The 109,152-nt window shown below is 35.2% G+C and carries 96 protein-coding genes and 1 tRNA gene (1 of these 97 running past the window's edge); 56 read left to right on the forward strand and 41 right to left on the reverse strand.

What is annotated here, in order from left to right; translation table 11 throughout:
- The 4 genes from scpA to udk all read right to left on the reverse strand — a co-directional run.
- On the reverse strand, nt 1-181 hold the beginning of the coding sequence (gene scpA / locus IRZ80_RS06825) for a methylmalonyl-CoA mutase (protein ID WP_194640802.1). 1,946 nt of this gene lie to the left of the window's left edge; 181 of the gene's 2,127 nt are visible here — the first part of the coding sequence; its start codon is at nt 179-181; its stop codon lies off the left edge, out of view.
- A 77-nt stretch (nt 182-258) separates the two neighbouring features.
- Nucleotides 259-1,623 carry a methylmalonyl-CoA mutase subunit beta gene (locus IRZ80_RS06830; protein WP_194640803.1) on the reverse strand — a complete coding sequence of 455 codons (1,365 nt, stop codon included), beginning with the start codon at nt 1,621-1,623 and terminating at the stop codon, nt 259-261.
- 34 nt (nt 1,624-1,657) lie between these two features.
- Nucleotides 1,658-1,981, reverse strand: a complete 324-nt coding sequence (locus tag IRZ80_RS06835) for an FtsB family cell division protein (RefSeq protein WP_194640804.1) — start codon at nt 1,979-1,981, stop codon at nt 1,658-1,660.
- 112 nt (nt 1,982-2,093) lie between these two features.
- Complete coding sequence (gene udk, locus IRZ80_RS06840; protein WP_194640805.1) at nt 2,094-2,702, reverse strand: uridine kinase; 609 nt, start codon at nt 2,700-2,702, stop codon at nt 2,094-2,096.
- A gap of 518 nt (nt 2,703-3,220) precedes the next feature.
- Between udk and IRZ80_RS06845 the strand changes: the two genes are divergently transcribed.
- The 6 genes from IRZ80_RS06845 to IRZ80_RS06870 all read left to right on the forward strand — a co-directional run bounded on the left by IRZ80_RS06845 (nt 3,221) and on the right by IRZ80_RS06870 (nt 10,217).
- Nucleotides 3,221-4,813, forward strand: coding sequence for a NarK/NasA family nitrate transporter (locus tag IRZ80_RS06845; protein ID WP_194640806.1), 1,593 nt, complete (start codon nt 3,221-3,223; stop codon nt 4,811-4,813).
- A gap of 225 nt (nt 4,814-5,038) precedes the next feature.
- A complete protein-coding gene (locus IRZ80_RS06850; RefSeq protein WP_194640807.1) occupies nt 5,039-6,088 on the forward strand; it encodes an MFS transporter in 1,050 nt (349 codons plus the stop codon).
- Between the two features lie 368 nt (nt 6,089-6,456).
- Nucleotides 6,457-8,673 (forward strand): molybdopterin oxidoreductase family protein, encoded by a 2,217-nt coding sequence (locus tag IRZ80_RS06855; RefSeq protein ID WP_194640808.1) that lies wholly within the window; start codon nt 6,457-6,459, stop codon nt 8,671-8,673.
- Between the two features lie 16 nt (nt 8,674-8,689).
- Nucleotides 8,690-9,259 (forward strand): 4Fe-4S dicluster domain-containing protein, encoded by a 570-nt coding sequence (locus IRZ80_RS06860; RefSeq protein ID WP_194640809.1) that lies wholly within the window; start codon nt 8,690-8,692, stop codon nt 9,257-9,259.
- Nucleotides 9,260-9,344: 85 nt separating this feature from the next.
- Nucleotides 9,345-9,860, forward strand: a complete 516-nt coding sequence (locus IRZ80_RS06865) for a Rieske (2Fe-2S) protein (RefSeq protein WP_194640810.1) — start codon at nt 9,345-9,347, stop codon at nt 9,858-9,860.
- A gap of 105 nt (nt 9,861-9,965) precedes the next feature.
- A complete protein-coding gene (locus IRZ80_RS06870) occupies nt 9,966-10,217 on the forward strand; it encodes a DUF6755 family protein (protein ID WP_194640811.1) in 252 nt (83 codons plus the stop codon).
- 142 nt (nt 10,218-10,359) lie between these two features.
- Here the strand turns inward: IRZ80_RS06870 and IRZ80_RS06875 are convergent.
- Nucleotides 10,360-10,434, reverse strand: a tRNA-Pro gene (locus IRZ80_RS06875).
- Nucleotides 10,435-10,662: 228 nt separating this feature from the next.
- On the opposite strand from IRZ80_RS06875, the gene IRZ80_RS06880 reads away from it, so the two are divergent.
- The 9 genes from IRZ80_RS06880 to trxB all read left to right on the forward strand — a co-directional run bounded on the left by IRZ80_RS06880 (nt 10,663) and on the right by trxB (nt 18,058).
- Nucleotides 10,663-11,331 (forward strand): MarR family winged helix-turn-helix transcriptional regulator, encoded by a 669-nt coding sequence (locus IRZ80_RS06880; protein WP_194640812.1) that lies wholly within the window; start codon nt 10,663-10,665, stop codon nt 11,329-11,331.
- Nucleotides 11,332-11,371: 40 nt separating this feature from the next.
- Nucleotides 11,372-12,880 carry a phytoene desaturase family protein gene (locus IRZ80_RS06885; protein WP_194640813.1) on the forward strand — a complete coding sequence of 503 codons (1,509 nt, stop codon included), beginning with the start codon at nt 11,372-11,374 and terminating at the stop codon, nt 12,878-12,880.
- On the forward strand, nt 12,864-13,703 hold the full coding sequence (locus IRZ80_RS06890) for a phytoene/squalene synthase family protein (protein ID WP_194640814.1): 840 nt from the start codon (nt 12,864-12,866) through the stop codon (nt 13,701-13,703). Before IRZ80_RS06885 ends, IRZ80_RS06890 begins: the two co-directional genes overlap by 17 nt.
- Nucleotides 13,700-14,155: a hypothetical protein gene (locus IRZ80_RS06895; RefSeq protein WP_194640815.1), complete on the forward strand. Its 456-nt coding sequence runs from the start codon at nt 13,700-13,702 to the stop codon at nt 14,153-14,155. The genes IRZ80_RS06890 and IRZ80_RS06895 overlap by 4 nt, the downstream gene beginning before the upstream one ends.
- A gap of 6 nt (nt 14,156-14,161) precedes the next feature.
- Nucleotides 14,162-14,632, forward strand: coding sequence for an SRPBCC family protein (locus IRZ80_RS06900; protein WP_194640816.1), 471 nt, complete (start codon nt 14,162-14,164; stop codon nt 14,630-14,632).
- Nucleotides 14,629-15,072 carry a sterol desaturase family protein gene (locus IRZ80_RS06905; RefSeq protein WP_194640817.1) on the forward strand — a complete coding sequence of 148 codons (444 nt, stop codon included), beginning with the start codon at nt 14,629-14,631 and terminating at the stop codon, nt 15,070-15,072. Before IRZ80_RS06900 ends, IRZ80_RS06905 begins: the two co-directional genes overlap by 4 nt.
- 2 nt (nt 15,073-15,074) lie before the next feature.
- Nucleotides 15,075-15,743 carry a lycopene cyclase domain-containing protein gene (locus IRZ80_RS06910; protein ID WP_194640818.1) on the forward strand — a complete coding sequence of 223 codons (669 nt, stop codon included), beginning with the start codon at nt 15,075-15,077 and terminating at the stop codon, nt 15,741-15,743.
- Nucleotides 15,744-15,910: 167 nt separating this feature from the next.
- Nucleotides 15,911-16,996 carry a hypothetical protein gene (locus tag IRZ80_RS06915; protein ID WP_194640819.1) on the forward strand — a complete coding sequence of 362 codons (1,086 nt, stop codon included), beginning with the start codon at nt 15,911-15,913 and terminating at the stop codon, nt 16,994-16,996.
- 111 nt (nt 16,997-17,107) lie between these two features.
- The gene (trxB, locus tag IRZ80_RS06920; protein WP_194640820.1) at nt 17,108-18,058 is read left to right on the forward strand and encodes a thioredoxin-disulfide reductase; all 951 of its coding nucleotides are present in this window, start codon (nt 17,108-17,110) and stop codon (nt 18,056-18,058) included.
- Nucleotides 18,059-18,127: 69 nt separating this feature from the next.
- Here the strand turns inward: trxB and IRZ80_RS06925 are convergent, their stop codons facing one another.
- The 5 genes from IRZ80_RS06925 to IRZ80_RS06945 all read right to left on the reverse strand — a co-directional run bounded on the left by IRZ80_RS06925 (nt 18,128) and on the right by IRZ80_RS06945 (nt 22,434).
- Nucleotides 18,128-18,961, reverse strand: coding sequence for a GIN domain-containing protein (locus IRZ80_RS06925; RefSeq protein WP_194640821.1), 834 nt, complete (start codon nt 18,959-18,961; stop codon nt 18,128-18,130).
- 81 nt (nt 18,962-19,042) lie between these two features.
- Nucleotides 19,043-19,783 carry a head GIN domain-containing protein gene (locus IRZ80_RS06930; RefSeq protein WP_194640822.1) on the reverse strand — a complete coding sequence of 247 codons (741 nt, stop codon included), beginning with the start codon at nt 19,781-19,783 and terminating at the stop codon, nt 19,043-19,045.
- Nucleotides 19,784-19,825: 42 nt separating this feature from the next.
- On the reverse strand, nt 19,826-21,556 hold the full coding sequence (locus IRZ80_RS06935) for a PspC domain-containing protein (protein ID WP_194640823.1): 1,731 nt from the start codon (nt 21,554-21,556) through the stop codon (nt 19,826-19,828).
- A 5-nt stretch (nt 21,557-21,561) separates the two neighbouring features.
- On the reverse strand, nt 21,562-21,891 hold the full coding sequence (locus IRZ80_RS06940) for a PadR family transcriptional regulator (RefSeq protein ID WP_194640824.1): 330 nt from the start codon (nt 21,889-21,891) through the stop codon (nt 21,562-21,564).
- Nucleotides 21,892-21,978: 87 nt separating this feature from the next.
- Nucleotides 21,979-22,434, reverse strand: a complete 456-nt coding sequence (locus IRZ80_RS06945; protein ID WP_194640825.1) for a DUF4870 domain-containing protein — start codon at nt 22,432-22,434, stop codon at nt 21,979-21,981.
- A gap of 254 nt (nt 22,435-22,688) precedes the next feature.
- On the opposite strand from IRZ80_RS06945, the gene IRZ80_RS06950 reads away from it, so the two are divergent.
- The 3 genes from IRZ80_RS06950 to dnaJ all read left to right on the forward strand — a co-directional run bounded on the left by IRZ80_RS06950 (nt 22,689) and on the right by dnaJ (nt 25,365).
- Nucleotides 22,689-23,141: a DUF4442 domain-containing protein gene (locus IRZ80_RS06950; RefSeq protein ID WP_194640826.1), complete on the forward strand. Its 453-nt coding sequence runs from the start codon at nt 22,689-22,691 to the stop codon at nt 23,139-23,141.
- A 479-nt stretch (nt 23,142-23,620) separates the two neighbouring features.
- Entirely contained in the window at nt 23,621-24,196 is a 576-nt protein-coding gene (locus IRZ80_RS06955) for a nucleotide exchange factor GrpE (RefSeq protein ID WP_194640827.1), read from the forward strand.
- A gap of 53 nt (nt 24,197-24,249) precedes the next feature.
- Entirely contained in the window at nt 24,250-25,365 is a 1,116-nt protein-coding gene (gene dnaJ, locus IRZ80_RS06960; protein ID WP_194640828.1) for a molecular chaperone DnaJ, read from the forward strand.
- Between the two features lie 69 nt (nt 25,366-25,434).
- Here the strand turns inward: dnaJ and IRZ80_RS06965 are convergent, their stop codons facing one another.
- The 4 genes from IRZ80_RS06965 to IRZ80_RS06980 form a co-directional block, all read right to left on the reverse strand.
- A complete protein-coding gene (locus IRZ80_RS06965; protein ID WP_194640829.1) occupies nt 25,435-25,797 on the reverse strand; it encodes a hypothetical protein in 363 nt (120 codons plus the stop codon).
- Nucleotides 25,798-25,850: 53 nt separating this feature from the next.
- A complete protein-coding gene (locus IRZ80_RS06970; protein WP_194640830.1) occupies nt 25,851-26,219 on the reverse strand; it encodes a nuclear transport factor 2 family protein in 369 nt (122 codons plus the stop codon).
- A 57-nt stretch (nt 26,220-26,276) separates the two neighbouring features.
- The gene (locus IRZ80_RS06975) at nt 26,277-26,684 is read right to left on the reverse strand and encodes a hypothetical protein (protein WP_194640831.1); all 408 of its coding nucleotides are present in this window, start codon (nt 26,682-26,684) and stop codon (nt 26,277-26,279) included.
- Between the two features lie 285 nt (nt 26,685-26,969).
- Nucleotides 26,970-28,061, reverse strand: coding sequence for a two-component regulator propeller domain-containing protein (locus IRZ80_RS06980; RefSeq protein WP_194640832.1), 1,092 nt, complete (start codon nt 28,059-28,061; stop codon nt 26,970-26,972).
- Between the two features lie 441 nt (nt 28,062-28,502).
- Between IRZ80_RS06980 and IRZ80_RS06985 the strand changes: the two genes are divergently transcribed.
- The 7 genes from IRZ80_RS06985 to IRZ80_RS07015 all read left to right on the forward strand — a co-directional run bounded on the left by IRZ80_RS06985 (nt 28,503) and on the right by IRZ80_RS07015 (nt 34,752).
- Nucleotides 28,503-29,423, forward strand: coding sequence for an ABC transporter ATP-binding protein (locus IRZ80_RS06985; RefSeq protein ID WP_194640833.1), 921 nt, complete (start codon nt 28,503-28,505; stop codon nt 29,421-29,423).
- A 119-nt stretch (nt 29,424-29,542) separates the two neighbouring features.
- Nucleotides 29,543-30,859 (forward strand): ABC transporter permease, encoded by a 1,317-nt coding sequence (locus tag IRZ80_RS06990; RefSeq protein WP_194640834.1) that lies wholly within the window; start codon nt 29,543-29,545, stop codon nt 30,857-30,859.
- A 155-nt stretch (nt 30,860-31,014) separates the two neighbouring features.
- Nucleotides 31,015-32,178, forward strand: a complete 1,164-nt coding sequence (locus IRZ80_RS06995) for a sigma-54-dependent transcriptional regulator (RefSeq protein ID WP_194640835.1) — start codon at nt 31,015-31,017, stop codon at nt 32,176-32,178.
- A 106-nt stretch (nt 32,179-32,284) separates the two neighbouring features.
- Nucleotides 32,285-33,004, forward strand: a complete 720-nt coding sequence (locus IRZ80_RS07000; RefSeq protein WP_194640836.1) for a DEAD/DEAH box helicase — start codon at nt 32,285-32,287, stop codon at nt 33,002-33,004.
- A 106-nt stretch (nt 33,005-33,110) separates the two neighbouring features.
- A complete protein-coding gene (locus IRZ80_RS07005) occupies nt 33,111-33,329 on the forward strand; it encodes a putative signal transducing protein (RefSeq protein ID WP_100431713.1) in 219 nt (72 codons plus the stop codon).
- An 83-nt stretch (nt 33,330-33,412) separates the two neighbouring features.
- Complete coding sequence (locus IRZ80_RS07010; RefSeq protein ID WP_194640837.1) at nt 33,413-34,225, forward strand: Cof-type HAD-IIB family hydrolase; 813 nt, start codon at nt 33,413-33,415, stop codon at nt 34,223-34,225.
- Nucleotides 34,225-34,752, forward strand: coding sequence for a GNAT family N-acetyltransferase (locus tag IRZ80_RS07015; RefSeq protein ID WP_194640838.1), 528 nt, complete (start codon nt 34,225-34,227; stop codon nt 34,750-34,752). The genes IRZ80_RS07010 and IRZ80_RS07015 overlap by 1 nt, the downstream gene beginning before the upstream one ends.
- 110 nt (nt 34,753-34,862) lie before the next feature.
- Here IRZ80_RS07015 and IRZ80_RS07020 read toward each other — a convergent pair whose 3' ends face one another.
- Nucleotides 34,863-35,384 (reverse strand): hypothetical protein, encoded by a 522-nt coding sequence (locus IRZ80_RS07020; protein WP_194640839.1) that lies wholly within the window; start codon nt 35,382-35,384, stop codon nt 34,863-34,865.
- A 498-nt stretch (nt 35,385-35,882) separates the two neighbouring features.
- Between IRZ80_RS07020 and mtaB the strand changes: the two genes are divergently transcribed.
- Nucleotides 35,883-37,211, forward strand: a complete 1,329-nt coding sequence (gene mtaB / locus IRZ80_RS07025; protein ID WP_194640840.1) for a tRNA (N(6)-L-threonylcarbamoyladenosine(37)-C(2))-methylthiotransferase MtaB — start codon at nt 35,883-35,885, stop codon at nt 37,209-37,211.
- Between the two features lie 83 nt (nt 37,212-37,294).
- On the opposite strand, the gene IRZ80_RS07030 is transcribed toward mtaB, so the two are convergent.
- From IRZ80_RS07030 to IRZ80_RS07045, 4 genes are all read right to left on the reverse strand, one after another.
- Nucleotides 37,295-38,011, reverse strand: coding sequence for a 3-ketoacyl-ACP reductase (locus IRZ80_RS07030; RefSeq protein ID WP_194640841.1), 717 nt, complete (start codon nt 38,009-38,011; stop codon nt 37,295-37,297).
- 109 nt (nt 38,012-38,120) lie between these two features.
- The gene (locus IRZ80_RS07035; RefSeq protein WP_410504218.1) at nt 38,121-40,238 is read right to left on the reverse strand and encodes a YfbK domain-containing protein; all 2,118 of its coding nucleotides are present in this window, start codon (nt 40,236-40,238) and stop codon (nt 38,121-38,123) included.
- A 608-nt stretch (nt 40,239-40,846) separates the two neighbouring features.
- The gene (locus IRZ80_RS07040) at nt 40,847-41,347 is read right to left on the reverse strand and encodes an RNA polymerase sigma factor (protein WP_194640899.1); all 501 of its coding nucleotides are present in this window, start codon (nt 41,345-41,347) and stop codon (nt 40,847-40,849) included.
- 116 nt (nt 41,348-41,463) lie between these two features.
- Nucleotides 41,464-42,300 (reverse strand): DUF6929 family protein, encoded by an 837-nt coding sequence (locus IRZ80_RS07045; protein WP_194640842.1) that lies wholly within the window; start codon nt 42,298-42,300, stop codon nt 41,464-41,466.
- Nucleotides 42,301-42,729: 429 nt separating this feature from the next.
- On the opposite strand from IRZ80_RS07045, the gene IRZ80_RS07050 reads away from it, so the two are divergent.
- Nucleotides 42,730-44,118 carry an MATE family efflux transporter gene (locus IRZ80_RS07050; RefSeq protein ID WP_194640843.1) on the forward strand — a complete coding sequence of 463 codons (1,389 nt, stop codon included), beginning with the start codon at nt 42,730-42,732 and terminating at the stop codon, nt 44,116-44,118.
- A gap of 213 nt (nt 44,119-44,331) precedes the next feature.
- Entirely contained in the window at nt 44,332-44,559 is a 228-nt protein-coding gene (locus tag IRZ80_RS07055; protein WP_056247475.1) for a hypothetical protein, read from the forward strand.
- Here the strand turns inward: IRZ80_RS07055 and IRZ80_RS07060 are convergent, their stop codons facing one another.
- From IRZ80_RS07060 to IRZ80_RS07070, 3 genes are read right to left on the reverse strand one after another with little or no spacing between them, the layout of a single operon-like run.
- Complete coding sequence (locus IRZ80_RS07060) at nt 44,560-46,194, reverse strand: ArnT family glycosyltransferase (protein ID WP_228520828.1); 1,635 nt, start codon at nt 46,192-46,194, stop codon at nt 44,560-44,562.
- Nucleotides 46,175-46,807, reverse strand: coding sequence for a lipid-A-disaccharide synthase N-terminal domain-containing protein (locus IRZ80_RS07065; protein WP_194640844.1), 633 nt, complete (start codon nt 46,805-46,807; stop codon nt 46,175-46,177). Before IRZ80_RS07065 ends, IRZ80_RS07060 begins: the two co-directional genes overlap by 20 nt.
- Nucleotides 46,807-47,520, reverse strand: coding sequence for a glycosyltransferase family 2 protein (locus IRZ80_RS07070; protein WP_194640845.1), 714 nt, complete (start codon nt 47,518-47,520; stop codon nt 46,807-46,809). The genes IRZ80_RS07065 and IRZ80_RS07070 overlap by 1 nt, the downstream gene beginning before the upstream one ends.
- Before the next feature lie 125 nt (nt 47,521-47,645).
- Between IRZ80_RS07070 and IRZ80_RS07075 the strand changes: the two genes are divergently transcribed.
- From IRZ80_RS07075 to IRZ80_RS07095, 5 genes are all read left to right on the forward strand, one after another.
- A complete protein-coding gene (locus IRZ80_RS07075) occupies nt 47,646-48,587 on the forward strand; it encodes an NAD-dependent epimerase/dehydratase family protein (RefSeq protein ID WP_194640846.1) in 942 nt (313 codons plus the stop codon).
- A gap of 212 nt (nt 48,588-48,799) precedes the next feature.
- A complete protein-coding gene (locus IRZ80_RS07080; protein WP_194640847.1) occupies nt 48,800-49,594 on the forward strand; it encodes a hypothetical protein in 795 nt (264 codons plus the stop codon).
- A gap of 426 nt (nt 49,595-50,020) precedes the next feature.
- Complete coding sequence (locus tag IRZ80_RS07085) at nt 50,021-53,032, forward strand: SusC/RagA family TonB-linked outer membrane protein (protein WP_228520829.1); 3,012 nt, start codon at nt 50,021-50,023, stop codon at nt 53,030-53,032.
- Nucleotides 53,033-53,043: 11 nt separating this feature from the next.
- Complete coding sequence (locus IRZ80_RS07090; protein WP_194640848.1) at nt 53,044-54,672, forward strand: RagB/SusD family nutrient uptake outer membrane protein; 1,629 nt, start codon at nt 53,044-53,046, stop codon at nt 54,670-54,672.
- A 239-nt stretch (nt 54,673-54,911) separates the two neighbouring features.
- Nucleotides 54,912-56,498, forward strand: a complete 1,587-nt coding sequence (locus IRZ80_RS07095; RefSeq protein WP_194640849.1) for a M61 family metallopeptidase — start codon at nt 54,912-54,914, stop codon at nt 56,496-56,498.
- Nucleotides 56,499-56,572: 74 nt separating this feature from the next.
- On the opposite strand, the gene IRZ80_RS07100 is transcribed toward IRZ80_RS07095, so the two are convergent.
- Nucleotides 56,573-57,415: an AraC family transcriptional regulator gene (locus IRZ80_RS07100; protein WP_194640850.1), complete on the reverse strand. Its 843-nt coding sequence runs from the start codon at nt 57,413-57,415 to the stop codon at nt 56,573-56,575.
- 231 nt (nt 57,416-57,646) lie between these two features.
- Here IRZ80_RS07100 and IRZ80_RS07105 point away from each other — a divergent pair, with 231 nt between their 5' ends.
- From IRZ80_RS07105 to IRZ80_RS07165, 13 genes are all read left to right on the forward strand, one after another.
- Nucleotides 57,647-58,561: a dihydrodipicolinate synthase family protein gene (locus IRZ80_RS07105; RefSeq protein ID WP_194640851.1), complete on the forward strand. Its 915-nt coding sequence runs from the start codon at nt 57,647-57,649 to the stop codon at nt 58,559-58,561.
- Between the two features lie 20 nt (nt 58,562-58,581).
- Complete coding sequence (locus IRZ80_RS07110) at nt 58,582-60,150, forward strand: aldehyde dehydrogenase (NADP(+)) (RefSeq protein ID WP_194640852.1); 1,569 nt, start codon at nt 58,582-58,584, stop codon at nt 60,148-60,150.
- Between the two features lie 3 nt (nt 60,151-60,153).
- Nucleotides 60,154-61,164, forward strand: coding sequence for a 4-hydroxyproline epimerase (locus IRZ80_RS07115; RefSeq protein WP_194640853.1), 1,011 nt, complete (start codon nt 60,154-60,156; stop codon nt 61,162-61,164).
- A gap of 72 nt (nt 61,165-61,236) precedes the next feature.
- Entirely contained in the window at nt 61,237-62,472 is a 1,236-nt protein-coding gene (locus tag IRZ80_RS07120) for an NAD(P)/FAD-dependent oxidoreductase (RefSeq protein WP_194640854.1), read from the forward strand.
- A 188-nt stretch (nt 62,473-62,660) separates the two neighbouring features.
- Nucleotides 62,661-64,076, forward strand: a complete 1,416-nt coding sequence (locus IRZ80_RS07125; RefSeq protein ID WP_194640855.1) for an APC family permease — start codon at nt 62,661-62,663, stop codon at nt 64,074-64,076.
- Between the two features lie 165 nt (nt 64,077-64,241).
- On the forward strand, nt 64,242-66,497 hold the full coding sequence (locus tag IRZ80_RS07130; RefSeq protein ID WP_194640856.1) for a S9 family peptidase: 2,256 nt from the start codon (nt 64,242-64,244) through the stop codon (nt 66,495-66,497).
- 52 nt (nt 66,498-66,549) lie between these two features.
- Nucleotides 66,550-69,603: a beta-L-arabinofuranosidase domain-containing protein gene (locus tag IRZ80_RS07135; RefSeq protein ID WP_194640857.1), complete on the forward strand. Its 3,054-nt coding sequence runs from the start codon at nt 66,550-66,552 to the stop codon at nt 69,601-69,603.
- Nucleotides 69,604-69,638: 35 nt separating this feature from the next.
- On the forward strand, nt 69,639-71,330 hold the full coding sequence (locus IRZ80_RS07140) for a DUF885 family protein (RefSeq protein WP_194640858.1): 1,692 nt from the start codon (nt 69,639-69,641) through the stop codon (nt 71,328-71,330).
- A 63-nt stretch (nt 71,331-71,393) separates the two neighbouring features.
- Nucleotides 71,394-74,084, forward strand: coding sequence for a DUF5695 domain-containing protein (locus IRZ80_RS07145; RefSeq protein ID WP_194640859.1), 2,691 nt, complete (start codon nt 71,394-71,396; stop codon nt 74,082-74,084).
- 6 nt (nt 74,085-74,090) lie between these two features.
- Nucleotides 74,091-76,235: a family 43 glycosylhydrolase gene (locus IRZ80_RS07150; protein ID WP_194640860.1), complete on the forward strand. Its 2,145-nt coding sequence runs from the start codon at nt 74,091-74,093 to the stop codon at nt 76,233-76,235.
- A 45-nt stretch (nt 76,236-76,280) separates the two neighbouring features.
- On the forward strand, nt 76,281-77,492 hold the full coding sequence (locus tag IRZ80_RS07155; RefSeq protein WP_194640861.1) for a M24 family metallopeptidase: 1,212 nt from the start codon (nt 76,281-76,283) through the stop codon (nt 77,490-77,492).
- Between the two features lie 57 nt (nt 77,493-77,549).
- Entirely contained in the window at nt 77,550-78,890 is a 1,341-nt protein-coding gene (locus tag IRZ80_RS07160) for a DUF6055 domain-containing protein (RefSeq protein ID WP_228520830.1), read from the forward strand.
- Between the two features lie 58 nt (nt 78,891-78,948).
- Nucleotides 78,949-81,144 carry an alpha-galactosidase gene (locus IRZ80_RS07165; RefSeq protein ID WP_194640862.1) on the forward strand — a complete coding sequence of 732 codons (2,196 nt, stop codon included), beginning with the start codon at nt 78,949-78,951 and terminating at the stop codon, nt 81,142-81,144.
- A gap of 42 nt (nt 81,145-81,186) precedes the next feature.
- Here IRZ80_RS07165 and meaB read toward each other — a convergent pair whose 3' ends face one another.
- The 3 genes from meaB to IRZ80_RS07180 all read right to left on the reverse strand — a co-directional run bounded on the left by meaB (nt 81,187) and on the right by IRZ80_RS07180 (nt 83,495).
- Nucleotides 81,187-82,281: a methylmalonyl Co-A mutase-associated GTPase MeaB gene (gene meaB, locus IRZ80_RS07170; RefSeq protein WP_194640863.1), complete on the reverse strand. Its 1,095-nt coding sequence runs from the start codon at nt 82,279-82,281 to the stop codon at nt 81,187-81,189.
- Between the two features lie 107 nt (nt 82,282-82,388).
- Entirely contained in the window at nt 82,389-83,030 is a 642-nt protein-coding gene (locus IRZ80_RS07175) for an NAD(P)-dependent oxidoreductase (RefSeq protein WP_194640864.1), read from the reverse strand.
- A 57-nt stretch (nt 83,031-83,087) separates the two neighbouring features.
- Nucleotides 83,088-83,495, reverse strand: a complete 408-nt coding sequence (locus IRZ80_RS07180) for an Rrf2 family transcriptional regulator (RefSeq protein ID WP_194640865.1) — start codon at nt 83,493-83,495, stop codon at nt 83,088-83,090.
- A 116-nt stretch (nt 83,496-83,611) separates the two neighbouring features.
- Here IRZ80_RS07180 and IRZ80_RS07185 point away from each other — a divergent pair, with 116 nt between their 5' ends.
- Nucleotides 83,612-84,523: an AEC family transporter gene (locus IRZ80_RS07185; RefSeq protein ID WP_194640866.1), complete on the forward strand. Its 912-nt coding sequence runs from the start codon at nt 83,612-83,614 to the stop codon at nt 84,521-84,523.
- Nucleotides 84,524-84,579: 56 nt separating this feature from the next.
- On the opposite strand, the gene IRZ80_RS07190 is transcribed toward IRZ80_RS07185, so the two are convergent.
- The 14 genes from IRZ80_RS07190 to IRZ80_RS07255 all read right to left on the reverse strand — a co-directional run bounded on the left by IRZ80_RS07190 (nt 84,580) and on the right by IRZ80_RS07255 (nt 99,413).
- Nucleotides 84,580-84,837 carry a Txe/YoeB family addiction module toxin gene (locus IRZ80_RS07190; RefSeq protein WP_194640867.1) on the reverse strand — a complete coding sequence of 86 codons (258 nt, stop codon included), beginning with the start codon at nt 84,835-84,837 and terminating at the stop codon, nt 84,580-84,582.
- A 2-nt stretch (nt 84,838-84,839) separates the two neighbouring features.
- Complete coding sequence (locus tag IRZ80_RS07195; protein WP_194640868.1) at nt 84,840-85,094, reverse strand: type II toxin-antitoxin system Phd/YefM family antitoxin; 255 nt, start codon at nt 85,092-85,094, stop codon at nt 84,840-84,842.
- A gap of 198 nt (nt 85,095-85,292) precedes the next feature.
- Entirely contained in the window at nt 85,293-85,874 is a 582-nt protein-coding gene (nudK, locus tag IRZ80_RS07200; RefSeq protein WP_194640869.1) for a GDP-mannose pyrophosphatase NudK, read from the reverse strand.
- 56 nt (nt 85,875-85,930) lie between these two features.
- On the reverse strand, nt 85,931-87,202 hold the full coding sequence (locus tag IRZ80_RS07205; RefSeq protein WP_194640870.1) for an adenylosuccinate synthase: 1,272 nt from the start codon (nt 87,200-87,202) through the stop codon (nt 85,931-85,933).
- An 18-nt stretch (nt 87,203-87,220) separates the two neighbouring features.
- A complete protein-coding gene (locus IRZ80_RS07210; protein ID WP_194640871.1) occupies nt 87,221-87,703 on the reverse strand; it encodes a Fur family transcriptional regulator in 483 nt (160 codons plus the stop codon).
- A 333-nt stretch (nt 87,704-88,036) separates the two neighbouring features.
- A complete protein-coding gene (locus IRZ80_RS07215; RefSeq protein ID WP_194640872.1) occupies nt 88,037-90,256 on the reverse strand; it encodes a RelA/SpoT family protein in 2,220 nt (739 codons plus the stop codon).
- Nucleotides 90,257-90,439: 183 nt separating this feature from the next.
- Nucleotides 90,440-91,225, reverse strand: coding sequence for a TrmH family RNA methyltransferase (locus IRZ80_RS07220; protein ID WP_194640873.1), 786 nt, complete (start codon nt 91,223-91,225; stop codon nt 90,440-90,442).
- 206 nt (nt 91,226-91,431) lie between these two features.
- Nucleotides 91,432-92,763: a DUF58 domain-containing protein gene (locus IRZ80_RS07225; RefSeq protein WP_194640874.1), complete on the reverse strand. Its 1,332-nt coding sequence runs from the start codon at nt 92,761-92,763 to the stop codon at nt 91,432-91,434.
- Between the two features lie 26 nt (nt 92,764-92,789).
- Nucleotides 92,790-94,316: a S41 family peptidase gene (locus IRZ80_RS07230; RefSeq protein ID WP_194640875.1), complete on the reverse strand. Its 1,527-nt coding sequence runs from the start codon at nt 94,314-94,316 to the stop codon at nt 92,790-92,792.
- Nucleotides 94,317-94,470: 154 nt separating this feature from the next.
- A complete protein-coding gene (locus IRZ80_RS07235; protein WP_194640876.1) occupies nt 94,471-95,478 on the reverse strand; it encodes an AAA family ATPase in 1,008 nt (335 codons plus the stop codon).
- A gap of 77 nt (nt 95,479-95,555) precedes the next feature.
- Complete coding sequence (locus IRZ80_RS07240; RefSeq protein ID WP_194640877.1) at nt 95,556-96,755, reverse strand: DUF4350 domain-containing protein; 1,200 nt, start codon at nt 96,753-96,755, stop codon at nt 95,556-95,558.
- The gene (locus IRZ80_RS07245) at nt 96,748-97,509 is read right to left on the reverse strand and encodes a DUF4129 domain-containing protein (protein WP_194640878.1); all 762 of its coding nucleotides are present in this window, start codon (nt 97,507-97,509) and stop codon (nt 96,748-96,750) included. Before IRZ80_RS07245 ends, IRZ80_RS07240 begins: the two co-directional genes overlap by 8 nt.
- Nucleotides 97,502-98,449, reverse strand: a complete 948-nt coding sequence (locus IRZ80_RS07250) for a hypothetical protein (protein ID WP_194640879.1) — start codon at nt 98,447-98,449, stop codon at nt 97,502-97,504. Before IRZ80_RS07250 ends, IRZ80_RS07245 begins: the two co-directional genes overlap by 8 nt.
- Nucleotides 98,442-99,413, reverse strand: coding sequence for a stage II sporulation protein M (locus IRZ80_RS07255; RefSeq protein ID WP_194640880.1), 972 nt, complete (start codon nt 99,411-99,413; stop codon nt 98,442-98,444). The genes IRZ80_RS07250 and IRZ80_RS07255 overlap by 8 nt, the downstream gene beginning before the upstream one ends.
- 20 nt (nt 99,414-99,433) lie before the next feature.
- On the opposite strand from IRZ80_RS07255, the gene IRZ80_RS07260 reads away from it, so the two are divergent.
- The 6 genes from IRZ80_RS07260 (at nt 99,434) to IRZ80_RS07285 (ending at nt 105,265) form a co-directional block, all read left to right on the forward strand.
- Nucleotides 99,434-100,177, forward strand: a complete 744-nt coding sequence (locus tag IRZ80_RS07260; RefSeq protein ID WP_194640881.1) for an RDD family protein — start codon at nt 99,434-99,436, stop codon at nt 100,175-100,177.
- A gap of 31 nt (nt 100,178-100,208) precedes the next feature.
- On the forward strand, nt 100,209-100,811 hold the full coding sequence (locus IRZ80_RS07265; RefSeq protein WP_194640882.1) for a trimeric intracellular cation channel family protein: 603 nt from the start codon (nt 100,209-100,211) through the stop codon (nt 100,809-100,811).
- A 128-nt stretch (nt 100,812-100,939) separates the two neighbouring features.
- On the forward strand, nt 100,940-101,917 hold the full coding sequence (locus tag IRZ80_RS07270; protein WP_194640883.1) for a GNAT family N-acetyltransferase: 978 nt from the start codon (nt 100,940-100,942) through the stop codon (nt 101,915-101,917).
- A complete protein-coding gene (locus tag IRZ80_RS07275) occupies nt 101,914-103,026 on the forward strand; it encodes a DegT/DnrJ/EryC1/StrS family aminotransferase (RefSeq protein WP_194640884.1) in 1,113 nt (370 codons plus the stop codon). The genes IRZ80_RS07270 and IRZ80_RS07275 overlap by 4 nt, the downstream gene beginning before the upstream one ends.
- 3 nt (nt 103,027-103,029) lie before the next feature.
- On the forward strand, nt 103,030-104,517 hold the full coding sequence (locus tag IRZ80_RS07280) for an O-antigen translocase (RefSeq protein WP_194640885.1): 1,488 nt from the start codon (nt 103,030-103,032) through the stop codon (nt 104,515-104,517).
- The gene (locus IRZ80_RS07285; RefSeq protein WP_228520831.1) at nt 104,510-105,265 is read left to right on the forward strand and encodes an acyltransferase; all 756 of its coding nucleotides are present in this window, start codon (nt 104,510-104,512) and stop codon (nt 105,263-105,265) included. The genes IRZ80_RS07280 and IRZ80_RS07285 overlap by 8 nt, the downstream gene beginning before the upstream one ends.
- Before the next feature lie 15 nt (nt 105,266-105,280).
- Here IRZ80_RS07285 and IRZ80_RS07290 read toward each other — a convergent pair whose 3' ends face one another.
- A complete protein-coding gene (locus IRZ80_RS07290) occupies nt 105,281-106,417 on the reverse strand; it encodes a glycosyltransferase (RefSeq protein WP_194640886.1) in 1,137 nt (378 codons plus the stop codon).
- Nucleotides 106,418-106,447: 30 nt separating this feature from the next.
- Between IRZ80_RS07290 and IRZ80_RS07295 the strand changes: the two genes are divergently transcribed.
- Genes IRZ80_RS07295 through IRZ80_RS07305 form a run of 3 tightly spaced genes read left to right on the forward strand, consistent with a single transcriptional unit; the run spans nt 106,448 to nt 109,042 of the window.
- On the forward strand, nt 106,448-107,569 hold the full coding sequence (locus IRZ80_RS07295) for a glycosyltransferase (protein WP_194640887.1): 1,122 nt from the start codon (nt 106,448-106,450) through the stop codon (nt 107,567-107,569).
- Nucleotides 107,553-107,960 carry a sugar 3,4-ketoisomerase gene (locus IRZ80_RS07300; RefSeq protein ID WP_410504217.1) on the forward strand — a complete coding sequence of 136 codons (408 nt, stop codon included), beginning with the start codon at nt 107,553-107,555 and terminating at the stop codon, nt 107,958-107,960. Before IRZ80_RS07295 ends, IRZ80_RS07300 begins: the two co-directional genes overlap by 17 nt.
- Nucleotides 107,957-109,042 (forward strand): glycosyltransferase, encoded by a 1,086-nt coding sequence (locus tag IRZ80_RS07305; RefSeq protein ID WP_194640889.1) that lies wholly within the window; start codon nt 107,957-107,959, stop codon nt 109,040-109,042. Before IRZ80_RS07300 ends, IRZ80_RS07305 begins: the two co-directional genes overlap by 4 nt.
- The last annotated feature ends 110 nt before the right edge of the window (nt 109,043-109,152 follow it).

Here is a 109,152-nt window from a genome sequence, read left to right on the forward strand (position 1 = left end):
GCAGATATGGTGCAAAGCCTGCAGCAAAATCAAGATGTTCGAGAGTTTCTATGTCTTTTTCAGAATAAGTCTTTTTAAGCTCAATTCCTTCGGCCGTGAGAAAGCATTCAGCTGGCAGTTTGTTTTCTGCGGGCTGAAAATCGTTTTGGAGTGATATATGCTGTAAATCTTTTCTTTTCATTTGTCTGGTCATTAATCTTTTTAGTTAATACCAAATTGATTCTGTCGTTTACTAAAGACTGAGTTACTGCAGTCTGATTACTCTTCCGAAAGCCTTTCCTGTTCCGTTTTTTCTGCCAATCGTTTTTCAATAATAGGTGTAATCAATGTTTTTCGGGGTTTGATTTTTACAAAAGGAAACAATTCTAAATCGTGTTTCATTTTGTCATTCTTGTTAGGATATTTATTGGTTCCCAATAATGTTTCTTTGCCGGAATCAAAGAGAGCTTGTTCTGCATCAGCACTTTCCTGTATTTTTCTTTTGATTACACCTTCGTTCAATAGCTTTAGGAAACCGCCTTTAGTTTCAATATCTTTAAATAATAATAATGCTTTTTCTGCTAATTGATTGGTTAAACTTTCAATATAATAACTGCCGTCCGCAGGATTATCTACTTTGTCAAAATAACTTTCATTTTTTAAAAGCAGCAGTTGATTTCTTGCAATTCTGCCGCCAAATTCATTGTCTTTGTGATATAATGAATCATACGGCAGATTGGCAACTGCATCGGCTCCGCCAAGAATTGCACTCATGCATTCCGTCGTTGTACGAAGCATATTAACATTATAATCATAAATGGTTTTGTTGCGTTTGGAAGGAGTAACAAATATATGGCAATCTAAATTGTGATTATATTCCTTAGCTATGCTTTTGAAAAGAATTCGAAATGCACGCAGTTTTGCAATTTCAAAGAAATAATTGCCTCCTACTGAAATTTGAAAAACAATAGGTTTGTTAATGGTATCTATTCTGTTAAAATATTCATTAGCATGGGCAAGGCTGTATGCAATCTGCTGTATAATATTGGCTCCTGCATTCTGATACAAACCGCTGTTGATGCTGATGAGCGAAAGAGATGCAGTTTCTTTGGCAATTATATTTAGTGTTTCAAAATTATTTTTTTCTTGCGTTGCGTACCAATTTCCGTCTTTGGCTAATTGGCCAATTGGATCCAAAAGACAATAGACAGCAGTCTTTTTATCTTTTACAAATGCATCAATCTTTTTGACGAAATCGATTGAAATAAATCGGAAACGAAAGTAAACAGCAATTTTTCCTAAAGGAAGTCTTTCCAATAGTTTTGCGATATTTATTTTTTCATCTGGTATGGTAAAACAAAGACTTTCGGCGCCGCGATTAATAGATTCTAAAGCTTTTTCAATTGATTTATCAAGATCAAAAACAAAGATATTTTGGCAGATTTTGAATTGAGAGGCTTTTGTTGAAATCGAATATTTTTTTGCAGTATCTTCTTTATCATAAAATGGCTTAACCTTGATGTCTTCAGGAGAATTCCAGATTAAGGTTTGATTATAATCGGCTCCGTTGAGTTCAAACTGAATTTTCTGTTTCCAAAGTTTTGCTGAAACCGGACTGAAATCATCGAATAAATTCTTTGCCATTTTTGCTTGTAATTAGATTTAATACGCGGTAGGGTTATTTTTTTTTAACAGTATCACCGTCAAATTGGATGATATAAATGTCTTCACTATCTTTTTTCATATAGTATTTTTCACGGGCATATTTCTCTATCTGCAAAGGATTTTTTAACTGTTTGATTTTTTCTTCATCTTTTTTGATTTCTCCCTCATAATAAGTTGCATTATCTTCGAGTTCATCAATTTGTTTATTTAAAAATCGATGTTCAAAATAAGAGTAATTATCTAGAAAAACCATCCAGACTAAAAATGATAACGAGACCCAAACGTATTTGTTGCTTAAAATTTTAAACCAATAGCTGTTTTTAAAAGGGTTTTTCATCGGGTTGTTTGCCTAATTTTAATAGAAAATCGAGATTTTGTTTTGCATCGCTTTGTTTTACAGGAAAGCAAAGATCTGCTGCGTTTTATATGCCTATAAAATTACAATAAAATTATAAAATACGCTGATTAATTACTGCGCGGACTACGTCGATTGCTACAGTATTAAATCTGTCATTTGGAATAATTATGTCAGCAAAAGCTTTTGTTGGTTCTATGAATTGCTCATGCATTGGTTTTAAGGTATGCTGGTAGCGGTTTAGAACTTCATTCATGTCTCTTCCGCGCTCTGCAATATCTCTTTTTAAACGTCGGATTAAGCGTTCATCCGAATCGGCATGTACATATATTTTGATATCAAAAAGCTTTCTCAATTCAGGGTTTGTCAGAATTAGAATTCCTTCTACAATCATTACTTTTCGTGGGTGAGTAATTACAACATCATCAGTTCTGTTGTGCTGTACAAAAGAATAGACCGGCTGGTTTATGATCTTTCCTGCTTTTAATTCTTTGAGATGGGCTACTAATAATTCAAAATCAATAGCTCTTGGGTGATCAAAATTGATGTTAGAACGATCCTCATAACTTAAATCATGTGTCTCTTTATAGTAGGAGTCCTGAGATATAATCCCCACTTCAGCTTCTGGCAGTTCATTCATGATTTGATGTACTACTGTTGTTTTTCCTGACCCCGTTCCTCCTGCGATTCCTATAATGAGCATATTAATTTTTGTTTGTTTAGAATGCAAAAATAGAAATAATTCTGTTGATAAAATATAATTTTAATGAAGCTGCACGGCATTCGCTTTTAAAAGTTTCTGAGACGAATTACACTAATCTGCACGAATTAAGATTGCTGTTTAATTACACAAAACATTAGAAACTGTAAAAAGTTATAAAATTTGAATTCAATTTTGATAAGAATTAGTGTTAATTGGTGAAATTCGTGTTTATTTTTTTTTTAAATGCGAATGCCGTGATGAAGCTGGATTTTGGTTTTATCAGTAGTTAATAAGTTGTGTCCTGTCGTCATTATTAAACAGCTTTTTGCTGGATTCAGAGGCTTATAAATTAAAGGATTTTTGATGTTGTAATTTATTTAATTCAACTGATAAATATCATGTTTTAATGTTTTATTGTCTTTTAATTTTACATCAGTAAATAAAGGACTTATTTGTCTTATTTTTCGATAGATTAGTAATTACTGCTAAAGTTAAATTCTGAAATAAAAAATATAGTTATGAAAACGTGGTTAGACAAATGGGAACCAGAAAACGAGGAATTCTGGAAAAATACAGGAAGCAAAATTGCATGGAAAACATTGACAATTACAACTTTGTCATTGATATTTTCTTTCGCCTCATGGTTTATGATGAGCGTAATAGCGGTGAAATTACCAGGGCTGGGTTTTCCTTTTTCTAAAGACCAGCTTTTTTGGCTGGTAGCTATTCCTGGGTTGGCTGCAGGTTTTCTGAGAATTATCCATACTTTTATTCTCCCAATTTTTGGTACAAGACACGTTGTGACCGTGGCTACTTTATTGAAACTCATTCCGGTAGTCGGTATCGGATTTGCGGTGATGGATACCAGTACTCCGTTTTGGGTATTTGTTCTTTTGGCTATTACCAGTGGTTTTGGCGGCGGTGATTTTTCATCCTTTATGCCTAGTACCAGTTTGTTTTTTCCAAAAAGATTAAAAGGAACGGCATTGGGAATCCAAGCGGGAATTGGGAATTTTGGAGTTAGTTTAGCACAGTTTATTACACCGATTATTTTAAGTGTTAGTATTTACGGTACTACTTCGGTATTTACAAGCATCGATGTTAAGGAAACCAAGAATGTTTTAAAAGATTCAACAGTTGAAAAACAAAATGAAGTTTTTGCAGCCTTGGATGACAAATCACAAAATAAAATTCTGGCTGCTGTAAAGAAACCAGTATTAGATTCGGTCACTGCGGTAACGAAATCAAATGAAAATTTCAAGATTTTTTCTGCATTGCCACTCAATGAGAAATCTAAAGCGATTGCCAATGCAAACCCTAAATTGGCCGAAAAAATATTAAACAAAATTAGTCCCGAAAATGAGGCGGTTACGCATAAGGAAATCTACATTCAATCGGCTGCATTCTGGTACATTGGTTTTCTTTTGGTTTTGGGCGTAATCAGCTGGTTCTTTTTGAAAAGCATTCCAATGCAGGCTTCCATAAAAGAACAGATGGATATTTTCAAAAACAAACACACTTGGTTCTGCACCATAACTTATGTGATGACTTTTGGAACATTCGCTGGTCTGTCTGCAGCTTTTCCATTGATGATTAAATTCTTGTATGGTGATTTTCCAAATGCACCAGATCCTTTGGTATATGCTTTTTATGGTCCGCTGATTGGTTCTGCGAGCAGGGTTTGTTTTGGTTTTGTGGCCGATAAAGTAGGAGGAGCTATATTGACAACTATAACCGGAATCGGAATTTTGACTGGTGCAGTTATTTTGGTTACACAAGGATTGGTTTCTCCAACGAGTATGGATCAGTTTCCAATGTTTGTCGCAGTGATACTAGCTATGTTTTTCTTTACAGGAGTTGGAAATGCAGGTACTTTTAGACAGTTTCCTATCATATTTTCAGAGAATCAGCGTCAAGCTGCTGGAGTGATTGGATGGACTGCTGCAATTGCCGCTTTTGGACCTTTTATTTTTTCAAAACTAATTGGAAACAACATTACAGCAAACGGAACTGTAAATCAGTTCTTTATTGGTCTGATTCTTTTCACTATCTTAGCTACTTCTGTAAATTGGTGGTTTTATAACCGCAAAGGATGTGAGAAACCAAGCTAAGCTTTTAGGAATTTATTTTTAATGGTATAAATAAAAGTCAGCGTAATATTAATTAAAGAATACTGCGTTGACTTTAGATATTGTAACATATTTTAATTGATTTGTGTTTTCAAAACTACTTAAGTATTTTTACTTAGTAATTCTTTTGCTAATTTTACAACAAAAATAAAACGGTCTTTTTTAACTGATTTTACGAAGTTTAAAACCGTATTAAATTTTAGATTTATGAAAAACAAAACCTATAACACCAAAGCTTTACTGATTGCAACCGGGCTCTCGATCTTTATGATTGCCCTAGTGTTTTATGGGTCAAGAAAACTGCAGAATTTTGACGCAGCATTGGTAACTTATTTATTTGGGACGGTGTTTGCTTTCTTTGGGATTGTATATCGCTATACTGTTTGGCTGCAACGGCCACCGACTTGGATTTACTTTAAAAGAGGAATTACATATTTGGTGACCGGAAAAGTGTTTTCGCATTTTTGGTTTGCCACCAAAGAATCGGTGGAGAATATTGCGTTTCAGAAGTTTATTTATCCAAGGGGAAAATACCGCTGGGTGGCGCATTTTATGATTGCTGTGGGCTGTACTTCGGCATTTTTGATTACGATACCGCTTACTTTTGGGTGGATTAATTTTGCGATGGCCCCGAATTCCATTTCGGTGTATGAAGCGTATTTTTTCGGGTTTAAGGTGATGGATTTCAATTTGGATTCGATTACCGCTTTTTTGACCTTTCATGCGTTGAACTGGTCTTCGTATTTGGTTATTTTTGGATCATTATATTATTTAAGAAGACGTTTGACAAACCCTGGATTGATTGCCACTCAGTCTTTTGAAGGAGATTTGTTACCGCTTATTTTATTGATAGCCATTTCGGTTACGGGATTGGGATTGACGTATTCGTATCAGTTCATGAAAGGTTTTGCTTTTGATTTCCTGGCGGTTTTGCATGCCGTTACGGTGATTATGTTTTTGATTTGGATTCCGTTCGGGAAGTTTTTCCATATCATTCAGCGTCCAGCTCAGATTGGGGCGCATATTTACAAGAAACAGGGAATGAAAATGGGTATGGCGGTTTGTCCGCATACGGGCGAGGAGTTTGCCACCAAACTGCATATTCAGGATTTGAAAACGGTTACGGAAGAATTGGGTTTTGATTTTACCTACGAAGACGGAACATCACATTTGGATTTGAGCCCTGAAGGGAAAAGATCCCGACTGGCAATGGCGCATTTGAAAGCAAGACAGCAGGGGGGGAATTTGTTTGGATAATGTTTGAGGTTAGAAAAAAGAGGTTAGAGGTAGAAGTTAGAAAAAATAGAAATAGATTTAAGAAGACAGGTTGTGAGAGGGAGAATGTGTTGAAAGAACGAAATGTTTTTGATTGAAAACCTGATGTTGATTTGCGACCGCGTGAGGGATAGAAGCTGGCTACCGAAGTAGCGCGGATAGCCCGACCGCAATAGAAAAAGGGGCGAATAAAGACCCTGTTAAATCAGCCCCTTTTTCTATTGTGGTCACGCCCAAAGGATGATGATTTTAGATTGCAGATTGCTTCGCCTGTTCGCCTTTCAGGCTCGGGTAACTATTTTTGATTTAAGATTTTAGAAAAAGAGAACATACATTTATAAAAATATAAAATGGCAAAATTACCTGTAGCAGAGGAGAATATAGTAAAGCATTTTGGGCCGACCCTGAATTATGCGCCAAAGGACGGATATGTGGGAAGGGACGAGCCGGATGAGGCCGTGAAAACGCATTGTTGTTTTTGCGGGATGCAGTGCGGGATTCAATTGTTGGTGAAAGATAATACGGTGGTGGGGTTTGAGCCTTGGATGGAATTTCCTTTTAATGAGGGAAGGCTTTGTCCAAAAGGGGTTCAGCGTTATCTGCAGAATAACCACCCTGACCGATTGATGTCTCCTTTGAAAAACGTTCCGGGACAGGGATTTGCGCCTATTTCCTGGGATGATGCGATGGATAAAACGGTTTCGGAAATTAAAAGGATTCAGGAGAAATACGGGAATGATGCGTTCTCGATGTTGTCTGGGGTTTCATTGACGAATGAAAAAAGTTACCTTGTGGGTAAATTTGCCCGCGTGGCTTTGAAAACTAAAAACCTTGATTATAACGGACGTTTGTGTATGGTGAGCGCAGGTGCGGGAAACAAAAAAGCGTTTGGACTGGACAGGGGCTCAAATAATTATTCTGATCTAGAATATGCCGAAGTGATTATTGTGGCTGGGGCTAATATCAGCGAGACATTCCCAACCTTGACACACTGGATTTGGAAAGCCCGTGACCGCGGTGCCAAAATTATTGTGGTGGATCCAAGGATGATCCCACTGGCGCGAACTGCCGATATTCATTTGGATGTACGTCCGGGAACCGACTCGGCTTTGTACGGCGCGATTTTGAAATACCTGGTGGATCACGATATGCTGGACCATGATTTTATAGATAATTATACTTCAGGATTTCAGGAAACGATTGATGCCGTAAAGGATTACACCTTGGAATGGGCAGAGGAAGTGACCGGAATCGATAAAAATAAAATACGCGAAACGGCCGAATTATGGGGCAGGGCCAAAACGAGTTTCCTGCTTCACGCCCGTGGAATTGAGCACCACTCAAAAGGGGTGGACAATGTTTTGGGTTGTATCAATTTGGTGCTGGCAACCGGAAGAATCGGTAAACCATATTGCGGTTATGCAACCATTACCGGTCAAGGAAACGGTCAAGGCGGTAGAGAGCATGGTCATAAATGTGATCAATTACCAGGAAACAGGGACATCGAGAATCCGGAACACCGTAAGTATATTTCGGAAGTTTGGGGAATCAACGAGAAAGATTTGCCAGGGAAAGGGCTTTCGGCCTACGAAATAATCGAAGCTATTCACCGTGGGGAAATTAAGGGATTGATTTCTATTTGTTTCAATCCGTTAGTGTCTTTACCGAACAGTAATTATGTTCGTGAGGCTTTGGAAAAACTGGAATATTATGTATGTATAGACTTTTTCCTGAATGAAACCGCACGCCATGCCGATATTGTATTGGCTGGTTCTTTGCAGGAAGAAGAGGAAGGTACCACCACATCGGCTGAGGGTCGAGTGATTCGAATTCGTCAGGCGGTAACGCCTCCGGGAATGGCAAGAACCGATACTTCGATTATTTTGGAATTGGCCAAGCGTTTGGGTGTGAAGGATAAATTTACATACGAAAATAGTGAAGCTATTTTCAACGAACTGCGTGTAGCTTCCAAAGGCGGAACAGCAGATTACTACGGAATTACATACAAGAGAATTGAGGACAATATGGGAATGTTTTGGCCATGTCCAAGTGAAGACCATCCGGGAACGCCAAGGTTATGGGAAGACAGAAAGTTCAAGACTCCTGACGGGAAAGCACATTTTAATCCTGCGCCGTACAAACTCCCGGGCGAAGTGACTGATGCTGATTATCCCGTTATTTTGACAACGGGTCGTGTGGTGTCCCAATATTTGAGCGGTACGCAAACACGAAGAATAGGCAAGCTGGTTGACCAATATCCTGAACCGTTATTGGAAATTCACCCTAAACTGGCACAGCAATACGGAATCAAACAAAGGGAATTAATAAAGGTTTCCACCCGACGAGGCGAAGGGATTTTTCCCGCGAACATTGTGGAAACCATTCGGGAGGATACCGTTTTTATACCGTACCACTGGTCGGGTAAAAAATCGGCCAATCAATTAACGCCGGGAACATTGGATCCTATTTCCAAAATACCGGAGTTCAAAGTATGTGCCTGTCATTTGGAACCGCTTAGGGAAATTGCGCCTCCGTCAAAAGAATCAACGGCGTATGCAAGTATTTAATCTATAAAAAGGAAAAATGAATTATACGAGTTTCAATAAAAACGAGGAATTTTTTGTAGATATGCAGCGCTGTATTGGCTGTAAAGCCTGTGAAATGGCTTGCGCCGAATGTGAGACAAACGGTCAGGAATCTTTAATCAGCGTCAATTATGTAGATAGGGCTTCAACGGTGCAGACGACCGTTCAGGTGTGTATGCACTGCGACGATCCCGTATGTGCGAATGTGTGTCCGGCTGATGCGATTTCCAAGGACGAAAATGGAATTGTGCATACCGCCAATACTGAAAGATGTATTGGTTGTTCGAATTGTGTGTTGGCCTGTCCGTTTGGAGTGCCAAAAAAAGAAGAATCCTACGATTTGATGATGAAATGTACAATGTGTTACGACAGAACCAGCATTGGCAAAAAACCAATGTGTGCAACGGTTTGTCCAAGTGGTGCCTTGTTTTTCGGTACAAGAACCGAAATCGAGGAAATGCGTCCGAACAGTACACCAGTTAATACTTTTATTTTTGGAAAAGAAATTGTCAATACCAAAGTCAACATTATGATGCCGAAAGGAAGTTCGGAGCTGATTATCTACTAGGTATTAAGACTTGAGAAAATAGAAGACAGATTTTAGATTACAGATCTTCAAAAAACTGAAAACAAAACTTTTTACAATATAAAAAATGTCAAAAGAAGATAATTTAAATAAAAACTGGAAGAAAGATTTTCCAGTACTCAAACAACAGGCGACTAATGTAAGCCGTCGTGATTTTGCCAAGTTCCTGACTCTGGTTTCGGGCGGACTGATGGTAGGCAGCGGACTCGTTGCTGCCAAAGCCTATCTGCTTCCTAAAGAAGAAGTCGAGGGTGAGCATTTTGTATGCAAGAAAGATGAAGTTCCAGTAGGCGGAACCCGCGGTTTTGTGATCAAGGGAAGCACTATTCCTTATATTTTGATTCACCTCGAGAATGGGGATTTCAAGGCCTATGAACAAAAATGTACCCATCTGTCGTGTTCCGTATTTTACAAACCAGGCACTGGAATTATTCATTGTCCTTGTCATGAAGGTTCATTTGATGCTAAAACTGGAGATGTTTTGGGCGGACCGCCGCCTAGGGCGTTGCCAAGTTTGGAGGTTATTTTCAAAGAAAATGACGTTTATGTCAAAGCTTCCCATCAGGAAGAACATACAGTTTAAAAAAAAATAAACCATTAAGAAATTAAGAATCATTAAGCTGAAACTTAACGTTACTTAATTTCTTAATGGTAAAAAAATAAAATGTTTTGCTAAAACCAAATAGCCATGAGTACTTTTAGAACCAGTCAGAATCAAGCGAATCCAAATAAACTGAACAGCATACTTTCGACCTTGATATTCATATTAATTTTGAATGTCACGATCCAGATTTGGCTGTTGTATGCTTCGCTGAACAACGCTTTAGAAAATAATAAAGAAATTTTAATACCTGCGTTTGTCGCTTCTTTGGTACTGTTTTTAATAGGGTTCAGCTGGCTGTATTATCTGCCTTCGGGAAATAAACCGCAGCAAAAATAGAGAAGTAAAAAAAGCTTTTATTTTATAACAATCTCAGTTGAACAGCTGGGATTTTTTTATTATTATTTGTCTTGCTTTTTTGGTAATTACCAGATTTTAAATTTCCCACAAAAAAAGCCGAACATTGCTGTTCGGCTTTTTGTCGGGGTGGCAGGATTCGAACCTGCGGCCTCCTGCTCCCAAAGCAGGCGCGATAACCGGGCTACGCTACACCCCGTAAATCGAGTGCAAATATAAGGTTTATTTCTGCTTTTCAAAGTATAAAAGTAAAATAATTTAATTTTTTTTTTCAAGTGAAGGAGAATTAGGTTATTTATAATCTCTACAGTGTTATTTGGTGTAAAAATATACTAATTTAATTGTTTTTATTTAAAATTTAGTATATTTGTATTCTTTATATATTGAAATAAAGTTTAGATAGTTAAACATAATCATATGTTTTTTTATGAATTATAATTTACTCAAAGATGTTGTAGGTTTAGTGCAGGAATTTGAAGATGCAAATATGGATTGCAATTCATACACAAATGATATGGAAGGTTTCAAGGACTGGATTTGTGGTAAATGTGAAAATAATCTGCATAATCAGGAGCCTGACTGGGAAGGCAAAGAAATGGGCAGAAGTCCTGAAAGTGTCATCAATACTTTGATTGTTCATATGAATCGATATGCAAAATCATATTCCAAGTCGGCCATTTATGGTTCTGATTTTTCGACTCAGGAAGATTTTGTTTATCTGATTAACCTTAAAGCGTTTGGTTCGATGACCAAGATGGAGCTGATTAAAAAGAATATTCAGGATAAGCCTGCTGGGATGAAAATTATTGATCGTTTGTTAGCCAGCGGATGGCTGGAGCAAAAAGATTCTGTTGCTGATAAAAGAAGCAAGATGATATCCATAACAGAAAAAGGATTAAAAGTTCTGGAACAGCAGATGGATAAAATCAGGCGGGCAGCCAATGTGGTGACTGGTGATTTGAGCAGCGCTGAAAAGCTGCAGCTGATTGGTCTGCTTCAAAAACTGGATCATTTTCATAAGCCTTTGTACCATAATAATTCGGATTCCTCCCAGCTATTGAATATCGCATACGATGCCTATTTAAAAGCAATTTAGCGATAAAAAAATCAGGTTATTAAGAACTAGAAAAGAAACTATGGATAAATCAAATACAAAAAAAACTATTGCGGTAATTGGCGCTGGTTTTTCGGGTCTTTCGGCAGCGACATATCTTGCTAAAGCCGGTCATCATGTTCATATTTTCGAAAAACATGACAAACCCGGTGGCAGAGCGAGACAATTTACTACCGATAATGGTTTTACTTTTGATATGGGACCAAGCTGGTATTGGATGCCGGATATTATAGAGAGTTTTTTTAACGATTTTGATTGCAAAGCTTCGGATTTTTTTGAATTGATTGCCCTGAATCCTCAATTCGAAATGATTTTTTCAGATATGAAAATGGCTGTTCCCGAATCTTTTCAGGAGATGAAAGTTCTGTTTGAAAGTTTAGAAAAAGGGGCTGGCGAAAAATTGGACCGTTTTATGAATGCTGCACAGTATAAATATGAGGTTGGCATGAAGGATTTTGTTCAAAAACCCTGTCACAACTGGCTGGAATTTATATCTCCTAAAATTGCTTCGAGTGCATTAAAATTGGATTTACTCACTAATTTCAGGTCGTATGTAGCTAAGAATTTTAAAAATCAAAAGCTGAGAACATTAATGGAATTTCCCGTAATATTTCTTGGGGCTTCGCCAAAGGATATTCCAGCTTTGTACAGTTTGATGAATTATGGAGGCTATAAATTGGGAACATGGTATCCGATGGGAGGTTTTTACCAATTGGTTTTGGCAATGCAGAAAGTTGCTGAGTCACAAGGTGCTTTTATTCATTTTAATCGGACGGTAGATAAGATTATTACCGAGAAAGGTAAAGTCAGCTCGCTGCTTATCAATGGCAAAAAATATGAATTTGATGCGGTAGTGGCTTCATCAGATTACCATCACACCGAAACATTACTTGAGGAAGACGAACGAAATTATTCTGAATCGTATTGGAAGAAAAGAACTTTTGCTCCTTCATGCTTGATTTATTATTTAGGGTTCAAAGATAAAATACCGAATTTAAGACATCATACATTGTTTTTTGAAAATGATCTGGATACCCATATTGATGCTATTTATGGAGATAAGAGATGGCCTGAAAAACCATTGTTTTATGCCTGCTGTCCATCAAAAACTGATCCAGATGTGGCACCGCCGGAAGGAGAAAACCTTTTTTTGCTGATGCCTTTGGCTATCGGAATAGATGACGCCGAATCCAAGAGGGAAGAATATTTGACAGCAATGATCCAGAGGGTCGAAAGCCATACCGGAACTCAAAATCTGCAGTCTAAAATAGTGTACAAAAAAAGCTATTGTGTGTCTGATTTTTCCAGTGATTATAATGCATATGGAGGCAATGCGTATGGATTAGCGAATACGCTTTCACAAACTGCAGTTTTGAAACCAAAAATTAAGAATAAAAAAATACAGAATTTATTTTATACGGGACAATTAACAGTGCCAGGACCTGGTGTTCCTCCTTCTATTATATCTGGAAAAATCGTAGCAACAGAAGTAAATCAATTAAAAAGGCATAAAAATGAAAAAGTTATTTGATGAATTGTCCTATGAGGTAAGCAAAAAGACAACTAAAAAGTACAGCACCAGTTTTTCTCTCGGGATTTTGGCACTGAAACCGTCAATCAGGCCTGCGATTTATGCCATTTATGGTTTTGTCAGATTGGCAGATGAGATAGTGGATAGTTTTCATGATTTTGATAAGAAAACACTTTTGATGAGGTTCAAGAAAGAAACTCAGGTTGCTTTATATGAAAAAATATCGCTCAATCCAATCCTGCAGTCATTTCAGGACACTGTGCATAAATATCAGATAGATTACAGCCTGATCAATCAATTTTTGCATAGTATGGAAATGGATTTGGAAAAGATGGATTACAATTCGGATCTGTATAAAGAGTATATTTATGGTTCTGCAGAAGTAGTAGGTTTGATGTGTCTTCAGGTTTTTACCAATGGAAATAAAGAGAAATATGAAGAACTGAAGCCATCAGCAATGAAACTGGGTTCTGCTTTTCAAAAGGTGAATTTTTTGCGTGATCTGAACGAAGATTACAGGACTTTGGGGCGAACCTATTTTCCCAACATTGACATGAATGTTTTTGATAATAAAGTAAAAAAAGCAATCGAAAATGAAATTGAAATCGAGTTCAAAGAAGCTCTGACAGGTATTAAAATGCTGCCTGCTACTTCAAAATTTGGCGTTTATTTAGCCTATCGTTATTATTTGTCTTTGTTTAAAAAAATAAAAAGAACCGCTGCCGAGAATATTCTGCAGGAGCGCATCCGTATTCCAAATTTTCAAAAAATGAACGTAATGATGCGCAGTTATGTTCGTTATAAAATTGAGATTTTAGGATGAAAACGATAATGCTGTATAGTGTTTTTTTAATTTTTGCCATCAATAGTTTTGCCTTTTCGATGGATTTGGATTACATTAGAAATCATTATGGGCTGGCGGCATCTGATAAAAAAATATGCAGAGAGATGATAACGGAGTTAGAGAAAACACCCCTTACTAGTGTACATTTAGCTTATTTGGGGGCATTACAGACAATTTGGGCAAATCATGTTGTCAATCCGTTTTCCAAATTGAGTACTTTCAGTAAAGGAAAAGCAGCAATTGTAGATGCAGTTAAAAAAGACAGCAATAATTTTGAAATCCGATTGGTCCGATTATCGGTACAAAAAAATTGTCCTGCTTTTTTAGGATACAATAAAAACATTCAGGAGGATGAAGAATTTTTGAAGAAAAATAAAGAGCAGATTAATTCAACAGCTGTTTTAAATCTGTTAGATTCTGTTTTAAAATAAATACAAATGATATATCAATTATATAGAGAACAACAGCTTTGCTGCGATTTGTCTGAAGCTTGGACTTTTTTTTCCAATCCGGACAATCTTTCGGAGATTACACCAAAGAATATGGGATTTGTTGTGCTTACCAAAAATGCTGGTGATATTATTTACGAAGGAATGGAAATTGATTATACGGTTTCGCCATTATTAGGAATTCCGATGAAATGGAAAACTCATATTCTGCAAGTAGATTTTCAAAAAAGCTTTACCGATTTTCAGGCAAAAGGACCTTACAAGCTTTGGAATCATCACCATGAATTTATTCTTAATGCAGATGGGGTCTTGATGAAAGATACTGTCGACTATGAATTGCCTTTTGGTATTTTGGGCCAGATTGCTCATTATTTATTTGTCAAAAAAAAGCTTAACGAAATCTTTGATTATCGGTTTCAATATTTGAATAAAAAATTTAATCAAAATCAGGTGAAATGATAAATTTTCTAATCGTACTAGCAGTATTTATTGGCATGGAAGGCGCAACTTGGCTTATTCATAAGTACGTTATGCATGGTTTTTTATGGGTTTTGCACAAGGATCATCATGATCACAGCAACGAAAGCGCATTCGAGAAAAACGATTATTTCTTTGTCATTTTTGCATTGCCGGCGATTGCATTAATGTATTTTGGTTCACTCGCAGATTTTAATTATTTGTTTTATATTGGTTTGTCAATAACTTTTTACGGGATGTCCTATTTTTTTGTGCATGATATTTTTATTCATCAAAGGATAAAAGTATTGCGAAATACTAAAAACATGTATTTTTTGGCACTTCGCAGGGCACACAAACAGCATCATAAACATTTAGGCAAATTGGATGGTGAGTGTTTTGGATTTTTATATGTTCCTAAAAAATACTTCAAAACAAAATAACAATGAAGCCGTATACTTATTTACTAATTCTTTTTTTTACAGTTTTTGTATGTTTTATTGCTTCTTTTGATAAAAGATTAGGATTCAATAAACACTTTGGAGCATTTCTAAAATCAGCGGTTATAGTTGGGATCCCTTTTATTTTATGGGATGTTTGGTTTACGGCTCATGGTGTTTGGTGGTTCAATTTTGATTACACTTGCGGGATTGTCATTACAGGTTTACCTCTTGAAGAATGGTTGTTTTTTATCTGTATTCCGTTTTCGTGTCTATTTACTTATTTCTGCATAAACAAGTTTTTTAAATTGGATTGGTTGGTAGGTTTTAATAATATGATTGTCTTTGTAAGCATCATTGTCTGCAGTCTTATTGCTTTGTTGCATTCAGACAAAGCTTATACTTTTGTAACAGCTATTGTTACTGTTTTTACATTAGTTTATCTCCATTTTTTTGTTCGTGCTCCTTGGATTTCTCAAGCTTCTATGGTGTATTTGATTCTAATGCTCGGTTTTTTTCCTGTAAACGGAATGTTGACAGGTACAGGATTGGAATCTCCAATTGTGAATTATAATCCTAATGAATTCTTAGGTATTCGAATGCTCACCATTCCCATTGAAGATGCGGTTTATGGCTATAGTCAGTTTTTATGGATTGTTTATTTCTTTAAATAATTATTTTCGGATTATTTTGTTTAAAACGGGTTGTAAATTCTTTAGTAGAATTATTTTAGTGAGATAAATAAACTATAATTTAGCATCAAATTAATGCTTTTAAAAGCTAAGTAAGTTTTTATATAAATTGGTATTGATTGAAAAATATAAAAACTAAAAAAAATCTAATGAAAAAAACCTTGTTTGTTTACTTAATAGTTTGGAGTATAAATGTTTCCGCACAAGAGATGACTTGTGAAGAAAAAGCAAATAAATTTTTAATTGAAAAGATAAAAGGATTTCAGTCGAATGATTTAATTCCTTATTATTCTAAAAAAGAAGGTAAATGGGGCTATTTTCATCGAGAGACTAAAAGGAAAATCACCGAACCTGTAATGAAGGATGCTTTCTTTTTTCATCCGTACATTAATTTATATTATAGTCTCGAAACTGATGGGAAAGAAAATGGCTGTAACGGTAAAATTTTGGGTAGTAAAGAGAACTATCGTGTTGAGAATTTAGAATCTAGCGGTTATCAGATATTTGAGAGTTCAGGTTCTTGGGATAAAGAAACTAAAAAATCATATAAAAGTATGATTAAAGATGATTTATCTGGTTTTGAGGTTGATGCTGGAGGAAATTTAACTTATTTTAATTCCAAATACTACAATAATAGTAAAGATGAACCCAATATTCTTGATGTTATTACTTTAAAAAATAAATATTATGCTATTGTTGCGAACCGATCAGCAGATAACTCATCCTCTACATACAGTGTTATTGATCAAAATGGAAAACCTTTTTCCAACTTTGAAAACCTTCCAAAGTACCCACATAGAAAACAAATATATTCTAGCGACGAAGATGTGTGGTTTCTTATGGAGACAGGTAAAGACCAATATGTTTTTAAATCATTATTGAAAGGTGAATACATAGAAGAAACTTTTGTTAGTTCTTCAAACTGGGAAAATGATGCGCAGTCAATCGGATATGCTATAATGGATTGTGAAGGAAAAAAATCTGGAGTTTTTGATTTGGTTACAATGAAGTGGAAAATAAAACCAGCTGTTAAAAATGATTTTCTGTATTTGAATTATTCATCTTTAGAGCCACTTTTGTACAATTATAATAAAGGTGAAAATTCATATAACCCAGCTATTGAAGTTCCAGTTGATATGATAAACAAAAACAGAGAAATTACGAATATTTATATTCAAACTTCAAAAGACACATTTTATGATTTGGATTTAAAGTTATATAAACTCGGGAAATGATATATTATGTTTTATTTATCTATTTTAAGATAATAAATAGTGATAATTCTTATCTAGTTTTCCAATAATAAAAACTTATTTTTGTGCTGTTTTAAAAAAAAGAAATATACTATGTCAGATACAATCGAAAAAATAAAATGTCTTATTATAGGTTCTGGACCTGCAGGTTATACTGCAGCAATTTATGCCGCCAGAGCCAATATGAATCCAGTATTATACCAAGGAATGCAGCCAGGAGGCCAATTGACTACAACTAACGAAGTAGAAAATTTTCCAGGTTATGTAGATGGTGTCACCGGTCCGGAAATGATGGTGCAGCTACAGCAGCAGGCACAGCGTTTTGGTGCAGATATCCGTGATGGATGGGCTACTAAAGTTGAATTTAACGCTGGTGGAGTTCACAAAGTGTGGATCAATGATAAAATTGAATTGCATTGTGAAACAGTAATTATTTCTACTGGAGCATCAGCTAAATATTTAGGATTAGATTCGGAACAGCATTATTTGAAAATGGGTGGCGGTGTTTCTGCTTGCGCTGTCTGCGACGGATTCTTTTACAGAAACCAAGAAGTAGTTATTGTTGGAGCAGGGGATTCTGCTTGTGAAGAAGCACATTATTTATCTAAATTATGTTCGAAAGTGACAATGCTTGTCCGCAGCGATAAATTTAGAGCATCAAAAATTATGGAAGAGCGTGTCCGCAAAACTGAAAACATTTCTATTTTGATGAACCACGATACAGTTGAAATTTTAGGTGATGGAAATGTAGTAACTGGCGTGAAAGCAAAAAACAAAACAACGGGAGATATTTTTGATATTCCTGCGACAGGTTTCTTTGCAGCTATTGGTCATAAACCCAATACGGATATTTTTAAAGAGTATCTTACCCTTGATGAAACAGGATATATTATTAATACTCCAGGAACTTCAAAAACGAATGTTGAAGGAGTTTTTGTGGCTGGAGATGCTGCAGACCATGTGTACCGTCAGGCGATTACTGCTGCAGGAACAGGCTGTATGGCGGCTTTGGATGCTGAAAGATATTTAGCTGCAAAACATTAAGAAAATGTTTCAAAATATAAAAGTCCCAATTTTTTAAGCTGGGACTTTTTTTATGCGGATAGGTTGAGTTTATTTCGCTTTTTTAATTAATTGGGCTTCGCCTAAAAACTTGCGCACTTCAATTCTTGGTGTACCCAATAAATATATTCTGGATGAACCATTTGCATCAACTATAAGACTTGTATCTGCTCTTAAATTACTGACTGCCGAAGCTTCCGTAGTAATATCAGCGTTGTGAATTGTAAAATTAACTCCAGTAAATACGCTGTTATTGTCTTGACGCAAAATTGCATTGGTACTTTCTCCCTCAATTATGGCTGTAGTCTTTTGGTACATATCAAATGCAAGATCAGTTGAGTTAATTAATGCTTTAAGCTGAGCCGTTTTGCTTAATTGAATCTTGGATTTTTCCGCCTTTAAATTCAGTTCGACTTTTGATTTATCGTCAGAAATCAAACCGAAGATTTTAGAATTTACATTTAAATATAATTTGGCAAAATCTAATGATTTAAAAGTAATATCATCAAGCTGAACTGCTTCAAGCGCATTTATAATAGAAACATTTTTAGCGGTCACCGATTTTAAATCATTGGTGTATTTAATTCTTAATGAAAGTTTTTTAAAAGTGCTGATTTCTTTGGTTGTATAAATGCGAAGTGTTTTTTCCTTGATGTCAAATGAAATGACATCTTGAAGATTGTCATCTGCTTCAATCTTTATTTCGTTTTTGGCTCCCTTTTCCAAGAAAACAGTAAGGTTGTCTTCAATTTCCAAAGCGGTAAATTCGCCAATTTCTTTTGGTTTTTCAATGACTGTTTTAGAACCTTTTATTTTTTCTTTATTTTGACCAATAGCCAGAGTTGTTGTCAATAGAAAAAAAACAACAAGATGTGAATATTTCATTTTATACGTTTTGGGTTAGATGCAAATATAAAAAAATCACCCATTTTTGATGGATGATTTTTTAATTTTAATGCTGGAATATTATTCCTCATGTACGCTTCCTCCTGAGTTTTCTTCTTTTTGAATCGATTTTGGAGTTCTCTTGTAAGCGATGCTTCCGCCGCTTGATGCTTCTGCTTTTAAATTTACAATTGGCGAAACTGTTATTGATGAACCGCTCGAAGCACTGGCACTCACTTCATTTGCCAGTAACTCACCAGCATTTAGAACTGAACCGCTGGAAGAAGATGTTTCCAGATTGATTGCTTTTCCATTAATGTTTTGATTGCTGGCACTGCTGCTTGTTAATTGAACAGTTTCATATTCTACAGTTGCACTAATGGATCCTGCACTCGATGAGGTCAGACTTAAACTGTTTCCTTTTAATGTGCTTTTAGCATTTATTGTTGAAGCTGATGAAGCTTCAAGTCCTTCAATAACTGGCATTTTTACAGTTATTCTTTTCGAAGAGACATTTACAAAGCTGCCAATTTTACAGGAAATGATTAATACTCCATTTTCTATTTTTGTCGTAATTTCTTTTTGTAGATTATCATCGGCTTCGACAGTTATTTCTGTTTTGTCCGACTGCTCAATAACTAGATCCAAAGCATTGCTTACTTCTACATTTTTGAAATCTCCTGTCACAGGTCTTTTTTCGGAGGTAACATGACCGCTTCCTTTTATAGACCGCAGTTCGCTTATCTGATTGCAAGATCCAAAAAATAATGCTATTAATGTAATAACAATAAATTTGGTAATTAATGTGATGATTTTTAGCATGACTATTCGGTTTTAAATTAAATTAGAATGCTTTTAGTAATCTTATTCAGTTTTGATGATAATGCCATCTTTATTAATTTTCAATTCCTTGAAATTCTTTTTGGTTTTAACAACAGTGTCACTTTCAACTGTAACTCCATTTTCATTAATGGTTATGTTGCTTTCGTGGCTATTTTCATTATCTGAGTCATCGTCTTCATTATCACGGTTAGGACAAGTAAGGCATTTTATTTTGTTTTCCCCAACTCTGTATATTCCATTGTCTTCTGGATACCAGTAAAAGAAATCATCATCAGTTTTGTCATAATGAGCCATAGAATCGTCTGGTTTTATTAGCGTGCCCACAGGCAGGAACAAAGTTATTTCGATTTCTTGGTCACGGAATTTATTTTTAGCATCAGTGATCAGATAATTATCAAAAATCAATTGGCTGCCTACAATTTTATAACTGTATCTTATGGCATCTGCTCTTTTTTTAGCTTCAGATAGTGATGTTCCTTTAGCTTCTTTTTCAATCTGGATATAACCATATTTTTCATCTGATTTTTCTATTCGGATCCTAACTTCATTAGAGTAAATAATGTCGTTGTTTAATGAATCTTTGGTAATCATGAATTCGTGGCGGTCGTTTACATCTTTAGCAAAATAATCATTATGCTTGAATTTAACAGATATTGTATCAGTTGGTTTAAAACTGATTTTTTCTTTAAGAACCGTTCTGCCGTTTACAGCAAATGCAGTAGCTTGTTTAATACCAATTGAGATGGCAATTGAAACAGCAATTAACCAAAGTGCCAGTAAAGTATATTTTACTATATTCCCAACTGATTTCATATTAGGTGCTAATAATTTAAAACCTAATAATGTCATGAAAAAGAACGGAATTCCTACTGCAAAGAACATCAGTAATCCAAAAGACCATACAGGATAATCGGTAAAGTTACCAGCTTCCACAAAACTCTGCCAAGGGAAATCCATTGAAACGCTTGTTCCCAAAGTAAATATTCCAATTAAAAGAAGCACTAACATTGTTAAGCCTGCCATGATTAAAATGACTCCTAAAAATTTAGCAAAAATTTTGAAAACTGTCATTATGAAATCGCTGAAAGAGTTTCCCAATTTCTCAGCTCCTGTTTTTATCTGGTTGCCATATTTGTCGTAATCACCATTTTTGAATTTACCGGAAACATTTTCAAATTCCTCACGAACTTTTTTTTCGATGTTTGAAATGGTAACAGGCTCTCCGGTCATTTCAAGTTTTTCTGAAGTTGTTATCGCTTCAGGCATTACAATCCAAAGAATGATATAAGCTAAAACTCCTGTCCCCCATGCTAAAACTAATACCAAAAGAAAGATACGAAGCCAAACTTTGTCTATTCCAAAATAGTGTCCAAGTCCTGCCAAAACTCCTCCAATCATTCCGTTGTCTTTATCACGGTATAGTTTTCTGGTACTGCTGGGTGCTGTATAATTATTGTAATTATTATTGCTGTTATTAGTAGAATCTTCTTCAATGATGTAATCTTCAGGCTGTCCCATTACAGCAATAACTTCGTCAACTTCTCTAAGGGTAACTACGTGTTTTTCAGTTTTTTGTTTCTCTGTCAGTAATTCCGAAACTCTCATTTCAATGTCCTTGATGATTTCTTCCTGGCCAGATGATTTTGAAAGAGATCTCTTTATGGCGTCAAAATAACGGGTTAACTTTTGGTATGCATCTTCATCTATATGGAAGAACATTCCTCCTAAATTTATATTTACAGTTTTGTTCATGACTATTATTTTTGGTTGGTTATCAAATTTACGGCATTAGACAGTTCCGTCCATGTGCCATCCAGTTCTTTTAGAAAAGTTTGTCCTATCTCGGTCAAACCATAATATTTTCGTGGTGGTCCTGATGTGGATTCTTCCCAGCGGTAGTTGAGTAATCCGTCGTTTTTTAATCTGGTTAATAACGGATAAATGGTTCCCTCTACGACCAATAATTTAGCGTCTTTTAAAGTGTCCAATATTTCTGAGGTATAAGCGTCTTTCTCTTTTAGCACGGATAAGATACAAAACTCAAGAACACCTTTACGCATCTGTGCTTTTGTGTTTTCAATGTTCATAATTTTTAAATTTGAGTTGATTTGACTGGTTGATTAATTTGTCCATTTTTTGATTGATGATTGATGATTGATTGATTTTGAATGGTATTATTTTAAAAAAGGTATCGTCAGAGGATAAGTATATCTTTCTCCATTGGAAGCTTTTACCGAAGCATAAATGACTAAAAAGAATTCGGCAACTTTTATACAGGCAATTGCAAAAAGAGCCAAAGCGCCTATTGTCAATAACCCGATGCTGTTTCCGTAATCAAAATTCTTAATGATAATGTCTTCGTTGTTTATTAAATCATTAAAAGAAATGTTTTTCAGTACAGTGAATAAAAATACCGGAATAGCGATCATTGCTAAAACTAAAGAGTAAATTAAAATACTCAGCTGAAAGTTCAGCACTTGTTTGCCGTTATGATCTACAAACTCTGATTCGTCTTTTTTAGAAGTCCAAATGATTATCGGAAAAATATAATTCCCAAACGGAATGATATACTGGCTAAATGTACTCAAGTGTGTAAGTGCAGCAATTTTTTTTTCGGTTGAAGTTTCCATGATTTGATTTTCGTTTTTTGATTGATGATTGATTTAGAAATCAGCAAGTTGATTTGCCTAGTAATTTCTTATGCAAATATATGTTCAAAAGCGAGTATCTTGTATCGCATAGTAGTGTATATTAACAAAATATTAACAAAAATAATGATATTTGTACGGTAAAACTTATGTTATTGATTATGTATTTTAAAATTCTAAAACATTTTATATGTACGCATAGTATTTTTTGTATTTTAGTCAAAAAAAATATACTTATGGAATTGACGGTATCAAAATTGAATCGCTTTGTATTTTTTAAACTGCCATCAGCATTTATTTGTGGAATACGTGTGAAATCTATAGATAAAGAAAAGTGTGTGGTAACTGTAAAACACCGATGGATCAATCAGAATCCTTTTAATTCTATGTATTTTGCTGTACAGGCGATGGCTGCTGAGCTGACAACTGGTGCGATGGTAATCGATAAAATTCAGCAAAGCGGAAAAAAAATATCAATGCTTGTGGCCAATAATAAATCCAATTTTTCCAAAAAGGCTACAGGTCGCATCACTTTTGTGTGCAAGGATGGTCATTTGATTGAAGAAGCTGTTCAAAAGACGATTGCCAATGGCGAAGGTCAGACATTTTGGATGAAATCTATTGGAACTAATGAGGAAGGAGTTCAGGTATCTGAAATGGATTTTGAATGGAGTATCCGCTTAAAATAAAATCTGTTTTATGAAATAAAAAAAAGCTTCGTTGTATTAAAACGAAGCTTTTTTGATATAAGGCATGGTGAATTAATAATTATAAACAGAAGACAACCTTAGATTCGAATTTTGTGAGTTGTATTCTTGGGGCTAGAATAGTATTCAGTTCCAAATTTAAGTAAACTATATCGTAATAGTCTTAAAATTATATTAATTTTTTGAAACAAAATCCATAAACTTTTTTAAATATTTTTTTTAATATGACTATCCGCAAAGATTCTAAATCTTTTTTTTGCCACAGATTATAAAGATTCTCATAGATTTTACATGCATTTTTTAGAAATCTGTGTTAATCTTTATAATCTGTGTCCAATTTTATCGATTTGGTATTAGTCACGGATAGTCATATAATTTTTTTATTGTTTAAAAAGAGTGACAATTTGACATTTTATAAGTTTTGGCAGTACTTTTGCAATCAAAAAATAACGAATAAAACTATGTTTAAGAATTTTTTTAAAAATAAAAGTAATATGACTACAGAAAATACAGAATTCGATCAAGAAATAGATGACGTGACATTAGAAAATAATGCAAATGGTGAGCAAATTATTATTGAAGAATTAAGTGTTGAAGAGCAATTAGCGCAAGACTTAGCAAAAGAAAAAGATAAGTTTCTGAGATTATTTGCTGAATTTGAAAATTACAAAAGACGTACTACTAAAGAAAGAATTGAATTGTTTAAAACAGCTAATCAGGAAGTTTTGCTTTCTATGCTGCCAGTTTTAGATGATTTTGACAGAGCGATAATTGAAATCAGTAAATCTGAAGATGAATTGCTGGCTAAAGGAGTGGAACTTATTCATGAAAAATTGAAAAGCACTTTAGTTACTAAAGGATTAGAGCTTGTTGATGTAAAAGCCGGCGACTCATTTAATGCTGATTTCGCTGAAGCAATTACTCAAATACCAGCACCTTCAGATGATATGAAAGGAAAAATTGTTGATGTTCTTGAGAAAGGTTACAAACTAGGAGACAAAATTATTCGTTTTCCAAAAGTGGTAATTGGCAGTTAAATTCCGGTTTATATTAGGAGTTTAAAGGTTTTTAATTTGGAATTACTTTAATTATGAAAAAAGATTTTTACGAAATATTAGGCATTTCAAAAGGTGCAGATGCAGCTGAAATTAAAAAAGCATACCGAAAAAGCGCTTTGAAATACCACCCTGACAAGAATCCTGGCGACAAAGAGGCAGAAGAAAAGTTCAAACTGGCGGCAGAAGCTTATGAAGTATTGAGTGATCCTGCCAAAAAAGCAAAATATGACCAATATGGACATCAGGCATTTGACGGTTCTGGCGGATTTGGCGGCGGCGGTCACGGCGGTATGAACATGGATGATATATTCAGTCAGTTTGGTGATATTTTCGGTGGTGGCTTCGGCGGATTTGGCGGAGGCGGAGGCGGGGGTTCCCGTCGTGTCAAAGGAAGCAATTTACGTATCAAAGTAAAACTGACTATTGAAGAGATCGCTAATGGTGTTGAGAAAAAAGTAAAAGTTAAGCGTAAAGTTCAGGCACCAGGAGTAACCTATAAAACTTGTTCTACCTGTAATGGTCAAGGTCAGGTAATGCGTGTGACTAATACTATTTTGGGCAGAATGCAATCGGCTTCAACTTGTCCGACATGCGGTGGATCTGGTCAGATTCTGGATAAAAAACCAAATAATGCTGATGCTCAAGGAATGGTTGCTGAAGATGAAACTGTTTCTATCAAAATTCCAGCTGGTGTTGTAGATGGAATGCAGTTAAAAGTTTCTGGTAAAGGGAACGATGCTCCAGGTAATAGTGTTGCAGGAGATTTGATCGTTGTTATCGAAGAAATTGAACATGAATTCTTGAAACGTGAAGGTGAAAATCTTCATTATGATTTATACATCAGTTTTGCCGAAGCGGTTCTTGGAATTTCAAAAGATATTGATGCTGTAAACGGTAAAGTAAGAATCAAACTGGAAGAAGGAATTCAGTCTGGAAAAATTCTAAGATTGAAAGGAAAAGGTATTCCAAGTATCAACGGTTACGGCAGCGGAGATTTACTGGTTCATGTAAATGTCTGGACTCCAAAAACGTTAAACAAAGAACAAAAACAATTCTTTGAAAAAGCGTTGACGGATGATAACTTTACTCCAAGTCCTGAAAAATCAGACAAATCATTTTTTGAAAAAGTAAAAGATATGTTTTCTTAAACTATTTTTTAAAAAGGTTTAAAATATAAAATCCCCATTCTACATTTGGTTTTAGAGTGGGGATTTTTTTTAATGCTTTATTTTTTTTAATCGGAGATTATATGATTCGTGTGGTAAAATTCTTTTAGTCATAAACAAAGTGTCTTTAATTATTTCTATAGAAAATGATTTTGAATCGTTTTCGATAATTAATGTTGAGCAATCTTCCTCTAAACTATATTTAGTCATTTTACCATCTATTGAAAGTGTCTTATCGTCATTAAAAATCCATGTCTCAGATTTGTTTCCAGGATCAATTCCAAAAGGTTGCTGTATATAATACGTTTTCCATTCTCCATAAATTTCCAGGCAGTCGGCGGTCTTTTCTTGTGAATAAATAGGTAAACTGCTTAAAATCAAAAATAATATAATGTTAAATTTAAAATTTTTCATAAAGTATTTTGATTTAGTTTTAATGTAGGAATAAGTTGTTGTCAATTGTGATTTTAATTTTTGATTGTCTGTTCAAGTTCAATATCCATTCTTCGCAATAAATTATCTTCTATGACATAAATGTGTTTTACCATTCCGTCGAACAACAGATTTCCTTGTAAATCCTTCACAATCTGGTGAACTGTCACTTCGAATGTTTCATTTTGTCTTTCATTAAATCCGATTGGTTCAACATTGGGATTTATTTCAGTCCATTGTCTTGTCCAATATTCTCTTATTGCATCATGTCCGGTAACATAACCGCCTTCAAAAGCTTTTGGCCACTGTACATCCAAGTGAAATGTAGAGAGTGCTGTGTCAATATCCCTTGAATTAAAAGCAGAATATGCCTTTTTTATTAAATTTTGGATTTGATTTTTCATGTTTTTACAATGTTCTCTTGTAGAGAGTGTTATGTGAGGTGCGAATATGCGTTTCTATTATTTTAATATTTTTACAAGATATTCTAAGAAATTCTTATTCATTAAATATTGTTTGTTTTCAATGTCTATGAATACTTTATTTCCACAAATTTCTTTACTCTCACCTGAATTATATTCTATTTTTATTTTAAATCTAACATCAACTCCAACTTTAGATTTACTTTCATTTAAATTTTCAAGAAAACTTGTTATCTCTTCAATAGATTTTTCATTTTGGATTGTTTTCAGCTTAATATCATTGCCAAAATAATTAAAAGTTGAACAGTTAATTCTTATTGGAGTTTCAGTATCAAAATCAATGTACTGTATTTTTATTTCTTTTACATCATTCGAATATTTGTAAAGATTCGGATTTTGAAAACTATTAAGCATTGAAATAATCACATAAAATAAAGTTAACTTCATAATTTGGAAGTTTTAGTTGTATACTTCGCATAACGTCAGTCTGTGAATAAACTCAAAAAGAGGCTCTGAGAATCGGCTGTATGAAATTTTTCTCCGAGAGGTATCCGAATAGTTTCTGTTTTTGACTTAGTTTTTTCACAGACTGACGTTCCCGCGCTTGGCGTCAGTTGCGAACTTCGGAACTGATTATTTTCCACTAAGATAATATTTCTTGCGAAACGTGAACGTGAATTTACCACAAAATTCGCAATTGCGCCAAACGTGTGTTGTGCGTCGTACTTTTATTTAATACTTTCTTTCAAAAGACTTCCCATTGAATTGATAAACACCACTTGGATTTGCTCCTCCAAACAATAATTCTCCATTTTTACTTTTATGTATTAACCAAATTTGCTTACTATCAAGGCCGTCCTTTTTAGTAAAATTTGTTACAGAATTACCATTATATCTCCAAACTCCAGATTCTACTGTACCAATCCAAATATTTCCTTTAGAATCCTCTCCAAGTGAAAAAGCTCTATCAAGAGAATTCCCTTTTGTATCTTCCTTTGTCAATTTTTGTTTTGCTGTGAAATTAATAGCTTCTTTCCCATCATATATCAAAACTCCCTTGCCATTATTAGCAATCCAAAGATTTCCTTTACTGTCTTCCAAAATACCTCGAATATGCAAAAAACCATTTTCTTTCTGCAGTCCAAGATAATCATCTGTAATAATCTTAAAGTTAGTGCCATTATATCCAATTAACGCATTGTAAGTTCCAAACCAAATTGTACCATTTTTACCTTTTAGGAAAGGTGTTGAAATTGCATAACCAAACCTACGTTCATCTTCGGATTTTGGTGTAACGGGAAATGTGCGATATGAAAGTTTTTTTCCATCATACTGGTAAACACCTGGATTATTTTCAAGTTTGTTATAACCCTCTATTTCATCACCTTTAAACCAAAGGTCGCTATCATTTAATTTCCAATGTTTTGTTAAGTCGTAATTTCTTTCTTTATAAATTATTATTTTTTTTCCATCATAAATGCTTAAACCTTTGCCACATTCAAACCATATTACACCATTTTTATCTTCATATATATTTCTTATCTGATTGTGACTTAATCCGTTTTCTGTTGTGAAATATTGAAATTTACCATTATGAAGTAAACACACTCCTTCGTTATAACTACCAAACCAAATATTTCCTTTAGTGTCCTCAAGAAATGATCGAACACCAGATGTGAATTTTAGTAATTTAATATCAGTTTTAGTTTGTCCTAGTTGATTATTCTTATCTGATAGATTTCGATTATTGCAAGAGATATTTACAATAATCAATAATGTACAGAAAAGGTTCAGAATATATTGGTTATTTAATTTAAGTTTCATTGTTAGCAAAGATTTTTTAGTATGACGCACAACTAGTTTATATGTCTGATAAAAATAAAATCAAATGGGCTGAATCGGTTTAAAAAACACAATAAATACCAAACTTTCTTTAATGCTAATATATAAACAATTTTTTACAAATTGACAAAGAACAATTTTAAGCTAAAAGTTCTTAAAATTCCTAATGTTCTCCCTAGCCCAGATGGGAGTGGCATCCTGTGTGCCTGGGGTTCAGGTACACAGATATAACGGACAGCTGGATTTAGCTCCTGAAAAATCATTTTATAATTTAATCTTTTGAAAGGCTTGAAAAGGAATGCTCTTTTTTTAGAGGTTTTTATCCGCTATTGCTGGCAAAAGGCTCAAATCATTGGTTTTTGTATAATAATCCTGCCATAATCAGCACGAATTAACTACTTTTGCACTTCTAAAAAATTACCCGTGAGCAGTATTCTTGAAGTAAATAAAGTCATAAAGCAATATGGTGATTATGTTGCGCTAAACGAAGTATCACTGACCGTACCCAAAGGGAGTATTTACGGACTTCTCGGTCCAAATGGAGCTGGGAAAACTTCGCTGATCCGAATCATCAATCAGATTACGATGCCAGACAGCGGTGAAATCATCCTTGACGGTGAAAAACTGCAGCCAAAACACATTCAGCATATTGGCTATCTTCCCGAAGAGAGAGGTTTATACAGCACTATGAAAGTCGGGGAGCAGTGCCTGTATTTGGCACAAATGAAAGGATTGTCTAAGGCTGAGGCCAAAAAACAGCTCGAATATTGGTTTGACCGTCTTGGAATTCAGGGATGGTGGAACAAGAAAATTCAAGAACTTTCAAAAGGAATGGCGCAGAAAATTCAGTTTGTGGTCTGCGTTCTGCACAAACCTAAATTGTTGATTTTTGATGAGCCTTTTTCTGGTTTTGATCCAGTAAATGCCAATGTGATTAAAGACGAGATTTTGGCATTGAAAGAAGATGGAGCAACGATTATTTTTTCGACCCACAGAATGGAAAGTGTGGAGGAACTATGCGATCATATTGCGCTGATTCATAAATCGAACAAGCTGATTGAAGGCAAACTGATTGATGTAAAAAGACAATTTAAAACCAATAGTTTTGAAGTAGGTATACTGTCAGACAATGTGGAAGGTCTGATGTTTGATATTACTCAGAAATTTAAGGTTGGGCCGGCAAATTTTAAATCATTAAACGATGAATTGAAATTGGAGATTCAGATTGGAAATTCAACACCAAATGAATTACTGCATGTTTTAACGCAACGTGGTCAAGTAACCCATTTTGTAGAAAAAATTCCAAGTGTGAATGATATTTTTATTAAAACAGTAGCCGGATAGATAGTTGGATTGTCCGATTTTTGGATTATTAGATTTCTCTGTTATATCTCAATAATCTTTCTATCCAATAATTAATATCTAAAAAATCCAATAATCTAAAAGTCCAATAATCTATTAAAATGAGTATAATTTCATTAATCATAAAAAGAGAGTTTATAGCCAAGGTGCGCAATAAGTCGTTTATTGTGATGACATTTTTAAGTCCTTTGCTGTTTGTTGCAATTACTGCTTTTATTACGTATTTAAGTTCCATGAAGCCAGATACTAAACTTATTGCGATTCATGACGAATCGGGTTTGTTTGTTAATGAGTTTATGGCATTAAATAATAAAAATGGTGATTATAAATACTTGGATTTATCTAAAATTGATATCCAATTTTTGAAAGACAGTATTGTTAAAGAAAATTTTGAAGCCTTGCTGTATGTTCCTAAAACGGTTAATAGCAAAGAGCTGGAAACTAAAATTCAGCTGGTTTCTAATGAAAGCCCAAGTATTGGCTTTATCGAAAGTACACAAGGAATTATTGCAGACAAGTTAACCAAAAATAATCTGGAATTAGCACATTTAGATACTTTAGCAATTAGAAAAGCCAAAGCTCAAGTGGTTTTTAAATTATCAAAAGCTTCAGGAGAAGAAAGTCTTAGAGGGCTTAATGAAATTAAAGTTGGAATAGGAGGGGCTTTTGGTTATCTTATTATGATGTTTATTATTATTTATGGGAATATGGTGATGCGGAGCGTGATCGAAGAGAAAACCAACCGTATTGTTGAAATTATAATATCTTCGGTTAAACCTTTCCAATTGATGATGGGAAAAATAATAGGAACTTCATTGGCTGGATTACTGCAGTTTTTGATTTGGACTGTAATTGGTTTGTCATTAATGTTTGCAGCTTCGGCTTTTTTTGGAGTAAATATTGGTCCCACATCTAGGGTTTCTCCAGAAATCATGCACGCAGCACAACAGGAATTGACCGGTACTGCCCAAATGTATATTAAAGAAATATGGAATCTTCCTATTGCCGGAATCCTGATTGGTTTTGTTGTGTATTTTATTGGAGGTTATTTTTTATACAGTTCTTTTTATGCAGCGATTGGTGCCGCAGTTGATAATCAGACAGATTCACAGCAGTTCCTTTTACCGATTATAATGCCGTTGATGCTGAGTGTTTATATTGGTTTTTTTACAGTAATAAATAATCCTCACGGGACAGTTGCCGTGGTTTTTTCAATGATTCCTCTGACATCTCCTATAGTGATGCTGATGCGTATTCCTTTTGGTGTGCCATGGTGGCAGATTGCAATTTCCGTATCTTTGTTATTCGGTACATTTTTTGGCGTGGTTTGGTTTGCTGCCAAGATTTACCGTGTTGGAATTTTGATGTATGGCAAAAAACCAAGCTGGAAAGAGTTATATAAATGGCTTAAATATTAGAAGCTGCTAAGTTACTAAGTAGCTGATTTGCTAAGTTTTTTAGTTTTATAGATTAATGAGAAGCTTAGAATTTGAGTGTATTTTAAAAAAAAGTGGCTAAGTTGCTAAGTTTTGGAAAAAGCTTAGAAACTTAGAAGCTTAGAAACTTAAAAAATATGAGTAAAATATTAATTATTGAAGACGAAGAAGCAATCAGGAGAGTGTTAGCCAAAATACTCTGTGAAGAAAATGAGTCTTATGAAGTTGATGTCGCCGAAGATGGTGTTATAGGGTTTGGAAAAATAAAAGAAAACGACTATGATTTGGTTTTATGCGACATAAAAATGCCAAAAATGGACGGCGTAGAATTGTTGGAAGCGGTAAAAAAGATTGATACTGAAGTTCCTATCGTAATGATTTCAGGTCATGGAGATATGGAAACGGCGATTAATACGATGCGCCTTGGGGCATTTGACTATATCTCAAAACCGCCGGATTTAAACCGCCTGCTGAATACAGTCCGAAATGCTTTGGACAGAAAAAAACTGGCTGTCGAAAATAAAATTTTAAAAAAGAAAGTCAGTAAAAAATACGAAATAATTGGGGACTGCGAACCTATCAATCTAGTAAAAATAATGATTGATAAAGTCGCTCCCACCGATGCAAGAGTTTTGATTACCGGACCAAATGGGACAGGAAAGGAATTAGTCGCTCATCAGCTGCACGATAAAAGTGAACGTTCTGCCGCTCCTATGGTCGAAGTGAATTGTGCTGCGATACCTAGTGAATTGATTGAAAGCGAATTGTTTGGGCATGTAAAAGGTGCTTTTACATCGGCAGTGAAAGATCGTGCTGGGAAATTTGAAGCTGCAAACAAAGGAACTATTTTCTTAGATGAAATTGGCGATATGAGTCTGTCGGCTCAGGCCAAAGTTCTGAGGGCTTTGCAGGAAGGAATCATTACACGCGTGGGAGCTGACAGCGATATAAAAATTGACGTCCGGGTGATTGCCGCTACCAATAAAGATTTAAAAGTTGAAATAGCAGAAGGCCGATTTAGAGAAGATTTATATCATCGTTTGGCAGTTATTCTCATTAAAGTACCTTCCTTAAATGACAGAAGGGCTGATATTCCGGCACTGATAGAGCATTTTGCTTCCAAAATTGCCGGTGAACAGGGAAATGCAGTTAAACACTTCTCTGCCGATGCAGTCCGTCAGTTGCAGGAATACGACTGGACAGGTAATATTCGTGAATTAAGAAACGTGATTGAACGCTTGATAATCCTTGGAGGAAACGAAATTTCTGAAAGTGATGTTAACGCTTTCGCAAGCAAATAAATAGAAAGCTATAAGCTTTAGGCGTTATGCTCTAAGCAAAAGCTGAAAAAATACGAATAATCAATTTGCTTACGGCTTAATGCCTAAAGCTTATAGCATAAAAAAAATGAAATTAAAAAAAATAAACCAAGTATTGCAGGAAGCCTTAATCGATAGCGGGCTCACAGAAGCAAACGATATGCAGAAAGAAACTTTTTCAACTATAAAAAGCGGTGCAGATGCAATTATTGTTTCTTCAAAGGGTTCAGGAAAATCAACAACTATTGTATTGAATGTTATCCAGCAGCTGGTTTGTGAAGGTGAAGAGTCACCTCGTGCTTTAATTATTGTGGAAGACAAAGCTAAGGTTCTCGCAATGGAAGAGCTTTTTGAAAATCTTGGAAAATTCACTAATTTGAGAGTTTACGGTGTTCATGAAAAAGGAGATATGGATTATGATAAAAACTATATTTCAGCAGGTATTGATGTGCTTATAGGAACTCCTGCTAAATTAAGTGATATGTTTTCTACTGCCGGTTATAATGTAAACCGATTAAGAATGTTTATACTTGATGATGCCGATTCTATTTTGAAACTCCGCCATGAACCAAAAATAATGCGGATATCAAATAGTATTGCCAAAACGCAGCGTATTATATTTACCGATCAGTTAACGGAAAGAATTGAAATTTTGGCCGAAAAAATGCTGGTTGAGCCTTATGTTTTTGATTTTGAAGAGGAATATGACGAAGATGAAGACGATTTCGATGAGGAGGAATCTGTATTTCATGATGTTGATGATTTTGAAGAAGAAGATGAGGAAATTGATGATAATGAAGAAGAATAGAATTTTAGAAATTATTTAAAAAAATAAGTGGTCATCCAGACGAAAAGATTTGATTTTTTTTTGGGGTTAATGATTTTAGAACGTAATAATTAAAAAATAGAACATCATGGGATTAATGAAAGTATTTTCGGGAAGTGAAATTTTAGCATTGGCTCTGCAGGAGAAAATAGAAGCTGCTGGTGTTGAAACCACGGTTAAAAATAATATTCAGTCGGCTAGAATGTCAGGATTTCCAAATTCAGATTCAGCTGTTGAAGTATTTATTCAGGAAACTGATTTTGCAAAAGCAAATCCGGTTATCGAGGAATTTAGGTTGAGTATCTAGTTAAATTAAATTGATTTAATTTTTTTTGAAAGACCTTGGGACGTATTAGTATCAGGGTCTTTTTATAATATAATAATTTTATAATGAAAGAAGTACAATACAAAATGATTGTTGTGGATATGGATGATACGCTTTTAAACGACGATCATATCATATCTGATGAGAATAAAGAAATGATTTTTAAAGCCCAGGAGATGGGAGTTTATGTGGTTTTAGCTTCGGGCAGACCAACATCGGCTATGACAGAATATGCCAAAGAACTGAAAATGGATTATTATAATTCCTATATGATTTCGTTTAATGGTTCGACGATTACTGATTTGAAAGAGGATAAAGTGCTTTTTGAGCACGCTTTGACCAAAGAACAAATACATTCTCTTTACGATTTCAGCCAGCAGAACAATACTCATATTATTACTTATTTGGGCGAACAGATTATTAGTGAAAGACATTCAGAATATATTGATATTGAAAGTACTATCACTGGTATGGAACTTGTGATTGTTCCTAGTTTTAAAGATGCTGTAACAACTTCGGCTGTAAAATGTTTATTGCTGGAAGAGCCAAGTTATCTTAAAAGCGTTGAACCAGTATTGAAAAATGCTATGCCGGATTTGAGTGTGTGTATGTCAAAACCCTTTTTTCTGGAAGCTGCACCAAATGGAATTGATAAAGGAGCTGCAATTCAGATTTTGGCCGAAAAACTCAATATTCATCAAAGTGAAATCATAGCCGTTGGAAATGCAGGAAACGATTTGACGATGGTGCAGTATGCTGGACTGGGTGTTTGGGTTGATAATGTTGATGCAGAATTAAGAGAGTTTGGCGATGTTATTGTGGCATCCAATAATAATCATGGTGTTGCCGAGGTAATTCAGCGTTACATTTTAAAGTAATGAAATCTTGCTTAGAAACAGAAAGACTGATTTTAAGAGAATTATTGCCTTCTGATGATAAAGGAATGTTCGAATTGGACTCAAATCCTGAAGTGCATCGATTTGTAGGGAAGAAGCCTGTAAAAGATATTGAGGAGAGCAGGCTGATGATTGAAAAAATCAGACAGCAGTATATAGATAATGGAATTGGACGCTGGGCTGTTATTCTTAAAGAAACCAACGAGTTTATTGGCTGGTCTGGGATAAAATTAATTAAGGAGACAATCAATAATCATCAGAATTTTTATGAAATAGGATATCGGTTTATAGAAAAACATTGGGGAAAAGGCTATGCTGCCGAAGCTGGATTGGCTTTTACTGCATTTGCTTTTAATGAAATGAAAATCGAGAATCTTTATGCTTACGCAGATGCCGGAAATAAGGGCTCAAGGAATATTCTGGAAAAACTGGGAATGAATTATGTTAATTCCTTTGAATATGAAGGAGAAGAACATGTTTGGTATAGTGCTGAAAATCCAAATTTGTAATTTTTTCGCAAAATAAAAATCCGTCTCATTTTTTTGAAATGAAACGGATTTTTTTGTTGTGGATAGACATGCACTGCAGTGTATCTTGTAACTAAAGAATTTAGTTTTCGTTATTTTTTTGCAACCGAAATAAAATAATTGTTTCCGTCACCCATTGTTAGTTTTACCCTTTCGTCACATACATCGATAACAAATTTGTCATTGTTGTAACAGGTACAGGTTGTTTTTTTGTCTTTTGACATTTCATTATCACATTTTCCAGTTTTATAACCGGCCAATTGCGGCGTGTAAAAAGAAACCAAATCGGTTGATGCTGTTACCAATGAAATAATGCTGGCTGAATTGTCATTTGCAATTCTGTAAACGATTCTGTCAGTATAGTTAATATTGTCAACTGAAACTTTTCTGATGTAAGTGTAAGAAGTAGAAGCTGTTTCTGCTGATTTTTCTTCAAATTTAAAACCAAGGCTTCTAATGTCAAGGTTGAATTTTTCCTGTGAATTATAGCTCGCCCAAGCAGTCAAAGTGCTGATTGTAGGAAATGGGTTTTTGGTTGCTATAGCTGGTGCATTTTGGGCTTGTGAACAAAGTGCGATAAATAGTAGGGAGATTGTGAGGCAGAATGATTTCATTTTATGTTATTATTTAATTTAATATTTGCCTACTCTTTATGGTTTTCGGCGATCCCATATTATTGTTATTAAAATATTTTTTTCCAAAGTCAAATTTTTGACATTTAAGAATATTGTAAAAAAAGTTATATTAATTGTCTTTACACTTTCTAAAACACAAAAAGTTAAATAATATTATCCGCTCTGTTTTATTTTTGTAATAATTTAGATTTTTACATAGCGATATGTCCCTATTTAGTACAATTTAGAGCTTATATGTTAGCTTGTTTTTGGAGTCGTGAAATTAATATTTAAATGAATAGGAACAAAGCCTTGAACGAAAAAATAAAGATTTTGATATGTAAGTTCTATAAGTTTAATGAACGCAAAGATAAAATTACATTTAATGACTCAAAAGCAGTTAAATATAAATAATCATCAGCTTTATAGTGTAGATTTTTGTTTGTAAATTTGCACACTTAAATTTTTTGACAACGATTTCATTGATTTAAGGTAATTATGGAGAATAGAAAAAAAGTGGCTTTTTACACGCTTGGCTGTAAATTGAATTTTTCGGAGACATCTACAATCGCTCGAAATTTAGAAGATGAAGGTTTTGATCGGGTAGATTTTGAAGAAGTGGCCGATATGTATGTAATCAACACCTGTTCGGTTACAGAGAATGCCGATAAGCAGTTTAAACAAGTAGTGCGTAAGGCGATGAAGTTAAACGACAAAGCTTTTGTTGCTGCAGTTGGATGCTATGCACAGCTAAAACCTGAGGAATTGGCAAATGTTGACGGTGTGGATTTAGTTCTTGGAGCTACCGAAAAATTCAAATTAGCAGATTATATCAATGATTTATCGAAAAATGATTTTGGCGAAGTACACTCCTGTGAGATTGCCGAAGCCGATTTTTATGTAGGAAGTTATTCGATAGGAGATAGAACCCGAGCTTTCCTAAAAGTGCAGGATGGCTGTGATTATAAATGCACGTATTGTACAATTCCTTTGGCACGCGGCATTTCCCGAAGTGATGAACTGGAAAATGTCTTGAAAAACGCCTACGAAATTTCGAAACAAAATATCAAAGAAATTGTTCTGACAGGAGTTAATATCGGAGATTATGGAAAAGGGGAATTTGGGAATAAAAAACACGAGCATACATTTTTGGAACTAGTTCAGGCTTTGGACAAAGTGAAAGGTATCGAAAGACTGCGTATTTCCTCTATTGAACCCAATTTATTGAAGAATGAAACAATAGAGTTTGTATCTAAAAGCAGAACTTTTGTACCGCATTTTCATATTCCGCTGCAATCGGGAAGCAATGCTATTTTAAAATTAATGAAGCGCCGTTATTTACGTGAAGTATATACCGAAAGAGTTAATAAGATTCGCGAAGTTATGCCGCACGCTTGTATTGGTGTAGATGTGATTGTTGGTTTTCCTGGAGAAACTGATGAGCATTTCTTAGAAACGTATCATTTTCTGAATGAAATGGATATTTCCTATTTACACGTTTTTACGTATTCGGAAAGAGATAATACCGAAGCTGCCGAAATGGAAGGTGTTGTTCCTGCGAATGTCCGCGCTAAACGCAGTAAAATGCTTCGTGGTTTATCCGTAAAAAAACGCCGCGCGTTTTACGAAAGTCAGTTAGGAACAAACAGAACTGTACTTTTTGAAAGCGAAAATAAGGAAGGTTACATACATGGTTTTACAGAAAACTATGTAAAAGTAAAAACACCTTGGAATCCAGAATTAGTAAATACGCTGCACGAAATCAATCTGACAAAAATTGACGAAGACGGAAGCGTGAGAATGGAATTTTTAAATGTTGAAGTTTAAAGACGCTAACACGAATTTCACGAATCGTACTTGAAATTATAAATTAATTCGTGCTCATTCGTGAAATTCGTGTTTAATAATTCTTAAGGATTTGTTGACCAAATACTGCTGTTTTTGATAAAAACGCGTCGGTTTAATTTTAGCTGAGCGATGATTAATTCAGCCATATCTTCGGATTGCATTACTTTATCGGGATTGCCATCTGTAAGTTTTAAATCTTTTGCCATATCAGTCGCAACCGTACTTGGAGTCAAAGCTGTAACACGAATGTTGTGTTTACGTACTTCCTGCATCAGAGAATCAGTCAAACCTAAAACGGCAAATTTCGAAGCACTGTACGCACTGGTCAATGCATTTCCGTTTAATCCCGCTGTGGATGAAATGTTTATAATGTCTCCCGTTTGTCTTTCGATCATATTTGGCAAAATAGCACGGGTTACATAATACGTTCCCATTAAATTCACCTGAATGATACGTTCCCAAGCTTCCGGTTCCAATTCCAGAAACTTGCCAAAAGCAGCAATTCCTGCATTGTTGATTAAAATATCAATCGATCCGAATTCTGATAAAGCTTTCTCCACGGCAGTATTTACCGAGTTGATATCGGCAACATCAGCAGTTATTGCCAGCGCTTTCACTCTCAAGGAACGTGCTTTTGCAGCTACATTGTCGATTTCCTCTTGTGTTCTAGCCAATAAAATTACATTGACTCCTTCTTTGGCCAAAGCCAATGCGATTGCTTTTCCAATTCCTTTCCCAGCACCAGTAATAAGTGCATTTTTATTTTTTAAATCGTTCATTTTTGTTTTCTATTTGTTCAGAAATCAAAGTTAAGGTATTTGTTTAGGCAGAAGAAAATTAAATACAAAAAAGACCTAACAGGTTTCAAAAACCTGTTAGGTCTAAAAACTATTTCATAGTTTCAACCAATCGGATAAACTCAGCTTTATAGCCATCTTCATCATTTGATAATCCTTCCTTAGCTAATTTTTTAATGTCTTCTGAAGATTTATTCGGGACCAGATTGGAATCTCTTAATTTCAGTCCAAACCAAGCAACAGCTGCGCTGAATTTGAAATCATCCGATGAGTTTTTCAACGGAATTGATTTGTTTTCAATCACTTTTACCATTTCGATGCTTTTGTTTCCATCTGGTTTTTTATAGCGGAATTTTATCGTTGCCAGTTCATCCGAATAGTCACTTTCATTTGAACTGGTTTTGGTATATTTCAAATCCAGCTGATTGTTTATGAACTCACTTTTTACACCTGTTGGAATTACTTCATATAAAGCAGTAACGGTATGTCCGCTCCCTAATTCGCCGGCATCAATAGCATCATTGGTAAAATCTTCTGGGCGTAATTTTCTGTTTTCGTAACCAATCAATCGATACGCCTGTACTTGTTTTGGATTGAATTCGATTTGGATTTTTACATCTTTGGCGATAGCAAACATAGAACCTTTGAATTCTTTTCCTAAAAAGCGATTCGCTTCCTGAATGTTGTCGATATAAGCATAATTCCCATTGCCTTTATCGGATAACGTTTCCATTTTGCTGTCTTTGTAATTTCCCATTCCGTAACCCAGACACGTCAGGAATACGCCCGATTTCCTTTTTTGTTCGATCAAAGTCTGCATATCTGTATTGGATGTTGCGCCTACGTTGAAATCGCCATCAGTAGCCAGAATCACACGATTATTTCCTCCTTTGATGAAATTTTCTTCGGCTAGTTTATAGGCCAATTCTATTCCGGCACCACCGGCCGTGCTTCCACCTGCATTGAGTTTTTCCAGAGCATCGATTATAGTCTGTTTTTGATCTCCAGCAGTTGGAGGTAAAACCATTCCTGCTGCTCCGGCATATACTACAATCGCTACTTTGTCTTTTTTTCGGAGTTCGTTTACCAAAATTTTCATTGACTGTTTAAGCAATGGTAATTTGTTGGCATCACTCATAGAACCAGAAACGTCGATAAGAAAAACGAAATTGGAAGCGGGCAAATTATCTGTTGGTATGTTTTTTCCCTGCAAGCCAATTTTTAATAATTGATGATTTGGATTCCAAGGGCAATTATTGTATTCGGTATTGATCGAAAAAGGATGTTGATTTTGTGGCTGTGGATATTTGTATTTAAAGAAATTCATCATTTCTTCGACTCTCACAGCATCTTTTGGAACGGTTTGACCGTCGTTTATAAATCGTCTTATATTGGTGTACGAAGCATTGTCTACATCAATCGAGAAGGTAGATAATGGTGTTGCTTTTGGACTTTCGAATTGATTTTCTATAAATGATGTGTAATCTTCTAAATCTTCTTTAAAATCTAAGTCATCATAATCAGCATTTTTTTCATCTAATTTATCTTCCAGTTTCTCAATTTTTTTCTGCTCATTATCCGTAGGATTTTTAGAAGTTATCATAATAACCCCATTTTTGCCTTTATTCCCAAATGTCTTTAAGGCATCATTGGTTTTGATAACTTCAATTGTTTCAAATTCATTAAAATCAATAGTGTTTAATTTTTTCTTCGAAATTTCATAACCATTTAAATATAGCAGTGGCTTGTTGTTAATACCAAATTCTTTTTCACCCGCTTGAATAATTTCATCTATAAAGCCTATATTATTTTCAGTTGTATTCCTTTTAGAATTTGGATTAGATTTCTCTTTGTTTTTTTGTTTTGCTAATGGTACTGCTGTTTTCTTTTTTGATGTTCCATAGCCCACTACTACAATTTCGTTTAATGTTTGGGTCGAAGATCGCATTTTAATATTTAGTATATCTGATTTTTCGACGGTTGCATATTTATTGTCATAACCTATAAATAGAAAAACAAGTTCATCTCCTTTTTCTGCTTTGATATTGAATTTTCCGTCAAAGTCAGTTGCAACTACTTGTTTTGTCCCTTTTATCATGACATTCGCTCCAGGTATTGGTATGTTGTTTTCGTCAGTGACAATTCCTGATATACTTCTTGTTGTGGTATTATAAGTTGAAGTGATACTGTTCTTTTCTTTCGAAACAATTGTTTCTGTTTTTGGAATAGATTTTATTTTATTAGTTTGAAAATAGTATTCTGGATTATCTACATCTTTTGCAGTTGTAAATCTTGCTCCTTTTATGAAGTAAACAGAATCATTTTCCTTTTTAATAGTTTCATTCTCAACGGCAACCATTTCATTCAAAACATTACTATTTGCTTCAGTAGTTGGAGATGCATTTTTACTTAAAAATATTTTTGTTTGCGGAATTGTATCTAAAAGAACTAAAGGTTTTTGTTTTTCAATTTGTTTTTTTAGAATAGTAACCGCATCAGGTTTGATATTTTCTGAAGGTTTTGATATACTATTTGTATCTTCCTTTTCTTGAATAACCACATTGTTTTCTTCCGAAGCTTTTGGAGTTGTTATTTTTGAATCTGTTTTGAAAAACTGATAACCCAATGAGAAAAACAATAGGAGTGAAGCCGCAATTGCCAGCTTTTTCCAAAGAATAATTGTTTTTTTATCTTCTTTTTTGTCGAGTTTTTCCTCTACACGCGTCCATACTTTTTCGAAGGCAGGAAAGTCTTTCTCTTCTGCTTTTTGCGAAGCATTTTTTATTTTGTTGAATATTTTATCTTGATTGTCCATGACTATTTCGCTTTTTGGTAATACAAATTGTTTACTAACTCTTTGAGCTTGGTTTTCGAAGCATTCAATTGTGATTTTGAAGTGCCTTCGGAAATGTTAAGCATAGTCGCAATTTCTTTGTGACTGAAACCTTCGATAACGAAAAGATTAAAAATGGCTTTGCAACCGTCAGGAATATGATTGAGTAAATTGAGTAAATCTTCTTGCTCAAGCTCCGTTACTTCATCTGTAAATGGCTGAGAAATAATTTTAACATCATCAAGATATAGGTTGAAATTGGTTTTTTTCTTGAGAGTTGCCAAACAATGATTTACCGTAATTTTTCGGCACCAAGCTTCAAAAGCGCCCAGCTCTTTGAGCTGATCGAGTTTTGTGAAAATAGTATAGAAAGCATCGGCCAAGGCTTCTTCTATTTCTTCTTCTTTCTTTAGGTAACGCTTGCAGGTGCGATACAATTTGGGAGCCATGAGCTCATACACTTGACGCTGGGCATCGCGGTGCATTTTTTTGCAGTCAGAAATTAAGTTTTCGTTTATCACAATTGTTATCTTTCTACTAAAGAGGATGAAAAAGAGAAAAAGGTTGGGAAGGAATTAAAATATTTTTTAAATGTGATTTCTTATTTGTGTTTTGGAATGGATAATTTATAAATTGTAGTTTCTAAAACGTCGGTGTCTTTGTCTTCGCAAAGCAAAAACGCAATTGAATTATCGCTGTTTTGATAAACGGTAATTCCTTCGAATTTTTGGGTGTCACTGATTTTTTTGGTAAAATCGATTTTCATTGTTTTGGTATCAATACAGCCAATGAAGCTTCCCAGGATTTCACCATCGTGGTAAGTTGATTTAGTATCTTCGGACGTTGCGAGAAAATAAATTTTGCCATCGAGCAGAACAGCATCCGTAAAACTGCTTCGTACTCCTTTTATTTTGGGTAATTTATAGTTGTTAGAAAGGATCTTGAATTCGTTTACTAAGTTTTTGCCTTGAATGGTGAAAACTGTATTTTTGGCCGATTCGCCATTGCCTCGATTGAATAAATACCATTCTTCGCCAGTATAAATGGCACCTTCAATATTAAAATCTTCGGGTTTGATTTCGCCGAAACTCTGCATTACTCCGTATAAATCAGTAAGGTCGTTTGTTCGGATTTCTTTTTGGAATGTATTAATTTCTACCATCGCGTTTCTTTTTTGGGTAGAACCTGAACCAAAAACATAGAGTGTGTCTCCAAAATGAGTAATAGCTTCAAAATCGGGTTTTTCGCTTTTTACAATATTGGCTGCAGCATTTTCGATGATTTCATGTTGCTGCAATGTTTGTGAGGGAATGGCGTATTCGTATAAGAATCCGCTGTTGTCGCCAATGATAAATAAGCTGTTATCTTTGTAGATGAGTCCGGAGGCAGAACCAATTCCGATGATGTGAAAAAGAATTTCGAGTGTGAATTTTTCCATTAAATGTTATTTTGAAAATGAATGCCCTAGCCCAGATGGAAGTGGAAATTATTACTTCACTAACTTTTATTTTCATAGGAGTTCAGTGAATTGCATTTGCAGTGAACAGCTGGATTAAGCTCCTTCAAAAATACAGTATATAAACTGTAATTTAATTTTTGAGTAAAAAAATGTGCCGAAAAACTGCACATTTTTTATAGAAGCTGGATGATTTTATAAATCAAAACCATAAGCAGCGCAAATACCTGCCTGGCCAACACCTTTACCTAGATTTCTATTATTATTCCATCTTGGAAAATTATTATGGATAGAGGTATTTTGAGTTTTTATATAATTCGGAGCTGATCTGCATTAAGTTTTTTTATGAATAAAATAATTTTGACAGAATCAGTTTGTTCTAATTACCTTTGCCGACTAAATAAAATCAAAATGAATTTTTCTAAATACACCCAAGAATTTGCATATAATATTAAGTTGGCTTACCCGGTAATTTTAGGAATGCTTGGACATACTCTTATAGGTATTGTTGATAATTATATGGTTGGAAATCTAGGCTCTACCGAACTTGCGGCAGTTTCTCTGGGGAATAGTTTTATCTTTTTGGCTATGGCCATCGGAATAGGATTTTCTACAGCAATTACACCTTTGGTGGCAGAAGCAGATGCCGAAAAAAATGATAAAAAGATCCGAACTACGTTTCATCATGGCCTGCTGTTATGTACTGTTTTGGGGATCTCATTGTTCATTATAACTGTGTTGTCAAAGCAGTTAATGTATTATATGAATCAGCCAGAAGCAGTGGTTTTACTAGCCGCTCCTTATGTTGACTGGGTTGCTTTTTCCTTGATTCCGGTTGTGATGTATCAGGGATATAAGCAATTTGCCGACGGTTTGTCTTTGACGAAATATTCGATGTATTCGATTATTCTGACCAATGTGGTGCACGTTTTTTTTAATTATGTACTGATTTATGGATTTTGGTTTTTTCCAAAATTAGGAGTGACCGGAGCGGCATTGGGAACGGTTATTTCCAGAATAATGATGGTCGTTTTTATGCATTATCTGATGAAGCACAATGCTGTGATGCATAAATATTTTAAAAATTTCACTTTCAAAGAAATCAAAAAATCAATAATCAAAAAAATTATTAACCTTGGAATCCCTTCTGCAATGCAGATGCTGTTTGAGGTGACTTTGTTTACGGCTGCAATATGGCTTTCGGGATCGCTGGGAAAAAACAGTCAGGCGGCGAATCAGATTGCGCTTATATTAGCATCGTCAACATTTATGGTAGCAATGGGTTTGAGTGTTACTGCGATGATTCGTGTGGGGCATTCCAGAGGTGTGGCAGACTATAAAAATTTGATTATTGTAGCCCGATCTATCTTTTTATTAGCAATAATTACCGAAGCTTTCTTTGCATTAATCTTTGTAGTTTTTCATAATTATCTGCCGCATTTGTTTCTGAATATGCACGATCCAGCACAAACTTTAGATAATAAAGAAATCATTATGATTACTTCAAAATTATTATTGATAGCCGCTATTTTTCAAATTTCAGATGGAATTCAGGTTGTAGTTCTTGGAGCTTTGAGAGGTCTGCAGGATGTAAAAGTTCCTATGTACATTACGTTTGTTGCCTATTGGATAGTTGGTTTTCCTATTTCTTTTTATTTGGGGAAATATACTGATTTGAAAGCCGTGGGGGTCTGGATCGGACTTTTGGCGGGACTGACGGCGGCGGCTTTATTTTTATATATTCGATTTGTACGCCTGACAAAAAAACTGGTTACACAGCATACTGATAAAGAAGTTTAGAAAGATAATTTGTTTTTCCAACAGCATTTCACCTGCTGTCCGTATATTCCCGATTAACAAAAACTACGGCAAAAAAGCCTTGTTTTTCTAAATCGGGAGATGTCTATTCCATAATGGCTGGGCGAAAGCTTCATTTTTTTAAAGAATATTTTTAAAAAGAGAATCTCAATAAAAAACGTACTTTTACACCCTTACATTAAAAAATAGAAACACATGGAATTACCAAAATTCTTATTAGGAGACAATACCGATTTTCCAGATGATATATTTATTATTCACCTGGATTACCCAAGATTCATCATTAACTTGAAAGATGATGAAGTAGAATTCATGGAAGAGGCCGAGGATCTTGATGAAGCTGAGCTAAATGCCGAAATGGAAGGGCTTATCGTTCTTGCTAATGAATTTTACGACAGAGAAATCACCCGTTACGAAGAATAATTATTTCTTTGTAACGATATAATATATTCTTGTCAATCGGTCGTTATGTTTCTTTGATTCTTTTGGAACGTGATTTAGATCTATATACGAAGTCTCCTTTATAGTGTAACTGCTGAATTCTTTTTTGGCAGTAATACTGTCTTTTTTAAAAGCCAGTAAACCAAATTTATTCTCAACAGGTAAATTTAGTTTATTGGTTTTTTCATTTAATAAAATAGGGATGCTATATCCGTAATCCCAAATTATTTCGGGAGTAAATGCTTTCAATTCATAGCTTTTAATGCCCAGTTTTTTTTCATTGTCTCTAATTGCTTTTGCGCTGGCGTAATCTGGATTTTTTAGAATGAGTTTGGTAAACGGTATTCCAAAAACAATTACTGCCGCTTGTACAGCTATTACGCTATAAAATACTTTTTTGAAATTTTGTTTTTTAAGATTGGTAAGCAATAAATAACCTATTGTAAACAATGAAAGAGTCAAGCCGATCAGCCAAAATTCGAATCCAGCTAAATCATTTTTTACTTTGATAAAAATCACAACAGGAATAGCAAAACAAATAAGTACAATAAGTCCAAATGCAGAATAAACGATTCCTTTTTCTTTTTTTTGACTGATGTTTTTGAAATTCTGAATTAAATATTCAATATAAAATCCGGTATTCAGTGCCATCGGAATTAAAACGGGCAGTAAGTATCTTGATTTTTTTTCAGGCACTATCGAAAGCAATACCACCGATGCCAATGTCCATAACAGCGTAAACTGATACGCTTTAAGGTTAGTAACTCTGCTTTTTAAATACGGGTAAAGCAATGCAATAAAAGCAGGAACTGTCCAGATACCGCTTTGGGTAAAAAAGCTCCAGTAATAATAAAAAGGTTTGGTGTTATAATTTCCCCATCGGCTGCTTTCTATTTTGGTGACCTGCAGATAGGTCGCAGGGTCTGCCCATTTTACATATAAAGGCCATGACAGACCAATAATCAAGCCGATTACAAAAATGATTATAAGATATATTTTTTTGTCTTTTAATTGAAACTTATAGGTGAATCCGTAAGCAATTAAAAAAGGCAGCAATAATGCATAAATAGAAATTGGTCCTTTACTCAAAAAGGAGAAACCAAAAAATAATCCTGCCAGTACAGCATTGAGAAATGGTTTCTTAGGATCATTTAATGAATTCCATAAAAAAAGTATGCAGATTATCATGAAACTGTGAGTGTACATGTCCCATTGATTGTCTCTTCCAGCGAAATAAATATAAAAAGAGGTAATTAAAATCAATCCGTTGTGAAAACTCTGCTGTTTGGACAAACCAATTTTTTCTGAAAGTCTAAAAGTGCCAAAAACAAGCAGCAATGTTATTAAAACTACAGGCAGACGCATGCCGTAAATAGTGTTAAAACCAAAAACAATTCCAGAAACTGCTGTCAGCCAGGTTGGTAACGGCGGTTTTTCATAACGTGGCAAATCGTTTAGTGTTGTCAGTATCCAATGGTTGCTGGTAACCATTTCTCTGGCTGTAATGAAGTTACGCGATTCCATGATGTTGGTTTCAATAACATCTAAATGGGGGAAAAGCATGAGGCAGGCTACAGCAAACAGCCAAAAAGCGTAGTTATCCGTTAATTTTGACATCCTTTTTTATGATTATTATATTTCTGGTATAAATGACTAAACCAATCGCGTGACCTGCCAGTAATACAGGATCTTTTCGAATTATTGCATAAATAAATATGATAAGAGATCCGATCAGGCTGATAATCCAAAAGCCTAAGGGTAAAACTGAATCTTTTTTCTTTTCAGAATAAATCCATTGATACACAAAACGCAATGTAAATAGTACTTGACCTATTATTCCTGTCCAAAGCAGCCATTGCGGAATTTTTTCGTTTTTAAACAGGAAATCTACATCTATTACATTGTTATTGTATCCGTATCCAATTATAAAAAAGGGAAAAAGAACTACAAACCATCTCAAAAGAATATGCAGTTTTTTCCAGTCGTTCTGCAATTGAATGTTTCGAATGTAAATGTAATAGGTAATTGTCTGTCCCAGCATAATCGAAAAATCATGTCTGAAATAACCGTAAACAAATAGCAAAAAGGAAGCAAATAAGCTGATTTCCCAAAACAAAACTGGCGTAAGTACCTTTTTGTTTTTTTCAGAAATAATCCATTGAAGTATCATTCTGCTCGAAAACAAAATCTGGGCAATAAAACCTATCGAATAGACGATGATGCTGTTCATTATCCTTGTTTAGCTATGCTGTAATTGATGTATTTTTTTTTCATCCATAAATAAGCAAAGCAGTCTTGTAACGGACCTAATAAACGGTTCCATAGATTGAATTTGGAAACACCTGCTATTCTTTGGAAATGTCTCACTGGAGTCTGTTTGATTTTGCCGTTCTGCAGCAGAATCATGGCGGGCAGAAAACGGTGCAGTCCATTGAACATTGGGATTCTTTTTGCCATATCAGTTCGGATAATTTTCAATGGACAGCCGGTATCGTCCATGCCGTCATCAGTAAAAGTTCTTCGGATTCCGTTAGCAATTTTAGAAGACATGTTCTTTGTAAAAGAATCTTTTCGGTTTGATCTTACTCCTGTAACCAAATCAAATTCTCCTGCATATTCCATCAGTATATTAAAATCTTCAGGGGCAGTCTGCAGATCGGCATCAATATAGCCAACCCAAGGAGTATCTGTGTAATCAAAACCAGCTTTTATAGCAGCGCTTAAACCTGCATTTTTTTCAAAAGAAATAAAGGTAAAGTCTTCGCTGTCTTTGCAGATTTTTTCAATTAAAATTTGACTGCCGTCTTTGGAACCATCATTGACAAACAGAATTTTTGTCTTTTTTTTGGAAATGCTCAAAAACTGTTTCATTTCCTGATGTACACGATTTAGGTTATCTTCTTCGTTATATACTGGTATAATGATTGTTAATTCAAAACTCATAGCTGATGGGATTTATACAAAAGTATTTTATTTTAAGAAGAGCTAGATTAAGTTTTCATTAAAATTCTGGTTGTCAGGTAAAGATGGTAATGTTTATTCTTATTTTTATATGTAAAACATTAGTTATGAAAATATTGGTTACAGGTGCAGCAGGATACATTGGTTCACATGTCGCTGAAAGGCTGAAATCACTTGGAAATAACGTGGTAGGTCTGGATAATTTTTCAGATTATTACGATGTGTCTTTAAAAAAGCTCAATGCAAAAGGTCTGGAAGAAAAAGGTATTAGGATTGAGAAAATAGATTTGCGTTACAGTGAAGAACTTCAAAACTTACCAGCAGATTTTAATTATATTTTTCATTTTGCGGCACAGCCAGGTATTTCTGCAGCTTCTAGTTTTGAAGATTATTTAGGGAATAATGTAATCGGTACCAAAAATTTACTTGATTTTGCTCTAAAAAATAAAAAATTAGCTCTTTTTGTAAATATCGGCACTTCTTCTATTTATGGTATAAATGCAGCTTTTGATGAATCAGTTCCTCCCACACCTGTTTCTCATTATGGAGTGACAAAGCTGGCAGCAGAGCAATTGGTTTTGGAAAGCAGCAGGCTTGGTGATATAAAAGCGTGTTCTTTGCGGCTGTATTCTGTTTATGGACCAAGGGAAAGACCTGAAAAGTTGTATACTAAACTGATTGCAAATGCTTTTAAAAACATTCCCTTTCCATTATATAAAGGAAGTGAGAATCACTTGAGGAGTTTTACGTATGTCCAAGATATAGTAGACGGTGTGGTGAGTGTTATTGGTTTGGAAGATATAGTGAATAATGAAATCATCAATTTGGGGACTGAAGAAGAAAATACAACACAGCATGGTATTGAAATTGTTGAGCAAATATTAAATAAAAAAATTGATCTGCAGATTGTAGAGGCCAGGAGCGGCGATCAGCTGCGGACAAAAGCAGTGATTGATAAAGCAAGGAAATTATTAGATTATAATCCCAAAACCAGTTTGTATGAAGGACTGAAAGTGCAGGTAGAATGGTATCAGAATAATTTTTTATAATTTAAATTTTGAAAAAATGCAAAAGGACTAAGAACTTTTGCATTTTTTTTTATAAGAATTGAGAAAGTAAAATTACTGTCTAATGAAATAGCTGTAACTTTAATGTTTTAATATTCAGTTTTTTGAGAAACAATATTGGTTTTAAAAGTAAAGCAGGGTAACAAAAAATGAATTTTGTTTATCTAGTAATAAATCATTAAAACTACAGCGATATGAAAAATTTTAAGACTTCAGTTTTTACAATGGCATTAGCATTGTGTTATTTGGTAAATGTAAAGGGACAAGATATCGAAACAGTAAAAGAAAAAACGATAAAATCAAGTTCCAGTTTGGAAACAACTTTAGACGGATCTGCTCAAAAAAGTAATATAAACGGCATAAACAATAGCGGGATGCCAAACAGGATCTCGATGAATGTTACAGTTGCAAAGCAGACGCAGGGAGCATCTTTTGGCGAAAAAGTAAATTCGGGAAAAATAAATGTAACACTGATCGATGGCGGATGCATTGTTTTGTTTCCTTCCAATGAGGGTTACAGAGTCAATACAGCAAACAATAGCATTAAGGAATTGACCAGCACTGAATGTGCAGCTTTTGGCGAAAAAGTGAATCAAGGCTTACATGCAGCAGGCAGTGCTTTGTCGCAGGGAGCTTCTTTATTAGGAGGGGCTATGCCGGGCGGAGCGATTATTTCAGCAGCGGTTTCAAGTATAAGCAGTTTAGCCGGCGGCGGAAGCGGTGCTGCATCGGCTTCGTATGCTGCAACGGGAAGAACTGCAAAACCGGATTCTGAAAAAAATGTTTTGAAAATCAATGATAATGAAAAAAATACTGTAATTGATTTAGCTGACGGTGAATATCAATTAGTATTTATTATAATCGAAAAAGCAACATCCGGTTTAAAAGATACCTTAAAAACACAAGTCCGAATAGGTTTTTCTGTTGAGAAAGGTGTTCTGAAAACAAAACACGATACAGCTAAAAATTCAGTAGGTAATATTCGTTAGAGAAATATTGTTGTCTAATCGTATTCCGTAGTTCATTTGCGTTCTTTACCCATTAATGAAAAATGGATTCAAAATTTAATGAATTGATGCAAAAAACTATAATGTCAATATTTCTTCACTTTGATTTAAAACTTGGTTAAATCCTTTCATATTAATAAAGGCTCTAAAATTCCACAGGGTAACCTGATCTGAATGTTTCGGGCTTTACCGTATGTTTATTATCTTGATTTTTCTTCAAAAAGCTTCATTATATGCAAGTATAACTCTAATTTGTTATCAAATAAACTGATATTTCTGTAAAACGCTGCCATACGGCTTAAAACAGGATAATATAGTATTAGCATGTGGTAATATTAGCATTTTTGGTAAATAACATTTAACATAATTTTACAAGTGTACAAATAACACTAACCAAAATGTTAAATTATGAGACTAAATATGCATTGTTTTAAAAGTAAAGAAAATCTTTTCTTTAGAAAAAAGATTTTTCATACTGTTGTTTTTCTGTTTGTATTTTGTGCATCATTTTCACAGCAGAAAATTAAAGGTATAATAAAGGACAATAATGGTATACCTCTATCCGGAGTGACAATTACAGAAAAGAATATGTCCAATTCTGTATTGTCCGATTTTGATGGAAAATTTGAGATTGTACTAAAAAAGGAAAATTCTAATTTGCTTTTTACTTATATAGGATTTAAAGATAAGGAAGTAGTAACTGCAAATAAAAGCCAAATTGAAGTATTTCTTGCAAGTAGTACGCAAGAATTGACCGAAGTAGTTGTAGTAGGATACGGTACTCAAAAAAAATCAAGAGTTACCAGTGCTATTGCCAGTATAAAAGAAAAAGATTTTACCAAAGGAGCAATTAATGATGCTTCTGATCTCATTAAAGGCAAAGTCGCAGGTCTAACCATTAGCAATGGTTCTGGAGATCCAGGATCTGGACCAAATATTTCATTGCGTGGAATTTCTACTTTAAAAGGAAGCACTGGCCCTTTGGTCTTAATTAATGGTGTTCCAGGTGGTATAGATACCGTTGCCCCAAATGAAATCGCTTCGATAGATGTGTTGAAAGATGCTTCGGCCGCAGCAATTTATGGAACAAGAGGAGCCAATGGAGTAATTCTCATTACCACAAAGACCGTTAATAAAGAAACAGCTCCAACCATTACCTATTCGACATTTGCTACAATATCTAACTTTTATAATAAGGCTAAATTCCTAGATGCCAGCCAACAAAGAAGTCTACTTTCGCAAGGAGTTAAATTACCTTATACGGATGGAGGCGCAAGCACAGATTGGTTAGACGAAATATCAGGAAGCGGATTTGCTCAAAATCATAATTTAGCTTTAAAAGGGGGAAGCGCAAAAACGAATTATGTAGTAAACCTTAATTATGTAAATCAGTCTGGAGTTTTTGTTAACACCTTTAATAAAGAGTACCGATTTTCATTTGATGTTAATCATACCATGTTCAATGATAAGTTAAAAATTAATTTGAGTTTATTAAATGGAACACAAAACATGGGACTTGTTGAAGAAACAGCTGCCTATGCTTATAGACAAGCTATGATTAGAAATCCTACTGCTCCTGTATATAATCCGGATGGTACTTATAATGAAGATAAAAATAAGTTTCAGTATTACAATCCTGTTGCCATTATGAATGAAACAACACAAGATAGAAATAATACTTGGCAGCGATTTTCAGCTAATTTAACTTTGGATTTGTTACCAGGTTGGAATGTAGGAACGCAGCTTTCAAAAAATAAAAATACGGGTCTAAATGGCTATTCCGAAAGTAAAAAGCATTATTCAAATACACTAAATGGAAGAAATGGAGTAGCTTCAAGAGATACTAAAGCTATCGATAACGATTATGTAGAAATAACTTCCAAATACCATAAGATTTTTGACAAGCATGAGTTTACGGTATTAGGGGGGTATAGTTATCAATATTCATTAGATCAAGGATTTTCTGCTAATAATTTTGACTTCCCTACAGATGCTTTTTCTTATAATAATTTAGGAGCTGGTAATGCTATATCTGATGGATATCGAGATGCAATGGGAAGTTATAAAAACGACAATAAATTAATTGGTTTTTTTGGTAGAGCCAACTATAACTTTGATAGTAAATATGATTTGTTAGTTAGTATTAGGAGAGAAGGTTCTTCTAAGTTTGGAGACAACCATAAATGGGGTAATTTTCCAGCGGTTTCCGCGGGATGGAGTATAAATAAAGAATCTTTCCTAAACGAGGTTTCTTATGTAAACAGCCTAAAATTAAGAGCAGGTTATGGTATAACTGGAGTAATACCTAATGATTCCTATAAATCTCTTACTTTGTATAAATATGATGGTTATTTTTTAAATGATGGAAAATGGGTAAAAGGATTAGTTCCTGATCAAAATCCTAATCCAGATTTACGTTGGGAGAAAACGACCGAGGTAAACATTGGGCTTGACTTTGGATTTTTGGATAATAGAATTAGTGGAAGTCTTGATGTATATAGCAAAAAGACAAGTGATATGCTTTGGGATTATGCGGTGCCAATCCCTCCGAATATTTATGGCAGCACTATGGCCAATGTAGGAAAAATGGAAAACAAGGGATTTGAGATTCTTCTGAATACAATTCCAGTTAAAACAGAAAATTTTTCTTGGAATTCGTCAATGACTTTTTCGCATAATAAAAACAAACTAACCAGTCTTTCTAATGAATTATATTCTATAGATAAAAATCATATCAATGTAGGGAATACTGGAGACCCGATCTCATTTGATACTCATAGACTGGAAGTAGGGCAATCAATAGGTAATTTTTGGGGATTAAAATCAGTGGATATTACTCAAGGTATGCCTAAACCTGAAGATAATGGAAAATGGATTATTGAATTACCCGACGGTACAAGAAAAACATTAACAACAGAAATGTATAATGATGATAATAAACAATATTTAGGGAATGGTATTCCTAAATATTTGGCGGGTTGGACGAATACTTTTAGCTACAAAAAATTCGATTTAAGTGTGGTTTTAACAGGGGCTTTCGATTTTCAAATCCTGAATTCACAGCGCATGTTTTATGAAAATCCTACGACTTTTTACAATATGTTAGATAGTGCATTCGATAAAGTCTATGGTAAGGAAGTATTAAATTACAATCAAACCTACGTAAGTTATTATATAGAACAAGGAGATTATGTGAAAGTTGAAAACGTGACTTTGTCCTATAATTTTGATGTTACCCCATTTAAGGTTATAAACGCAATGCGATTGTATGTGTCTGGAAATAACTTAGCCACATTTACCAAATACAAAGGCTTAGATCCAGAGATAAAAAGAGGGAATCCTTTGTCACAGGGAATGGACAATAGAGATAAATATCCATCTACAACAGGTTTTACCCTAGGATTAAATGTAACCTTTTAAATTAAATCAAAATGAAAAATAAAAATATAGTTTTTAAAATCCTTATTTCAGGCTTGTTCCTTTTTGGTACAGGATGTACAAATTTGGACGAGACAGTTTATGATAAAATATCAGCAGAGAATACAAAGTTAACCGCTGAAGATTTGTCTAGTATTATGGCACCCGCTTATACTTCATTCAGAGATATCTTTTGGGGCTGGGATGCAGCATTCTGTCTCTATGAAGAATCATCCGATTTGATAGTAACACCACAAAGAAATGGTATTGGCTGGGGAGATTATTACATAACCATGCACCAGCATACTTGGGGTACAGCATTGCCTCATGCCGAAGGGAATTGGTTTTATTTATATTCAGGTGTAAATAAAGTAAATAAAGCAATTTATCAAATTGAGGGAATAGAGGGTATCGAAAACAAAGAGAAAGTAATTCAGGAATTAAGAGCTTTAAGAGCTATTTATTACTATTTATTATTAGATAATTTTAGAAATGTACCAATCGTAACTAAGTTTGATGTTCCTAAAGGCTATCTGCCTACACAAAATACAGGAAAAGAAGTATATGATTTTGTTGAGAGTGAGTTGAAAGGAGCTTTACCTTTTTTAAGTGATAAAACTGATGAGACTACTTATGGTAAAGTTACTACTTGGGCTGTCAAAATGACTTTGGCAAAATTATATCTGAATGCTGGAGTGTATTTAGGAACGCCAAAATGGAATGAGGCTTTGGCACAGGTTAATGATATAATTGATAACGGAGGTTTTGAATTAACAAAGAATTATTTAGACAATTTCAAAATAGAAAATCAAAATCCAAATTTTAAAGAAGACATATTTTCTATCCCTTTTGACCAAAAAAAGACTGGTGGAAGTTATTGGCCATACAAAACATTAGCAGCTGCAAGTCAGGAAACTTATAAATTGGCTGATGGTCCTTGGAATGGTTCGGGAGGTATTCCGCAGTTTATAGATACCTATGATCCAGATGATCAAAGATTGAAAGATTGCTGGCTGGGAGGCAAGCAGTTTACAAGTACAGGAGAGCCTATAATGGTAACTGATCCAAATGATTCAAATAAGAAGATACAATTCGAGTATCTTAATTTTTTAACCAATGTAAATGGCTGTGAGCCTAACGAAGGATTTAGAATGGTTAAGTATGAAATAGGGCCTGGCCTTGTCGGACAAACGAGCAATGATGTTCCTTTTTATAGATTAGCAGATGCTATGATGATTAAAGCAGAATGTTTATTAAGAACGGGTGATGCCAATGGAGCTGCTGTTATCGTTTCTCAAGTTAGACAGCGTGATTTTAAAAATACCAATCCTGCTAAAGCTACTGTTACGGGAGCAAAACTTTTAGGAGGAAGTGTCTATAAATACGGTACTTATGAGGCTGGAGTAATTACAAACTATGAAGGGGGTGCAGATATTAAATATGGCGGTTTCTTGGATGAATTGGCATGGGAATTTATTGGTGAAGCCCATAGAAAACAAGATTTAATACGATTTGGCGTGTATTCTACAAAATCTTGGTTTTCAAAGGTAAAAAATCCTGGTGCAGCTTTTAGAGCTATTCTTCCAATTCCTCAGTCTGAGATGGATAAGAATAGTAATTTAAAACAAAACCCAGGATACTAATAAGCAGAAAAGCTTATTGATTATTTTTTTTAGACTGTTATAAAACGGTTTAAATGAGTTTTAATCTTAAAAAGCATGAAAATTTTGCAAGCTGGTTACTTGTAAGTGTATGGACAGCCATTCCTATAGTATTGGGGATGGCTTTCTTTTTTTAGAATTTTAAAAAATATTTTGAATGGTACTTACCTGCTTACTTTTTATTAGGGTCTGCAGGTAAGTTGTTTTAAAAAGAAAAAGTTATGATGAAGAAATTAGAATTTAAATGTAGATTTTTTGCATGTCTGCTGGTATTTTTATTCTTAAGTGTGAGTAAAGCGGAGCCGGTTCCCCAAAAATCAAGCATAATGAATTATACCGTTTCGATGGAAGAGCCAGAGTCGCATTATCTGGATATTCGTTTGGAATGCGAAGGACTGACAGATAATCAAACCAGTTTTATGCTTCCGGTGTGGTCGCCGGGTTATTACATGATTTTGGACACTCCGAGACATATCGTGGATTTTGATGTAATGGATAGCAGCGGGAATAAATTGTTTTGGCATAAAAAATCCAAAAACAACTGGGTGGTCGAAAACGGTAAGCATAGAAAGATTGTAATCACGTATCGTTTTTTTGCCAATCGAAAATCGGTTGCAGAATCGTATTTGGACAGTGAAAAAGCTTTCATTATGCCCAATAATGTTTTTATGCACGTCGAGAATCAGATTAATACCCCTGTGCAGGTAACTTTTAATCCGTATAAAAAATGGAATAAAATTTCAACCGGACTGAAAAGGGTAAAAGAAGGAACAAATACTTTTTTTGCCAATAATTTTGATATATTGTATGACAGCCCGGTTTATATTGGAAATCAATTGACAGTAGATTTTAAGCACGAAGGAAAATCATATTCCTTAGGAATTGCGTCTCCGCAAGGATTAGACGAAGAAAAATTTACCTCGGATCTCAAAAAAATTATGACAGCCACAACGGCTGTTATGAAAAAAGTACCCTATGATTATTATAGTTTTATCATGATGGAAGCTGGCGGAGGAGGTCTGGAACATTGGAATTCCCAAGCCATATTTACCAATGGAACTTTTGATTTTAAATCCAAAGAGGAGTATACGGATTTTTTGAATTTTGTAACCCATGAATATTTTCATCTTTACAATGTAAAAGCAATCCGCCCGATAGAATTAGGACCATTTGATTATAACAAAGAAAATTACACGTCGATGTTATGGGTTTCTGAAGGTTTTACTGTTTATTATGAATACATTATCATGATGAGAGCCGGTCTGCTTGATAGTAAAGATGCCTATAAATATTTCACTGAATCCATAAAGAGGTATGAAAATATTGAGGGAAGCAGGCATATGTCTTTGTCCCGCTCCAGTTTTGATATTTGGCTGAACTTTTTCAACAACGAAAGCAATGCCAAGCAGACAACAATATCATATTACAACAAAGGACCGGTAATTGCGCTTTTATTAGATTTAGAAATCAGAAATAATACCCGAAACCAAAAATCTTTGGACGATGTAATGCGTTTTTTGTATAACGAATTTTATGAAAAAAAGGGAAGGGGTTTTACCGAAGCTGAGTTTTGGCAGGTTTCTGAACAGACTGCAGGAAAATCTCTGGACGAAATAAAAACCTATGTAAATACCGTAAAGGCTGTTGATTATCAGAAATATTTAAAGTATGCAGGACTTCAGATAGATTTAAGTCCGATGAAATCTGCCACTGAAAATGATACTTTGATTGAAAGAAGTTTTGAAATAAAAGAATTGTCAGAAACTTCGCCATTGCAGATGGAAATCAGAAAGTCTATTTTTAAATAAAGACAATAAGTAATAGGCTGACAGGACAGTTATATTCTGAAACTTGTGCTGCAGCTTATTGCATTTGTAAAAAATTAAAACTGTCCGCGATACTGCGAAGGCGAAATCCCTTTTAATTCTTTGAATTTTCTGTTGAAATTAGCAATATCCTGAAATCCGCAGAGTTCAGATATGGAAGCAATCGAAAGATCCTTTTTGTTATGGAGAAGTTTGCACGCATTTTCAATTCTGATTTCAATCAAAAACTGAAAAAAAGTTTTGTTAGTACGTTTTTTAAAATATCTGCAGAAAGCGTTTTTACTCATATTAGCTTTTTCTGCCACTTCTTCCAAAGTAATGTTCTGATGATAAAACTCTATAGCATATTCAAAAACGGCACTCATTCGTCTTCCTTCATCATCAGTATATTTTTTTCTATAGATAAATGATGAAAGAGGCGCTTTTTCTGAGTTTATGATAATGTTTATGATTTTTAGAAATGAGGCGATGCGCTGAATTTTATTCTGTTTTTTTAATTTTTCAAAATGATGGATGATTTTATTGTGGTTTGACAAAACTTTGATTCCGTACTCCGAGTTCTTAAAAAAATCATCAACACTGCTCATGTCATTAAGACTGAAAAAATCTTTGCCGAATGATGTTTTTGTAAAAAACAAAGTGAACATTATTGATTCCGGACAGGTTTCTGCATCACTTTTAAAAACATGGGGCACGTTCTCGCCAATCACTAAAATATCATTTTCTTTATAATCGTTTATGGAATCTCCCACTATCAATGTGCCGCATCCTTTCACGATATAGCTTATCTGAATCTCTTCATGCTGGTGAAGATGATTGTAAAAAACGCGTTCAATATCCTCTTGATAAATAAGCGCTTCTCTTTCGGTTTTAGGTATTTTAAAAGGAAGGATTTTCAATGGTTTGTTTTTTAAGTATGTAAATATTATCAAAAAAATGATATTGTGCAATAGATGGGGTAATATAGTCTTGATATAAGCTAATAATAACAAAGAGGCCACCCTGCATAAGTTTTATTTTTGATAAAAAAATAGGTTATGGAATAATACGCATAACTGCAGTTTAGTATTAGGTACTAATAATGATATGCGGATTACATATAACAGATTAAAAACAATAAATTGCTATATATGAAAATAAAATGGGAAGGCGTAATGCCGGCTGTAACTACCAAGTTTACAGAAGAAGGTCAATTAGATCTTGTAATGTTCGAAAAAAATATTAAAGCTCAAATCGAAGCTGGTGTCAATGGAATTATACTGGGAGGAACTCTTGGAGAGGCCAGTACATTGACTAAGGCAGAAAAAGAAGTTCTAATTAATGAAACTTTAAAATTAGCAGAAGGGAAAATTCCGGTTATCTTGAACATAGCCGAGCAGTCTACCAGTGAGGCTGTTGCTTTGGCAAAAAGGGCAGAGGAATTAGGCGTAAATGGTTTGATGCTGCTGCCTCCGATGAGGTATAAAGCTACCGATTATGAAACCGTTGTCTATTTTAAGGAAATAGCAAAAAGTACTTCATTACCCATTATGATTTATAACAATCCTGTCGATTATAAAATCGAAGTGACATTAGACATGTTTGAAGAACTTTTAAAACTGGATAATATTCAGGCGGTAAAAGAATCAACAAGGGATATCAGCAATGTAATTCGAATCAGAAATCGTTTTGGTAATCGATTAAAAGTGCTTTGCGGTGTTGATACTTTGGCACTTGAAAGTTTGGTAACAGGTGCTGACGGATGGGTTGCAGGTTTAGTAGTGGCCTATCCGGAAGAAACCGTAGCGATTTATAAACTCGTAAAAGCAGGAAGAATAGAGGAAGCTGTAGAAATTTATAAATGGTTTATGCCACTGCTGGAATTGGATATTTCTCCGCAGCTGGTGCAGAATATCAAATTGGCAGAAGTAGCGACAGGACTTGGAACAGAAAATGTAAGAGCTCCAAGACTTCCGCTGCAGGGAATCGAAAGAGAACGTGTTCTGGCAATCATTGATGCTGCAATGAAAAACAGACCGATTCTGCCTGCTTACCAAGAAATTTAATTTAAGCTTAAAAAGAAGTCATGATAACAGGGAAAAATTATATTGGAGATACGCTTTCCGCAAAAGGGGAAACGACATATAGAACAATAAATCCAGAATTAAATCTGGAGAATGAAACTGTTTTTTATGAAGCCACAGAAGACGAAATTTCTCAGGCAGCTGCATTGGCAGAAACTGCTTTTAAAACATACGGAACTATTGAAGATATAAAAAAAGCTGCTTTTTTAGAAGCCATTGCCGAAGAAATAGAAGCTTTGGGAGAAGATTTATTAGTGACGTATGTTCAGGAATCGGGTCTTCCTGCCGGAAGGGCCAATGGTGAACGTGCCAGAACAACCGGACAATTGAGAGCATTTGCAGCTATGCTGAGAGAAGGTTCATGGGTGGAAGCAATTATCAATAAAACAGAAGGTAAACCAGACATTAGGAGAATACAGATTCCAATTGGTCCTGTTGTAGTTTTTGGAGCCAGTAATTTCCCGCTTGCTTTTTCCACCGCTGGTGGCGATACGGCAAGTGCTTTGGCAGCAGGCTGTCCTGTTATTGTAAAATCACATCCGCTTCATGCCGGAACGGGAGAATTAGTTGCTTCAGCCATTATTAAAGCAGCTAAAAGAACAGGAATGCCAAACGGAGTTTTTTCCAATATCAACAGCAGCGGTATAGCTGTTGGAAAAGCGCTGGTAGAGCATCCGTCAATTAAAGCAGTTGGTTTTACAGGAAGTATCAACGGAGGTACAGCACTTTGTAAAATTGCAGCCAACAGATCCGTTCCGATTCCGGTTTATGCAGAGATGGGAAGTATTAATCCGGTATTGGTTCTGCCTTCGGCTTTAAAAACAGACTGCGAAAAATGGGCCAAAAATTATGCTGCATCAATTACGGCTGGAACAGGCCAATTTTGTACAAATCCAGGACTTATTTTAGGGATAAACAGCAAGGAATTGGAGGATTTTATTACTATTTTAGCTTTAGAGACAGATAAATTAGAGCCATCCTGCATGTTACATCCTAATATTAAAAGACAATACGAAAACCTAAAATCAGAAGTTCTTGAACAAGAAGGATATAAACAGCAGACCAATTTGAATAAAGAGATAAAACCAAATTATGCATTGCAAAATGTAATATCGGTTGACGGCAGTACTTTTTTAAAAAATAAAACATTCCATAAGGAAGTTTTCGGGCCTTTTTCGGTTGTTGTCAAATGTGATGATGTGGATCAGCTGAATGAAATTATTCATGATTTGGAAGGACAGCTGACAGGAACGATAATAAATTCTGATTTAAAAGAATTGGATGAGTTCAGGGAAGTAATCGAAAACCTCAAAAATAAAGTAGGAAGGTTAGTTTTTAATAATGTTCCTACGGGAGTTGAGGTTTGTTCCGGAATGACACACGGCGGACCATTTCCTGCGAGTTCAGACAGTAAATTTACCTCGGTAGGATTAACTGCGGTAAAAAGATGGGTTCGCCCGGTAACTTATCAGGATTGGCCGGATGCATTGCTGCCAACAGCTCTGCAGGATGAAAATCTGCTGAATATCACTAGAACCATAAATGATATACTAACAAAGAATCCAATATAATTTATGCCAAGAAAAACATTTTTTTGTGTAGATGCGCATACTTGCGGTAATCCAGTAAGAGTAGTTGCCGGCGGAGGCCCAAATCTTGTTGGAAACAACATGAGTGAAAAGCGGCAGCATTTTTTAAAAGAATACGATTGGATCCGTAAAGGATTAATGTTTGAACCGAGAGGTCACGACATGATGAGCGGCAGTATCTTGTATCCGCCGAGTAATTCGGAGAATGATATTGGAATTTTATTCATCGAGACTTCAGGATGTCTGCCTATGTGCGGTCACGGAACCATTGGAACTATAACCATTGCCGTCGAAGAAGGATTGATTACACCCAAAATCCCTGGGAAAATAAAAATGGAAGCTCCTGCCGGTCTGGTTCAGATTGAATACCAGCAGACAGGAAAAAAGGTGGATTGGGTTCGTTTGACAAATGTAAAATCATATCTGGCAGCCGAAGGTCTTACTGTTGATTGTCCTGAATTGGGAGAGATTGTTTTTGATGTGGCTTATGGCGGAAATTATTATGCTATTGTGGATCCGCAAAAGAATTTTTCAGGTATTCAGGATTTTACGGCTGGAAAAATTGTGCAGTACAGTCAGGAAGTGAGAAAACGGATTAATGAAAAATATCCAAATCTTTTTATTCATCCTGAAAATGACACTATTCGTGATGTAAGTCATATGCTGTGGACAGGAGAACCGATAGATCCTGCGTCATCCGGCAGAAATGCTGTTTTTTACGGAGATAAAGCCATAGACCGTTCTCCCTGCGGTACTGGAACTTCGGCTAGAATAGCACAGCTTCATGCCAAAGGAAAATTAAAAAAGGGAGAAGATTATGTTCATGAAAGTTTTATCGGAAGCAAATTCATCGGAAGGGTTGAAGAAGAAACATCCATAGGAGATATTAGTGCTATTGTACCAAGCATTCAGGGCTGGGCAAAAGTATATGGTTACAATACGATTATTATCGATGAAGATGATGATCCGTATGCTTTTGGTTTTCAGGTGATTTAAGTAAATAGTAATGAAAAATAATTGGTTTACGGATAAGTATCACTGCCAATGTTTTTTTAATTTATGTGAATAATGAAAAAAGTAAGTATAATAGGCGGAGGAATAATAGGCTTGTGTTCAGCTTATTATTTAGCCAAAGAAGGCTATGAAGTAGCTGTTTTTGATAAATCAGATATGACAGACGGCTGTTCTTACGGGAATGCAGGAATGATTGTGCCGTCCCATATAATTCCGCTTGCACAGCCAGGCATGATTGCCCAAGGGATAAAATGGATGTTTGATAGTCACAGTCCTTTCTATGTGAAACCCAGATTAAATCTGGATTTGATGAAATGGGGATTACAGTTTTATAAGCATGCCAATTTACAGCATGTGGAGAAAGCAATGCCGGCACTTTGTGATCTATCGCTTTTGAGCAAAGAATTGTATCAGGATTTTGCCAAAGAGAACCATTCTTTTTTCTATGAGGAAAAAGGACTTTTAATGCTTTATAAAACTGATAAAACTGCTGAAGACATGCATCACGAAGGAAAATTGGCTGAAGCATTAGGGCTGGAAGTTGATTTTCTTTCGAAAGAGGAAGTTTCAAAATTAGAAAATGGAACAGTAACAAGTGTTATCGGCGGTGTTCATTATAAAAGTGATGCACATATTTATCCGCAAAAATTCATGCAGTTTATAAAAGAAGAATTATACAGGCTGAATGTAAAGATTCATCTTCAGACAACCGTGAATGATTTTGTTTTAAAGAATGACACAATTGCTGAAATTGTAACAGACAAAGGCATATTTACAGCAGATGAGGTTATTTTGGCATCAGGCTCATGGAGTCCTGAAATTGCTAAAAAACTGAATGTTAATATTTCAATTCTGCCGGGAAAAGGATATAGTTTTACTCTAAAAGATCAAAGTCACAAACCTTCAATTCCATCTATTTTATGTGAAGGAAAAGTTGCCGTAACACCTATGAATAATGATATTCGGTTTGGAGGAACAATGGAAATTACCCATACTAATGATATCAAAATTAACCAGAACAGAGTACAGGGAATCGTAAATTCAATCAATGATTTTTATCCTGATTTAAAAATTGAAATGCCCAAGGCGGAAGAAACTTGGTTTGGATTCAGGCCCTGCACGCCTTCAGGGATGCCGATAATTGCCAGGGACAAAAAACTTAAAAATCTGACATTGGTAACAGGGCATGCTATGATGGGGCTAAGTCTGGCTCCAGGAACCGGAAAAATAGTCACGGAAATTATTTCTGGAAAACGAACGTCTGTTGGCACTGAAATGTTTCAACTATAAAAATTCAGCTTCATTTTTGATTTAAAAGTGAAGCTAATTTTTTTGTAACTAATCACAGAGCAGTTACATTTTTTTAAAATAATGCTATGCAGTTTTAAATTATTTTATTCAAACTAAATTCTAAATGCTGACCATATTTGGAATCTGAAATAGATTTTTAAAGTTTAACTAAACAAACCAACTACATAATGACAAAAGACAATCAAAAAGAATTTAAGAAAGAACTAGGACTTCTCGACGGAACCATGCTTGTGGTAGGGTCAATGATTGGTTCGGGAATATTTATTGTGAGTGCCGATATTGCCAGACAGGTAGGTTCTACAGGCTGGCTGATTTTAATATGGCTGATTTCCGGATTAATTACCATGATCGCGGCGGTAAGCTACGGAGAACTAAGCGCAATGTTTCCCAATGCAGGCGGACAGTATGTTTACTTAAAAGAAGCCTATAATAAATTAATTGCCTTTTTGTATGGCTGGAGCTTTTTTGCAGTGATCCAAACCGGAACCATTGCAGCGGTGGGAGTCGCTTTTTCAAAATTTGCTGCCTATCTGATTCCGGCTGTAAGTGACGAAAATATTCTTTATCAATTGGGCAGTTTTAAGCTCAATGTCGCGCAGATTGTTTCTATTGTAACCATTATTTTTCTCACTTATCTGAATACCTGCGGGGTAAAAAAAAGTAAAATGCTGCAGACTATTCTAACTATTATAAAAATACTGTCGATTTCCGGATTAATCATTTTTGGGTTTGCATTGGCAGCTAAAGCGTCAATTTGGGATTCCAACTGGACCGATGCCTGGACACCGCGTTCTTTTAATTCAGATTCAGGTTCTTGGTCTCCAATTGGAGGAACGGCTTTGATTTCGGGAATTTCAGCAGCTATGGTAGGGGCTTTGTTTTCCAGTGATTCCTGGACTGGAGTTACTTTTATTGCAGGCGAAATTAAAAATCCAAAGCGTAATGTTGGGTTAAGCATGCTTTTGGGAACAGTTATCGTTACCATAATTTATGTTCTGACGAATTTAATGTACGCCGCTGTTATTCCGTTAAATGAAATTGCGACAGCTAAATCCGATAGGGTAGCGGTTGTGGCTTCGCAGTATATTTTTGGAGACATCGGGACATTAATAATAGCGCTGATGATCATGATTTCGACATTTGCCTGCAACAACGGATTGATTATGGCTGGAGCCAGAGTGTATTATACAATGGCAAATGATGGATTGTTTTTTAAAAAAGCGGCAAAACTTAACAATGCCAGTGTTCCTGCATGGGCACTTTGGGCACAGTGTTTATGGGCTTCGGTGTTGTGCCTTACTGGTAAATACAGTGATTTACTGGACTTTGTTATTATAATTGTGCTTGTTTTCTATATTCTTACAATTTTAGGCATAATTATTCTCCGCAAAAAAATGCCGGATACAGTACGTCCTTATAAAGCTTTTGGGTATCCTTATTTACCATTGCTGTATATAATAATTGCTTCAGGGATATGTATATCATTATTATTTACAAAAATGTCAACTTGTGGCTGGGGTGTTTTGATTATGCTGATAGGAATCCCGATTTATTATCTGATAAAAGAAAAAGAGACTGTTTAGCTATTATTATGCTTTTATAGCAGAAAATAAGCTGCAGGAAGAGATGTATTAATATTCCGTTTTCTTATTGTATTTGCGGTTTTAGAGGTAATATAATCATAGTATCTGTTAATATTGACCAACAAGGTTCAGTGAATTAAAACTATTTTTATTAATAATTTAATTATGGGAAGAACTAGTAAAATAATAAGTTTGATTTTAACACTTTCGTGCTGTTTAACTGCGCACAGTCAAGGAACATTGAAAGAATATAAACGTGCAAATGCGGTAGATTCTTTATTCAAAAATAAGGTGTTTAATAGTCCTAAAGAATTCCATTGGCTGGAAGATGGTTATTTATGGTACAGTAATAACAATGGAAAAGAAAAGGAGTTTCTTTTGGTTGATGCTAAGGGAGAAAAACAATTTACAGCTTTTAACCCTAATCAGCTGGCAGCATCGTTATCAAAAAATATGGGTAAAGAAATAAATTTTAATGACCTTCCCATAGATAATTTAGAATTTGGTAAAAACCATGAAACATTACTGTTTACTATTGATACTATTAAATTTTCGTGTGATTTAAAAAACTATCAATTAAGCAGAATAAAAGGAGGGTATAAAAAGCCAGCGAAAAAGGATGAATACTGGGGAGATAATTTTGATGAGTTAGGAAATAAACCTGTCGGTTCACCAGATTCACTGAACATTGCTTTTATAAAAAACTATAATTTATATATCAGAAACAAAAAAACGAAGGCAGAAATTCAGTTGAGTTATGACGGCTCAAAAGGGTTTTATTATTCCTCATACATGCAGTGGTCACCAGACAGCCGTAAAATAATGGCTTATAAAGTAAGACCGGGCGAAGAGCATAAAATTTATTTTGTAGAATCGAGTCCAAAAGATCAGTTGCAGCCAAAACTGCAGACGCGTGATTATTTAAAACCGGGAGATCAATTGCCTTTTAAAAGTCCGCAGGTATTTGATGTGGCTGCCAAAAAACAAATTTCAGTTACTACAGATTTATTTCAGCAGCAGTATGATATTTCAGGGATAGAATGGAATGATAACAGCAGTGGCTTTACTTTTGAATACAATCAGCGGGGGCATCAGGTTTACCGTGTTCTGGAAGTAAACGCGACAACAGGAAAAGTAAAGGTTATTATTGAAGAAACGAGTCCGACTTTTGTAGAATACAGCGGAAAAAGATACCGATATAATATTAAAAAAAATAACGAAATAATTTGGGCTTCAGAGCGTGACGGATGGAATCATCTGTATTTGTATGATGCCGTTACCGGAAAGGTCAAAAATCAGATTACAAAAGGAAACTGGCCTGTTAGAGGAATAATTAAAATAGACGAGGAAAAAAGACAAATCTATTTTACAGCAAGCGGACTGGACAGTAATCAGGATCCGTATTTGCTGCACTATTGCCAAATTGATTTCGACGGAAAAAACTTTAAAAGACTGACAACAGAAAACGGAAACCATAAAGTAACTTTTTCGCCGGATTATAAGTATTATGTCGATCAATACTCCAGAGTTGATTTGCCGCCTGTGACTCTTTTGAAAAGAACCGATACACAAAAGACAGTTTTAGAAATGCAGCAGGCTGATATTTCGGCATTGCAGCAGACTGGGTGGATTGCCCCGGAAGTTTTTACGGCCAAAGGAAGGGATGGTAAAACAGATATTTGGGGAGTTATTGTACGTCCTACGACTTTTGATCCGGATCGTAAATATCCAATTATCGAATATATCTATGCAGGCCCGCAGGATTCATTTGTTCCAAAAAATTTTCAGCCTTACTATTGGGCAATGTCATCTTTGGCAGAATTAGGATTTATTGTAGTTCAGATTGACGGAATGGGAACTTCAAACCGTTCCAAAGCATTCCAGGACATTTGCTGGAAAAATTTAAAGGACGGAGGTTTCCCAGATAGAAAATTGTGGATGAAAGCAGCTGCGGCCAAATATCCCTATATGAATATTGACAAAGTCGGCATTCACGGAACATCGGCAGGCGGACAAAATGCAGGAGCAGCTCTAGTTTTTAATTCTGATTTTTATGATGTTGCTGTAGCATCCTGCGGCTGTCACGATAACCGAATGGACAAAATGTGGTGGAATGAGCAATGGATGGGATATCCGATAGGACCAGAATATGAAGCTTGTTCAAATACTGCTAATGCTGCACAGTTAAAAGGAAATCTAATGTTAATTCTGGGAGAATTGGATGATAATGTTGATCCGGCTTCGACGATGCAGTTTGCAAATGCATTGATAAAAGCCAATAAGAATTTTGAATTGGTTACAGTTCCGGGAATGGGTCATTCAGCCGGAGGAGATTTTGGAGAACGAAAACGAAGAGATTATTTTGTACAGCATTTATTGGGAGTTACACCGCCTTCCTGGGATGAAATTTATAAAAAGTAACTATTAAAAGGATAGGAGAAAAACGTTTTTTTAATCAAGAAGAAAAGGAATTATGAATAGATATAACTTGCTTATTTGTATAGTGTTAAGTTTTTTTGGATTAAACACAATAAAAGTACAGGCTCAAAACGGAGATCAGATTTTAGACGGAATTGGTGAAACGGAACTAATTGCCCGGTATTTATTTGATGGCAGTGCAAAGGACTGGTCGAGAAATAATCTGCATGGTAAAATTGAGGAATCTAAAGCCAAATTTGTTAATGACGAACAGTTCGGCAGAGTACTTTATCTGCTTGCCGATAATCAGGCTTTTGTTTCGATTCCGGGTGATGCATTGGCGGGAGAAGAATCACTTAGCATAACTGGATGGATTTTTATGCGTTCCACTGAAAAAGACCAGTGTTTTTTTGATTTTGGAAAAGATGATAAGTCCCATTTTTTTGCTGCGCCGATGGGTACCAAAACGGAACAGGTATTTCATACCGAAATCAGTAACGGATTGAATAAATACAAAACAGATTCTCCCGCTCTTGAGGCAGGCAAGTGGAATCATTTGGCAGTGGTTATTAATATACCTTCAAAATTAATAAGTACTTACGTAAATGGAGTTCTTGTAAGCGAAGCCAAGAATGTAGAATTGGATTTGAACCAATTGTTTAATAAAACTGCAGGTTCAGAGAATAAACTCTATATAGGTAAAGCATTGGGTTCTGGAAATGTATTTCTTAACGCCAAACTACATGATTTCAGAATCTACAGAGTGTCTTTGAGCGACAAACAGATTGGCAGAATTTACAAGAATTCTTTAACAGCAGATCAGGAAGAGGAAACGGCAGAAGATCAGGCTGCAGGATTACCTTTGTTTTCAAAAAACACTCCACAGCTGTACAATCAGTTTCTGAAAAGCGTCGCTGATATTAAAGTGGAAACTGAAGTAGGGAATCTGCCAAGGATTCCGGCTTATGTAAAAGGTATTTATCGTGATGGCATTCAAGGACCGGGAGTGCGCGTAATCTGGCCTTCGCCAAAAGACAACAGCCAAGTGCTTAAAACTGGGCAGTACACGGTAACTGGAATTGTTCCCGGAACAGATTTGAAGCCAAAAGCCGTTGTTACCATAAAAGAAGCAAAAAAAACTATCCCACCGGAACGTAAGCTGGAAGCCTTCCATTTGGATCAGGTTTCATTAAATAACAATCTTGACGGAAACCATACAAAACTCATTGAGAATCGGGATAAGTTCCTTACAGCACTTTCGCAGACAGATCCGGATTCTTTTCTTTACATGTTCCGAAATGCTTTTGGACAAGAACAGCCAAAAGGGGCCGAACCGCTTGGTGTGTGGGATACTCAGGAAACAAAACTGCGCGGTCATGCCACAGGACATTACCTGACAGCAATTGCTCAAGCTTATGCGAGTACGGGCTATGATAAAGTTTTGCAGGCCAATTTTACTGATAAAATGCAGTATATGGTTAATACACTTTATCAATTGTCGCAGCTTTCCGGAAATCCGAAAGAAGCTGGAGGAAAGTTCGTTTCAGACCCAGCTGCAGTGCCTTTTGGGCCAGATAAAACAGCTTATGATTCAGAATTGAGCAATGAAGGCATGCGCACCGATTACTGGAATTGGGGCAAAGGTTTTATAAGTGCCTATCCGCCGGATCAGTTTATTATGCTGGAAAACGGCGCAACATACGGCGGACAGAAAACACAAATTTGGGCGCCCTATTATACACTGCATAAAATTCTTGCCGGTTTAATGGATGTTTATGAAGTAAGCGGTAACGAAAAAGCGCTCGAAACGGCCAAAGGAATGGGAGACTGGGTGTATGCCCGTTTGAAAAAACTGCCTACAGAGACACTCATCAGTATGTGGAACAGATATATTGCAGGCGAGTTTGGAGGAATGAATGAAGCAATGGCCAGACTTTACCGAATAACCAAAAATCCCCATTATTTAGAAGCAGCACAGCTGTTTGACAATATAAAAGTATTCTATGGCGACGCACAGCATTCTCACGGACTGGCAAAAAATGTAGATACTTTCCGGGGATTGCACGCCAATCAGCATATTCCGCAGATTATGGGAGCGCTTGAAATGTACCGCGATTCCAATACACCTGACTATTACCGTGTGGCAGATAATTTTTGGCATAAAACTGTAAATGATTATATGTACAGCATCGGGGGAGTTGCGGGAGCACGAAATCCTGCCAATGCAGAATGTTTTATCAGTCAGCCGGCAACAATTTATGAAAACGGTTTTTCATCCGGAGGTCAAAATGAGACTTGCGCCACTTATAATATGTTAAAATTAACGGGAGATTTGTTCCTTTATGAGCAGCGCGGCGAACTGATGGATTATTACGAGCGCGGACTTTACAATCACATACTGGCTTCGGTGGCAAAGGATAGTCCTGCAAATACGTATCATGTTCCGTTGCGGCCAGGATCTGTAAAACAGTTTGGTAATCCGCACATGATGGGTTTCACCTGCTGTAACGGAACGGCTATTGAGAGTAACACGAAATTTCAGAATTCAATTTATTTTAAAAGTGCAGACAACGGCGCACTTTATGTAAATCTGTATGTGCCTTCAACATTAAAATGGATCGAAAAGAATATAACCATAGAACAAACAACAGATTTTCCCAATGAAGATTTTACCCGATTGACTATTAAAGGAAATGGAAATTTTGACATCAATGTCCGTGTGCCTCATTGGGCAGCCAAAGGATTTTTTGTAAAAATAAATGGTAAAGAAGAAAAAGTGAAAGCCACACCGGGAAGCTATCTTACTTTGAGCCGCAAATGGAAAGACGGAGACACAATCGAGCTTCGCATGCCGTTTGAGTTTCATTTGGAACCAGTTATGGATCAGCAGAATATTGCCAGTTTATTTTATGGTCCTGTATTATTAGCCGCACAGGAAACGGAACCTCGAAAAGATTGGCGAAAAGTGACTTTGGACGCTAAAGATATCAGTAAATCGATTCAGGGTGACCCAAAGAAACTAGAGTTTACCATTGACGGAGTTCTCTATAAACCATTTTATGATACTTATGGCCGTCACTCTGTTTATATGGACGTTACGCTTAAATAATTTGCTTAAAAGCATTTAAAACAATCAAAAAGGCAATGAAAAAATCAATTATAAGTATTCTTTTATTCTTATTTATGACGACAACAGCGTTTTCAAGTGAACTTGTGGATGTAGTGAACACTTTTCAGTCAGATAAAACGGCACTGCAGAATTTTTATTCAAACAATGAATCGGAAGAATATTATGTGCGTTTTTCCAAGTTCTATGATGATTGGGGCAAGACGGTAAAAAATATTGATTTTAAAAGTTTATCCAAAGACGGAAAAGTCGATTATCTATTATTGAAAAACCTGATAGTCAAAGGTGATTATTTCTTGCAGCTGGAGTATAAAGCTTTTAAGGAAATCGAGGCTGTTTTAGATTTTTCAGACGAGATGAATCTTTTTGTTAAAGAAAGAAGAAGAGGCAAAAAACCGGTTTCAAATCAGCTGGCCAAATCGTTTGATGTGGCTGTAATCAGTATTGACAAAAAAATCGAGCAGTTAAAAGGCAAACCTTTCAAAGATTGGTTTGCTGCTGACAAAGCTTCAAAATCGGTAACTGCTTTTGAAAAATCACTTAAAGAAGCTTATGATTTCTATTATAGTTATGATCCTGATTTTACCTGGTGGATGGAAAAGCCATATAAAAAGCTGTCAGAAAAACTTAAAACATATGAAGATTTTTTAAAAACAAATTATCCCCAAACCAGTATAAAAGATGACGGAAGCGGTATCATTGGTAAACCAATAGGCAGAGAAGCTGTAATTAAAAGTCTGGCTTTTGAATACATTCCCTATTCACCAGAAGAATTAATTGCTACTGCTCAAAATCAATTTGAGTGGTGCAAGAAAGAAATGATCAAAGCTTCGACAGAATTGGGTTATGGAAACGATTGGAAAGCAGCATTGGAACACGTTAAAGACACTTATGTGCCTGCAGGCGAACAGCCTCAAGCGATTACGGATTTATATAATCAATCGGTAAAATTTATTGAGGACAGGGATTTAATTACTTTCCCGGATTTGGCAAAAGAAACCTGGCAGATGATTATGATGACGCCCGAACGGCAAAAGGTGAATCCCTTTTTTACCGGAGGATGGGAAATCAGTATTTCGTATCCTACCGAGGACATGGATCAGAAAGACAAACTGATGAGTATGCGGGGAAATAATCCAAATTTTTCCCGTGCTACGGTGCAGCATGAATTGCTGCCGGGTCACAATCTGCAGTTTTTTATGAACAGCCGTTACAAATCGTATCGAGCTCCTTTTGATACTCCTTTCTGGATGGAAGGCTGGGCTTTGTATTGGGAAATCAATCTTTGGAACAAACAGTTTCCGCAGACACCTGAGCAAAAATTAGGAATGTTATTCTGGAGAATTCACCGCTGTGCCCGAATCATTTTTTCGTTAAAATACCATTTGGGAGAAATGACACCGCAGCAATGTATTGATTTACTGGTGAATGAAGTCGGGCATGAAAGGGCAAATGCAGAAGCAGAAGTCAGACGTTCTTTTGCAAGCGGAGATGCACCTCTGTATCAGGTAGCGTACATGACGGGAGGATTACAGTTTTATGCTTTAAGAAACGAATTGCTGGCCAAAGGATGGACAGAGAAACAGTTTCATGACCGGGTTTTGAAGGAAAATATAATGCCGGTGGAAATGCTTAGGATTTTGCTTGAAGATTTACCGGTTTCAGAAGATTATAAAACAAACTGGAAGTTCTCAACAGATTTTAAATAATTAAAAAGCGCTTCTTTAAAGCGATGATTATAGACTGATAAAAAAAACTATAAATACCGAGATATGAAAAAAATAAAAATAGTAGCCTTGTCAATTTGCTGTTTAGTGGCTTCAAATAATTTGCAGGCACAAGAGTATTGGGACAGAATTAAAGCAAAAAATTCAACGCTTGAAATAGATAAGGGATTTATTAATTTGAATACAAAATCTTTTGAATTGAAATTGGTAAAATCATCCCAGACAGTAGCTGCCTTATCTCCGGTTAGCGACAAAAATTTCGATTTTACACCGGGAGACCGGCTGGCTATTCGTGATAAAGACGGGCTGTATCAGCTGGGCGATATTAATTTAAGGGTAAAGTCTGCGGACGGAAGCTGGAAAAGTTATTCGACAGCTGCCAAACGTTCTGCTGTTACGGCTTTGAATGTTTCCGGAAATGTTTTGGCTGGAGCAGATTTGTCCAATACCCTGCCTCAGGATATTCCTTTAACCATAAAACGTTTTTATGAAGAAAAGGATGGGAGTCTGGTAATGCGTTTTGAAATTACAAACAAATCAAATACTGCACAGGAAATAGGTGCTTTGGGTGTTCCAATGATTTTCAATAATATTCTTGAAGGAAAAACTCTGGATGAAACGCATGTTCAAAACGTGTTTTTTGATCCTTACATCGGTAAAGATGCCGGTTATCTTGAAGTTAAACGCCTGAGCGGTCACGGGCCGGCATTACTGCTGCTTCCTGAAGCGAATATGCCATTTGAGGCTTACCGCCCTTTATCGGATGATGAAACACCGCGTAGCATTGTTTTTGAAGGTTTTCATGAATGGATGCCGTTAAGCAAAGCCTATGCTGAAAACGAATGGAAAATCGCCGATCAATGGAATACACCAACTTTATTGGTGCTTCAGCCGGGAGAGGTTAAAAATTTTTCGCTGAAGTTTGTATCGGTTGATGAAATAAAAAATATTCAGTCCTCTCTGATTCAAAATGAGCGTCCTGTAGCCGTAGGAATTCCGGGTTATGTTTTGCCTCAGGATGTAGACGGACAGCTTTTTTTGAAATACAAAATAGCAGTGAAATCCTTTAAAATTGAGCCGGAAGGAGCTTTGACAGTTGAGGAAAAATCGAAAAACAAAAATGGATATTTCCAGTATGCCGTGCACGGTAAAAAATGGGGAAGAGCCAGATTGACAGTGATTTATGAAGATGGACTGCAGCAGACAATTAATTACAAGGTGATTAAATCTGAAAAAGAAGTTGTCGCCGATTTTGGGCATTTTTTGACAACGGCACAATGGTTTGATCAAAAGAACGATCCTTTTCACAGAAACCCGTCGGTAATATCATATGATTATGAAACCAAAAAACAAGTAGTTCAGGACAGCCGTGCCTGGATTTGCGGGCTGAGTGATGAAGGAGGTGCAGGCGGATGGCTTGGCGCGATGATGAAGCAGCTGATAGAACCGAATAAAGAAGAAATAAAAAAGCTGGAGCAGTTTGTGGATAAAACGTTATGGGGCGGTATTCAATACAATACAGCTGATACTCTTAAGTATGGGGTTAAGAAAAGTGTTTTTTATTATGAACCAGCAAAGATGCCGGAAGGAACGTACTGCAAAGACATTAATTTCAAGACTTGGGCCGCTTGGGACAAAAAAGGAGCTGATGATCCGGGACGTTCCTATAATTATCCGCACGTTGCCGCCGCACATTGGACAATGTACCGTCTGGCCAGATATTACAAAGGTTTGGTTACCAATCATTCTTGGGATTGGTATCTGAAGAGTGCTTACGAAACAAGTATTGCAATGACAAAATTGGCACCTTATTATGCGCAGTTTGGGCAAATGGAAGGAACTGTCTTTTTATTGATTTTAAAAGATTTAAAAACAGAAGGATATACAGAAATGGCCAATAATCTGGAAGCTAAAATGAAAGAAAGAGCTGATCATTGGAGAACACTTAATTATCCTTTTGGAAGCGAAATGCCTTGGGATTCCACAGGTCAGGAAGAGGTGTATATGTGGTCGGATTATTTTGGATATAATGATAAAGCGAAGGTTACTCTTGATGCTATTTTGGCTTATATGCCTACTATACCGCACTGGGCTTACAATGGAAATGCCCGCAGGTACTGGGATTTTTTATACGGAGGGAAACTTTCCAGAGTAGAGCGTCAGATTCATCATTATGGTTCGGCTTTGAATGCGATACCGGTTTTGGAGCAGTTCAAAAAAACACCTGATGATTTTCATCTGCTGAAAGTAGGTTACGGCGGATTATTAGGAGGAATTTCAAATATTACCGAAGATGGTTTTGGACCTGCAGCTTTCCATTCTTATCCTGAAACTCTGAAAATTGATTATTTATCCGGAGATTACGGTTCCGGTTTCTTTGGCTACGCCGTAAATACTGCGACCTTTATTACAAATGAAAAGGATTACGGCTGGGTTGCTTTTGGAGGTAATTTAAAAGAAAACGGCGATGAAGCTGAAGTAGAAATTACAACGGCTGCAAAATCTAAAATATTTCTTGCGCCCAAAAAAATGTGGCTGACTCTGGATGCGGGAACATTTAAAAGTATCAGTTACAATACAAAAACCGGTGCAGTAAAAATTACTTTGGATGCTAGAACGGAGTTTATGCCCGATGCTTATTTAAGAGTTGACAAAGATGTGAATCTTCCTTATGAAAAAGTCAGAGGAGCCTACAAAATTGCTTTGAAAAGTAAAGCCATTCAAATTAATTTATAATATTCGATGCTGAAAAAGAAACTAATATACAGCCTTATTGCATTTGCTTTTGCGGGAATAATTTTCGCCCAAAAGGACATTGAAATAAATGCCCCTGGAGCAAAAAATCCGATTTTACCAGGCTGGTTTGCCGATCCTACCATTAAAAAGTTTGGTGATATTTATTATATCTATGCCACTACAGATAATGAAATGCTGGCATCGGGGGCTCCCACAGTCTGGTACAGCAAAGACTTTAAAAACTGGTATAATTATGTAATGGAGATTCCTTCTTTTTCGGCAAAAGCGATTACTAATTTTTGGGCTCCCGACATAATTGAAGGGGAGGACGGTAAATATTATCTGTATTTTGGAAACTGTGAAATAGGCTGTAATATTTATGGATATGTTTCAGATACGCCTGTAGGGCCTTGGAAGAAATTAAGTGAAAATGACACACCAGTGATTTCAAATGGATTTCCAAGAGAAGGTTTTCCTTCATTGGATGCACAGTTTTTTAAAGACACTGACGGCAAAGTATACGGATATTGGGGAACCTGGGTGCATTACAACGGCGGATATGCTGTGGGTGAATTAAATAAAAAGACAATGGGTGACATGATGCATTCAGTTAATATACCATTGGAACAGACGCCGGCTCCGTTTGAAGCGGCTTATATGATGAAGAAAGGGTCGAAGTACATTTTGATGTATTCCGGTGCGTCCTGTCATGACGAGACCTACAATGTGCGGTATTCTTATTCGGATTCACCTTATGGGCCTTTTACTCCCGGAAAAAACAACCCGATTCTTAGCACCAATGAGGATAAGACAGTTCATGGCCCGGGACATCATTCGGTTTTGAAGGAGAATGATGATTACTACATTGTGTATCATAAGCACGATTACCCAATGACCAGAGGCGGGCTTGCGAGACAGGTCTGCATTGATAAAATGATTTTTGAAAATGATTCGACTATAAAAAAAGTGGTACCATCGAGTAAGGGAATAGGTGATTTGTTGAAATCTGATGTCCCTGATGATATTGCTTTTATGGCAAAAACAACAGCTTCGTCATTTTATCATTTGAAATCGCTTCAGTATGATTATGAGTACAAGCCTTCGTTTGCCACTGATGATAACAATGCAACGATGTGGAAAGCGGCTGATAATACCACTCCTCAGCATCTGACCATCGATTTGGGTACAGCCAAAAAAATAAAAAGGATAATGACCCAATTTGAATTTGCCAGTTATTATTATCAATACAAACTGGAATACTCAGCGGATGGAAACAAATGGAATATGTATGCGGATAAATCCAATAACCATACAGCCGGAAGCCCAATGATTGATGATAATGACGTAACTGCCCGTTATATTAAATTAACGGTTTTGACTACAGAAAAAGCAGGACTTTATGCTGCGGTTTGGAACATTAAAGTATACAGTTCATTGTTTGAGATTCCGCTGCAGCTGAAAAACAGAAAATCAGACAAAGATCCTGCAATAAAAAGCACAAAGAAATTATTGGTCGATCTTGATGCCAATAGAATTCAAGGAAATTCAATCGTTACCGGGATTGAAAATAAAGGGTCAATCGGAGGGATTTTCACCAAAAACGGAGAGGTTTCTTTGGAAAAAAAAGATGGAATTAAGGTTTTTAATTTTACAAACGGAGCTTTGACTCTGGATAAATCAGTGCCTAAAAGTCTGGCCTGGAACGGTTCTTATACAGTGGCGGTCTGGGTTAAAAATCCTGTTGTGTCAAATGAAGGGGAAATTTTGGCTTCTTGGTGTGACAGAACTGAATTTGGTTTGGCAAATTCATACAATGCTTTGGCATACAACAGCGGAAATTATGGAGCAGGAGTGCATCTGGATGGGCATTTCGATATGAGATATAATAAAGTGCCACAGGCTGATAAATGGCATCATATCGTTTTGACTTTTGATGGTGTTGTGGAGAACGTTTATGTGGATGGTATTTTGGACAATTCGCAAAACATGCTTTTGTCATCAGCTATTGATAAAGCAAAAATCATAATTGGGGCATCAGATATTGGTGAAAATTTCTCTGGCTTTATGGCTTCGCTGCGTATGTATGATTATGCGCTTAATCAGGGAGATGTAATGAATCTTATGAAGAAAACAAAACCTCAGATAAAATAAATTATTTGATGCATCCTTGATTAATAACTTTTAATTTTTAAGAAAATGACAATAGGTGTAGGCGGTTCATCAGTGGCAATTGAATTAGAAAAAATAGAAAACAGAATTCACAATGTGAAGTCTATTCAGCTGAATGAATATTTGGAACGGATTCAAAAAGCGGTGCGGTTAATGAAAGAGCATTCTGTGAAGGTTCTTTATCTAAACGCTGGGACCAATCTGTATTATTTTACGGGAACTCTTTGGAGTGCTTCGGAAAGAATGGTGGGCGCACTGTTGTTTGATGATGGTTCTCTGGAATATATAGTTCCAAAATTTGAAGAAGGCACTTTCAAAAAATACATGAAAGTTCAATCGACAATTAATTGCTGGGAAGAGCATGAATCTCCTTATTTATTGATTAGTAAATTATTGGAGGATAAAAATATTAGTGACGGCTCAATTGCCATTGATGAGTCGTCACCTTATTTTTTGGCTGATGGAATTTCAAAAGCAAATAGATCATTTGATTTTATTAATGCCCAGCAGATTACTGCAGGCTGCAGAATGCAAAAATCCAAAAATGAGATTGCGATAATTCAAAAAGCAAAAGACATTACGATCGAGGTTCAAAAAGCTGCTGCCAGGATATTAAGACCCGGTATTACTGTTGGAGAAGTTGTGGATTTTGTTAATAAAGCACACATTAAAGCGGGAATAGTTTCCGGTTCTTATTTCTGTATTGTTTTGTTTGGCGATGACACCCAATATCCTCATGGGGTTTCAGTTCCTCAGCCGTTAAAAGAAAATGAAGCTGTTATCATTGATACCGGCTGTAAACTGGAAGGATATCTTTCGGATATTACCAGATCATATGCTTATGGCGAAGCTTCTGATGTATACAGAACCTTTTGGAATTTGGAAAAGAAAACGCAGCAGTCCGCTTTTGAAGCAGCACAGATTGGTTCTTTCTGCGGATCGGTAGATGATGCTGCCCGAAAAACATTGGCAGAAGCAGGGTTAAGTTCTGATTATAATTTACCCGGATTGCCTCACAGGGTTGGTCACGGAACCGGACTCGATATTCATGAATATCCGTATTTAGTTAGAGGAAGTGAAATAAAACTGCTTGAAGGAATGGTGATAAGCAATGAACCAATGATATGTGTCCCAGGAAAATTTGGAATCCGGCATGAAGACCATTTTTACATGACCGAAAACGGACCGAAGTGGTTTACCACTCCCATGCAGAGTGTGGACAATCCTTTTGGGTATTAATTGGTTTCTAATTTTATAAAGAACATTAACTCACTTTAGTTAATAAAACTAGCGATTATGCAGCAAAATAAAACTCTGATAAAAAATTTAACTTGCTTACTTTGTTTTGCATTTTTCGTCGGTTTTTCTAAAGAATTGAAGGAGAAAGAATTATATCTTCCTAAAAAAGTCTGGATGATTCCTGATGATAATGATTATAAAAATCCAAATAGTGACTATAATTTTAATTATATGGTCACTTCAGAAAACATTGCAATCTTTTGGCATAAAGATTATGGGAAGAATCCAATGTCCAATCCCGAAGAATCAGAGCGTTTCAACCCTGATCGAATGTTGATTGAATGCGAAAGGATTTACGATATCTATGTCAATCAGCTGAAACTTGTGGAATCAGGTAATTCACTTGTAAATAAATACAAGATTTTGGTCTATGTATTCAAAGGTGAGGAAAAGACGGCTTTCGGTGGAGGAGAGGAAGATAAAGTTGGAATTTTTTGGACACCTGCGGTTCGTGTGCACAAAGAACCTTACGGAGTTTTGGCGCATGAATTGGGACACAGTTTTCAGTATTTAAGCCACGCCGATACAGGAAAAGGCACCGATGGAGTTATACAGGAAATGTCTGCACAGTATATGCTCTGGCAGGTATATCCTGACTGGATGACTTTTGAAAATTATCATTTGACGGATTATTTAAAAGGAACTTATTATGGTTTTCTGCATCCATATAATATGTATCATTCTCCTTATGTAATTGAATATTGGTCAGAGAAACGGGGAAAAGACTTTTTCGGAAAACTGATGCGGAATACTCAGGAAGGAGAAGATCCCGTAATGACATACAAACGCTTGAATGCACTCACACAAGAACAGTTTAATGATGAAATATTTGATGCCAGCCGAAAATTTATAACTTGGGATTTGAAAAGAATTGATTCTGTTGCCAAGCCTTATGCTAACAAGCATTACACCAAAGTTGATAAAATGCAAAATGGCTGGTATAAGATTGATTCAATCAATTGTCCTCAAAACTATGGCTACAATGGAATTAAGCTGCATGTTCCGCAATTTGGAACTAAAATAAAATTGAATTTTGAGGGAATTGCAGGAGCAGATGGATTTTCAAAAGTGAAAGCTGAAAAAGCGGGCTGGCGTTATGGTTTTGTGGCTCAATTAAAAAATGGAGACCGGGTGTATAGTGAAACTTTCAAAAAGAGTAAGGGCAAAGCTTCTTTTACAGTCCCAACAAACACCGAACATTTATGGCTGGTGGTTTCCGGTGCTCCTATTGAACATTGGCCACGGCCTAACCGATGGGGCGACAATCCAGACAAAACACCGGACGAGCAATGGCCTTATCAGTTTCAGTTATTTGGTACGGTTCCAGAGATTAATTAGAAGGAAAACCGTTTAGTGTTTATTGAAAAAATATAGATTTATTTTAAAAATATAAAAGATGAAGCAATTATTATTCTCACTGTTAGCCCTCCTGTGTTCCTCAATTCAGGCGCAAGAAATGATTCGCATTGAAACAGAAAGTTCGGCTCTTGTTTTAAAAATAGGTAAGAACAAAAAGCTTTATCAGACTTATTTTGGAACTAAGCTGAATAACAGTTTAGAGTATGAATTTATTTCGAAAGAAAACACCAAGAAATTTGTCATAAACGATGGCAATCCTTTAATCGATCTGCGTCATCTGGCTTACCCTGCTTTTGGCACAGATAATTTATTTGAACCCGCCATCCGGATAACGCACAACGATGGAAATCCTTCATTGGAATTGGAATATCAAAATCATAATTCTGCAAAAATAGATGCCAATACTACGGAAACTGTCATTCGCTTAAAAGACCCTCAATATCCTGTATTTGTTGATCTTCACTATAAAGTTTTTTACAAAGAAAATGTAATCGAGTCGTGGACAGAAGTTCAGCATCAGGAAAAAAAGCCGGTGATGCTTTATAATTATGCTTCCTCAGCTTTGCATTTGGATGCCGATAAATACTGGCTGACCCAATTTTATAGTGATGTTGTCGAAGAGATGCGAATGGAAGAAAGTCAGCTTACCAGAGGAAGTAAAGTCATTGATTCAAAATTGGGAGTGCGGACTAATATGTTTGCTTCACCCAATTTTTTTCTTTCGTTGAATTCAAAGTCAAGTGAAAATACTGGCGAAGTTATTGCAGGTACTATAGCTTGGTCGGGTAACTTTAAGCATACATTTGAGATTGATAATAATAATGAACTGCGAATCGTTTCAGGCATCAATGAATTTGCTTCCGAATACAATTTGGAACCCAAAGAAATATTTAAAACACCAGCTTTTATTTATACGTTTTCCAATAATGGAAAAGGGCAGGCCAGCAGAAATCTGCACAATTGGGCAAGAAAATATGGTCTGAAAGACGGTGAAAAACCACGTCTTACTTTGCTGAATAATTGGGAGACAACTTTTTTTGACTTTGATCAGACTAAATTGGCTAATATGTTTATCGATGCCAAAACATTGGGAGTCGATATGTTTTTACTCGATGACGGCTGGTTTGGGAATAAATACCCAAGAAGCGGTTCGACTTCGGGTTTGGGAGATTGGCAGGCGACTAAAGCAAAACTTCCCGATGGGATTGGTTTTCTATTGGAACAGGCTAAAAAAACAGATGTAAAATTTGGTATTTGGATTGAACCAGAAATGATTAATGAAAAAACCGAATTGTATGAAAAGCATCCCGATTGGGTATTAAGCCTTCCAAATAGAGAAAAGAGTTTTTATAGAACACAATTGGTTCTTGATTTATGTAATCCAAAAGTGCAGGATTTTGTGTTTAAGGTGGTCGATGATATTATGCAGACACAGTCGGGTGTGGCTTTCTTTAAATGGGACTGTAATCGAATGATGACCAGTGCGTATTCGACTTATTTAAAAAATCAGCAATCCCATTTGTTTATTGATTACACCAAGGGATTGTACAAAGTTTTGGACCGAATAAAGTCGAAATACCCGAATCTGCCAATGATGCTCTGCGCCGGAGGAGGAGGCAGGTCGGATTATGGAATGCTGAATTATTTCACCGAGTTTTGGGCGAGCGATAATACCGATCCTTTTGACCGTATTTTTATTCAGTGGGGATATTCTAATTTTTATCCGGCATTGGCGGTTTGCAATCACGTTACTTCTATGGGGAATCAATCCATAAAGTTTAGAACCGATGTGGCCATGATGGGTAAACTGGGTTTTGATATTCATGTTGGAGGCCTTAAGGACGACGAATTGAAATATTGTCAGGAGGCAGTTGCCAATTACAAACGATTAAGTCCAGCAATCTGGCAGGGAGAATTGTACCGATTGGTTTCGCCTTATGAGGACAGCAGGGCAGTATTGATGTATGTCAATGAAAATAAAACGAAGTCGGTGCTTTTTTCATATACCCTGCATCCACTGACAGATCCTAATTATGGTTTGGTCAGATTAGAGGGGCTTGATGCCAAAAAAATGTATAAAGTAGAAGAAATCAATGTAATGCCGAAAGGGAAAAAGACTTTTGAAGAATCAGGAACTGTATATTCGGGTGATTTCCTCATGAAAATCGGATTGAAAGTTTCTTCTTCCCGTCAGGAAAACAGTGTAGTGCTCGAAATTACCGCTGTGGAATAGGTGTGTATTACAGTATTGAAATTTAGAATCCAGTATCTCGAATCATTTTTTGTTTTTAAAATAATTATCCAATAAGATCTGCGCTGCTGCAAAAGGTGAAATTTCATTGTTATCAACTGCTTTTTTTGCGGAATTTAATAGTTCAGTGATTTTTGGCTGATTGTGAAAATTATTTTTTAATTGTTCATCAATGGTTTCCATCATCCAGGAGATATTCTGCTCTTTTCTTTTTTCTTCAAAATAATGATTCGACTGTACTATTTCGAAATAATTTAAAATTGTCTGCCAGACTGTATCAATTCCTTCTCTGGTCAAAGCACTGCAGGTTGAAACCGTAGGAATCCATCCTGATTTTTTTGGAGAAAATAAATGAAGGGCTCGGTTGAATTCTAGTTTTGCCGCTTGCGCTTTCTTGATATTATCTCCATCTGCTTTATTGATTATAACTGCATCGGCCATTTCCATAATACCGCGTTTGATGCCTTGAAGTTCATCGCCGGCGCCGGCAATTTTTAATAGTAAAAAGAAATCGACCATACTGTGAACCGCTGTTTCGCTTTGTCCTACGCCTACAGTTTCGATTAAGATAACATCAAATCCAAAGGCTTCGCAAAGCGTAATCGTTTCTCTTGTTTTGCGGGCAACACCGCCAAGAGTTTCTCCTGATGCCGATGGGCGGATAAAAGCATTTTCGTCTTTTACCAATTCTTCCATTCGGGTTTTATCGCCGAGAATGCTCCCGTGCGAAATGGTACTGCTGGGGTCAACGGCAAGAACTGCAGCTTTTTTTCCTAAACTTGTCAAATGTTTTCCAAAAGCTTCAATGAAAGTGCTTTTGCCAACGCCCGGAACACCTGTGATGCCTATACGCAGGGAGTTATTAGCATGGGGAAGACAGCCTTGGATAATTTCATTTGCTTTGGCTAAATGATCGTTATTAGTGCTTTCAATTAAGGTGATGGAACGGCTTAGAGCTGTTATGTTTTTTGATAAAATTCCTTCGATTAATTCTGATGCTGAAGGCTGTTTTTTTCTTGACTCTTTGATTTGGCGTATAGCATTCAAGCTGATTGTTTCTTGATGGGAAACACCGGATTTTAGTTTTAAAGTGCTTGAATTTGTTTTTTGGACTGACAAAATTTTTGTTTTTTTTGAAAGAAGTAAAAGTAATCAAAACAAAAACAGTTTCAAAAGCGGAAAAATGCTTTTGAAACTGTTTTTTGTGAATTAATGAGTCTTGTAAATTAATAAGCTGCAGTAAAACGAACCTGATGATGTTTTGGGTTTTCTGCTTCGTCAGCAATAACCACTGCTAAATCTTCGACTGAAAGTATGCTTCGCTGTTCTTCGTTAAAAACCGGATTTTCTAGACCCAATCTATATTTTCCTGTTCGTCCTGTTGTGATTCCCTGATGCATTTCGATAGCAGGACTGAAAAAAGCCCAGTCTAATTCTTTTTCTTCTTTAATGATGTTTAAATATTCTCTTGCGGCCGAAGCAGCTTCGTAATATTCTTTTGGAAATTCTGCAGTATCAACTAGCTGTACATCTGGTGCAATGTATAAACTTCCGGCACCGCCAATGGTGATGAATCTTTTTATCCCTGATTTTTTTACAACTTCTTGAATAGCTTTGGATCCTGCAATAAATTCATCGTGGATATTTGGGTTCGTCCAGCCTGGATTGTATGCATTAACAATAATATCGTTTCCTTTTAAGGTTTCTGCTAATGAATCTGTATTAAAGATATCGGCTGCCACCCATTTAGCATCAGAAGTATCTTTTGGGGTTCTTGCAATAGCAGTAATTTCATGGTTTCTGCCTGCTAATTCATTTAAAATTGCGGATCCTACAAATCCTGTAGCTCCAATAATAGCGATTTTCATAGTTATATATATTTAAAAGTAATAAAAAATGTTACAGTTTTAATCAAAAAAATAGAACTAAAATTTATTGGAAAAATCTTCCAGTGTGATTTCGCTCAGCTGTGAGCCGATTGTCTGGTTGATATCTTCATATAAATTTTCTAAATTTTTATTGATTTGTCTTCCAATAGGGCAATCTGGATTTGGGTCGTTTTTAGAAAAACCTAATGTTACGGTATCAAAAGTCATTTTGAAAATGTCATCCAAAGTGATTTTTGATGTCGATTTCAACAGGCGCGTACCACCGTTTTTGCCTTCTTTGCTTTCTACAATATTGTTTTTTTTCAGGTTTGCAATTTCTTTTCTGACCAAAACCGGGTGAACATTCATACTGCCCGCAATAAAATCTGATGATAGATAATCATCTGGAAATTTAGAAAGCAAAGTCAGAATGTGAATTGTTATGGCAAATTTACCTGAAATCATACTGTAATAAAATTTATTGCAAATATAAAACTAAAATTGATATCGGCAAGACTGTTAGTGAAAAAAATGATGGTCTTAAAAATTTAAAGTGGTATTTTTGCAGTCAATTCTGCATTATGTATAATATCATTTTAATCTTCGTTTGTTTATTAGCCGGTGTCTTTTTACAGAAAGTAAAGCGTTTACCGATCAATTTATATAAGAAGCTGAATTATATTGTTATTTATTTTTGTCTTCCCTCATTAGCCTTATTTTACATTCCAAAAATTGTGCTGGATACAAAATTACTGTACCCGATTGGTGTTACCTGGATTGGGTTTACAACAGCAATTTTGTTTTTTAGTCTGTTGGGGGCGCGGTTAAAATGGTCCAGAAAACTGACAGGCTGCATGATTATGACTGCGGGTTTTAGTAATACGTCTTTTTTAGGATTTCCAATTATTCAGGCTCTGTACGGGAATGAAGGATTGAAAATGGCTATTCTGGTCGATCAGCCGGGGACATTTGTCGTGCTTTCCACTTTGGGAGTTTTTATCGCCACTTTATATTCTACCGGAAGCCCAAACGGACTGGAGATTATCAAAAAAATACTTTTTTTTCCGCCGTTTATTGCATTTCTGCTGGCCTGTTTTATGAATGTTTTTCATTTTGATTTTCATGAATATATTCAGTTTGGCCTGCAGAAGGCGGGGAGTGTAATGACGCCTTTAGCAATGCTTTCGGTAGGACTGCAGCTGCAGTTTGACAGAAAGAGCAAGCATTTCAAATTTTTGGGATTAGGACTTGTCTATAAATTAATCATGACTCCGGCTTTAATTTATCTGCTGTATGTTGTGATTATGAAGCAGCATTCGCAGATGATTCAGGTATCGGTTATGGAAGCAGCGATGGCTCCGATGATTTCGTCCAGTATTATTGCTTCTTCTTATGGTTTAAAGCCTCGATTGTGCAGTATGATGATCGGTTTTGGAATTCCTCTTTCTTTTATCACGTTAGTATTTTGGTATTTTATTGCTAATTCAATTTGAAATTAAGAAGAGAATTTAAGGTGCTTAATCAATAACAGTTATAAAATGTGCTACTGTTAATCGTAATGATGTCTGCATTTTACGATTTGTATTTCATCCTCTAAATATCTGTAAATTAATCGATGCTCATCATCAATGCGTCGAGACCAAAAACCAGCATACTTATGTTTTAGGGGTTCAGGTTTTCCAATTCCTTCAAAAGGAGTGCGAGATATATCTTTGAGCAGCTCATTAATTTTTTTCACTTTTTTTTTGTCGATTTTTTGCCAATACAAATAATCTTCCCAAGATTCATCCACGAAGATATATTTCATATTTATTCTTCTATTAAATCTTTAGCAAATGATTGGCTGTTTTTCATTTTATCAATAGCAGCATCGAGACGCTTTTCATTGAGGCGTGAAGATAATTCATAATTTGTTGCAATTAATGAATTATACTCTTCAAGCGATATTACAACAATCCCAGAATCTTTTCCTCTATTAATTATAAGGGTTTCAAAATTTTTTGCGACAACATCAAAGTAGGATTTAATGTCTTTTCTAAAATCAGAAATATTAGTGATTACCATAGTTGTGTTTTTATGTACAAATATATGTACAATGTTTTAATGATTTATCGAAAGAGTGGAGAATTTTTATATCACATTAATTTAAAAATTAAAAACCGGTTTATTTCATTTTATACGTAATTCTATTTGATAAACTTAGCTTTTGCCAAGTTTGGAGAGATATTTCAATAACTTTGACACACTATAAATCCTAATTTGCTAAATTAATTGATTTATTTTGGCATACTGCAGTAACATAATAGTTTTTGCATCTTTTATTTCGCCAGATTCTATCATGACATACGCTTGGTCAAAAGGAATCTCGAGGACCTCAATTTCTTCGTGTTCGTTTGCCAGTCCTCCGCCTTCATTTACTTTCATGCTGATGTCGTATTCGCCTATGAAGTAATGCAGAATTTCGGTTACCGCTCCCGGTGACATATAGGCTTCAAAAACTTTTTTAACTTTCTGGATTCGGTAGCCCGTTTCTTCTTCCGTCTCGCGGATGATGCAGGCTTCTGGGTTGTCTTCATCCAAAAGGCCGGCACAGACTTCTATCATTAAACCGCTTTTGTTGCCGTTCATATAGCTGGGCAGTCTAAACTGGCGTGTCAGAATAACAGTTTTTTTGTGTTTGTTGTACAGTAAAATTGCAGCTCCATTGCCTCTGTCATACACTTCACGTACCTGAGTGTCCCATGTTCCGTCTTTTTTTTGATAATCAACAGTTACTTTGTTCAGGATGTACCAGTTGTCCGAAAGTAATTCGGTTTTCTGTATTTTGTACTTAGGATTGTCCATGTTTTCATGTTTTTAATGCTAAAAAAAACGCCCCGATAATTCGGGACGTTTACTTATTATTTTAAAATTGTCTGTTTTCTGTCTGGTCCAACAGAAACAATTTTTATTGGAACTTCAACTTCTTTTTCAATGAATTCGATGTATTCTTTCAGTTCAACAGGTAATTCTTCGTAAGTTGTCATGCCTGTTAAATCTTGGTGCCATCCTTTGAATTCTTTGAATACCGGGGTTACATTTTCCGGTTCGATGTTGTAAGGGAAATGTGAAATATTTTTTCCTTTATAGTTGTATTCAGTACATACTTTTAAAGTTTCGAAACCAGAAAGAACATCACCTTTCATCATCATTAACTGTGTTACACCGTTAATTTGAACAGCATATTTTAATGCTACTAAATCTAACCATCCGCAGCGTCTTTGTCTTCCAGTAACTGAACCAAATTCGTTTCCAACTTTGGCCATTGTAGCACCGTCTTCGTCAAAAAGTTCTGTTGGGAAAGGACCGCTTCCTACGCGTGTTACGTAAGCTTTGAAAATTCCGTATACTTCTTTGATTTTATTAGGAGCAATCCCTAAACCTGTACAAGCTCCAGCAGCAGTAGTATTTGATGAAGTTACAAATGGATATGTTCCAAAATCAACATCTAATAATGAACCTTGAGCACCTTCACAAAGGATTGATTTTCCAGCTTTTTGAGCTTGCGCTAAATATTCTTCACTGTCAATAAAGTCTAATGTTTTTAAAACTTCGATAGATTCGAAGAATTCTTTTTCCATTTCGGCCAAATTGTACTGAATGTTGACATCGTAGAATTTAATCATTTCCTCGTGTTTGTCAGCCAAAGCTCTGTAACGCTCTTCGAAATCTTCTAGTTCAGTATCTCCGACACGCAGACCGTTTCTTCCGGTTTTGTCCATGTAAGTTGGTCCGATTCCTTTAAGTGTAGAACCAATTTTTGCTTTACCTTTTGAAGCTTCAGATGCAGCATCCAATAAACGGTGTGTTGGTAAAATTAAGTGTGCTTTTCTGGAAATAATTAATTTGGATTTGATATCCATATTAAATTTTTCAAGACCTTCAATCTCTTTTTGAAATACTACTGGGTCAATTACTACTCCGTTTCCAATAATGTTTACGGCTGTTTTATGAAAAATTCCAGATGGAATAGTTCTTAGAACGTGTTTAATTCCGTCAAATTCCAAAGTGTGTCCTGCATTTGGCCCACCTTGGAAACGAGCAATTATGTCATAATTTGATGTAAGAACGTCAACAATTTTTCCTTTTCCTTCATCTCCCCATTGTAATCCTAATAATAAATCTACAGTCATTCTATGTTTTATTTGCAGTTAATTTTCTAATGTATTTTCTTCTGTTTTTGCTTGTTTCTTGTTTCCGTATAAGTATAGGGAATGATTGGTGATTTCGATATCAAAAATTTCTTCGATTGTTTTTTTGATAGTCTGAATCCGCGGATCGCAAAACTCAATTACTTCACCAGTATCAGTCATAATGATATGATCGTGCTGTTTGTCAAAATATGATTTTTCGTAATGTGCCTGATTTTGCCCAAATTGATGTTTGCGGACCAGGGCGCAGTCTAATAATAGTTCGATTGTATTGTAAAGGGTGGCCCTGCTGACACGGTAGTTTTTGTTTTTCATTTTGAGGTATAGATTTTCTATATCAAAATGTTCTTCACTTTCGTATATTTCCTGAAGGATAGCATAACGTTCTGGTGTTTTGCGATGTCCTTTGTTTTCAAGATACATTGTAAAAACATTTTTTACAATCTCTTGATTTTTGTTGTTATCTGTAGAAATGAGTGTCATATCCTGCAAAGATAAATTATTATTTTAAAAGTTTAAAAAAATAGGGTTTTAATTCTATTTCCTGAGTTTTATTTATAGGTGTTTAAGACTTTATTATTGAGGTGTTTCTCCATGATAAATTAGGTTCTGGATTACTGCGTGAGAGATAGAAGCAATCCGCCGCTGCGTAGCGTATAGCCCGACAGCATTAGGGAAAGAGACCGTGTATGTCATATTGTTAGCAGGTCTCTTTTCCTAATGGTGGCACGCCCAAATGGTTTTTGTAATTATCTGCTGCTGTTTTCTGGTTTTGAATATCACAATTTTTATTGTTAAAGTTTATTTTGTGATGTTTTAATTTTTATACACCCGTGTTACTTTGTCAATTCCATCAATCTTTTTGATGTTGTCCATTAGTTTTTTCAAAATAGTGATGTTGGGTACGATTACAGATATCTGTCCTTTGAAAATACCCGCTTCTCCATTGAGTGAAATACTTTGTATATTCACGTTCATATTGTTTGAAATCACTTTTGTCAGCTCGTTTGTAAGTCCTAAACTGTCCATTCCCATAATGTTGATGGTGGCTTTGAAGTCCTGCTGAGTAGAGTCGATCCACTTGGCCTGCATGATTCGGTAAGCATAATTGGACTGTAAGGCAATGGCATTCGGGCAGTCTTTTTTGTGTATTTTGATACCTTCGTTTATGGTGACAAAACCAAATACTTCATCACCCGGAATGGGGTTGCAGCAACTGGATAATTTATAATCGAGTTTGTCCTGCGTTTTTCCAAAAACCAGCATGTCATAATTGCTGCTGATAACCTGCTTGTGAATATCCTCGTTGGGAGCATTGTTATTGCGCTTGATTTTATTTTTGAAAAAGTTGATTAAAGAATTGCTTTTCTGGCTGGCATAATCTTTTAGCTGCTGGTTGTCAATTGATCCGACGCCAACTCTGTAAAACAGATCCAGACTTGTTTTTAGTTTAAAAAAGTTAACTAACTCATTAGTTGTCTGTTCGTTTAACGTTACTTTGAGATGTTTCAGTTTGCGGGTAAGCAGTTCTTTTCCGTCTTCGGCGATTTTTTTCGTGTTCTCATTGAGAACGTTTCTTATTTTATTTTTTGCTCTCGAAGTGGTTACAAAATCAAGCCAGTTGACAGTTGGTTTTTGATGGGGCGAAGTGATGATTTCAACTTGATCACCGCTTTTTAATTCATAATTCAGCGGAACTAATTTTCCGTTGACTCTGGTTCCTCTTGTTTTTATTCCGATTTCAGAATGAATGCTGAATGCAAAATCCAGCGATGTTGCCCCTTTTGGAAGAGATTTGATTTCTCCTTTTGGGGTGAAAATATAAATCTCTTTGGAATACAGGTTCATTTTGAAATCCTCGACAAAATCGACGGCACTCGTCTCCGAATTTTCAAGCGCTTCTTTGAGCAGATTTAACCAAACATCGAGACCGTTTTCTTCGGTTGCTCCGTTTTTGTATTTGTAATGAGCAGCGTAGCCTTTTTCGGCTATTTCATCCATGCGTTCGCTTCGCACCTGTACTTCTACCCAGCGTCCTTTTGGTCCCATAACGGTAATGTGCAAGGCTTCGTAGCCAGTTGATTTTGGCGAAGATATCCAGTCACGCAATCGGCTAGGGCTGGGTCTGTAATGATCTGTTACGATGGAATATATTTTCCAGGCCAGGAATTTCTCATCATGTGGATTTGACTTGTAAACAATACGCAGAGCAAACTTATCATAGACTTCATCAAAACTTACATTTTGTGCCAGCATTTTTCTATTTATCGAATAAATGGATTTTGGACGGCCTTTGATGATATAGTCGATGTTTTCTTCGTCTAAAGCTTTTTTGAGTACTTCGGATATGTCTTTGATGTAAAGATCCTGTTCTTCCTTAGTTTCTCTTATTCTGCTGACAATGTTATTGTATCTCTCTGGTTCTGTATATTTTAATCCTAAGTCTTCGAGTTTGTTTTTTATTTTATAAAGCCCCAGTCGATGTGCCAATGGTGCATAGATATATAACGTCTCTGAAGCTAGTTTGACCTGTTTGTAATCTTCCATAGAGTCCATAGTAAGCATATTATGGAGTCTGTCTGCTATTTTTATGAGGATTACCCTAACATCATCATTAAGAGTCAAAAGCATTTTGCGGAAATTCTCTGCCTGCATGGATACATTAAGGTCTTTTTGTACCAATGATATCTTTGTCAAGCCTTCGACCAATTGAGCAATTTTTGGTCCAAACATCTTTTCGATGTCTTTGACAGTAATGGGAGTATCTTCGACAACGTCGTGCATTAAGGCTGCAGCAATAGAAGTTGCGCCCAAACCAATGTCTGAAGCTACAATTTTGGCAACAGCAATCGGATGGAATATATAGGCCTCTCCAGATTTTCTGCGCTGGTCTTTATGAGCGTCTACAGCAACATCAAACGCCTTGCGTATCACTTTCTTATCCTCTGTGGTTAAGGTTTGATAACTAATGCGAAGAAGCTCTTTGTATTCGTGAGCAATTGCTTTGTTTTCTTTTTCTATATCGATTTCTATCATAACGGCATGGTTCAATTCTTAAAAATAAGAAATTTTCAGGAGATTTGCAAAGGTTTTGTGGAGCAGAATTTAGATATGGGAATTAAGAGGCTATTTTTTTTAGATTAAAAAATCTTTTAAAAAATCTAATTTTAAAAACCTTGCATGATATTATTCTGCAATCTGAGATCTAAATTCTGCAATCTAAAAACCTCTTTGTCTTTTCGCTTCAAATATCAAAATAGCGGCTGCTACCGAAACATTCATACTGTCAATTTCACCCTGCATTGGGATAATAATATTTTGAGCTGCCATATCACGCCATTCCTGTGTAAGGCCTGTGGCTTCAGTTCCAACAACCAATGCTGTTGGCGATGTATAATCCTGGGTATGATAGGAAGTAGAATTTTGCAGCGTGGCACAATAAAAATTAATGTTCCGCTCTTTCAAAAAAGCAATAATTTCGGAAGTAGTTCCTGTTGCAATCTGGTTGGTAAACAAACAGCCAACGCTTGAACGAACAACATTAGGATTGTACAAATCACTTTTTGGATTGGCTATAATCACGGCGTCAAGATTTGCTGCATCAGCTGTACGCAATAATGCACCAATATTCCCTGGTTTTTCTGGAGCTTCCGCAATAAGAATCAGCGGATTTTCGGATAACTGTAAGTCGGATAACTGCATTGATTTGGCTTTGGCTACTGCCAAAATTCCTTCGGTGGTATCTCTGTATGCCAGTTTTTGATAGACTTCTCTGCTGATTTCAATTAACTCGGCATTATCGGATAATTTTCGGGTTTCGGTTTCCGGGTATACTTCGGGTAAAAACAAAACCGTTTCTATTACGTATCCGCCTTTCAAAGCCAGCGAAATTTCTCTTTTCCCTTCAATCAAAAATGTTCCTGATTGTTTACGGGCTTTTGCTTTTTCCTGTAATAAGACCAAAGATTTAATAAACGGATTTTGTATGGAGGCGATTTGTTTCAATGGAAAAGATGCTTAGTTATGAAGTGCTAAGGTACTACCATTTTTTAAATTCTAAAAACCTCCTGATTGAAACGGTATTGACTAGAAATATGTCAGAGCAATTGTTATGTAATTTGTGTTGAAAATTTTGTTCTGTGTAAGCAGTTTTATTTTATGAATACTGATCTATCTGCAATCTAAAATCTAAAATCTGCAGTCTGAAATTTTTACAAAATCCCCCTTGCTTTGATTTCTAAATATTTATTAATGGTGTCCAAAGTCAGATTTTGCGGCTGGGTAAGGACAGAATAAATACCGTATTTCTTAAGTTCGTTGACGATTAATCTTTTTTCGAATGCAAATTTTTCGGCGATTACCTTGTCGTATACTTCTTGAATATTTTCGGCTTTTTTGATGATGATTTCGTTGAGTTCTGTGTTTTGAAAGAAAACTACAACCAATAAATGATTTTTTGCTATTCCTTTCAAATAAGGAAGCTGCCGATGCAGAGCGTCCATCGTTTCAAAATTGGTGTACAAAATAATCAGACTCCTTTGATTGATGTTTTTTTTGATGTCCGTGTACAAACGGCTGAAATCACTTTCAAAAAAATCAGTTTTGATGTTATATAAGGTTTCCAGAATTTTGTGCATTTGCGAAGCGCGCCTTTCAGCAAAAACCCGGTTTTCTACTTTTTTCGAAAAGGCAAACATTCCTGCTTTATCCTGTTTTTTCAAGATAACATTCGATAAAACCAAGGTGGCATTGATGGCATAATCCAGCAGACTTAGTCCATTAAATGGCATTTTCATTACACGGCCTTTGTCAATAATCATATAAACTGACTGCGATTTTTCGTCCTGAAACTGATTGACCATTAGTGCATTTTTCTTGGCCGTTGCTTTCCAGTTCAGTGTTCTTATATCATCTCCCTGATTGTATTCTTTGATTTGTTCAAATTCCATTGTGTGGCCTATCCTGCGGATTTTCTTGATGCCGTATTGAAACAAATTGTTAGAAAAAGCCATCAGGCTGTATTTTCGTAACTGAATGTAGGATGGATATGTCGGAACTATTCTTCCGTTATCGAATTGAAACCGTCTCGAAATTAAAGATAGAGGAGAAGAAACGTAGATATTCAAATTCCCGAACGAATATTCGCCACGCTCAGTGGGGCGCAGATAATACTGGATTTCGTTTTGTGAAGCCGCTTTTACTTTTCGTTTGATTTCAAAATTGCGGACTTGGAACTGGAAAGGGATTTCGTCAATTATTTTTACTGAAACAGGGAAAGTATAAAAGTTTTTGATATTGACTCTGATTTCATTTTCATCGCCGTTTGATAGTTTTTCAGACATAATCCGTGTCCCCTCAATACCGTCTTTTGCAAAAAACAGAATTATGATATCCAGAACTAAAAAAGTCAATAGAACCAACAGCACATACCAAGCGGCATTGTACAAGGCCGGGAAAATAAAGGCCAAAATGAACAATCCCATAACGCCCAAAAGCGCATAGAAAAAGAAATTGTTGATGTATAAATTTTTTATTGGTTTCATAATTTTTGGAATCTGGAAATCTTGAATTAATTGTGTATTTGCTTAACTATATATTCCATTATTTGATTATTTCCATTCAAAAAGTCCTGATAAGTATTGTGAATTTCTATATCTGGAAATAATGAATTTTCTTGATTTTTTGCTTTATCCGGTCTTTCAGCATATACGTAAGACAAAGAAATAATCTTCTTGGTATTTGGTAATTTAAATGCTGAACCAGCAGTTTGAGTAGTTGGTTTATTGCCTAATGGTTTACCGACAATTACGGCTAAATGGTTATCTGCAATTGTTGTTGCTAAAACCTGTCCTGCACTAAATGTTTGAGGCCCAATAATGAGGTACACTTTTCCTTTAAATTTAGGTATTGTTTTATCGAGAAAAAAAGGACTATTTTCTTTGGTAATATCTTCAAAATAGGGCTGGTTGAATAGCTTTTCTGTAATATTTACTTCTCCTTTTGGTAAATCTGTTTGATACTTTGCTTTATATAAAGCATTGTAATTTTTATAATCATTTTTTATTTGGGTTTTAAAATATTCCGAATTGTTTATATATTCCTTGAATCCAACGGGTTCATTTTCTGTTAAATACCAAATAAGTTGTTTTCCGAGTCGTTCGTCACCTCCAGTGTTATAACTCAGATCAATGATGAGATTATCAATTTTTTGTTCTTGTATTCTTTTAAAAAAAGATTGGAGGAATTCGCCAAAATTAGCATTCCTGACGTCTTTGTCTATGAAAAGTTTAAGAGCAATGGGTTTGGTGATAAAATTCGTGTAATTGCCTATTTCTGATTTAACACTTACATAATCCAGACATTTATTCATTTGCAAATAGGCAAAATTTTGGCTCTTGGAAATTGAGTCATAAAATCCATTGTTTTGTTTAAATGTAAATCGATATTTTGGTTTTTGTGTTTTAACTTTGTATCCTTTAATTATTTTTTTTTCTTTATCATTTAATGTAAAATTGGAAATTCTTCCATTATTATTTTCAACTTCAAAATTTAACTTTTTATTATTTTGTGTAATTACGCCAATAGCTTCCCAATAGGAAGGGAAACAATAAGAATAATGAGAAAGAAATTGAAAGTATTTCCAATGTTCATTTTCGCCACTTTCAAATTCAATTATTTTTTGTTCTATTACTTTAATTGGAATATTGTTGATTGAAATTATTTTTTTTCCAATTATTGTACTGTCAACTTCCTTGTCAATATTTCCAATAACCCAACTTTCTTTTTCCTTATAAAGTCCTAAACCATATATAGTTTTGTCATATTTATTGAAATTTATTGAATAATTTGAATGACCATCTTTAAGTGTGGAAATAAATTTTTTGAGCAATATGTCAAATTCTTTCTCATTTACTGTTTGTGATGCTTTTGTTATAAATTGATTTGATTTTTCGTCAAAATCAGGTATTTTATTGTAAAGTCTCGGATAGGCTTCTTTTATAATAGCTACGGTGTAAAGCGCATCTTTATGAAAGTCTGAAAATGAATTAAATCCAGCTGATTTTTTATAGTCAGTTTTGGGTGTTTTTACAGTCATTTTTTGCAAACTCTGCCTGCTACAAGAAGCCAATATAAAACAAAGTATAATTGAAACTAAAAGGGATTTTTTATTCATTGGGTTGTTCGTAAAGATTAAATTTTTACAAACTCTGTCAAAGTTTTGAACTTCGACAGAGTTTATAGTGTTTTTACTACCTCGGAATCTCCACGCTCTCCAATATTTGCTTGACAATTTCGATGCTCGTAATTCCTTCCATTTCACGTTCAGGAGTTACAATCACACGGTGCTGTAAAACAGGGATAGCTGCTTCCTTAATATCTTCCGGAGTTACAAAATCACGGCCCCGTATAGCAGCAAAACCTTTGGCAGCGTTTAAAATAGCAATCGAAGCACGAGGCGAAGCACCAAGATATAAAAAGGCGTTTTCACGAGTGTTAACCACAATTTTAGCAATGTATTCCAGCAGGTTTTGTTCTACAATTATTTGTTTGACCAATGTTTGGTACTGCTTAATTTCTTCCGATGAAAGCAGGGTTTTAATATTGTCCAGTTTGCCTTGGTTCTGTAGTAAATGTTCTCTTTGGATTATGGCAATTTCTTCGTCTATTTTTGGATATTCGATAGAAATTTTGAATAAAAAACGGTCTAATTGTGCTTCTGGCAAGCGGTAGGTTCCTTCCTGTTCAATTGGATTTTGGGTTGCAATAACCAAGAAAGGCGTGTCAAGAGCATAGGTCACGCCATCAATTGTAATTTGGCGTTCTTCCATAACTTCAAAAAGGGCTGCCTGAGTTTTTGCAGGAGCACGATTGATTTCATCAATCAAAATCAAGTTGGAGAAAATGGGTCCTTTTTTGAATTCGAATTCTGATTTTTTCAGGTCAAAAACGGAAGTTCCTAATATATCAGAAGGCATTAAATCAGGTGTAAACTGAATCCGGCTGAATCCAATGTTTAAAGTCTTGGACAAAAGTTTTGCTGTAATCGTTTTGGCAACGCCCGGAACACCTTCAAGCAAAACATGACCATTGGACAGGATAGCGACCAGCAGCTGATCAATCATTTTGTTCTGCCCCACGATAACAGTTTCGAGTTCTTGTTTAATAGCATTGATACTGTTTAAAAGCGGTTCCAAGTTGATTCGGGATTGAAAATTTACGCTTTCGGTCATATTTTCAGTTGTGGTTATATCTTCCATATATTTCTTTAATTATGTTGCTTTTTTGGCAGAGCGGTTAATGATTTTGCGGTTTTTAGATTTTTGGGCAGGTTAATTTAATTCAGTATTTTTTCTATTGCTGCGTTAATATGAATTAAATCGGATTCAACACTCAGGTAATTGCTTTTTCGGTATAAATTAATCAAATACACCGCATTTTGAATGCTGGCTAAGTCTTTCCCTGATTTATGGTGCAGTTTTTTGATAAAATCATCATCCAGCTTATTAGTGTCAATTAAGTATTCGTTTCGGATTTTTTCCAGAAAATAAATGATTTTTTTGTCGATAATATTGTTGTGATCTCCTTCCTGATAATACAGATTTCCGATGGTTTTTGTGAAATCAACCGTGGTATTGGTCAGCGGTTTGATAATAGGAACAACTCTTTGTTTTCGTTTGGCATTGAAAAATATGAAAACAAGCATCCCGATAAGGAAAATATACCAAGCCCATCTGAGTGCCGGCTGGCTTAGGATATACCGCATAGGAGAGTTTGAAATGACTTCTCCATTTTGGTCTTTGATGCTCCAAAACACGTTTCCTTTTGGAATATAGGATAAGACTTTTTCTGCATATTCGTGATGATTTCCTTTTAATAAATGAAAATTTGTAAACGCAACAGGCTGTGTGTGCAGGTAAAAATCACCGTTTTTATACTTTACTTTTATAAAATTTACTCTGGCACTATCCCCATTTTGATAGCCTAAAACAGTAGTGTTCAGCGTGTCGATTTTTGAAAAATAATTATTGTTAACGCCTTCAATGATTTTATACTTTTGAGTCCCTAATTTTTTATTGGCAACCCAGTTATAAATGCTGTCAGAATATTTATACTCACTGTCCATTACTAGATTCAGGCTGTCCAACAAGGAATTCGGAATGGTTTCCGAACTGATAAAAGCGCTGTTGCCCTGTCTTACAAAAGAACAAATTGTGTTTATTGACTGGTCGTCCAAATTTGAAATTTTGGAAATGCTGACGAAAGTTCCTTTTTTCTTGTTGCTGGATATCAGTGTGTCAAGATAAGGATCGCTGTCAAAATACTCATAAGGGGTATTGCTGAATTTTTCTATACTTTGATTTTTCAAAAGTGAGCCAATTTCATTGTCAAAAACATACATTCCATAAGGGATTTTATCCTTTATGGAATAGGTAGGAGTCCAATCAATAGGTTTGGGACGATTAATATCAATGACAACAATAGCCACTAGAAGCACAGCTAAAAGGAAGATATATATTTTTAGTGTTTTACCCATTGCTGACTTTTTTTATAGATTTCTCGAAAGCACTTCGGGTTTTTTCAAAAGTGCTGTCGTCCAGTTCGAATTCGCCATACCAAATGTTGTTATATAAATATGACAAATAGGCAAAATCCTCTTTTTGGGCTTGGTTCTTTATTTCATAAAGATAATCGGAGTTTGTTTTTTCTATATCCCATTCGATGATTTGTCTGTCGGACATTTTTTTAAGCAGCCAAAGATAATAGTATCTTGCTGTCAATCTTTTTTCACCTGATTCTAAACTGCTTTGAATGAGTTTTTCGAAATCTGCTAGATGCAGGTTTTTCTCTATTTCATCATAATTAATTATTTTTTTATCTGAGTTTTTACCAAAAACCCATTGTCCTTCATTATTCATTATCGCTTTTACAATCATATAAATCACTGTAATAACAACGGCAATTGCGATTACTCTTATAAGTATATCTACTAAAAGCGAGGAAGTTTTATTGTCACTTATGCTAAATAATTTTTTTAAAAAATTGGAGAGCCATTCCTTGAAACGGTCCCAGGCATTTTTTTCTGGAGTTTTGAATTCATATATAAAATCAGTATCAGTATACTTTTTTTTGAAATTTTCAGGGAATGATTTTGCTGTGACAGAAGCAGTATCTATTACAATATCTTTTTCTGTGAAAATAATTTTTTCTTTTTTGGCTGCAGCCAATGAATCTTTTGCTCCAGCATTGAAGTAAAAGAAAAAGAAAATTAATAGAAAAAATTTATTCAACGTCTGTGCCAATTAAATCAATTTGGTTATTAGTGGTGTAGTTTTGAGTGTCTTCATGCAGACTATAATAAATAAGTCCCTGATTAATCACAATGAAATTATTAAATATATAACTTAATACTACCGAAAGTACCATTATAACCGTCATAAGAATTCCTAAAGTAGAAAAATTTTCAGCTTGTGAACCTGCGTTTTGTGACGAAACGAACATTGAACCCATCATAAACATATAGGGAACAATAGTGATTATTCCCTGAATAATCTGAACCAGCATCATCATTAAAAAAGTAGTGCCTACAATGGTCCAGAATTTTAGTTTCAGCAGATAATATCCATTTGACAATGCTTTGAAAAAACCTACGTCATTTAGAATATAATCATGATACGAAAGCATTATCCATGAAGAAAAACCAATAATGGCAATGAAAACCAATGGAATTCCGATGAGGATAAAACAAAGCAGTATTAAGACACCAAAAATAATGAAAGCTAGAGGCACTATGACAAAAGCGGTTCCGAATAAAAAGGCAATCATTTTTCCAATATTTTTCTTCAATTCATTAATGATTTCCTGCGTAGAAAAATTGGTGTGATGCTCTTTTTCAAATAATTTCAAATAAACAATTGGGAAAGTAATATTGAGCATCGATAAAATAGCGATCAGTATAATAGCTGTTATAAAGCCTCCCAGTACAAGAAAAATATTCTCACTTATGAAATTGGAAAGATAGTTCGGATTATTAGCAAAATTATTTGCATTGGAAAAAAGTACTTCCGTGTATATTTTGGAAATAAAATAGATCAAAACCATTAGTATCATTAAGAAGATTCCGTTTATGATAAAAAAGTTTTTGAAAAAATGTTTTCCAAACGTTTTGAAAAAAGTAATTGTGTCGGAGAGATTGTCGCTTAAATTGCGTTCTTTGTAAAGTTCAAACATGAGGCTTATTGGTTTTTTTGTGAATTATAAATGGATAAATCAAATAGTAAAAGGAAATAATAGATAAAGTAAACAAAATAATAAAACTGCTCAGCCAGTTGGGCATATCGATAGAATAACGGGTGATGAAACCTTCCAGAAATCCTGCAGCTATGGTAAAAGGAACAGTGCTTAGCAGTATTTTGAAACTGTTCTTGAAGCCAATTTTAAATGAATTCATTCTCGAATATGTTTTTGGGAATAAGATAGAGGCTCCCAGAATGTAACCTGCAGCGGTTTCTATTACAATTCCAAAAATTTCCATGGCACCATGAATCCAGATACCTCGGACACTTTTCCAGAAAACCCCCTGCTGAAAGAAAAAGTATTGAAACGAACCCAGCATAATGGCATTCTGCAATGAAATATAAAAAGTGCCAATGCCTCCAAAGATTCCAAAAATATAGCACATCATTCCAACACGCAGGTTATTGACGGTGATACCAATAAAACTGCCCCAATTGCTTCCTGATTTATAAATAGCAACCGGATTTCCAGCTTTGATATTTTCCAGGGTTTCATTGACGTAGCCATCTCCAAGAATTAATCGGACAAAATCAGCATCGTATCTGGCAGAAACTGTTCCAATAAAAACAGTCACAAAAAAAAGTAAAAAAGCATAAACCAGATACCTACGGTATTCATAAATAATGAGTGGTACTTCGGTTTTGAAAAAATAAACCAATCTATTGCTTTCAGTGCGCTTGGTCTTGTATATCTTTTGATAAATGCTGGACGCTAGGTAGTTTAAATAAACAACCGTTTTGCTTTTGCTGTAATAAGTCTGGGCGTATGACAAATCATTCATTAATTGAATGTATAAATTTGCCATTTCATCAGGATTTTTTTTAGCTTTACCAAAAATAGCCTGCTCAAATTCAAGCCATTTGTTTTTGTTCGCTTTTATAAATGCAATTTCTCTCATCAAGTGCTAAAATAGGAATTATGTCAGAATTATCTATAAACACAACACAAAATGTTATAATAAATTTTAAGGCAGCTTCTGTTGGCGAGAGAATGCTGGCTAGTCTGCTGGATTTTGTTGTTAAAGCGGCCTATGTTATTGTTGTCGCATATGTCTTTTTTAATCTGCTGGGTATCTCACGAATCATGGACAGAATGGATTTTTGGTCTGGTTTTGCAATATTGATATTGTTTTTTTTTCCTGTAATGATCTATTCCGTGACACTGGAAAGTATTTTTGAAGGACAGACCATCGGTAAGAAAATAGTAAAGATAAAAGTCGTTAAAATTGACGGTTATCAGGCCAGTTTTGGAGATTATCTTATCCGTTGGCTTTTTAGAATCATCGAAAACAACATGCTTGGCGGATTAATTGGATTAGTATCAATATGCATCAGTAACAAAACCCAGCGAATGGGCGATATGGCAGCAGGAACAGCTATTATAACACTGAAAAACAATATATCAATCAATAGTACAATATTAGAGGAAATAGGTGAAACCTATGTGCCTGTCTATCCATTGGTTATTAAGCTGTCAGATAATGATATGCGGATTATAAAGGAAACTTTTCTAACTGCCGAAAAAAATAATGATATGGAAACCGTTTTAAAATTGTCTCAAAAAATTCAGTCGGTTACAGGTATTAAAATGCAGACGAATAATCAAATTGAGTTTATAAGAACCATTTTGAAAGATTACAATTTTTATACTCAAAACATGTAGTCTTTAAAGTTTTAAAATTCAACCTCCAAATATGTTTCACTTACTCGACATCATAGGAACAATGGCATTTGCAATGTCTGGAGCATTAGCTGCTATGAGTAAAAAGCTGGATCCGTTTGGCGTTTTTATCATCGCATTTGTAACTGCTGTCGGGGGCGGGACCCTGCGTGATGTCATGATCGGGAGAACTCCAGTAGGATGGATGCAGGATCCGACATATGTATACGTAATTGTCTGGGGATTTATTTTGGCAATTATATTTAGAAAAAAATTAGATAGACTTCGGACCTCACTCGCTTTATTTGACACCATCGGATTAGGAGTTTTTACTTTAATTGGAATCCAAAAAGGAATTGATTATCATCTTCATCCCGTTATCTGCATTGCGCTAGGGACTATGACCGCCTGTTTTGGCGGTGTTACCCGTGACATTTTATGCGTCGAAATTCCGGTAATTTTCCGTAGAGAAGTCTATGCAACGATTTGTATTTTTGGCGGAATCGTATTTTTTGCCCTTCGAAAAATGAATGTAGAAAATGACGTGCTGTATCTCGCCACATCATCCATAATTATCATAATCCGTCTGCTGGCCGTAAAATACAAATGGCATCTGGCTCCTTTGGAACATAAATAATAAATTCAGATATTTAGTCTGAAATCGATATTCTGTTTTTGTCAATTAAAAATTGTATTAGGTTTTTCTCCATTACTATTTCGAATATTGCCCTAATTGTGTACTTTTCCAGTCTTTAATATTCAAAGGTGAAAAATTATAGCGTAAGGCAATATCAGGAAAGTGATTATGACGGCTGGAATACTTTAGTAAGTCAAGCAAAGAATGCCGCTTTTTTGTTTCACCGCGATTTTATGGAGTATCATAAAGACCGTTTTGAGGACTACTCTTTGATGATTTACAAAAACGAAAAGCTTGTGGCAGTTTTGCCAGCCAATAAATCAAGAGAGTTTGTTTATTCACATCAGGGCTTGACTTACGGAGGTTTGGTTTACAGAGAGAATTTAAAGTTAGCTTCGGTAATACTCATTTTCAAAGCGGTTTTATTCTATTTGAATGAAAATAAAATTGCCAAAATCCAGATAAAAACTATTCCGCATATCTATCATAAAAAGCCAGCCGAAGAATTAAATTATGCATTGTTTTTGGCCGAAGCTCAATTAATCAGAAGAGATACATTGGCAGTAATCGATTTGTCCAAACCCTATCAGTTTTCAAAAATAAGAAAGCGCTGCATTCAAAAAGGAAAAAATAATGGTTTAATCATAAAAGAAGAGATTGATTTTGAACCGTTTTGGAATCAGGTTTTAATCCCTAACTTAGAAGCACGTCACCAGGCAGAACCTGTTCACACTCTTACTGAAATTAAATTGCTGAAAAGTTTATTTGATAAAAATATACGACAGTTTAATGTGTATTATAATAATGAAATTGTAGCAGGAAGTACTATTTTTGAATCAGATAATGTGGCGCACTGCCAATACATTTCAAAATATGAAAAGCAGGAAAATCTCGGAAGTTTAGATTTTCTGTATAATCATTTAATAAACAATGTATTTGCCCATAAGCGTTTTTTTGATTTTGGAATATCCAATGAAAATCATGGAAAAATGCTCAATAATGGATTATCGTATTGGAAAGAAAGTTTTGGAGCAAATATGATTATTCATGATTTTTATGAAGTAGAAACGGTTCATTTTTCTAAACTTGAAAACGTATTAAAATGATCAGATTTCTAGACTTAAAAAAAATAAATGAACGGTATGAAACCGCTTTTCAGGAAAAACTGAAATCGGTATTGGACTCGGGCTGGTATATTTTAGGAAAAGAAGTTCAGGAGTTTGAAGCTAATTTTGCAAGCTATTGTGGCGCAAAGCATTGTATAGGTGTTGGAAATGGTCTGGATGCTTTGGTTCTGATTTTTAAAGGGTATATCCAATTAGGAAAATTGCAGAAAGGTGACGAAGTAATTGTTCCTGCCAATACTTATATCGCCAGCATACTTGCTATTCTTCAGGCTGATTTAGTACCGGTTTTAGTTGAGCCAAAATCGGAAACTTACAATATCAATCCTGCTTTAATTCAGGAAAAAATAACATCAAAAACCAAAGCCATTTTAGCTGTCCATTTATATGGACAATTAGCAGAAATGGATGTTATAAACGAAATCGCAGAACAAAATAATTTAATTGTTGTAGAAGATGCTGCACAATCTGCGGGAGCAATCTGCAATCAAAAATCTGCAATCAAAAATCTGCAATCAAGCGCAGCGTATAGTTTTTATCCGAGTAAAAATTTAGGTTGTTTAGGAGATGGTGGAGCTGTTATTACTAATGATACGGATTTAGCGAAAGTCATTAGAGCTATGCGGAATTATGGTTCGGAAACTAAATATCAAAATGATTTTATTGGTGTTAATTCAAGACTGGACGAACTGCAGGCCTCTTTTTTAAATTTGAAATTACCCAATTTAGATGCAGATAATGAACGACGAATAATAATCGCAAAACGCTATTTGTCTGAAATTAAAAATGGAAAAATTATTCTGCCAGCCTTGTCATTGAGAGAAATAAAGAAATCCCATGTTTTTCATCTTTTTGTCATTAGGACCAAAAACAGAGACGATCTGCAAAATTATTTAGCAGCAAATAATATTGAAACAATGATTCATTATCCAATTCCGCCGCATCAGCAGAAGTCTTTTGAATCTTGGAATGATTTATCTTTTTCTATAACTGAAAAGATTCATCAGGAAGTGCTGAGTCTGCCCATAAGTCCTGTCTTAACAGCTGATGAAGTGAGTTTTATCATCAGGATTTTAAATCAATATCAATAAGTAGTGTCTGATAGTAAAACTTCATATCAGCAGATTCTAAAAACAGCTTCTCTTTTTGGAGGAGTACAATTTTTCACAATTATTTTTTCGGTGATACGGACCAAATTAATAGCCATATTTATCGGTCCTGCCGGGATGGGAATTATTTCATTGTTAAATTCGACGCTATCGGTAATCAGCAGTTTTACCAGTTTAGGAATTGAAACCAGCTCTGTAAAGCATGTTTCCGAAAATTATATAAAAGCTGATATAGATTCTGCAGCACCGATAGTTACGGCTATAAAAAAACTGGCAGTAATTACTGGAATTTTTGGAACTGTAATTACTCTTGTTTTGTCAAAATGGTTAAGTATATTGACTTTCGGAAATTCTGATCATACCTTTTCATTTGTTTTTCTTTCGGTGACTTTACTGTTGAAACAGCTGGCGTCCGGAGAACTTGTAGTCCTGCAGGGATTGCGGAGAATGAAACTTTTGGCGCAGGCTAATTTCTACGGAAATTTATTTGGATTATTATTCTCTGTTCCTTTTTATTATTTTTTAGGAATAGATGCCATTCTTCCAACTATTATTATAACATCGTTATCAGCTTTATTCTTCGCTTTTTTGTATTCTAAAAAAATAAAATTTAAAAAGATTATTATACCAAATAAAGAATGGAAAGCTGAAGGAAAAAGCATTGTCCGGCTTGGAATAATGATGACGGTGAGCAGTCTGTTTACTTTGTTAGCGGCTTATTTAATTCAGGTTTACATCGGGAAACAGGGAGGTTTGGAGCAGGTGGGATATTATAATGCAGGTTTTACACTGCTGAATTCTTATGTAGGAGTTATTTTTACGGTAATGAGCACGGATTATTTTCCAAAATTAGCAGCTGTAAATGATGATAATGTAAAAGTTAGAAACAGCGTTGCTGAGCAGTCATTTGTATCCATTCTTATTATCACTCCAATAATAATTTTATTTTTGACATTTATTCCGCTTATTGTGAAAATTATTTACACGCCAAAATTTAATGCAGTAATACCAATGGTGTGTTTTGGGATATTGGGTATGTTGTTTAGAGCCGTTTCATGGTCTATGGGGTTTGTGCTGCTGGCTAAGGGAGATTCGAAAATGTTTATTAGAACTGCTGTTGGATTTAGTATTTTGTCTTTTGCTTTGACTGTTTTCGGTTATTACTTTTGTGGTCTTGAAGGTGCAGGATTTAGTTTCTTTGTTTACTATATTATTCATTTCATTGCACTTAAAATAATTACCAAAAAGAGATATAATTTTTATTTCGACTCCGATTTTTATCTCGTTTATTTTATCTGCTTCGTGATGTGTGCGGTTACTTTTTTGTTAAGATATTTGGGCGATCCAATTTTAAAGTATAGTCTGATGTCACTTATGGTTTTGATGTCGCTGATTTTTGTGTTATTTCAGATTAATAAAAAAGTAGAATTGAGAAATTTTTTAAATTCAATACTAAAAAGAAAAAATGACTGACAGTTTGAAATTTTATTATCGAAAATTTAAAAAAGTCTTTAAGAAACTGAAGCTTTATTATTCAGTAAACTGGACAAAAACACTGTATTTTAATTTTAAAAAATTTCCTTTCAGCATTGCAAAAAAACTGCCAATCTTTTTTTACGGAAGTGTAAAGCTTACTTGTATTAAAGGGAATTTTGAAATCCAGGGAAATATTAAAAGAGGTATGATTGGCTTTGGCCAGCCTTATGAAATGAATACACGGCATAAAGGAATAGCCGAAATTAATATCGAGGGGAAAGCTGTTTTTAAAGGGCATGTACAGTTTGGCAAGGATTATTTTATCTTCATCGGAGGTGATGGATATTGCGAATTTGGTCATATGTCATCATTAGGCTCAAATGCAAAATTAGTCTGTTTGGAGAAAGTAATTTTGGGGAATTACGCTCGTTTTGGATCTGAATCTCAAATAATAGACACTAACTTTCATCCAATGTTTGATACCGAAACAAAGGAAAAATTCGATATGAATGGTCCAATTTTGATTGGGAATTACAATTATGTCGGGAGCAGGGTTTCTGTTATGAAAGATACAGTAACACCCAATTATTGTACCATTGCATCGAATAGTCTGTGTAATAAAGATTATACTTTGTTTGGAAGCAGCATTCTCATTGGAGGTATTCCGGCAGGTTTGATTAGAAAGAATATTTCAAGAGATTGGGAAGGCGAAAGAGAACTTTTAGATCAATCCTTGATTGTTTAATTTATTGGTTTCAGCTTAGCTTTCCCATGTTTTTAAATATTTCTCCGCAACTTTTATATAATCATGCTCTTTTTCTATAAAAGCTCTGGCTCTTTTGCCAATTTTTACAATCTCTGATGGATTTTCGATTAAAAAAGACAGCTCTTTCACCAGATAATCGACATCAGGAATAGCATTTACACATACTCTTTCGCTAATATTGTAATGTTCTGTAAATTCATTTTCGGCACCAGTAAAAACTACTTTTCCTTTTGCCATGGCTTCGAGTGCATTGTAGCCTTGGTCACAGCAGTATAATTGATCCAGCATAATATGTGCTTTGTTGTAGAGTTCAATATAAACAGGATAGGGAATGGTATTGACAGTGATGATTTCTACTTTATCTTTAAATTTTTTCTGGATTATTTCTAATGCTTTTTCAAAGAACACTATGCCCTTTTGATGATAACTCCATTTGTTAATACCAAGAAAAATAATGACTTTATCTTCGATAATTAATTCTTTGAAAACTAATTTTTTTGTGTTTACTGGACACGGAATAAAGCCGGAATAATTAGTATTGACTTTATTGGCTTCAACATAATCAAAATCGGAAGCAATAATTCCGTTAAATTTTTCTTTTATAAAATGATGTATTTTGATATGATTTTTATCAAAATAATCAAAAAAAGGTTTGAATTCTTTATCTTGTTTTGGATTTTGAAAATAAGGCTGCAGGATTGATTTTTTCGATTTATTTTCGATATAAAACTTTAATGTAGAATAGTCAATTCCGGTGGAAACCATATAAAGTTTTTTGTTGGTTTCGTATATTTTATTCATTAAAAAAAGTTCAAACTTTTTGGGAGTTTTTATGGAAGCTTCGTTGATAAACTGTACGACATCAAAATTCTTTAATTTTGGAAGGAAAAAATAAAAGCGGATACCTGTTTCGATGCTCGCAAAATCAAAATTGAAAATACGGTAAATTGCTTTTCTGGGAATATTAAGTAATTTGATAGTGAGCCATTTGGCTTCGTAGTTATGATCTGTTGCGTATTCTTTGAAACCATCTCTATTGGCTGTCAAAATAACTTCATGACCAAGCTCTATCAATCCTTCTTTCAAAGAATTGTGTAAAAGACTGTATTCGCCAATAAGTAGAATCCGCATTAGTGTTATATTTGAAACGAAAATAATAAAATGAAAATGATATTACCCGAAAAAAAATATAAAATAGCTTTAGTCGGGTATCGCTTGAGCGGAGGCGGAGGCGATAAAGTGATGGCCAATCTGTCTCTTTTTTTTGAAAAATCGGGTATTGAAATCCATAATATAATCGTTTTAGATTCTGTAGGCTATTGCTATTCCGGCAGGCTTATTAATTTAGGCCAGCTTAAAAATGATTCGAATGGATTTGGCAATAAATTGAAGCGGCTTCTTTTTTTGAGACAATATTTAAATGAAAATAAATTTGATTTCATCATTGATTTTCGTCCTAGAAAAAAGGTTTTTCAGGAATTAATTATAGCCCGGTTTATTTATAAAGCTAAAACTATTTTTACGATTCATAGTTTTTTAATTGATTACTATATTCCTAAAAATGTCTGGCTGGCGAAATTGATTTATAAAAAAAGTTATGCAGCAGTAACGATTGTAAATCAAGTTCAGGAATTGATCGAGAATCAGTATCATTTGAAAAATGTTATAACAATTCCCAATCCAATTAATTTAGATGAAGTAAATGAGCGCAGTAATGAAATCATTGCTGTTGATTTTGAGTATATAATAGCTGTTGGGCAGTATGAAAATTCCATAAAACAGTTTGATAAATTGATTCAGAGTTATGCAGGTTCTATTCTGTCAAAAAAAGAAATTCATCTTATCATTTTAGGAAATGGAAATAGAGAAGAACTTGAAAAAACTGCAAAAGACAATGCTGTTTATGAGTATGTGCATCTTTTAGGCTTTCAGGATAATCCATATAAATATTTAAAAAAAGCTCTTTATTTGGTTTTGAGCAGTCTCAACGAAGGATTTCCTAATGTGATTCTTGAAGCATTGGCCTGCGAAATTCCAGTTGTGGCTTTTGATTGTGAAACCGGACCTAGTGAAATGATTATTCATGAAAAAAATGGTATTTTGGTAGAAAATCAAAACTTTAAAAAACTAACCGAAGCAATAAATTTATTAATAGAAGATAAAGACTTGTATCTTTTTTGTAAAAAAAATGCATTAGAGAGTATTCAGCATTTTTCTTTAGATAAGATTGGAAAACAATGGCTGGATTTAATGCAGATTAAAAAAAATGAAGGAAATGAGTAAAGAAATACAGTTGTTTAAAATCCCCGTTATTGAAGATATTCGAGGAAATTTAGGCGTTATAGAAAGCGGTTTCCTGCCATTTGAATTCAAGCGGGTTTATTATCTTTTTGATGTGCCCAGTACAGCTTTTAGAGGCGGGCATTCGCATATCGAGCAAATGGAGCTTCTTGTTGCTTTGAGCGGGAGTTTTGAAGTAACCATTCATGACGGCAGCAGTAAAAAAAGCTATTTGTTGAACAAACCCAATATTGGTTTGTTGATTCCTAATGGTTTTTGGAGAGAGCTTGAAAATTTTTCTTCAGGAGCAGTTTGTCTTGTTTTGGCATCAGATGTTTTTGATGAAGAGGATTATATTAGGGATTTTGATGAATTTTTGGCATCAAAAAAATGAAAATTTTATACATAACACCTGATATTACAGACTCTGGCGGGATTTCCCGTGTTATTTCTTTGAAGACAGATTATTTAGTGTCCAATTTGGAATATGAAGTTTGTATTCTTTCCGTAAATGATTCTTATCCCGATTGTTTTTACGATTTTAATCCTGCAATAAAATGGTTTAATATTAAAAAATCTAAAAATCTATTCTTTTTACAAAGTTATATTCGTTCAATAAAAAAGATAATTTCCACAGAAAAACCAGATGTCATAGTAATTTGTGACGCTGTTTTATGGCTGTTTATTCCGTGGTTTGTAAAAACGGACATTCCAATGGTTTTTGAAACCCATTTTTCAGTTTCTTTTGAAAAAGTAAAAAACAAAAGTTTATACACTAAGTTTCGGGCTGAATTGGTTCATTTCATTAAGCAGAAAACAATGGAGAAATTCACTTGTTTTGTGGCGGTAACCAATGAAGAAAGTAAAGAGTGGAATGCAAAAAAAAATATTATTATCTCTAATCCCGTGAGTTTTTCGGTTGCAGAAAAAGCGGATTTAGTTAATAAAAAAGCAATGTCCGTTTGCATGAATCCATATATTAAAGGTCTTGACAGATTGCTGTTGGTCTGGAGTAAAATAGTTGAAAAACATTCTGATTGGATCCTGGATATTTATGGAAAATGGGAACTTAATTCTGAATATCAAAAAATGGCTGATACTTTAAATATTTCGGATAATGTGAATTTTCTTTTGCCAACCAAAGATATCCAAAACAGCTACAATCAATTTTCTATTTTTTTAATGACTTCCAGATCCGAAGCCTTTCCTATGGTATTGCTCGAAGCAATGATTTCGGGTGTTCCTTGCATTGCTTATGATTGTCCTTCCGGTCCACGAGCAATTATTAAAAATGGAGAGAATGGTTTTTTAATAGAAGACGGAAATGTAAATTTTTTTGCAGAAAAACTGGAATTGCTTATTGAAGATGAGAATCTGCGGTTTCAGATGGGGAAAAGAGCCAAAGAAAGTGTTGCTGTTTATGATTTGGAAATAATTATGAAAGAATGGCAGAATTTTTTTGAAAGCCTGCGCTAATTCTTTTATTGATCTCAAATAGAGTTTAAAACTATGCACTTTCAGTGCATCTCGCTTTAGCTTCTAAAAAAATTTTTGCCACCGATTCACAGATTTTAAAATCATTTTTT

Source organism: Flavobacterium sp. HJJ (assembly GCF_015351475.1).
GTDB classification, from domain to species: domain Bacteria; phylum Bacteroidota; class Bacteroidia; order Flavobacteriales; family Flavobacteriaceae; genus Flavobacterium; species Flavobacterium marginilacus.

Bases quoted from the DNA above. Each gene is read 5' to 3' on its own strand.
- IRZ80_RS07215 (WP_194640872.1), bottom strand. From the start codon at position 90,256: ATGATAGAAATCGATATAGAAAAAGAAAACAAAGCAATTGCTCACGAA.
- IRZ80_RS07110 (WP_194640852.1), top strand. From the start codon at position 58,582: ATGATAACAGGGAAAAATTATATTGGAGATACGCTTTCCGCAAAAGGG.
- IRZ80_RS06965 (WP_194640829.1), bottom strand. From the start codon at position 25,797: ATGAAAAATTTTAAATTTAACATTATATTATTTTTGATTTTAAGCAGT.
- IRZ80_RS07195 (WP_194640868.1), bottom strand. From the start codon at position 85,094: ATGGTAATCACTAATATTTCTGATTTTAGAAAAGACATTAAATCCTAC.
- IRZ80_RS07185 (WP_194640866.1), top strand. From the start codon at position 83,612: ATGTATAATATCATTTTAATCTTCGTTTGTTTATTAGCCGGTGTCTTT.
- IRZ80_RS06980 (WP_194640832.1), bottom strand. From the start codon at position 28,061: ATGAAACTTAAATTAAATAACCAATATATTCTGAACCTTTTCTGTACA.
- IRZ80_RS07020 (WP_194640839.1), bottom strand. From the start codon at position 35,384: ATGAAATCATTCTGCCTCACAATCTCCCTACTATTTATCGCACTTTGT.
- IRZ80_RS07285 (WP_228520831.1), top strand. From the start codon at position 104,510: ATGACTGACAGTTTGAAATTTTATTATCGAAAATTTAAAAAAGTCTTT.
- IRZ80_RS07275 (WP_194640884.1), top strand. From the start codon at position 101,914: ATGATCAGATTTCTAGACTTAAAAAAAATAAATGAACGGTATGAAACC.
- udk (WP_194640805.1), bottom strand. From the start codon at position 2,702: ATGCTCATTATAGGAATCGCAGGAGGAACGGGGTCAGGAAAAACAACA.
- IRZ80_RS07165 (WP_194640862.1), top strand. From the start codon at position 78,949: ATGAAGCAATTATTATTCTCACTGTTAGCCCTCCTGTGTTCCTCAATT.
- IRZ80_RS07130 (WP_194640856.1), top strand. From the start codon at position 64,242: ATGGGAAGAACTAGTAAAATAATAAGTTTGATTTTAACACTTTCGTGC.
- IRZ80_RS07240 (WP_194640877.1), bottom strand. From the start codon at position 96,755: ATGGGTAAAACACTAAAAATATATATCTTCCTTTTAGCTGTGCTTCTA.
- IRZ80_RS07105 (WP_194640851.1), top strand. From the start codon at position 57,647: ATGAAAATAAAATGGGAAGGCGTAATGCCGGCTGTAACTACCAAGTTT.
- IRZ80_RS06900 (WP_194640816.1), top strand. From the start codon at position 14,162: ATGATATATCAATTATATAGAGAACAACAGCTTTGCTGCGATTTGTCT.
- IRZ80_RS06870 (WP_194640811.1), top strand. From the start codon at position 9,966: ATGAGTACTTTTAGAACCAGTCAGAATCAAGCGAATCCAAATAAACTG.
- IRZ80_RS07205 (WP_194640870.1), bottom strand. From the start codon at position 87,202: ATGACTGTAGATTTATTATTAGGATTACAATGGGGAGATGAAGGAAAA.
- IRZ80_RS07250 (WP_194640879.1), bottom strand. From the start codon at position 98,449: ATGTTTGAACTTTACAAAGAACGCAATTTAAGCGACAATCTCTCCGAC.
- IRZ80_RS06925 (WP_194640821.1), bottom strand. From the start codon at position 18,961: ATGAAATATTCACATCTTGTTGTTTTTTTTCTATTGACAACAACTCTG.
- IRZ80_RS07265 (WP_194640882.1), top strand. From the start codon at position 100,209: ATGTTTCACTTACTCGACATCATAGGAACAATGGCATTTGCAATGTCT.
- IRZ80_RS06845 (WP_194640806.1), top strand. From the start codon at position 3,221: ATGAAAACGTGGTTAGACAAATGGGAACCAGAAAACGAGGAATTCTGG.
- IRZ80_RS06995 (WP_194640835.1), top strand. From the start codon at position 31,015: ATGAGTAAAATATTAATTATTGAAGACGAAGAAGCAATCAGGAGAGTG.
- IRZ80_RS07000 (WP_194640836.1), top strand. From the start codon at position 32,285: ATGAAATTAAAAAAAATAAACCAAGTATTGCAGGAAGCCTTAATCGAT.
- IRZ80_RS07080 (WP_194640847.1), top strand. From the start codon at position 48,800: ATGAAAAATTTTAAGACTTCAGTTTTTACAATGGCATTAGCATTGTGT.
- IRZ80_RS06935 (WP_194640823.1), bottom strand. From the start codon at position 21,556: ATGAACAAAACTGTAAATATAAATTTAGGAGGAATGTTCTTCCATATA.
- IRZ80_RS07230 (WP_194640875.1), bottom strand. From the start codon at position 94,316: ATGACTGTAAAAACACCCAAAACTGACTATAAAAAATCAGCTGGATTT.
- IRZ80_RS06830 (WP_194640803.1), bottom strand. From the start codon at position 1,623: ATGGCAAAGAATTTATTCGATGATTTCAGTCCGGTTTCAGCAAAACTT.
- IRZ80_RS06915 (WP_194640819.1), top strand. From the start codon at position 15,911: ATGAAAAAAACCTTGTTTGTTTACTTAATAGTTTGGAGTATAAATGTT.
- IRZ80_RS07095 (WP_194640849.1), top strand. From the start codon at position 54,912: ATGATGAAGAAATTAGAATTTAAATGTAGATTTTTTGCATGTCTGCTG.
- IRZ80_RS06860 (WP_194640809.1), top strand. From the start codon at position 8,690: ATGAATTATACGAGTTTCAATAAAAACGAGGAATTTTTTGTAGATATG.
- IRZ80_RS06905 (WP_194640817.1), top strand. From the start codon at position 14,629: ATGATAAATTTTCTAATCGTACTAGCAGTATTTATTGGCATGGAAGGC.
- IRZ80_RS07155 (WP_194640861.1), top strand. From the start codon at position 76,281: ATGACAATAGGTGTAGGCGGTTCATCAGTGGCAATTGAATTAGAAAAA.
- IRZ80_RS06930 (WP_194640822.1), bottom strand. From the start codon at position 19,783: ATGCTAAAAATCATCACATTAATTACCAAATTTATTGTTATTACATTA.
- IRZ80_RS07150 (WP_194640860.1), top strand. From the start codon at position 74,091: ATGCTGAAAAAGAAACTAATATACAGCCTTATTGCATTTGCTTTTGCG.
- IRZ80_RS07180 (WP_194640865.1), bottom strand. From the start codon at position 83,495: ATGATTTCAGGTAAATTTGCCATAACAATTCACATTCTGACTTTGCTT.
- IRZ80_RS07290 (WP_194640886.1), bottom strand. From the start codon at position 106,417: ATGCGGATTCTACTTATTGGCGAATACAGTCTTTTACACAATTCTTTG.
- IRZ80_RS07060 (WP_228520828.1), bottom strand. From the start codon at position 46,194: ATGTCAAAATTAACGGATAACTACGCTTTTTGGCTGTTTGCTGTAGCC.
- IRZ80_RS07010 (WP_194640837.1), top strand. From the start codon at position 33,413: ATGAAAGAAGTACAATACAAAATGATTGTTGTGGATATGGATGATACG.
- IRZ80_RS07065 (WP_194640844.1), bottom strand. From the start codon at position 46,807: ATGAACAGCATCATCGTCTATTCGATAGGTTTTATTGCCCAGATTTTG.
- IRZ80_RS06835 (WP_194640804.1), bottom strand. From the start codon at position 1,981: ATGAAAAACCCTTTTAAAAACAGCTATTGGTTTAAAATTTTAAGCAAC.
- IRZ80_RS07305 (WP_194640889.1), top strand. From the start codon at position 107,957: ATGAAAATTTTATACATAACACCTGATATTACAGACTCTGGCGGGATT.
- IRZ80_RS07015 (WP_194640838.1), top strand. From the start codon at position 34,225: ATGAAATCTTGCTTAGAAACAGAAAGACTGATTTTAAGAGAATTATTG.
- IRZ80_RS06890 (WP_194640814.1), top strand. From the start codon at position 12,864: ATGAAAAAGTTATTTGATGAATTGTCCTATGAGGTAAGCAAAAAGACA.
- IRZ80_RS06970 (WP_194640830.1), bottom strand. From the start codon at position 26,219: ATGAAAAATCAAATCCAAAATTTAATAAAAAAGGCATATTCTGCTTTT.
- IRZ80_RS07055 (WP_056247475.1), top strand. From the start codon at position 44,332: ATGGAATTACCAAAATTCTTATTAGGAGACAATACCGATTTTCCAGAT.
- IRZ80_RS07210 (WP_194640871.1), bottom strand. From the start codon at position 87,703: ATGACACTCATTTCTACAGATAACAACAAAAATCAAGAGATTGTAAAA.
- IRZ80_RS06945 (WP_194640825.1), bottom strand. From the start codon at position 22,434: ATGGAAACTTCAACCGAAAAAAAAATTGCTGCACTTACACACTTGAGT.
- IRZ80_RS07120 (WP_194640854.1), top strand. From the start codon at position 61,237: ATGAAAAAAGTAAGTATAATAGGCGGAGGAATAATAGGCTTGTGTTCA.
- IRZ80_RS06950 (WP_194640826.1), top strand. From the start codon at position 22,689: ATGGAATTGACGGTATCAAAATTGAATCGCTTTGTATTTTTTAAACTG.
- IRZ80_RS07140 (WP_194640858.1), top strand. From the start codon at position 69,639: ATGAAAAAATCAATTATAAGTATTCTTTTATTCTTATTTATGACGACA.
- IRZ80_RS07070 (WP_194640845.1), bottom strand. From the start codon at position 47,520: ATGAGTTTTGAATTAACAATCATTATACCAGTATATAACGAAGAAGAT.
- IRZ80_RS06910 (WP_194640818.1), top strand. From the start codon at position 15,075: ATGAAGCCGTATACTTATTTACTAATTCTTTTTTTTACAGTTTTTGTA.
- IRZ80_RS07030 (WP_194640841.1), bottom strand. From the start codon at position 38,011: ATGAACGATTTAAAAAATAAAAATGCACTTATTACTGGTGCTGGGAAA.
- IRZ80_RS07050 (WP_194640843.1), top strand. From the start codon at position 42,730: ATGAATTTTTCTAAATACACCCAAGAATTTGCATATAATATTAAGTTG.
- trxB (WP_194640820.1), top strand. From the start codon at position 17,108: ATGTCAGATACAATCGAAAAAATAAAATGTCTTATTATAGGTTCTGGA.
- IRZ80_RS06880 (WP_194640812.1), top strand. From the start codon at position 10,663: ATGAATTATAATTTACTCAAAGATGTTGTAGGTTTAGTGCAGGAATTT.
- IRZ80_RS06855 (WP_194640808.1), top strand. From the start codon at position 6,457: ATGGCAAAATTACCTGTAGCAGAGGAGAATATAGTAAAGCATTTTGGG.
- IRZ80_RS07255 (WP_194640880.1), bottom strand. From the start codon at position 99,413: ATGAGAGAAATTGCATTTATAAAAGCGAACAAAAACAAATGGCTTGAA.
- IRZ80_RS07260 (WP_194640881.1), top strand. From the start codon at position 99,434: ATGTCAGAATTATCTATAAACACAACACAAAATGTTATAATAAATTTT.
- IRZ80_RS07085 (WP_228520829.1), top strand. From the start codon at position 50,021: ATGAGACTAAATATGCATTGTTTTAAAAGTAAAGAAAATCTTTTCTTT.
- IRZ80_RS06975 (WP_194640831.1), bottom strand. From the start codon at position 26,684: ATGAAGTTAACTTTATTTTATGTGATTATTTCAATGCTTAATAGTTTT.
- IRZ80_RS07300 (WP_410504217.1), top strand. From the start codon at position 107,553: ATGAAGGAAATGAGTAAAGAAATACAGTTGTTTAAAATCCCCGTTATT.
- IRZ80_RS07125 (WP_194640855.1), top strand. From the start codon at position 62,661: ATGACAAAAGACAATCAAAAAGAATTTAAGAAAGAACTAGGACTTCTC.
- IRZ80_RS07225 (WP_194640874.1), bottom strand. From the start codon at position 92,763: ATGAAACCAATAAAAAATTTATACATCAACAATTTCTTTTTCTATGCG.
- IRZ80_RS07295 (WP_194640887.1), top strand. From the start codon at position 106,448: ATGAAAATGATATTACCCGAAAAAAAATATAAAATAGCTTTAGTCGGG.
- IRZ80_RS07235 (WP_194640876.1), bottom strand. From the start codon at position 95,478: ATGGAAGATATAACCACAACTGAAAATATGACCGAAAGCGTAAATTTT.
- IRZ80_RS06990 (WP_194640834.1), top strand. From the start codon at position 29,543: ATGAGTATAATTTCATTAATCATAAAAAGAGAGTTTATAGCCAAGGTG.
- IRZ80_RS06850 (WP_194640807.1), top strand. From the start codon at position 5,039: ATGAAAAACAAAACCTATAACACCAAAGCTTTACTGATTGCAACCGGG.
- IRZ80_RS07040 (WP_194640899.1), bottom strand. From the start codon at position 41,347: ATGCACCGCGATGCCCAGCGTCAAGTGTATGAGCTCATGGCTCCCAAA.
- IRZ80_RS07075 (WP_194640846.1), top strand. From the start codon at position 47,646: ATGAAAATATTGGTTACAGGTGCAGCAGGATACATTGGTTCACATGTC.
- IRZ80_RS07175 (WP_194640864.1), bottom strand. From the start codon at position 83,030: ATGAAAATCGCTATTATTGGAGCTACAGGATTTGTAGGATCCGCAATT.
- IRZ80_RS06940 (WP_194640824.1), bottom strand. From the start codon at position 21,891: ATGAACATTGAAAACACAAAAGCACAGATGCGTAAAGGTGTTCTTGAG.
- IRZ80_RS07135 (WP_194640857.1), top strand. From the start codon at position 66,550: ATGAATAGATATAACTTGCTTATTTGTATAGTGTTAAGTTTTTTTGGA.
- mtaB (WP_194640840.1), top strand. From the start codon at position 35,883: ATGGAGAATAGAAAAAAAGTGGCTTTTTACACGCTTGGCTGTAAATTG.
- IRZ80_RS06885 (WP_194640813.1), top strand. From the start codon at position 11,372: ATGGATAAATCAAATACAAAAAAAACTATTGCGGTAATTGGCGCTGGT.
- dnaJ (WP_194640828.1), top strand. From the start codon at position 24,250: ATGAAAAAAGATTTTTACGAAATATTAGGCATTTCAAAAGGTGCAGAT.
- IRZ80_RS07115 (WP_194640853.1), top strand. From the start codon at position 60,154: ATGCCAAGAAAAACATTTTTTTGTGTAGATGCGCATACTTGCGGTAAT.
- IRZ80_RS06865 (WP_194640810.1), top strand. From the start codon at position 9,345: ATGTCAAAAGAAGATAATTTAAATAAAAACTGGAAGAAAGATTTTCCA.
- IRZ80_RS06895 (WP_194640815.1), top strand. From the start codon at position 13,700: ATGAAAACGATAATGCTGTATAGTGTTTTTTTAATTTTTGCCATCAAT.
- IRZ80_RS07160 (WP_228520830.1), top strand. From the start codon at position 77,550: ATGCAGCAAAATAAAACTCTGATAAAAAATTTAACTTGCTTACTTTGT.
- IRZ80_RS06955 (WP_194640827.1), top strand. From the start codon at position 23,621: ATGTTTAAGAATTTTTTTAAAAATAAAAGTAATATGACTACAGAAAAT.
- IRZ80_RS07090 (WP_194640848.1), top strand. From the start codon at position 53,044: ATGAAAAATAAAAATATAGTTTTTAAAATCCTTATTTCAGGCTTGTTC.
- nudK (WP_194640869.1), bottom strand. From the start codon at position 85,874: ATGGACAATCCTAAGTACAAAATACAGAAAACCGAATTACTTTCGGAC.
- IRZ80_RS07005 (WP_100431713.1), top strand. From the start codon at position 33,111: ATGGGATTAATGAAAGTATTTTCGGGAAGTGAAATTTTAGCATTGGCT.
- IRZ80_RS07190 (WP_194640867.1), bottom strand. From the start codon at position 84,837: ATGAAATATATCTTCGTGGATGAATCTTGGGAAGATTATTTGTATTGG.
- IRZ80_RS07145 (WP_194640859.1), top strand. From the start codon at position 71,394: ATGAAAAAAATAAAAATAGTAGCCTTGTCAATTTGCTGTTTAGTGGCT.
- IRZ80_RS07045 (WP_194640842.1), bottom strand. From the start codon at position 42,300: ATGGAAAAATTCACACTCGAAATTCTTTTTCACATCATCGGAATTGGT.